The organism is Streptomyces massasporeus (genome assembly GCF_014648995.1).
GTDB classification, from domain to species: Bacteria; Actinomycetota; Actinomycetes; order Streptomycetales; family Streptomycetaceae; genus Streptomyces; species Streptomyces massasporeus.
On the sequence record NZ_BMSE01000002.1, the window covers coordinates 57,672 to 171,527 of the forward strand.

Sequence of the window (113,856 nt, forward strand, 5' to 3'; positions counted from 1 at the left end):
TCGCCGGGCCGTCCGTCCGCAGCGGCGCCAGCGCCCGCGCGAACCGCTCGGCCCAGGCCGCGGAGACGGCGTCGACGGTGGCGACGGTGCCGTGCCCGACCGGCCCGGCCGGTGAGCCGTCACCGCCGGCCCGGGCCACGCGCATCAGCCGCAGGGCCGTCGCCACGTCCCCGCTGAGCAGCGCGACCGCGCCGCAGTGCCGGAAGGTCGGTGCCACCGCGCAGGCCGCCTCGTACGTCTCCGTCACCGGCGAGGCCGGGGAGGCGGCGGCCGTCTCGGCCAGGCAGACGACGTGTATCCCGGCCCGGGGGCCTTCCAGGGCCAGCCGCGCCACGGCTTCGCGCAGGTCGGCGCCGCCGGGGTCGCCGTCGACGACCACGACGGTGTACGGGCCGGGGAAACCGGCGGCCGCGTCGGCACCGGAGTCGTCGTCCCGGGCCCAGGAGGGGCGGCGGGGGGCAGGGACGGAGTGGTCCGGGGACGGGGCGGTGCCGGTGGGCTGCGTGCTGCCGGTCACCGAGGTACTCGTCGGCACACCGACGCTCCCTGCCGGGCCGGAGCCCGGGGCCGCATCCGCCAGCTGGTCCTCCAGACGGCGGGTGAGTTCGTCGGTGCGGGCCGCCGCCTGTTCGCGGTCGTGGGCCAGGAGCAGCCGGCAGTCCTGCCCGTGCCCCGGACGGACGTGCGGCAGCCAGCCCAGCCAGGACCACTCGGCGGTGCGCTCCTCCAAGGAGCGGGAGCGGTCCGCGGCGATCAGGACGATCTCCAGCGAGTCGGGGGAGTGCAGCGCGGTGAGCTGGGCCAGGACCGCACGGGTCAGCCCGGCCAGCCGTGCCCGCGGCCCGGCCAGTCCCAGGGCGCCGACCTCGCGCAGCCCGACCGTCACGGGTACGGCGGGCAGCAGGCCCGAGCCGTCCGGCGCCGCCCGGTCGGCCGTACCGAGGCGCACGGCCAGCGCCTCCGGGTGACCGGGGCCGCGCTCCCACAGCCGCGGCCCGGGCCCGAGGGCCGTGAGCAGCAGCGTGGCCGGGTCCGGCCAGGTCTCCGGGGCGGCCGGTGCGACGACCGGGTGCTGCTCCGCCGCGACCCTGGCGGCCGGCTGGCCCTCGTACGCCTCGCGCGGTTCCGCCGCCTGCTCGCCACGCCCTCCGGTCAGCCGCCGGGCCCACGCCCCGATCCCACCGCGCCTGCGGGTTCCCGGGGGTACGTCGGTGCCGCGGAGGGGGGTGCCCTTGCGCCCACGGCCGGAGCGCTGGTCCGCGAGGGCCGGGTCGTCGGGAGCGGCCGGCCCGTCCGTCTCCCGGGGGTGAGGACCGGTTCCGTCCGCTACGCCGAACGCCGCGAGCCCGGAACGACCCGCGTGCGTGTCCCCGGCGCCGCTCACCGGCCGGGCCGGGGCGCCGGGAGGAGTGATGGGGGAGGGCCCCTGAGCGGCTTCGGGCTGCCGGGTGGGCGTCCCGTGCGTCTCGGAGGCAGTCCGTGCGGCCCCGGCCTGCGAACGCGCCGCGTCCTCGGTGCCCGGGTCGGGCACCTGACTCGCGCCGTTCCCGGCGCGCCGGGCGCCCTGGGGCGGCACCTCGCCCCGGCTGTCTCCCGTGCGGGCCGCACCCGCGGCGCCCTGGGCGGGCGCCTGACTCCAACTGCCCCCAGCACCTCCGTCGCCCCGGGGCGGCACCTCGCTCCACCCGTCCCCGGCATGGGCCGCGCCCCCGGTGCCCTGGGCGGACGCTCGACTCCACCTGTCCCCTGTGTGGGCCGTACGCCCTGTGCCCGGAAGGGGCGAGTGGCTCCGGCCGGCCCCCTGGGCCGGCGCCTCGCTCCGGCCGTCTCCGGCGCGGGCTCCGCCGCCGGCGCCTTGGACAGGCGCCTGACCCCGGCTGTCCCCTGTGTGGGCCGCACCCCCGGTCGGCACCTCGCTCCGAGAGCCCCCGGCATAGGTCTCACCGCCGCTGCCCGCAGGGCGTGCTCCGCCGCCGTCCCCTCGCCCCTCCGGCCGTTCGGACGCCGCGCCCGGGCCCTCGGTCTCGATCCGCGGTGCCCCGCCCTGCCCGGGCACCACGGCCGGATCAGCCGGGCCGCGCCCGGAGGCACCGGGCGTGCCCCAGGGCGCCGAGCCGTAGGCGTGGTGCGTGGGACCGGCGGGCCCGGTCGGTCCCGGGTCGGCCACGCGCGCGTGCGACGCGGCCGCGTCCCCGGCGGGCCCGGCCACGCGCACGTGCCCCTCCCCGTCCGGCGTCGTCTCGACCCGGCCCCCCGGCCCCCCGGCGGGAGCCAGCCGCAGGGCCGACTCACCGATCCGCAGCAGCGCACCCGGCGCGAAGGGGACCGCCCGGCCGTCCACCCGCGCGCCGTTCACCGTCGTGCCGTTCGTGGAGTCCAGGTCGGCGACCGCGACGCGGCCGTCCGCGCTCACCGTGACCGTGCAGTGCAGCCGGGAGACGTCCGGGTCGTCGAGCGGTACGTCGGCGTCGGCGGAGCGGCCGACGCGGATCTCGCCGCCGTGCAGAAGATGGACACCGCCGGCGTCGGGGCCGGCCACGACCTGGAGCTGGGCCGGGGCGTCGTCCAGCTCGGGATGCGGCTCGGGCTCGCCCGGCGCACCCACGGACAGCACGGCACCGTCGGTCAGCGGGGGCTCGCCGAGCGTGCAGCGCTGGGCGTCGAGCCGCTGCTCCCCGGCGTACAGCACGGGCGTGCCCGAACCGTCACCACCGGAGACCACCTGGGCGAGCGCGGACGCCACCGCGGCGAGCGCCGTACCGGCGGGTGCCGTGACCAGCACGTCGCTGCGCGGGGCGCGATCCCGCGCCGGCGCCGACGGGCCCAGCGGATCTACGACGGTCAGCCGGATCTGCATCGCCGTCAGCGGTCCCTTCTGCCCGGGCGCGGAGTCCCCCACCCCGCCCCAGCACGTCGGCCAGTACTGCCAGCATCCTCGCACCTGCCACTGACAGCGCGCCCCTCGCTCGGGAAAAGGTGATCTTGAATGGTCGGCTCTGCCCGCAAAAGTGCCTGAGAGATGACCCACAGGCGACCGCTTGAGATCAGTCACGCTCACTCCCGGCAACCACAAGACCGAGGTGAGCGTCTTTCCTTCGAACGGCTGTGAGGGCCGTTACGTAAGACCCACTGCGTGGGACCCACGACGCGAGACCCACAGAAGACGACACACCGGTCCCCGGCCCCCCGGCACTACAGTGGGTCGGACAGGCCAGCAGGCAAGGCAAGCACCAGGGAGCGCATGACGTGCGGCCGGTAGGCAGCAAGTACCTCCTCGAGGAGCCGCTCGGACGCGGCGCCACGGGCACCGTCTGGCGTGCCCGCCAGCGCGAGACCGCGGGCGCCGAGGCGGCCGTGCCGGGGCAGCCCGGCGAGACCGTCGCGATCAAGGTCCTCAAAGAGGAACTGGCCGGCGATCCGGACATCGTCATGCGGTTCCTGCGCGAGCGCTCCGTCCTGCTGCGGCTGACCCACCCGAACATCGTCCGGGTGCGTGACCTGGTCGTCGAGGGCGAGCTGCTGGCGCTGGTCATGGACCTCGTCGAGGGCCCCGACCTGCACCGCTACCTGCGCGAGAACGGCCCGTTCACCCCGGTCGCCGCCGCCCTGCTCACCGCCCAGATCGCCGACGCGCTCGCCGCCAGCCACGCCGACGGCGTCGTCCACCGCGACCTCAAGCCGGCCAACGTCCTGCTCCAGCAGTACGACGGGCAGATGCACCCGCTGCTGACCGACTTCGGCATCGCCCGCCTCGCCGACTCCCCGGGACTGACCCGCACCCAGGAGTTCGTCGGCACGCCCGCGTACGTCGCGCCCGAGTCCGCCGAGGGCCGCCCGCAGACCTCCGCCGTCGACATCTACGGCGCCGGCATCCTCCTGTACGAGCTGGTCACCGGCCGCCCGCCGTTCTCCGGCGGCTCCGCCCTGGAGGTGCTGCACCAGCACCTGAGCGCCGAGCCGCGCCGCCCCTCGACGGTCCCCGACCCGCTGTGGACGGTCATCGAGCGCTGCCTGCGCAAGAACCCCGACGAGCGGCCCAGCGCCGAGAATCTCGCCCGCGGCCTACGCGTCGTCGCCGAGGGCATCGGGGTGCACGCGAACTCCGCGCAGATCGCCGCCGCCGAGGGCGTCGGCATGCTCCTCGTGCCCGACCCGGCCCCCGCGCCGGTGCCGGACACCCCCGGAGCCGCCGACCCCACCCAGGTCCTCCCGCAGGGCGCGGGCTCGTACGACCCGAACGCCGCGACCAGCGTCATGCCGCACACCGGCGGCCCGGCCGGCGCCGCAGACCCCACCGCCGTGATGAACCACCGGGGCGCGGCCGACCCGACCGCCGTCATGCCGCCGGTCCCGCCGGGCTCGCCCGGCCACCCCGGCGGGCAGAACCAGCAGGGCGGCCCCGAGGACCCGCACCCCTGGCAGAACCAGCTGCGGGCGGCCCGGGACCGCAACGAGCAGACGCAGGTCCAGAACTACCTCGACCCGGGGCAGGACCCGCTGCGCCGCCGCCCCCAGCGCCAGGTGGCCCGGCCCCAGCAGCAGCCCCCGCGCCGCCAGGCGCCCCCGCCCGGGTCCGGCTACGGCCACCCGCAACAGCAGCAGCCCCAGCAGTACGCCCCGCAGCCCCAGCGTCCCCAGCCGCCGCAGCGCTACGCCCCGCCCGCGCCGCCGCCCCAGCAGCCGCAGCCGCCGCAGCGCGAGCCCCGGCAGCCGCGGCAGCGCAGCGCCAACCCGATGCGGATCCCCGGGCTCGGCTGCCTGAAGGGCTGCCTGTTCACGATCGTCATCCTGTTCGTCGCGGGCTGGCTGGTCTGGGAACTGAGCCCGCTGCAGGAGTGGATCGGCACCGGCAAGGGCTACTGGGACCAGCTCACCGACTGGTTCAGCACCGTGACCGGCTGGTTCGAGAAGCTCGGCGGGAGCAGTTCCGGCACGAACTGACCGGAACCGCCCCGCGAGGTTGGCGATTTGTCGACACCCGGCGGGTGATTTCCGCCTCGACGGTGAAGGTTGGCTCTCCGGACGCGTAGTTTTAGCGACAACACGCGTCGGTAGGAGCAGCCTTGGCACGGAAGATCGGCAGCCGGTACACCGCCCACCAGATCCTCGGGCGGGGCAGCGCCGGCACGGTGTGGCTGGGCGAGGGCCCCGAAGGCCCCGTCGCCATCAAGCTGCTGCGCGAGGACCTCGCGTCCGACCAGGAACTCGTCGGCCGCTTCGTCCAGGAGCGCACGGCCCTGCTCGGCCTGGAGCACCCGCACGTGGTGTCGGTGCGGGACCTGGTCGTCGACGGCAACGACCTGGCGCTCGTCATGGACCTCGTCCGCGGCACGGACCTGCGCACCCGGCTGGACCGGGACCGGCGCCTGGCCCCCGAGGCGGCCGTCGCGATCGCGGCAGACATCGCCGACGGACTGGCCGCCGCGCACGCCGCGGGCGTGGTGCACCGGGACGTCAAGCCGGAGAACGTGCTCCTGGACATGCAGGGCCCGCTCGGCCCCGGCGGCTCCCACCGCGCACTGCTGACCGACTTCGGCGTGGCCAAGCTCATCGACACCCCGCGCCGGACCAAGGCCACGAAGATCATCGGCACTCCGGACTACCTCGCCCCGGAGATCGTCGAGGGCCTGCCCCCGCGCGCGTCCGTCGACATCTACGCGCTCGCCACCGTCCTCTACGAGCTGCTGGCGGGCTTCACGCCCTTCGGCGGCGGCCACCCGGGCGCGGTCCTGCGCCGGCACGTCACGGAGACGGTCGTCCCGCTGCCCGGCATCCCGGACGAGCTGTGGCAGCTGCTGGTGCAGTGCCTGGCCAAGGCCCCGGCGTCGCGGCTGCGGGCCTCGGAGCTCGGGGCCCGGCTGCGGGAGCTGCTGCCGATGCTGGCGGGCATGCCCCCGCTGGAGGTCGACGAGCCGGACACCGAGTCCGAGGAGGAGTCCGAACGCGAGGAGCAGCCCGCCGGACCGGCGCCGACCGGGGAGCGCGTCCGGCGGCGGGGCGCGGTCCCCCTGGTGCCGGGCGCGAAGCCGGCCGACTCCAACCGGGACACCCACACCTCGATGCGCGTCCCCGCCCCCGACGAGCTGGCCGGCGGCGCCCACGGCACGGCCCGGGCCCCGCGCACCGCGGGCACCCCCCGCCCCGGCTCGGCCCGCAACCGCGCCGCGGCCCGGCGCCGCCGGGTGGCCCTGGGAGCGGGCGCGATCGCCCTCACGGCGGCGATCGGCGTCGGCGCCTGGCTGTCCACGTCGGACGACGACGGCGGCGCACCTCCCCAGGACACGAAGAACTCCGCCCCGCAGACCCCCTGAGCCGCCCGCTCCGGCCGCCCGGCGATGGCCGCCGGGCGGAGCCGTTACGCTGGAGGGCGTGGCAGTCGTCGACGTATCCGAAGAGCTCAAGTCCCTCTCCTCGACCATGGAGTCGATCGAGGCCGTTCTGGACCTCGAGAAGATGAGGGCAGACATCGCCGTGCTCGAGGAGCAGGCGGCCGCGCCGTCCCTCTGGGACAACCCCGATGAGGCGCAGAAGATCACCAGCAAGCTGTCCCACCTCCAGGCCGAGGTGCGCAAGGCCGAGGCCCTGCGCGGTCGCATCGACGACCTGGGCGTCCTTTTCGAGATGGCGGAGGAGGAGGACGACCCGGACACCCGTGCCGAGGCCGAGACCGAGCTCACCGCCGTGAAGAAGGCGCTGGACGAGATGGAGGTCCGCACCCTCCTCTCCGGTGAGTACGACTCCCGTGAGGCGCTGGTGAACATCCGTGCCGAGGCCGGTGGCGTCGACGCCGCCGACTTCGCCGAGAAGCTCCAGCGCATGTACCTGCGCTGGGCCGAGCAGCGCGGCTACAAGACCGAGATCTACGAGACCTCCTACGCGGAAGAGGCCGGCATCAAGTCGACCACTTTCGCCGTGCAGGTCCCCTACGCCTACGGCACCCTCTCCGTCGAGCAGGGCACGCACCGCCTCGTGCGCATCTCGCCCTTCGACAACCAGGGGCGCCGCCAGACCTCCTTCGCGGGGGTGGAGATCCTCCCCGTGGTCGAGCAGACCGACCACATCGAGATCGACGAGTCCGAGCTGCGGGTGGACGTGTACCGCTCGTCCGGCCCCGGCGGGCAGGGCGTCAACACCACCGACTCCGCGGTGCGGCTGACCCACCTCCCCACCGGCATCGTCGTCTCCTGCCAGAACGAGCGGTCGCAGATCCAGAACAAGGCGACCGCCATGAACGTTCTCCAGGCGAAGCTGCTGGAGCGCCAGCGCCAGGAGGAGCGGGCCAAGATGGACGCCCTCAAGGACGGCGGGAGCTCCTGGGGCAACCAGATGCGTTCGTACGTCCTGCACCCGTACCAGATGGTCAAGGACCTGCGCACCGAGTTCGAGGTCGGCAACCCCGAGGCCGTGTTCAACGGCGAGATCGACGGGTTCCTCGAGGCCGGAATTCGCTGGCGCAAGCAGCAGGAGAAGTAAGTTTGTCGACAAGGCAACTGCCGCCCCCGGGGCGGTAGTTGCTTTTTCTGTGCTCGGATGTCCGGGTTTTACATCACACTCACAGACTCAGACTCCCGGCATAGCCCCCGTAGTTGGACATGGCGGCCGCAAACGGCCTTGACGTGTTCTTGAAAAATGGGAAGGGTAAAGCGCGGCATGCGTGTCTCTGGGGCGCATGTGAACCGGGGGCCCTTTCACCGCAGCCGTCCCCGTCGAGCACAGCCCCGAGCGCTGCCTAATGACGATGAGCTACTGGGGGTAGCAACCACATGACGAAGAAGACGCGGATCCGTGTCGCGCGGATAGCCGCCGGTGCCGTGATCGCCGCCGGTGCCTCGCTGACCGCCGCCGGCGCCGCATCCGCCGCGGAAGCCGACGACTGCCTGCTCGGCATCCTGTGCGCCGACGAGTCGCCGTCCCCGACGCCGACCGACCCGCCGACCGAGCTCCCGACCGACCCGCCCACGGACCTCCCGACGGACCCGCCGTCGACCGAGGAGCCCACCGACGAGCCGACCGAGCCGACGGACGAGCCGACCGAGCCGACCGAGGACCCGACGACCGCCCCGACCGACCCGGGCAACGGGAACGGCACCGGCGGCGGCAACGGCAACGGCAACGGTGGCAACAACGGCGGCGGCAACAACACCGACCCCGACGGCGGCACCTCGCCGCAGGAGGAGGGCTCCTCCTCCCTCACCGAGATCGGCTCGGACTCCACCCCGGCCCCGCAGGCCCAGGCCCAGGGCAACGGCGAGGAGCTCGCCGAGACGGGTGCCGCGCAGACCACCTTCCTGGTGATCGGCGCCGCCACGATGATCGCCGGCGGTGTCGGCTTCCGTCTGCTGCCGCGCCTCGTGGGCGGCCGCGGCGGGGCTGCCGCCTGACGGTAGCCGCGTCCGCACGGACCGTGGCTGCACGGACCGTGGGCACAGCGCAACACCGAGGGCCCGGAGCGATTCGCTCCGGGCCCTCGGCCATGTCTGGGGGCGGCTGCCCACGCCGCTACGCGGTCTGGTGCGCCAGCAGGGCCACCGCCGCGATCAGCACCGTCAGCAGTGCGATCAGGGTCATCGGGTTCAGGCCCGCGAGGAAGTTCTCCTGCTGCATCCGCTCGCGGTTCGCGCGGCACACGGGGCAGCGGCCCTCGTTCACGGGGGACGCGCAGTTCGCGCACACCAGCCGGTCGTACGTCATGCGCTTGCCCTCCTTGCGCCGGTTCCACGTGTCCAACGTCCGTGGGGGTGGGAATGTTCCCCCCTCCACTTTGCCAGGTTCCGACGGCCGTCGCGCGGCTGCGCATTTTCTGTGGTTGTACGCACAGTCCCCCCGCGCCCCTCGGGGCTCGGTATAAAACGGCACATCCATGGCGCAACCACTGTCGGTGACTGCGATGCCCCACCCGGGTCGCGTATGGTCACGCTCATCTACCCCCGGCGACCCGTGGTGCATCCGTGATCCGATTCGACAATGTCTCCAAGGTCTACCCCAAGCAGACCCGCCCCGCCCTCAGGGATGTCTCCCTGGAGGTCGAGAAGGGCGAGTTCGTCTTCCTCGTGGGGTCCTCCGGCTCCGGAAAGTCCACCTTCCTGCGGCTGATCCTCCGCGAGGAGCGGTGCAGTCACGGTCAGGTGCACGTTCTGGGCAAGGACCTCGCCCGCCTCTCCAACTGGAAGGTCCCGCAGATGCGGCGCCAGCTGGGGACGGTCTTCCAGGACTTCCGCCTGCTGCCGAACAAGACGGTCGGCGAGAACGTCGCCTTCGCGCAGGAGGTCATCGGCAAGTCCCGCGGCGAGATCCGCAAGTCCGTGCCGCAGGTGCTCGACCTCGTCGGGCTCGGCGGCAAGGAGGACCGGATGCCCGGCGAGCTGTCCGGTGGTGAGCAGCAGCGCGTCGCCATCGCGCGTGCCTTCGTCAACCGGCCCAAGCTGCTCATCGCCGACGAGCCCACCGGCAACCTCGACCCGCAGACCTCCGTCGGCATCATGAAGCTGCTCGACCGCATCAACCGGACGGGCACGACCGTGGTGATGGCCACGCACGACCAGAACATCGTGGACCAGATGCGCAAGCGCGTCATCGAACTGGAGAAGGGCCGCCTCGTCCGCGACCAGGCCCGCGGTGTCTACGGCTACCAGCACTGATACCGCACCCGAGATCCACGGAAAGGCATAACCAGTCGCCATGCGCGCCCAGTTCGTCCTGTCGGAGATCGGTGTCGGTCTCCGCCGCAACCTGACGATGACCTTCGCCGTCGTCGTCTCCGTCGCCCTGTCGCTCGCCCTGTTCGGCGGGTCGCTCCTGATGAGCGACCAGGTCAACACCATGAAGGGCTACTGGTACGACAAGGTCAACGTCTCGATCTTCCTCTGCAACAAGAGCGACGCCGAGTCCGACCCCAACTGCGCCAAGGGCGCGGTGACCGACGACCAGAAGTCGCAGATCAAGGCCGACCTCGACAAGATGGACGTCGTCCAGGCGGTCACGTACGAGTCGCAGGACCAGGCGTACAAGCACTACAAGGAGCAGTTCGGCGATTCCCCGCTCGCCAGCTCCCTCACACCGGACCAGATGCAGGAGTCGTACCGCATCAAGCTGAAGGACCCGGAGAAGTACCAGGTCATCGCCACCGCCTTCAACGGCCGGGACGGCGTGCAGTCCGTGCAGGACCAGAAGGGCATCCTGGACAACCTCTTCAAGCTGCTGAACGGCATGAACTGGGCCGCCCGCGCGGTGATGGCGCTGATGCTGGTCGTCGCGCTGATGCTGATCGTCAACACCGTGCGCGTCTCGGCGTTCAGCCGCCGGCGTGAGACCGGCATCATGCGGCTGGTCGGCGCCTCCGGCTTCTACATCCAGGCGCCGTTCATCATGGAGGCCGCGGTCGCCGGACTCATCGGCGGCACCCTCGCGTGCGGCTTCCTGCTGATCGCCCGGTACTTCCTCATCGACCACGGACTGGCCCTGGCCGACCAACTGACACTGATCAACTTCATCGGCTGGGGCGCGGTGCTGAAGTATCTGCCGCTCATCCTCGCGACGAGCCTTCTGATGCCCGCGTTGGCCGCGTTCTTCGCGCTGCGCAAGTACTTGAAGGTGTGACGCATGCCAAGAGGGGTCGTGCGGTCAACCGGCCGTACGGCCCTTCCGCTTGTCCTAGACTCACCGGCATGTCAGGTCGTGACCCGTTCTGTCAGCCCCGTCGCATCCGTCGCGGGGCCGCCCTGACGTTGGTGTTCACGAGCGTGCTCGTCGCCGGTGCGGCCACGGGGGCGTTGCCGCAGGGCGAGGGGAAGTCCGCCCGGGACGAGGCCCGTTCGGCCGGACCGGCCGGGCGCCACGCGGACGTCGCAAGGGCGGCCGAGGAGGCCATGGCCGACGGCAAGTCCCCGATCCAGGCCGCCAAGCGCGCCGTCAGCCGCAGCGGTGACCGCTGGGGCGCCGTCTACTCCCGGGGCGAGTACGAGGAGTTCGAGGAGTCCCTCGACGGCCAGTACACCGGCGTCGGCCTGTGGGCCCGCAGCGAACGGGACGGCCGTATCGAGGTGACGAAGGTACGCGCCGGCTCGCCCGCAGCCACTGCCGGGATCCGCCCCGGAGACCTGCTGCGCAGCGTCGACGGCGAGAAGACCGACGGCCGTCCCGTCACGGAGGTCGTCTCCTTACTGCGCGGGGACGCCACGGACGCCCCCGCGGGCACCGCCGTCCGCCTCGGCCTGGAGCGCGGCACCCGCGCGTGGACCGAAACGCTGCGCCGGGCCCAGCTGTCCACCGACTCCGTCACCGTCCGGGAGCTCGCCGGCCGGGTCACCGTCATCAAGGTCGCCACCTTCACCAAGGGCTCCGGCCGCCAGGTCCGCGAAGCCGTCCGGCAGTCCCCGCCCGGCGCCGGGATCGTCCTGGACCTGCGCGGCAACTCCGGTGGCCTGGTCACCGAGGCCGTGACCGCCGCCTCCGCCTTCCTCGACGGCGGCCTGGTCGCCACCTACGACGTCGAGGGCGAGCAGCGCGCCCTGCACGCCGAGTCCGGCGGGGACACCACGAGACCCCTGGTCACGCTCGTCGACGGCGGGACGATGAGCGCGGCCGAGCTGCTCACCGGCGCCGTGCAGGACCGTGGACGGGCGCTCGTCGTGGGCTCCCGCACCTTCGGCAAGGGCTCGGTCCAGATGCCGAGCCGGCTGCCCGACGGCTCCGTCGCGGAGCTCACCGTCGGGCACTACCGCACCCCCTCGGGCCGTGGGGTCGACGGCCGGGGCCTCACGCCCGACCTGGAGACCGGCGAGGACGCCCTCCAGCGGGCCGGAACCGTCCTGCGGGGCCTCGCGAGCCCCTCGTAATCGACTTTCCGCAGGGGCCCTCCGTAGTGCGAAAATGGCGGCACTATGGCTAAGGAAAAAGGGCGCAAGCTGATCGCGCAGAACAAGAAGGCGCGGCACGACTACCTCATCATCGACACTTACGAGGCCGGCCTGGTCCTCACCGGGACCGAGGTGAAGTCCCTGCGCCAGGGACGGGCGTCGCTGGTGGACGGCTTCGTGCAGCTGGACGGGAACGAGGCGTGGCTGCACAACGTGCACGTGCCGGAGTACAGCCAGGGCACGTGGACCAACCACAGCGCCCGGCGCAAGCGGAAGCTGCTGCTGCACCGCGCCGAGATCGACAAGCTGGAGTCGAAGTCGGGCGAGACGGGCCACACCATCGTGCCCCTCGCGCTGTACTTCAAGGACGGCCGGGCCAAGGTCGAGATCGCGCTGGCGAAGGGCAAGAAGGAGTACGACAAGCGCCAGACGCTCCGCGAGAAGCAGGACCGCCGGGAGACCGACCGCGCGATCGCGGCGGTGAAGCGGAGGCAGCGCGGGGCGTAGGGAATACGCTGGCACCGACCCGCGTTGGTCACGTACGATGGTCACTGCACCCCACAGCGGGTGCGCTCCCCTCTCCGGAGGGATTGTCAACACAACATGGGGATGATCGGTTTCGACAGCGGCTGTCGAAGCAGGGGAAGCGTGTCGAGGAAGCGGCAATGATCTCGTAAACCATATGTCGCAAAAAATAATCGCCACTACCAAGCGCGATTCCCAGTCCTTCGCCCTCGCTGCCTAATAAGCAGTGAGTGAAGGACCCTTAATGGGTGTCAGCCCGGGAGCGTTCCCGACCCGGATCCTGGCATAATCTAGGGAACTAAACCATCGAGCCCGGTCACGGGGCTCGATGGGAAATCAAACAGTGACTGGGCCCGTCGGCGACTTGTTCGCGTGATCGCCGGGGCCGAGAAAATCACAGCGAACTGCACACGGAGAAGCCCTGATTCCGCACCGTTGGACGCGGGTTCGATTCCCGCCATCTCCACTCATCCCATGTGGGCAAAGGCCCCGTCGCTTATCTGCGGCGGGGCCTTTGTCATGCCGTCCGGCGTGACGTGCTCGCCCGTTCCGTCAGCCGGGGCGCAAGGAGCGTCGTCTCCGGTACGGGGGTGCCGTGCAGCTTCCGTATCAGGAGGTCCACCGCGTGGGCGCCCAGCTCGTCGGCCGGCAGGGACACCGACGTGACCGGGACACGGGGCGTCGTCGCCAGGTCGTCGGGGCAGACGGCCATGACGGAGAGGTCGGCGGGGATGCGCAGGCCGAGATGCTCGAAGGCGGCGCTCAAGGGGGCCAGGAGAGGTTCGTTGTGGACGACCACGGCGGTGAGGGCCGGGTGCTCGTGGAGCAGCCGCTCGGCGAGCCGCGGGGCCGTGGCGGGGTCGGGGCCGCCCGGGTGGACGGACGAGGCCAGGCCGTGACGGGTGGCGGCCGTGGTGAAGCCGTGCATGAGGTGGTGGGCGTAGGCCGTTCTGCGGAGGTAGACCTCCGGGGGCGAGCCCACCAGGGCGACCGTGCGGTGGCCCAGCTCCGCCAGATGGTTCACGCATGCCTCGCCCGCCGCCCGGAAGTCGAGGTCGACGCAGGTCAGGCCGTATGCGCGCGCCGGGACACCGATCAGGACCGACGGGCGGTCCAGGGAGCGGAGCCGGGGGAGGCGGGGGTCGTGGAGTTCCACGTCCGTCAGCAGCAGCCCGCCCACCGAAGCCGTGTCCACGGCGCGGCTCAGACCCGCCTCGGCCTCCTCCTGGGTGAGCAGCAGGACGTCGTGGTCGTGCGCCCGGGCCGTCGTCACCACCGACACCACCAGCCGCATCACCACCGGGACGTGCACACCGGCGCGGAGCGGAGCCGCCAGGGCCAGGACGTTCGGCTCGCCGCCGGCCAGGGCGCGGGCGGCGTGGGGGCGGTAGCCCAGGTCGCGGGCGGCCGCCTCGACGCGGCGCCGGGTCTCGTCGGAGATCGGGCGCTTGCCGCTCAGCGCGTAGGAGACGGTGCTGGGGGAGACCCCGGCCCGCCGTGCCACGTCCGTGATCTTGACCATCAGCCGAGATCCAGTGTGAGGAGGCCCGTGCCGGGCGCGGCCTGGACCTCGCGGTCGCCCGCGGCCAGGCTCCAGGCGGCCGCCGGGGCGGCGCACGTCGCCCGCAGGGTGTTCCCCTCGCGGGCGACCGTGAAGGTCACGTCCCCGACCGGCACCGTCACCTCGTCGCCGGGCCGCAGACCGTACGCCCGCAGCGTCACCCCGTCGGCGTGGTCGTAGTCCGGGCGGTCGTCCCGCGCGCCGACCGGGATCACCGCGCCGGGCCGGACCAGCAGCGGCGCGCTCAGGAAGCCGTGGTGCTCCCGCACCCAGCGCGGGCCCGTCACCGTCCCGCCGGTCACGAAGTGCGTCCAGGTGCCCTCCGGGACGTAGTACGTGACGTCGCCCTCGTCGCTGAACACCGGGGCGACCAGCAGGTCCGGGCCGAGCATGTACTGCCGTTCCAGGTGCGCGCACCCCGGGTCGTCCGGGAACTCCAGCACCATCGCGCGCATCACGGGCAGGCCCTCGGTGTGAGCCGTGCGGGCCGTCTCGTACAGGTAGGGCATGAGGCGGAGCTTCAGCCGGGTGAAGTGGCGGGCCACGTCCACCGACTCCTCGTCGAACAGCCAGGGCACCCGGTAGGAGCTGCTGCCGTGCAGGCGGCTGTGCGAGGAGAGCAGCCCGAAGGCCAGCCAGCGCTTGAACAGGGCGGGTGTGGGGGTGCCCTCGAAGCCGCCGATGTCATGGCTCCAGAAGCCGAATCCCGACAGGCCGAGGGACAGGCCGCCGCGCAGCGACTCCGCCATCGACTCGTACGTCGCCTCGCAGTCGCCGCCCCAGTGCACGGGGAACTGCTGGCTCCCCGCGGTCGCGGAGCGGGCGAAGAGCACGGCCTCCCGCTCACCGCGGTGCTTGCGCAGCACCTCGAAGACCGTGCGGTTGTACAGGTACGTGTAGTAGTTGTGCATCCCCTCCGGGTCCGAGCCGTCTGACCAGACCACGTCGAGGGGCACTCGTTCACCGAAGTCGGTCTTGAAGCAGTCGACGCCCTGCGCGAGCAGCGTCTCCAGTTTGGCGGCGTACCAGTCGCGGGCGGCCGGTGACGTGAAGTCGACCAGGGCCATCCCGGGCTGCCACATGTCCCACTGCCAGACCGAGCCGTCCGGGCGCTTCAGCAGGTGCCCGAGCGCCCGGCCCTCGGCGAACAGCGGGGAGCGCTGGGCGATGTACGGATTGATCCAGACGGAGACGTGCAGGTCACGGGCCTTCAGCCGGGCCAGCATGCCCTCCGGGTCGGGGAAGACACGGGAATCCCACCGGAAGTCGCACCAGTTGTGCTCGCGCATCCAGAAGCAGTCGAAGTGGAAGACGGACAGCGGCAGTTCACGCTCCCGCATGCCGTCGATGAAGGAGGTCACCGTCTCCTCGTCGTACGAGGTGGTGAACGACGTCGACAGCCACAGGCCGAACGACCAGGCGGGCGGCAGGGCCGGGCGGCCGGTCAGGGCCGTGTACCTGCGCAGGATGTCCTTCGGGGTCGGGCCGTGGATGACGTAGTACGTCAGCTCCTGGGTCTCCGCGCTGAACTGCACCCGGGAGACCACCTCCGAGGCGACCTCGAAGGACACCCGGCCCGGGTGGTCGACGAAGACGCCGTAGCCCGCGTCCGTGAGGTAGAACGGCACGTTCTTGTAGGCCTGTTCGCTGCACGTGCCGCCGTCGGACTGCCAGATGTCGACGACCTGCCCGTTCTTCACCAGCGGGCCGAAGCGCTCACCGAGGCCGTAGACGGACGTGCCGACGTTGAGGATCAGCTGTTCGCGCAGGTGGTGCCCGCCGGAGGCGTCCGTCATGATGCCCGCGTTCCTGTGGCCGCTGCTGGTGAGCGTGCGGCCGTGCGCGCGGAACTCGACGTGCCAGGGGCCGCCCCGGGCCAGCCGGAGCGAGAGGTCGCCGGAGGTCAGGGTCGCGTGCTCGTCGTCGTACGAGATCTCCGCGGAGGTGTCCGACGCCGTGAGCTCGAACTCGGGGCCGCGGGGCTCGCCACCGGTGAAGTGCGTCAGGGTCAGGCCGATGACGCCGGGCATGGGGGTGTGGGCCCGGACCGTGAGGACCGGGCCGGTCATCAGGTCGCCACGGGAGCGGACGGGCCGGGTCGGGGCGTGGATCTCCAGTGTGCCGTCCGACTCGGTGACGTCGAGGACCTGGGCCGGATGGGCCGCGGTGACGCCCTCGCGCAGGAGCCAGTAGCCGTCGGTGAACTTCATGTGGGGGTCCCTACTCTCCCGGCGCACGACACTCTCCCGGCGCACGAAGTCGAAGCGCTTCGACGATCGAACGTATGCGGGGGGCGTGAGGGCGTCAATGGGATGCGAGACACTTGGTGAAGCGATTCGAAGGGCTGCGCAGGGACAACGCCAGGGCCATGGCTGCCGCCATCACCGGGACCACGTAACCCGCCGTCGGGGAGAAGTGCTCGACCGTCCAGCCGCCGATCGCGCTGCCGGAGGCGATGCCGCCGAGCAGGCCGGTCACGGCGAGGGTCATGCCCTCGTTCAGCCTGCCCTCGGGAGTGCGCTCCTGGACCAGCGTCATGGTGGTCACCATCGTCGGGGCCGTCGCCATCCCGGCAACCAGCAGCGCGGCTGCCAGCAGCAGGAGCGAACCGGTGAGGGACGCGGCCAGCAGTGGCAGAGTCAACAGCGCCGCCATCGCCGCCACGCACCAGGGCAGCCGGGCCGCGGCCGGACCGTCGGGCTTCACGGCGCCGTACAGCAGGCCCGCCACGCAGGAGCCCGCCGCCTGGAGCGCGAGCACGATTCCGGCCGCCGACTGCCGCCCCTGCGCGTCGGCGAACGCGAGCGTGACGACCTCCGTCGCGCCGAAGACGCCGCCCATGGCCAGGCAGACCGCGAGCAGTGGGGGCATGCCGGGGGCGCGCAGGGGCGCCCTTCCGGGTAGGTGCGCGCGGACCGGGGGCTCCGTTGCGCGCTGGCTTGTGAACAGGACCATGCCGGTCAGCAGCAGCGCCGCGCCCGCGAGAGTGCCCGCCTCGGGGAAGAGCGTCCCGCAGAGGAAGGCCGCGAGCACCGGGCCCAGCATGAAGCACAGTTCGTCCGCCGCCTGCTCGAAGGAGTTGGCGGTGTGCAGTGCCTTCGCGTCGCCGGCCAGCAGATGTGCCCAGCGGGCCCGGGACATTCCGCCGGTGTTGGGGGTCGTGGCGGTGGCGGCGTAGGAGGCGAACAGGGTCCAGTCGGGGGCGTCGTGGCGCACGCACAGCAGCAGGGAGAGGGAGCCCAGGACGGCGATCACCGTGGCGGGCAGGGCCACTCGGGCCTGGCCGTGCCGGTCGACGAGCCGGGCGGTCCATGGCGCGACCAGGGCGGTCGCCGCGAGTCCCGTCGCCGTGACGGCACCGGCGAGGGCGTAGGAGCCCCGGGTTCCGGCGATCATCATGACCGCGCTGACGCTGAACATGCCCATCGGCAGGCGGGCGAGCAGGTTCCCGGCCGTGAAGGCACGGGCGCCGGGGAGGCGGAACAGGCGGCGGTACGGGGAGAGTTGCGGCATGCGTCCACCGTCACCCGGGGACGATCGGGCGGTCCAACACCTGTTCCGTGCGCAGTCACGCACCTGGGTTGTGAATCGCGCGGGTGCGGCCGAAAAGGGCATGGCGGAAAAGGTTCGCTCACTGTTCTTCATACAGAGATATGGAGATTCCTAATGCTCCTCATGACGCATGGAAAAGATGCTCATTCGGGAAAATCCTTCACTCGTTTGCCGCGCATCCGCCGAAGTGGGGCGACGGTTAGTCGGTACATGACCGAGGCGACCAGGAAAGACGGCTGGGCGGTAACGCTCGGCCCGTACACCTACATTCCCGCTCCAGCGCACTCGTCGGCGACCGTCAACGGGACGCTCACCAGAGGGGGTTGCCCGGTCACGTTGCAGGTGACGGAGTCGCTTCTGCGGGATTTCATCGACGCCATGAGCACGCTGGAAAAGGATCTCGCACGGCGGTGGATCAGTGCGACGGATTGGCCCGCTTTCGCGCTTGCGGAATAGTCGGGGCGCGCCATGTACGACAAGGTAGAGGGCACCGGCCGGCATCGGGCTCCGGCCCGGGATTTCATCACCCCACTGACCCCGCCGGACCCGACCTGGGACCCCGCCGAGGAACTGGCGTTCATCCTCGAGGAGGCCCTCGGGGAGCAGGCGGCGAGGATCCCCGCCCCCCGTGACGAGGATCGGGACCCGGACCCGGCACCCGCGCCCGCCCAGGGCACCCACATGCGGCGGCTCCAGGACATCACCGAGGAACTCCCACCGGTGCGGGATCTCCCCCGGCGGCACCGCAAGGTCCGGACCCGCAAGGCCCCGGGCGTGCTCCGCACCACCAGCTTCCTCGTCGCCGCCCTCGCGGCCGTCATCGGTCTGGCGGTGAGCCTCCTGAGCGGCATGGTCGCCTACGACCCCCTGCGCTCGGTCGCCGTGTCCCCCGCGGCGAGGGGCCTGCGCACCTGGTGGCCCCTGCTGGTGTACGGGCCCTGGCTGGTGGGTTCCCTGTCCGTCCTGCGGGCCGCGCTGCACCAGCGCCGTGCCGTGCACTCCTGGTGCGTGGTCCTGGTCTTCTCCTCCATCGCCGTCCTGCTGTGCGTCGTCCAGGCACCCCGGACGGTCCTCGGCACCGCGGCGGCCGCCCTGCCCGGCCTCGCCGCCCTGGCGTGCTTCCAGCAGGTCGTCCGCCAGATCACGCTGACCAGGCCGCCGATGCGGTCGGTACCTCGGCACCGGGTGGGGCAGGCTCCGTCCGCGGACGGCCGGAAGAGGGCGGAAGGCGTGAACGCCACGGAGGTCCGGACGGGCGAGGGAGAGACGCCCGGGAAGAAGCCCGGCTCTTGATCCTCTGATCCCGGGTGGTCCCGGCCGCTGTAGGTTCACCGCATGGCCGCCCACCTCGACCCCCGTCTGCTGCGTGGCTTCGTCACCGTGGCCGAGGAACTGCACTTCACACGGGCGGCGGTGCGGTTGCACGTGGCTCAGCAGGCGCTCAGTCGGGACGTGCGGCGGCTGGAACGGGAGCTGGGGACCGAGCTGTTCGTGCGGACCACCCGGCAGGTGACGCTCACCCCGGACGGGGAACGGCTGCTGCCGCACGCCCGCCGGGTGCTCCACGCGCAGGACGAGCTGCTCGCCGCCTTCCACCAGGCCCGGCCGCTGCTGGTCGACCTCAACTCCCCGGGCCTGGTCACACCCCGCCGGGTGCTGCACGAGGCACGGGAACTCGCCCCTCACCACGAGCTGATGGCCCGCTACGAGAGCGGCCTGACCGGCGCCGCCGGTGAACTGCTGGCCGGCCGGCTGGACGCGTCGTTCGGACGGTTCGCCGGGCTGGACCCGGCACTGCGGGCCGGGCTCGACCATCAGCCCGTGCGCTTCGAGCCGATGGCGGTCGTCCTGCCCGAGGACCACCGGCTGGCCGCGTGTGAGTCCGTGCCGCTCGCCGAGCTGGCCGGCGAGAGCGTCTACGCGGGCGCCGGCAACCCGCGTACGCCGGAGTGGACCGGCCTCGCGCGGCTGCTCTTCGAGGGCCGCGGCATCGAAATCGCGCCACCCGCCCCGCTGGCCGTAGGAGAGGAGGAGTTCCAGCGGATCATGGCCAGAACGCGCAACCCGATCCTGGCCGTCGTGGGGTTCCCGGCGCTTGCGTCGACGGTGGTGCGGCCCCTGGTCGACCCCGTTCCCCTGTCCCCCGTTTCGCTGGTGTGGCGCAGGGGCCTGACCCACCCCGCGCTCGACGCGCTGCGCCGGGCCGCAGCCCGCCTGGCTGCGGAAATGGGGTGGCTGCGCAGGCCCGCGGGCACCTGGACACCGGCCGGAGACGATGTCCTCATGGCGTCTCACGACTGACACGATTCGACACGGCGCCCACACAGAACCTGCGCGTGCGCTACATTCGACGCCTGAGCACGGTGTGGTACGAGGGGGCGTTCGGACGGGTGGGGGCCCGGTCCGACGGCGGGTGCTCAGGTCGTCAAGCGCACCTGAACCATCCCTGGGGGGAAGTGCGTGCGCGTGAAAGAGTGGCGAGAAGACGCCCAACCCGAGTGGCCCGAGGCCGCTACGGCTACCGGAGAGCTCCCGTCGGACGGCAGAGCCCGGGACAGAAGTGCGACGCAGGTCTTCCCGGGCCGTGATGTCCGGGTGACCGGCCACGGGCTGCCCGCCGGGACGGAGATACTGCGCGGCATTCCCCGCCAGAGTGACGGCGAGGCCGGCTCGCGCGCCCCGGAACCGGGGAGCCGGACCGCGGTCCGTGACCCCTGGCAGGAGCAGGAGGTGGCGGGCCCGTCCGGGCACGCCACCGACGCGGACGGGCAGACCCACGATCCGCACGAGGTCACGGTCCAGCTCGACGCCGTGCAGCTCGGGGAGGGCTTCCTGCGGCAGGTGAAGGAGGGCCCGGGCGACGAGGCCGCCGCCGACCGGCCCGTCTTCGTCGACGAGTCCGGCCGCCGCAGCCGCCGCTACCGCCGCATCGGCATGGCCGTCGCCCTGGCCTGCGGGGTCTACGCCGTCGTCATCGTCGCCACGCTGCTGTCGGGCAACTCCAACGCCCCCTGGCTGCCCGTGCCGACCAAGGACGACAACCCGCCGGCGGGGCAGGTCGACAGCCCGCCGCTGACCGCCGAGTCGGCTCCGACCGGAGAGGCCGGCGACACCGGCGTCACCGCGCCGGGCAGCGCACCGGCGACCGGCGGGGCCACGGCACCCGTGCCCGGCCCCAGCGCCGCCGCACCCGGTGCCACCGCCGGCCCCGACCGTCCCGGCACGTCCGCCAAGCCCTCGCCGACCGCGACCCGGACCACCCCGGCGCCGGGCGGCAAGGCCACCGACCCGGCCCCGACCAAACCGGCGGACCCGCCGAGCACGCCGGCCACCGACCCCACACCGACGGGCGAGCCCACGGCCACGCCCACGGAGACGACGGGCACCGGCGGCGACGGCGGCACGGTCGCGGAGGGCCCGGCCGAGCCGCAGCCCGTCGCCGAGACGCCCGCCGCGGCCTAGACCGCGTCGCCGTCCGGACCGCGTCGTCGCCTGAACCGCGACGCTGCCCGAACCGCGCCGCGAAGCGGCGCCCGCCGCTCCGGGCGCCGCACAAGGTCCTTCCGGCCGGGCACCGCACGATCGCCTGTTCGGTCAGGCGCAGCATCAACGTCTGTTCGGCCGGGCGCAGCATCACCGCCCTTCCGGTCGGGCGCAGCACCATCGCCCGTTCGGTCGGGTAACGCACCACCGCCCATCCGGCACCGCACCACCGCCCGTCCGGCCAGGCACCCCGCACCACCCGCCCATCCGGCAGGCACCCGCACCACCGCCCATCCGGCACCGCACCACCGTCTGTTCGACCGGGCACCGCACCGCCGCCCGTCCGGCCAGGCACCCGCACCACCCGCCCATCCGGCAGGCACCCGCACCACCGCCCGTCCGGCAACGGCCAAGCACTTCCCACCGGCCCCGGCCGGCCCGGGGAAGTCGGGCTCTTCGGGGCGGCTCGGCGGCGGGGCCGCCTCTCGATCGAGGCCGGCCGCTCCGACCGACCCGCCCGCCGGTGCGGCGGACGCGCAACCGCGACGTCCCCGCCGGCCGGGCCCGTCCCCACCACACCGTCCGCCCGCCCCGTCTCCGCACCACCCCAATCCCGCACCGTCCGCCCGCCCCGTCCCCGCCCCGTCCGCCCGTCCCCGTACCACCCCATCCCGCACCACCCGGAGTACCACCACCCATGGCATCCCGTACTCGCCGTTCCGGGCGCGCGTCCCGAGCCCCTGGCGGCTCCAGGCGCCGGCGCCTGCCCATGCGTCTGTTGCTGCCCCTGCTCGTGCTCGTCGCGCTGGGCGCGATGCTCATGCTGCGCGGATACGTGCACAGCGAGGTCCTCGCCGACCACCGCGTCGGACCGCCCGCCGCGAACGACCGCGTCCCGAAGGACATCCTCAAGGGCGGCCCGGTCATCGACACCCGCAGCGGGAAGGCGACCAGCCTGGACCTCCCCGACCACGAGCTGGTGCTGACCTTCGACGACGGTCCCGACCCGATGTGGACGCCCAAGGTCCTCGAGGTGCTGAAGAAGCACGACGCCCGCGCCGTCTTCTTCATCACCGGCACCATGGCCTCCCGCTACCCGGACCTCGTCCAGCGCATGGTCGACGAGGGCCACGAGATCGGGCTGCACACCTTCAACCACCCCGACCTGTCCCTGCAGAGCAAGAGCCGGGTCGACTGGGAGCTGTCACAGAACCAGCTCGCCCTCGCCGGCGCCGCCGGAATCCGCACCTCGCTGTTCCGCCCGCCCTACTCGTCGTTCGCCCAGAACATGGACAACAACACCTGGCCGGTCACCGAGTACATCGGCAGCAAGGGCTACATCACCATCGTCAACGACACCGACAGCGAGGACTGGCGCAGGCCCGGGGCCGAGCAGATCATCCGCAACGCCACGCCGAAGAGCGGCGACGGCGCCATCGTGCTGATGCACGACTCCGGTGGTGACCGCTCCCAGACCGTGGCCGCCCTCGACCGGTACGTCTCCGGGCTGCAGGCCAAGGGCTACCGCTTCCACACCCTCACCGGCGCACTCGACGCCCCCAGCGCGCACACCCGGGTCGCCGGGCTGGAGTCGCTGAAGGGTGAGGCGTGGGTGTTCCTGGTGCAGGCCTCCGAGAACGTGACCGGGGTGCTCGTCGCCGGTCTCGCCGTCGTCGGCGTGCTGGTCTTCGGGCGTCTCGGGCTGATGCTGATCCTCTCCGTGGCGCACGCCCGCCGGGTGCGACGCCGCGGCTTCAGCTGGGGCGACCCCATCACGGAACCGGTCTCCGTCCTCGTACCCGCCTACAACGAGGCCAAGTGCATCGAGCAGACGGTCCGTTCCCTCGTCGCCAGCGACCACCCCATCGAGGTGCTGGTCATCGACGACGGCTCCAGTGACGGCACCGCCCGCATCGTCGAGAACCTCGGCCTGCCCGGCGTACGCGTCGTCCGCCAGCTCAACGCGGGCAAGCCCGCCGCCCTCAACCGGGGCATCGCCAACGCCAAGTACGACCTGATCGTGATGATGGACGGCGACACCGTCTTCGAACCGACCACCGTCCGCGAACTCGTCCAGCCCTTCGGCGACCCGCGCGTCGGCGCCGTCGCGGGCAACGCCAAGGTCGGCAACCGCGACTCCCTCATCGGCGCGTGGCAGCACATCGAGTACGTGATGGGCTTCAACCTCGACCGCCGCATGTACGACGTGCTGCGCTGCATGCCCACCATCCCCGGCGCGGTCGGGGCGTTCCGGCGCAGCGCACTGGAACGCGTCGGCGGCATGAGCGACGACACGCTCGCCGAGGACACCGACATCACCATGGCCATGCACCGGGACGGCTGGCACGTGGTGTACGCCGAGAAGGCCGTCGCCTGGACCGAGGCCCCGGAGTCCGTCCAGCAGCTGTGGTCCCAGCGCTACCGCTGGTCGTACGGCACCATGCAGGCCATCTGGAAGCACCGCCGGTCCATCGTCGAGCGGGGACCCTCGGGCCGCTTCGGCCGGGTGGGCATGCCCCTGGTGTCGATGTTCATGGTCGTGGCGCCGCTGCTGGCCCCGCTGATCGACGTGTTCCTGCTGTACGGGCTGGTGTTCGGGCCCACGGAGAAGACCATCGGCGCCTGGCTGGGCGTCCTCGCGGTACAAGGGGTGTGCGCGGCCTACGCGTTCCACCTGGACAAGGAACGCATGACCCACCTGATCTCACTCCCGCTCCAGCAGATCCTCTACCGCCAGCTCATGTACGTCGTGCTGCTCCAGTCCTGGATCACCGCCCTCACCGGCGGCCGGCTGCGCTGGCAGAAGCTGCGGCGCACCGGCGCGGTGGGCCTGCCCGGGGGCGGCTCCCCCGCGGCCCAGCCGCAGATGGACGGGAGGCCGGTCGGATGACCACGCACGCGACTCCCGTCACCGAGGCCGCCCCGCAGGAGCCGGCCGCCGCCAAGAAGCCCGGCCGCGACCGGTACTTCGACCTGCTGCGCGCCCTCGCCCTGTTCCGTGTCGTGCTGTACCACCTGACGGGCTGGGCCTGGCTGCCGCTGGTGTTCCCGTCCATGGGCGTGATGTTCGCGCTCGCCGGGAACCTCATGGCCCGCTCGCTGAAGCGCCCGGCCGTGCAGGTGATCCGCGGCCGGATGCGCCGGCTGCTGCCGCCGCTGTGGCTGCTCGGCGTCGTGGGCGTCACCGGCATGGTCCTCCAGGGCTGGGGCCCGGACGAGGACGGGCACCCCGGCTGGTGGCTGCTCCACCTCACTTTCTGGATCGTCCCGCTCAGCGACCCGCCCTACGCGGAGGGCCTGCCCGGCATCCACGGCTTCATCGGCGAGAACTGGGCCGCGGACCTCGCGGGCCCGCTCTGGTACATCCGCGCCTACCTCTGGTACGTCCTGCTCTCCCCGGTGCTGCTGAAGGCCCTGCGCGCCCTGCCGGTCCTCACGATCCTCATGCCGATCGCCCTGGCCGTCGGCTTCGAGCAGGGCTGGATCACGCTGCCCGGCGAGCGGATCCCCTCGGCGCTCACGGACTTCTCCACCTTCGGTGCCTGCTGGATCCTCGGCATGGCCCACCAGGAGGGCATCCTGCGGCGGCTGCCGCGCTACATCGTGCCGTCCGTCGCACCCGTCATCGCCCTGGCCGGCCTCTGGTACGCCCTGCACCACGACTTCGGCACCGGCAACGACCTCGACAGCATGCCGCTCGCCCAGGCCCTGTGGTCCTTCGGCACGGTGTTCCTGCTGCTGCACCTCAGCCCGTCCTGGACGGAGTGGCCGCGCCGGCTGCGCGCCTTCGCGGGGACGATCACACTGCTCAACTCCCGGGCCGTGACCATCTACCTGTGGCACAACACCTGCATCCTGATCGCCGCCACCCTCTGGGACCAGCTGTGGGGCTTCCCCCTGCTGGAACAGAACGTGCCCGGGCTGCTGGAGAGTGTCTGGCCGGTGCTGGTCCTGGTCTGGATCCTCATCGGCTGCTGCATCCTGGCCTTCGGCTGGGCGGAGGACCTGGCGGCCAAGCAGAGGCCGCGGTTGTGGCCGACGAAGGAGCCCCGGGCGAAAGCGCGTGGGGGCCGGAGGCGCGCCTGACCGGCCCCCGGTTCGCCTGAGGGACCCCCGTTCCGCCTGACGGGACCCCGTTCCGCCTGACGGGACCCCGTTCCCCCGGGCTCTCCCGGTGTGGAAAACTGCCTGGGTTGCGCTTGTGAACGAAGTGACCCGGGGGAGCGGTGGGGATGAGTAAGCGGCAGATGCAGAAGATGCTGCGGCTGATGGCGAGCGGGGAACCGGTCGAGCTCACCAGCCCGATGGCGTCCGTGAAGAAGCTCGCCCGGCTGGCCTTCGTCGCCCAGCAGTTCGGCTACGAGTACGCCGACGTCCGCCAGAGCAGCGGCCGCAACGGCGCGCTCACCATGCTGATCCTGCCCGACCCGAGCCCGCAGGCCCGGGCCCGGGCCGGGCAGAACTGGGCGCAGTACCCCGACGCGGCCGACGGTGTCTCCCTGCCGCCGCTCGTGCCCGACGCCTTCGAACTGCTCAAGGCCCGCATCAACTTCGACCTCACCGGCAAGAACGCCGAGAAGCGCATGGGCTACGGGGCCCTGGGCGTCACCGTCGGCTGTGTGATCCTCGCCTTCCGGTTCGGTGGCCAGTCGGACGACTTCGTCGCGGCCGGTGTGGTGTGGCTGCTGCTCATGGCGGTCTTCGGTATCGGCTTGGTGGTGACGCGCAAGCGCAACGCCAAGTTCGCGGCCCGGCTGCGGGCGGCGGGCTTCACGCCGGTGCAGGACGAGAGCGGGCGGCTGCGGTACCTGCCGCCCGGGGCACAGCCGACCGGGCAGGGCAATCCGTTCGCGGGCGGGCCGTACGGCGGGGCCGTGCCGGGCGGACCGGGTCCGGCGACGGGAACGCCGCAGCCGGCCTACGGGCAGCAGCCGGCCTACGGGCAGCAGCCGCCCGGGCCGTACGCCCAGCCCGCGCCCGGGCCGTATCCAGGACAGCCCGCGCAGGCCCCGTACCCCGGTCAGCCCGCCCCGCCTCCCTACGGCGGTCAGCCCGCGCAGGCTCCGTACCCGGGGCAACCCGCGCAGGCTCCGTACCCGGGGCAGCCGGCCCAGGCTCCGTACCCGGGGCAGCCCGCGCCCGGCCCCTATGCCGCGCAGCCCCCGGGCCCGTACGGCCAGCCGTACCACCAGCATCAGCCGCCGCAGCCCCACCCCCAGCAGAATCCCCACTGGCAGCCCCCGCAGCACTGACGCGGAAACCTCCCGGAACCTCTCATCCCGCCCGAGCGCGGGGTGAGAGCAAAGTTCCCTCGCGGTCACCCGCTGCCACAGGCAGGAAACGCGCCCTCTCTACCTTCGGGGTCAGTCACCGGAAGTACGACCGAGTCCCGGAGCACAGTGGAGGCGTCATGACAGGCCCTGGCACGGCACCCGCACCCCCGAGCAAGGGCGGACGCTGGATCCAGCACTGGGATCCGGAGAACGAGACGTTCTGGAAGGAGACCGGAGAGAAGGTCGCCCGCCGGAACCTCTACTTCTCCGTCCTGTCCGAGCACATCGGATTCTCGATCTGGACCCTGTGGTCCGTGCTGGTGCTGTTCATGGGCCCGGAGTACGGGCTCACCCCGGCCGACAAGTTCATGCTGACCTCGATGGTCACGCTCGTCGGCGCCGTCGTCCGCGTCCCCTACACCTTCGCCGTGGCGATCTTCGGCGGACGGAACTGGACGATCATCTCCGCGGCCCTCCTGCTGATCCCGACCTGCGCCGCGTTCACCGTGATGGAGCCGGGCACCTCCTTCTCCACCTTCCTGCTCGTCGGCCTGCTCGCCGGTATCGGCGGCGGCAACTTCGCCTCCTCCATGACCAACATCAACGCCTTCTTCCCGCTGCGGAAGAAGGGCTGGGCCCTCGGCCTGAACGCGGGCGGCGGCAACATCGGCGTGCCGGTGATCCAGCTGGCCGCGCTCGCGATCATCGGCGCCGGCGGCGGGCCGCGCGTGCTGCTCGGGATCTACATCCCGCTGATCGTCGTGGCCGCCGTCATGGCCGCGCTGTTCATGGACAACCTGGAGAACGTCAAGAACGACACCGGTGCCGCCAAGGACGCCGCCCGGGACGCCCACACGTGGATCATGGCCTTCCTCTACATCGGCACGTTCGGGTCGTTCATCGGCTACAGCTTCGCCTTCGGGCAGGTCCTCCAGAACCAGTTCGGACGCACCCCGCTGGAGGCGGCGTACGTCACCTTCATCGGTCCGCTCCTCGGCTCGCTGATCCGGCCCCTGGGCGGCTGGATGGCCGACAAGTACGGCGGCGCGCGGATCAGCCTCTGGAACTACGTCGCCATGGCAGCGGCGACGGCGGTCCTGATCGGCGCCTCCATGGAGAAGTCGCTGGCACTGTTCACCGGGGCGTTCGTGGTGCTGTTCGTGCTCAGCGGGCTCGGCAACGGCTCCACCTTCAAGATGATCCCGGGCATCTTCCAGAACAAGGCCCTGGCCAAGGGGCTGCGGGGTGAGGAGGCCGCGGCGTACGGGCGGCGGCTGTCCGGGGCCTCCATGGGTCTGATCGGCGCGGTGGGCGCGCTCGGCGGTGTCGGCATCAACCTCGCCTTCCGCCAGTCCTTCCTCTCCTACGGCTCGGGCACCGGGGCGTTCGTCGCCTTCCTCGCCTTCTACGCGGTCTGCTTCGTGGTCACATGGGCCGTATACCTTCGTCGTACGGCTCCCCGGGTACCCGTCACCACGGCGACCTCGGAGGCGAAGTCGCAGCTCAGCTACGCCGAGGTGTGACGTAACACCAGCGACATCACGCCGATCCGAGCCTGTCACGAGCCGTTGACAGGCTCGATCGGCATGTAGGTACGCCGTACCCACGAAGTACGACGACTGGATGCGGGACGAGAGCCATGTACGAGGAAGAACAGCGACCGGACCACGGGCCCCTGGCGGGTTTCACCGTGGGTGTGACGGCCGCGCGCCGGGCCGATGAGCTCGGGGCGCTGCTGCAGCGACGCGGTGCCGCCGTCCTGCACGCCCCTGCCCTGCGGATCGTGCCGCTCGCCGACGACAGCGAGCTGCTGGCCGCGACGAAGGAGATCATCGAGCAGGTGCCGGACATCGTCGTGGCCACGACCGCGATCGGCTTCCGGGGCTGGGTCGAGGCCGCGGACGGCTGGGGGCTCGGGGAAGAGCTGCTGTCCCGGCTGGGCGGCGTACGGATCTTGGCGCGCGGGCCGAAGGTCAAGGGCGCGGTGCGGGCCGCCGGGCTGACGGAGGAGTGGTCGCCGTCGTCGGAGTCCATGGCGGAGGTGCTGGACCGGCTGCTGGAGGAGGGCGTCGACGGTCTGCGGATCGCGATCCAGCTGCACGGTGAGCCGCTGCCCGGGTTCGTGGAGGCGCTGCGGGCGAGCGGGGCCGAGGTGCTCGGGGTGCCCGTCTACCGGTGGATGCCGCCGGAGGACATCACGCCGGTCGACCGTCTGCTGGACGCGACGGTCGCCCGGTCCCTGGACGCGGTCACCTTCACCAGTGCTCCGGCCGCGGCCTCCCTCCTCTCCCGGGCGGAGGAACGCGGACTGCTCGACGAGGTCCTGGCGGCGCTGAGCCACGACGTCCTGCCGGCCTGCGTCGGCCCGGTCACCGCCCTGCCCCTGCAGTCCCGCGGCATTGACACGATCCAGCCCGAGCGCTTCCGGCTCGGGCCTCTCGTCCAGCTCCTCTGCCAGGAACTCCCCGCGCGAGCGCGCTCCTTCCCCGTCGCCGGGCACCGCGTGGAGATCCGGGGCCACGCCGTCCTGGTCGACGGCGACCTCAAGCCCGTCCCGCCCGCCGGCATGTCCCTCCTGCGCGCCCTCTCCCACCGCCCCGGCTGGGTCGTCGCCCGCGCGGACCTGCTGCGCGCCCTGCCCGGCTCCGGCCGCGACGAACACGCGGTGGAGACGGCCATGGCCCGCCTCCGCACGGCCCTCGGCACGCCGAAGCTGATCCAGACGGTGGTCAAACGCGGTTACCGCCTGGCCCTGGACCCGAGTGCGGAGACGAAGTACGCAGACGCGTGATCCCGTCCGGGGGTTGAGCCGAATTGCGACATCTTCTGCTCCGCCGTCGGCCGCGGGACCCGCTTCCGGGCGTCGGTGGGGAGGGCAGGGCGCGCTGCCGGGAGGTCCGGCCGGGGTGCGGTGCCGGTGGGCGGGGTGTCCGGTTGCGGTCCGGTCGCGGGGGATGGCCTCGCGGGGGTGATGTCCGACGAGAGTCGCGGGCGCCGGGCGGTGTCGACGCGGGTGGGGCACTGTACGGGTGTTGACGGCTGCGTGACCTCGAGGGTCGGCGCCGCGGGCCTGGCGGGTCGGCGCGGGCCTGGCGGTCGGCGTGGAGTTCGTGGCCTGGGAGCGGGGCGTGGCGTGCGGGTGCGGCTGCCAGAGAGGGCTTCGCTCGGTGTGGAGTTCGTGGCCGGGGGCGTGGCGTGCGGGGTGCGGTCGCCGGAGACGGCTTGGCCGGGTGATGTCCGAGGAGAGTCCGGCCGCCGGAGCGGTCGCCGTCCGAGTGGGATGCCCCGGGGAATCCCACCGGCGCGTGACCTCGTGGGACGTCTGCAGGGCGGAACCGGCCGTCGGACCCTGGCTCCGGCGGCCGACGAGGGACGCCCCTCGCGGCCCCCCGGACCCGGGCAGGACTCCCCTCGCGGCCCCGCGGCCCGGGCGGGACGGCCCGCGCGAGCCCCTGGCCTGGGCGGGACGCCCTGCGTGGACCTCCGTCCGGGCCCCCGCTCCGTTCCACGTGTGGCCGGAACCGCCGTCCCGTGCCGGTGTCCCGGCGCGGTCAGGTGTGCGCGAGGGGTTTTCGGCGTCGGGGCGGGCAGGCACTGTAAGAGGGAGCGGCTTACCGGCCCTCTCGTCGGTGTCCCACGCGACGCGTCTCACCGAAGCCCTCGCGACCGGGGTGAACCCCTAGGCGGTGACAGGCACATGGCACTGGGTACGGCCACGGCCCCCTACGAGCTGCGGTTCGACGCCGGGCGGATCTGCCTGGACCTGCTCTCCACCACGCACCCGGAGGAACGGCTCGACTCCGTGGACGTGCTGCGCGCCTGGATCACCGGCTCCGGGCTCGTCCCCTCGGACACCGCCCTGACCCACGCCGACACCGGCTGGCTGCTGGCCTTCCGTGAACTGCGCGCTCAGGTCGACCGGTTGGTGCGCTGCCGGCCGAGACCCGGAGTAGCGACGTACGACCTCGCCCTCGCCCGCGTCAACGACCTGGCCCGCACCGCGCCCCCGGCCCCGCGCGCGGTCCGCGGCGAAGACGGCCAGCTGCTGCGGCGGTTGGACGGCCCGCCCGGCTGCGCCGCCCTGCTCGCGGCCGTCGCCCGGGACGCCGTCGACCTGCTGACCGACCCCGTCGCCCGCGCGGCCCTGCGCCAGTGCGAGGGGGACAACTGCCCCATCGTGTACCTCGACACGTCCCGGGGACGCAGGAGGCGCTGGTGCTCCAGTGAGGTCTGCGGGAACCGCGAACGCGTCGCCCGGCACCGCCGTCGCGCGGCACTCGCCCGCGCGTAAACGGAATTGGGTGGTCCGTGCACTCAATTTCCCTGTCCTAAATGCGACTTCTGCGCCCCCGGCGTCGAAGTGATTTCGATTACATGTCGTTTACCTACGCCACCGTAGGGAAGGCCTGGCTTGAACTTGCCGATGTGGCGGATATGTAAAGAACGCGGGGTGGGAATGTGACTCCATGTCCCGCTCGTCACGTCATCCCGAAGAAATATGTCGGGTCTCTTTGAACGCCCAACCGCTCGCGTCCGTACGGCATGTGGAGCGACCGACTGGGGGAACCCCCGGACATCGGAGGTGGGCGTGCGCAAGGATTCCGTCGTGGCCAATGAACGAGCACCGAGGGCCCGACATCGCATGTCCCAGCCCTCGGAACCCGACGAGGAGCTGATGCGTGCGCTCTATCGCGAACACGCCGGACCCCTGCTTGCGTATGTCCTGCGCCTGGTCGCCGGAGACCGGCAGCGCGCCGAGGACGTCGTGCAGGAGACGCTCATCCGTGCCTGGAAGAACGCCGGTCAGCTCAATCGAGCGACCGGATCGGTACGCCCCTGGCTGGTGACGGTCGCCCGGCGCATCGTCATCGACGGCCACCGCAGCCGGCAGGCCCGGCCGCAGGAGGTCGACCCGTCGCCGCTGGAGGTCATCCCCGCGGAGGACGAGATCGACAAGGCGCTGTGGCTGATGACTCTCTCGGACGCACTCGACGACCTGACCCCTGCCCACCGGGAGGTGCTCGTCGAGACGTACTTCAAGGGGCGTACCGTCAATGAGGCGGCCGAGACTCTGGGCATACCCAGCGGAACCGTCCGCTCCAGGGTGTTCTACGCCCTGCGTTCGATGAAGCTGGCACTGGAGGAGCGGGGGGTGACGGCGTGATGAGTGTTTACGGGGGTAACCAGGGATTCGGTACGGGAGGCATGGGTATGTCTGGACCCATGCAGGAGTCCCCGGTGCCGAATGAGCACGAGACCGTCGGCGCCTACGCCCTCGGCATCCTCGACGACGCCGAGGCAACCGTTTTCGAAGCCCACCTCGCGACCTGCGAATGGTGCGCCCAGCAGCTCGACGAACTGGCCGGCATGGAGCCGATGCTCGCCGCCCTCGCCGATCTGCCCGGCTCCGGCAGCACCCCCGCGATCGGCGAGTCGCTGTCCGCGAAGCCCCGGCCGCGCCTGGTGGAGAAGCTGGTCGACGAGGTCGCCGACCGCCGCGCCCAGAAGCGTCGCCGCAGCTTCTACATGGTGGCCGCGGCCGGTGCGCTGATCATCGGCGGTCCCTTCGTCGCGGTCGCGACCAACGGCGGCGACGGCGGCAGCGGCACGGAGAACCGCCCGCTCGCGGCGAGCCCCGCCAAGGCGGCCTTCGAGGGCATCTCCGACAAGATCACCGCGACCGACCCGAACACCAAGGTCTCCGCCACCGTCGCCCTCCAGAAGAAGGACTGGGGCACGGGCATGGTCCTGGAGCTGAAGAACGTCAAGGGCCCGCTCAAGTGCGCCCTCGTCGCGGTCGGCAAGAACGGCGAGCGCGAGACCCTGTCCTCCTGGTCCGTCCCGGAGTGGGGCTACGGCCTCCCGGACGCCAAGTCCGACAAGGCCAAGGAGCCCCTGTACGTCCAGGGCGGCGCCGCCTTCGAGCCGAACGAGATCGACCACTTCGAGGTCGTCACCTTCGACGGCAAGCGACTGGTCGAGGTCGACGCGTAGGACTGTTCGGCCGTACGGCAGGCGCCATTGGGGCAACAGGTCCCGCGCCTGCCCGCCGGCCCGTAGCTTCCAGGGGCCCCCTTCGCGTACGGTTGACGGCTGCCCAGCACGTCAGAAGGGGGCCCGGTGGCCGCTCAGGCTCAGAGACAAGTCGCGGTCGGTTCGGTGCACGACTCGGTTCGTGACCGGGAGATCGACGTCGAACAGGAACACCTGGACCGGGTGTACCGGCGCCTCGAGGAGAAGATCCACGAGGCGGAGTTCCTCATGCGGGACGCGGCCCGGCGCGGGCAGGTCGGCACCCCCGGCGCACTCGCCGAGCGTGACGCCCAGGTCTTCCGCGCGGGCATCCACCTGAACCGGCTCAACAACGAGTTCGAGGACTTCCTCTTCGGCCGTATCGATCTGCTGACCGGCAAGGACGGCAAGAAGGGCCCCGACGGGGCGTACACCGCCGTCGAGCCGGCGGAGGGGGCCGTACGCCCCGACAACACCGCCGACATCGCCGAGACCCTGCACATCGGCCGTATCGGTGTCCTCGACCAGGACTACACGCCGCTGGTCATCGACTGGCGGGCCCCGGCCGCCGCCCCCTTCTACCGCTCCACCCCGGTCGACCCCGGCCGTGTCGTCCGGCGCCGCGTCATCCGCTCCAAGGGCCGCCAGGTGCTGGGCGTCGAGGACGACCTGATGCGCCCCGAGCTCACGGCGTACCTCGACGGCGACGAGCTGCCCGCCATCGGTGACGGTGCCCTGATGGCCGCGCTCGGCCAGGCCCGCAGCCACACCATGCGCGACATCGTCGCCTCCATCCAGGCCGAGCAGGACCTGGTCATCCGCGCCCCCGCCGCCTCCGTGACGTACGTCGAGGGCGGCCCGGGCACCGGCAAGACCGCCGTCGCCCTGCACCGCGCCGCCTACCTCCTCTACCAGGACCGGCGCCGCTACGCGGGCGGCATCCTGATCGTCTCGCCCACCCCGCTGCTCGTCGCCTACACCGAGGGCGTGCTGCCCTCCCTCGGCGAGGAGGGCCAGGTCGCCATCCGCGCCATCGGCTCCCTGGTCGAGGGCAGCGAGGCCACGCTCTACGACTCCCCGTCCGTGGCCCGCGCCAAGGGCTCCTCCCGCATGCTCAAGGTGCTGCGGAAGGCCGCGCGCGGCGCCCTGGAGCTGAACGACCCGCCGGCCCGGCTGCGCGTGGTCGCCTTCGGACGCCGCCTGGAGCTGGAGGCCCGGGAGCTGGACGGCATCCGCCGCTCCGCCCTCGGCGGCACCGCCCCCGTGAACCTGCTGCGCCCGCGTGCCCGCAAGCTCCTCCTGGACGCCCTGTGGGAGCGGTCCGGCGCGGCCGGCCGGCACTCCGACCCCGAACTCGCGGCCGAACTGCGCTCCTCCTTCGACGAGGACATCACCTCCGAGGACGCCTTCATCGCCTTCCTCGACGCCTGGTGGCCGGAGGTGACCCCGGCGGCCGTCCTGGACGCCATGGCCGACGAACGGCGCCTCGGCCGCTGGGCCCGGCGGATCCTCAACCCCGGCGAGGTCCGCAAGGTCGCCCGCTCGCTCAGGCGCGAGGGCCGCACGGTGCACGACATCGCCCTGCTCGACGAGCTCCAGGCCGTCCTCGGTGCCCCGGCCCGCCCCCGCCGCAAGCGCGAACTCGACCCGCTCGACCAGCTCACCGGCCTGGAGGAGCTGATGCCGGTGCGCGAGGAGTCGCAGCGCGAGCGCGCCGAACGCCTCGCGCAGGAACGCGTCGAGTACGCCCACGTCATCGTCGACGAGGCCCAGGACCTCACCCCGATGCAGTGGCGCATGGTCGGCCGCCGCGGCCGGCACGCCACCTGGACGGTCGTCGGCGACCCGGCCCAGTCCTCCTGGTCCGACCCGGACGAGGCCGCCGAGGCCCGCGACGAGGCGCTCGGCACCCGCCCCCGCCGCCGCTTCGAGCTCACGGTGAACTACCGCAACCCGGCCGAGATCGCCGAGCTGGCCTCGAAGGTCCTCGCCCTCGCCATGCCCGGTTCCGTGTCGCCGAAGGCGGTCCGCTCCACCGGCGTCGAACCCCGCTTCACCGTCGTGGAGGACACGCTGGGCACCACCGTCCGCGACGAGGCGGCCCGGCTGCTGGAGCGCGTCGACGGCACGGTCGGCGTGGTCGTCGCCATGCAGCGCCGCGAGGAGGCGCGCCGCTGGCTCGCCGGTCTCGGCGACCGGGTCGTGGCCCTCGGCAGCCTGGAGGCCAAGGGCCTGGAGTACGACGCGACGGTGGTGGTCTCCCCGGCGGAGATCGCCGACGAGTCCCCGGCCGGCCTGCGCGTCCTCTACGTCGCGCTGACCCGGGCCACCCAGCAGCTCACGGTCGTCTCGGCCGACCGGGACGAGCCCGACGCGGCGGGAGTTCCGGACCTGCTCAGGGACTGAGGCCCGATACCCACTTACCGGCGAAATGAACTACCGGTACGGGAATGGCCTTACGGGATCTGTTTGTTAGCCTGGATGTGGCACCGGCTCGATCCAAGCCCCCGGGCCCAACCTTCGTCGCTACGAGCGACCACTTGCCGCGAGGCGAGCATGGCGGGTCGGTGCCACCTACTTGAGAAGAGACCCACGTCCACGTGACGTGGGTCTCTTTTTGCTGCCCCATTCCGCGAACAAAACGTTCGCAATCCAGGGCGGCTACCTGCTACTCAGCGGTAGGTGCGACGATCGGACGGCACAAATCAGCGTCAGGTGAAAGCAGAGGAAGTCGGCCATGGCAACGGCGCCCAGCGTCTCCTACTCGATGACGGTCCGGCTGGAGGTGCCCGCGAGCGGAACCGCCGTCTCGCAGCTCACCACCGCCGTGGAGTCCTCCGGAGGCTCGGTGACCGGCCTCGACGTCACCGCATCCGGTCACGAGAAGCTCCGTATCGACGTCACCATCGCGGCGACGTCGACCGCGCACGCCGACGAGATCGTGGAGGAACTCCGCGGCATCGAGGGCGTAACGCTGGGCAAGGTCTCGGACCGGACCTTCCTCATGCACCTCGGCGGCAAGATCGAGATGGCGTCCAAGCACCCCATCCGCAACCGCGACGACCTGTCCATGGTCTACACGCCGGGCGTCGCCCGCGTGTGCATGGCGATCGCCGAGAACCCCGAGGACGCCCGCCGCCTCACCATCAAGCGCAACTCCGTTGCGGTCGTGACGGACGGTTCCGCCGTGCTGGGCCTGGGCAACATCGGCCCCAAGGCCGCGCTGCCCGTCATGGAGGGCAAGGCGGCCCTCTTCAAGCGGTTCGCCGGCATCGACGCCTGGCCGATCTGCCTGGACACCCAGGACACCGACGCGATCGTCGAGATCGTCAAGGCGATCGCCCCGGGCTTCGCGGGCATCAACCTCGAGGACATCTCCGCTCCGCGCTGCTTCGAGATCGAGGCCCGGCTGCGCGAGGCCCTCGACATCCCCGTCTTCCACGACGACCAGCACGGCACCGCGATCGTCGTCCTCGCCGCCCTGACGAACGCACTGCGCGTCACCGGCAAGGCGATCGAGGACATCCGCGTCGTCATGTCCGGCGCCGGCGCGGCCGGTACGGCCATCCTGAAGCTGCTGCTCGCCGCGGGCGTCAAGAACGCCGTCGTCGCCGACATCCACGGCGTCGTGCACGCCGGCCGCGAGGACCTGGTGGACGCCGCCCCGGACTCGGCGCTGCGCTGGATCGCCGACAACACCAACCCCGAGGGCCTCACGGGCACCCTCAAGGAGGCCGTGCGCGGCGCCGACGTCTTCATCGGCGTCTCCGCCCCGAACGTCCTCGACGGCGACGACGTGGCCGCCATGGCCGACGGCGCCATCGTGTTCGCGCTTGCGAACCCCGACCCGGAGGTCGACCCGGCAATCGCCCGCCAGACCGCGGCCGTTGTCGCCACCGGCCGTTCGGACTTCCCGAACCAGATCAACAACGTGCTGGTCTTCCCGGGTGTCTTCCGCGGTCTGCTGGACGCGCAGTCCCGCACCGTCAACACCGAGATGATGCTGGCCGCCGCGACGGCCCTCGCGGACGTGGTGACCGAGGACGAGCTGAACCCGAACTACATCATCCCGAGCGTCTTCAACGACAAGGTCGCGGGCGCGGTCGCCGGTGCCGTGCGGGAGGCCGCCAAGGCGGTCGGTGCGTCGGCGGGCAGCCCGTCCGGGGTCTGAGGCCGAGGCCGTCCGGGCCGCTGCGGGGGTCCGGACGGCGCAGTCTCCCCGGACTGTGAGTAACCCCACGGCAGCCTGGAACCCGGCGCGTCGCAAGAACCCTGTCAGCAGCGGAGCTATCGTGGCGCAAGGCTCAGGCCCTCTATTCGTGTGACTCCCCAAGGGTGTTCTCACGACTCCAGCGGGTGCCGGATTGGCTTTCCCGCCGCAGGTAGGGGCAGGATGCGTCCCTGGGCGCGAGGGTCTGACGACGGACCCGGGTCCGGGGACTCATCAGGGACCCTGGCAGCATCGGCTTCGATCTGACGCCTCAACGGCAAGATGAACACGGGAGTAACAACATGAACCGCAGTGAGCTGGTGGCCGCGCTGGCCGACCGCGCCGAGGTGACTCGCAAGGACGCCGACGCCGTGCTGGCCGCGTTCGCCGACGTCGTCGGCGACATCGTCTCCAAGGGCGACGAGAAGGTCACCATCCCCGGCTTCCTGACCTTCGAGCGCACGCACCGTGCCGCTCGCACCGCCCGCAACCCGCAGACCGGCGAGCCCATCCAGATCCCCGCCGGCTACAGCGTGAAGGTCTCGGCGGGCTCGAAGCTCAAGGAAGCGGCCAAGGGTAAGTAACCCTGCCGTTCGTACGCCGACGGTGTACGAACCCAGTGAGTGACATCAAAGGGGCGGCCACCCGAACCGGGTGGCCGCCCCTTTGGCGTCATTGCGAGCGCGACTAGCCGAGCGCCTTCCCCGGCAGCTCCACCTTCGCGCCCAGCTCCATGAGTTTCTCCATGAAGTTCTCGTAGCCGCGGTTGATGAGGCCGATGCCGTGGACGCGGGACGTGCCCTGGGCCGCCAGGGCCGCGATCAGGTACGAGAAGCCGCCGCGGAGGTCGGGGATGACCAGGTCCGCGCCCTGGAGTTTCGTCGGGCCCGAGACGACGGCCGAGTGCAGGAAGTTGCGCTGGCCGAAGCGGCAGTTCGAGCCGCCCAGGCACTCGCGGTAGAGCTGGATGTGCGCGCCCATCTGGTTCAGCGCGGACGTGAAGCCGAGGCGGGACTCGTAGACCGTCTCGTGGATGATGGACAGGCCCGTGGCCTGGGTCAGGGCCACGACCAGTGGCTGCTGCCAGTCCGTCTGGAAGCCGGGGTGCACGTCCGTCTCCAGCGCGATGGACTTCAGCTGGCCGCCGGGGTGCCAGAAGCGGATGCCCTCGTCGTCGATCTCGAAGGCACCGCCCACCTTCCGGTAGGTGTTCAGGAACGTCATCATCGAGCGCTGCTGCGCCCCGCGGACGTAGATGTTGCCCTCGGTCGCCAGCGCCGCCGACGCCCACGAAGCGGCCTCCAGGCGGTCCGGGAGGGCACGGTGGTTGTAGCCGCCGAGCTGGTCCACACCGGTGATGCGGATCGTCCGGTCGGTGTCCATCGCGATGATCGCGCCCATCTTCTGCAGCACGCAGATGAGGTCCTCGATCTCCGGCTCGACGGCCGCGTTGGACAGCTCCGTGACGCCCTCCGCGAGGACGGCCGTCAGCAGCACCTGCTCGGTGGCGCCGACGGACGGGTACGGCAGCGCGATCTTCGTACCGCGCAGCCGCCGGGGCGCCTCCAGGTACTGGCCGTCCGCCCGCTTCTCGATCTTCGCGCCGAACTGCCGAAGCACCTCGAAGTGGAAGTCGATGGGGCGGCCACCGATGTCGCAGCCGCCGAGGCCGGGGATGAACGCGTGGCCGAGGCGGTGCAGCAGCGGGCCGCAGAACAGGATCGGGATACGGCTCGAACCCGCGTGGGCATCGATGTCAGCGACGTTGGCGCTCTCCACGCGCGTCGGATCCATCACCAGCTCGCCGGGCTCGTCACCCGGACGGACCGTCACACCGTGCAGCTGCAGCAGACCCCGCACGACTCGCACGTCGCGGATGTCCGGAACATTGCGCAGCCGGCTCGGAGCGCTGCCCAGCAGCGCTGCGACCATGGCCTTCGGTACGAGGTTCTTCGCACCGCGGACACGGATCTCGCCCTCCAGCGGGGTTCCGCCGTGGACAAGCAGGACATCGTCGTTGACGGTCATGAATCTCGCGTTCCATGGAGTCGGGCAGGGGCCAGGAGGGAAAGGGTAATCGCCCACCACCCCCCTTCTGTAAGCCTGAGTGAGACCCAGCCACGTCATAGCTCTGTCACAACACGAACCGTTCCGTTCCGGGCACATGGGGTCACGACCGGTTTCGTGCGCATGGGGCGCATCAGTGCGCCCTGAGCTGCGTTCCCTCCCTGTCCCGCATTGCCTCCCCACGCGGAGGGAGAATGCGGGATCATGTCTGCCATGACCGAGGTGTCCTCGCTCACAGGGCGGTTGCTCGTGGCGACCCCCGCCCTGGCGGACCCGAACTTCGACCGCGCGGTGGTGCTGCTTCTCGACCACGACGAGGAGGGCTCCCTCGGTGTCGTCCTCAACCGCCCCACCCCGGTGGACGTGGCCGACATCCTGGAGGGCTGGGGGGATCTCGCCGTGGAACCGGGTGTCGTGTTCCAGGGCGGCCCGGTGTCGCTGGACTCCGCCCTCGGGGTCGCGGTCGTCCCCGGCGGCGCGACGGGTGAGGCCGCCCCGCTGGGCTGGCGCCGGGTGCACGGCGCGATCGGGCTGGTCGATCTGGAGGCCCCGCCGGAGCTGCTGGCCTCCGCCCTCGGCTCCCTGCGCATCTTCGCCGGGTACGCCGGCTGGGGCCCGGGCCAGCTGGAGGACGAGCTGGTGGACGGCGCGTGGTACGTCGTCGAGTCGGAGCCCGGCGACGTCTCGTCCCCGTCCCCCGAGCGGCTCTGGCGCGAGGTGCTGCGCCGCCAGCGCAGCGAGCTGGCGATGGTGGCGACGTACCCGGAGGACCCTTCGCTCAACTGATGCCTGTGAGCTTCAGTACCCTTGGCCCTATGAGCACTCTCGAGCCCGAGCGCGGGACTGGTACGGGGACCCTCGTTGAGCCGACGCCGCAGACCTCGCATGGTGACGGTGACCACGAGCGCTTCGCCCATTACGTCCAGAAGGACAAGATCATGGCGAGCGCCCTCGACGGCACCCCCGTCGTGGCGCTGTGCGGCAAGGTGTGGGTGCCGGGCCGCGACCCGAAGAAGTACCCCGTGTGTCCCATGTGCAAGGAGATCTACGAGTCCATGAGCTCCGGCGACGACGACAAGGGCAAGGGCGACAAGTAAGCCCGACCCGCGGGGCGTGAGGCCTCCAGGGTGCGTTTTGCGCGCCCTGGAGGCTTTTGTGCTGTCCGGGCGTTGCGCAGGGTGCGTCTGCCGGTCACAGAGTGGTTGAGACCTCTTGTGGGCGTGTTCATGCAGTCCCTAGCCTCCGAGTGTTGTGCACAGCGAAACCTTCATTGCGCATGTTGCAACACTCCCTCGGAGGAGCACTCCATGAAGCTGTCCGTCCGTTTTGCCGGGCTCACCGCGCTCGCCGCTCTCCTGGCCACCGCCTGCGCGCCCCAGACCTCCTCGAACTCCTCCTCCGACAAGGACGAGAAGACCGGCACGCTGCGCGTGTGGCTCTTCCAGGAGGTCGGCAACGCCCCCAAGCAGAAGGTCGTCGACTCCGTCGTCGCCGGCTTCGAGAAGGCCCACAAGGGCACCAAGGTCGACGTCGAGTACATCCCGATCGACACCCGCGCCCAGCGCGTCAAGGCCGCCTTCAACGACCCCGCCTCCGCGCCCGACGTGATGGAGTACGGCAACACCGACACGGCCGGCTATGTGAAGGACGGCGGACTCCTCGACGTCACGAAGGAGTTCGGCGACTGGGGCGAGGCGAAGGACACCGACCCGACGGCGAAGCAGTCGGTGACCGTGGACGGCAAGCTCTACGGCGCCCCCTTCTACGTCGGCGTCCGCGCCCTGTACTACCGCACGGACGTGTTCAAGGAGCTCGGCCTGTCCGTCCCGAGGACGATGGACGAACTCGCCTCCACCGCCCGCGCGATACGCGCCGCCAGGCCCGAGCTGTACGGGCTGGTGGTCGGCGGCGCCTACACCTACGGCGCGATGCCGTTCGTGTGGGCCAACGGCGGTGAACTCGCGAACGGCAAGAGCGGCTCGTACGCGTCCGGCATCGACAGCGCTGAGGCCCGCAAGGGCATCAAGGCGTACACGTCCCTCTTCGGCGACGACAACTGCCCGGCCGCCAAGTGCGCGGGCATGGGCGGCAACGACACGATCTCCGCGTTCGCGGCGGGCAAGGCGGGCATGGCGATCGGCGGCGACTTCAGCCACACCGCCGTCGAGGCCGGCAAGGTCAAGGGCAAGTACGCCGTCGTCCCGCTGCCGGGTGTGAAGTCCGGCTCGATCGCCCCGGCCTTCGCGGGCGGCAACAACATCGGTGTCCTGAAGAGCACGTCCCACCGCACGCTCGCCGTGCAGCTGATGGAGCAGCTCGCCTCGAAGAAGACGCAGAGCGAACTCTTCGACGCGATGGGCTTCCTGCCGACCTTCACCGACGTCCGCCAGCAGGTCGCGCGGCAGGAGCCGTTCGTGAAGCCCTTCGTGCGGACCCTGTCCGCCGGCACCAAGTTCGTCCCCGCGTCGCCCGCCTGGGCCCAGATCGACTCCTCCCTCGTCCTGCCGACGATGTTCCAGGAGGTCATCAGCGGCAAGAAGGACGTCACGAAGGCCTCCGACGACGCCGCGAAGAAGATGAACGACGCGTTCGGCTCCGCCGGGTGAAGCCGATGAACGACCGCGGCTGCGTGAAAACCCCCGTGGCCGCCGCGGCGTCGACCGTGCCGGCCCCCCGGCCCCCGCGTGAGGCCGCCGGCGCACGGGGCCGCCGCACCGCACGCGGGGCCGCCCGCCGCACCGGCGGCTGGACGCCCTGGCTGTATCTCGCGCCCGCGCTCGTCGTGCTGGGCGGGCTGCTCGTCTACCCGATCTACCAGCTCGGGCTGATCTCCTTCTTCCAGTACACGCAGGCTCAGGTCAGCGGCGGGGAACCGGCCACCTTCGAGGGGTTCGGGAACTACGCCGCACTGTTCGGGGACCCGCAGTTCTGGCAGGTGCTGCTCGCCACCGTGCTGTTCGCGGCGGCCTGTGTCGTCTCCACGCTCGCGGTCGGCTGCGCCCTGGCCGTCCTCCTCACCCGCGTCCGGGCCGTACCGCGGCTCGCGCTGATGCTGGCCGCCCTGGGCGCGTGGGCGACCCCGGCCGTGACCGGCTCCACGGTGTGGCTGTTCCTCTTCGACCCCGACTTCGGCCCGGTCAACCGCATGCTGGGCCTCGGCGACCACTCGTGGACCTACGGCCGTCTCAGCGCCTTCTTCCTCGTGCTGCTCGAAGTCGTGTGGTGCTCCTTCCCGTTCGTCATGGTGACCGTGTACGCGGGGATCCGCGCCGTACCCGGCGAAGTGCTGGAGGCCGCCTCCCTCGACGGCGCCTCGCAGTGGCGCATCTGGCGTTCCGTACTCGCCCCGATGCTCCGGCCGATCCTGGTCGTCGTCACCATCCAGTCGGTCATCTGGGACTTCAAGGTCTTCACGCAGATCTACGTCATGACGGGCGGCGGCGGCATCGCCGGCCAGAACCTCGTGCTGAACGTCTACGCCTACCAGCAGGCCTTCGCGTCCTCGCAGTACGGCCTGGGCTCCGCGATCGGCATCGTGACGCTGCTGATCCTGCTCGCCGTCACGCTGGTCTACCTGCGGCTGCTGCGCCGTCAGGGGGAGGAACTGTGAACCTTCCACGCGCCCGAGTGCGCCGCCCGGGCAGGCTGGCCGCCGAGGCCTCCGCCCTGCTGATCGCGGTCGTCGTGGCCTTCCCCCTGTACTGGATGGTGCTCAGCGCCTTCAAACCGGCCGGGGAGATCGAGTCCGGCGAACCCAGGCCGTGGACCCTCGCGCCCTCCCTGGATTCCTTCCGGCGCGTCTTCGGGCAGCAGGAATTCGGCCGCTACTTCCTCAACAGCCTCGTCGTCGCGGGCTGCGTCGTGATCGCCTCCGGGCTGATCGCGTTTCTCGCCGCGACCGCCGTCACACGATTCCGGTTCCGCCTGCGGACCACCCTTCTGATCATGTTTCTGGTGGCCCAGATGGTGCCCGTGGAAGCCCTCACGATCCCCTTGTTCTTCCTCATGCGGGACGCCGGCCGGCTGAACACGCTGGGCTCGCTGATCCTGCCCCACATCGCCTTCTCGCTGCCCTTCGCGATCTGGATGCTGCGGGGGTTCGTGAAAGCCGTTCCGGAGGCGCTGGAGGAGGCCGCGTACATCGACGGGGCGAGCCGCGCGCGATTCCTCTGGCAGATCCTTTTCCCCCTCGTCCTGCCGGGTCTCGTGGCCACCAGCGTGTTTTCGTTCATCTCCGCCTGGAACGACTTCCTGTTCGCCAAGTCGTTCATCATCAGCGACACCGCGCAGTCGACGCTGCCGATGGCCCTCCTCGTCTTCTACAAGCCCGACGACCCGGACTGGGGCGGAGTCATGGCCGCCTCCACGGTCATGACGATCCCGGTCCTGGTCTTCTTCGTACTCGTACAGCGGCGCCTGGTCTCCGGACTGGGCGGAGCGGTGAAGGACTGACGTGACCGAACTGATCCCGGCGCCCCGCGGCGCCACCGCCGGATCCGGCGAGGTGCGGCTGACGCACCACTCCCGGCTCTGCGCCGACACCGCGACGCAAGGCGTCGCCCACTGGCTGGGCGCCGCCCTGCGGCAGGCCACCGGGCTGCCGCTGCGTGAGGGGCGGGAGCTCGACGACGCCGAGGGCGGCATCGGGCTGCGACTCGACCCCGGCCTCGGCCCCGAGGAGTACCGCCTCGTCAGCGACGGCTCCGGCGTCCTCGTCGAGGGCGGCAGCGCGGCCGGTGTCTTCTGGGGCGCCCAGACCCTGCGGCAGCTCCTCGGCCCCGACGCGTACCGCAGGGCCCCGCTCGATCGCGACCGCGCCTGGAGCGTGCCGCATCTGACGATCGAGGACGCTCCCCGATTCCGCTGGCGCGGCCTGATGCTCGACGTCGCGCGGCACTTCATGCCCAAGGAAGGCGTGCTGCGCTACCTCGATCTGATGGCGGCGCACAAACTCAACGTCTTCCACTTCCATCTGACGGACGACCAGGGCTGGCGCATCGAGATCGAGCGGCATCCCCGGCTGACCGAGATCGGCTCCTGGCGCACCCGTACGAAAACCGGCCACCGCGCCTCGCCGTTGTGGGAGGACAAGCCGCACGGCGGCTACTACACCCGGGACGACATCCGCGAGATCGTCGCCTACGCCGCCGAGCGGCATATCACCGTCGTCCCCGAAATCGACGTGCCGGGCCACTCGCAGGCCGCCATCGCCGCGTACCCGGAACTCGGCAACACCGACGTCATCGACACCACATCCCTCTCCGTCTGGGACACCTGGGGAATCAACCCGAACGTACTCGCCCCCACTGACAACACCCTGCGCTTCTACGAGGGCGTCTTCGAGGAAGTGCTCGAGCTGTTCCCCTCGGAGTTCGTCCACGTCGGCGGCGACGAATGCCCCAAGGACCAGTGGCGGCGGTCGGAGACGGCCCAGGCGCGGATCAGGGAACTCGGGCTCGCGGACGAGGACGAGCTCCAGTCCTGGTTCATCAAGCACTTCGACGCGTGGCTGTCCGCGCGCGGGCGCCGGCTGATCGGCTGGGACGAGATCCTGGAGGGCGGGCTCGCCGAGGGCGCCGCCGTCTCCTCCTGGCGCGGCTACGCGGGAGGCGTCGCCGCCGCCCGGGCCGGCCACGACGTCGTCATGTGCCCCGAGCAGCAGGTGTACCTGGACCACCGTCAGGACCCGGGCCCCGAGGAGCCGGTACCGATCGGGTGGGTGCGCACCCTGGAGGACGTCTACCGGTTCGAGCCCGTTCCACCGGAGTTGACACCCGAGGAGGCCCGGCACGTGCTGGGCGCCCAGGCCAACCTGTGGACCGAGGTGATGGAGGACCACGCGCGCGTGGACTATCAGGCCTTCCCCCGCCTCGCGGCCTTCGCGGAGGTCGCCTGGAGCACCCTGCCCGCCCCGGCGGAACGGGACTTCGCCGGTTTCCGGAGCCGTATGGCCGCGCACTACGGGCGGCTCGACGCCCTGGGCGTCGCCTACCGGCCTCCCACCGGCCCCCTGCCCTGGCAGCGGCGACCCGGGGTGCTGGGCCGCCCGGTCGACGGCCCGCCGCCCCACCGGTAGCGGTACCCGTCACGACCGAACAGCTCGAACAGGCCACGGAAAAAGCGCACAAGGGTCACCGAAAGTGCCAATCGGCATGCACTGGTGAACCAGTGCGAAAACGGACCATCTCGCCGGTGAGGTGGGCGAATGCCTCCTAGCGGACCCGTGTCTTCGGCTCTCGCCAAGATGTGCCAGAGTTGCCACGTCCGCCCTGTCAGCACGTACCGTACGGCAGCACAGGTGGGACCAGGTGGGGCAGCGGGAAGGGGCAGCCGGTTTGACCACGCACGCACCGCAGGCGGCGCAGGCCGTCACGCTGCCCACGACGCTGGACGAGGCCGTCGCGGCGCTCACCGCCGTGCCCGCCGCCGTGCCCGTCGCGGGCGGCACCGACCTGATGGCCGCCGTCAACTCCGGGCAGCTCAGGCCCGCCGCCCTGGTGGGGCTCGGCCGGATCAGCGAGATCCGAGGCTGGCAGTACCTGGACGGTCACGCGCTGCTCGGCGCGGGCCTCACGCACGCGCGCATGGGCCGCCCCGACTTCGCGGCCCTGATCCCGGCGCTCGCCGCCGCCGCACGCGCGGCCGGCCCGCCGCACATCCGCAACGCGGGCACCCTGGGCGGCAACATCGCCTCGGCCGCCCCCACCGGGGACGCGCTGCCGGTGCTGGCCGCCCTGGAGGCGACACTGATCGTCGCGGGCCCGGGCGGAGCCCGCCGGGAGATCCCCGTGTCGCACCTGCTGGCCGGGATGGACATGCTCCGCGCCGGCGAGCTCATCGGCTTCGTGCGCGTGCCGCTGCTGCACGCCCCGCAGGTCTTCCTCAAGGCGACCGGCCGGACCGGCCCGGGGCGCGCCGTGGCGTCCGTGGCCCTGGTCCTGGACCCGGCGCGCCGGGGCGTGCGCTGCGCGGTGGGCGCCATAGCGCCGATGCCGCTGCGGCCCCTGGACGCCGAGCAGTGGGTCGCCGGCCTCATCGACTGGGACAACAACCGCGCGCTCGTCCCCGAGGCGCTGAGCGCCTTCGGCGAGTACGTCGCCGCGGCCTGCATCCCCGACGCGGCGCTGGCCGAGGACGGCTCGGTCGCACCGCTTCCGCCCGCCGTACTGCACCTGCGGCGCACCGTCGCCGCGCTGGCCCGACGAGCACTGGGGAGGGCGCTGTCGTGAGCGACGACCAGCACGGAGAGGGCACGCCCCGGGGCGGCAGCCGCTGGGACCCGCTGCCCCAGGGCGAGTACGACGACGGCGCCACCGCCTTCGTCGAACTCCCCGAGGGAGGCGTCGACGCCCTGCTGGCCGCCGACAGCCCCCTGGCCGCGCCGGGACACGGCTACGTACCGCCGCAGATAACGGTCAACCCCGCGACGACCGCCGGAACCGACCCGGCCGCCACGGGCGCGTGGCCGGCGCCGGGCGCGCCGGTCGACGGGGCGCAGTGGCACGACCCGAACGCCGGGCACCGGCAGCACGGCCACGACCACGGCGCGCACCACCAGCAGGGCCACGACGTGCCCGAGCAGTCCTACGGCGGCACCGACGCGCCCTACGACCACGGCACGCCCTACGGCCCCGAGGCGACGGCACCGCCGCACGGCGGCGACGACCGGTTCACGTACAACCCCGGGGCGACCGGGCAGTGGACCTTCGAGGAGACCGCGGCCGCCGAAGGCGCGCCCGGCCATGACGTGACCGGGCAGTGGTCCATCCCCGTCGCCGGGGGCGACCTTCCGGACGAGTCGGGCGAGTTCACCACGTCCTCACTGGTCGAGCAGTGGGGCGGCACCCCGCCGGCCACGCTGCCCGGCGGCGCGCCCGCCCCCTGGGCGACGCAGGCCACGGGCCGGCCGTGGGGGCAGGACCCGCAGGACACGGCGGGGCAGGAGGAGGCCCGGCGGGGCTTCCCCCACGAGCACGGTCACGAGCAGGGCGACGCCGCCTCCGGCACCGGTTACGCCCCGGAGTCCGGGTACGCGCCGGAGCAGCAGGCCGCCGGGCCGCTGCCGCAGGAGGCGGGCCCGGAGGCCGGGCCCGGGCACCACCCGCAGGACGTGCACTCGCCGGGCGTCCACGAGGACACCGGTCACGGTCACGCGCATCAGCCCGGGGAGTTCGGCCACGGGCCGGAGTCCCTCGGGAACGCCGGCCACGGGCCGCAGACGCCGGGCGACGGCCACGCGCCGCAGCCGTCGAGCGCCGCGTACGCGCCGGGGGCCGGGGAGGCCGGTCACGCGGTGGACCCGTCCCGTTTCGCCGACCACGGGGCCGAGCCGTCCGACTTCGCCGAGCACGGGCCGGAGCACCCGGACTTCGCCGAGCACGGGCCCGAGGGGGCCGGCCCCGCCGGTCACGCGCCCGGACAGCCGTACGGCGAGGCCCATGACGGGTTCCCCGGGGAGCCCGTGCCCGAGGCGCACCCGGAATCCGCCGCGCATCCGCGGGACGCCCAGGACGCCTCACAGGCCGCTCCCGGCCTCGGAGAGGCCGGTGTGCCCTCCGAGTCCCCCGAGGACACTCCAGGGCCCCCAGAGGCCGCCGACGGCCCCTCCGAGCCCGCTGCCGGGTCCCTCCCGGACGTCGCGGACGCGGACACCGGCACCGGCCCGGAGACCGTCGACGGTGAGCCCCCGGCCGAGGACCCGGCCCCGGACCAGGACCCGGCCACCGCGGCGACCACCCCGTCCGCGGCCGCCCCCCACGACGTCCCCCCCGCGGCCCCCCAGGAGGAACACCCCCTCGCCTCCTACGTCCTGCGCGTCAACGGCACCGACCGTCCCGTCGGCGACGCGTGGATCGGCGAGTCCCTGCTGTACGTGCTGCGCGAGCGGCTCGGACTCGCGGGCGCCAAGGACGGCTGCTCGCAGGGCGAGTGCGGCGCGTGCAACGTCCAGGTCGACGGGCGGCTCGTGGCGTCCTGCCTCGTCCCGGCCGTGACCGCCGCCGGCAGTGAGGTCCGTACCGTCGAGGGCCTGGCCGAGGACGGACAGCCGTCGGACGTGCAGCGGGCGCTCGCGCGCTGCGGCGCCGTCCAGTGCGGCTTCTGCGTCCCCGGCATGGCGATGACCGTGCACGACCTGCTGGAGGGCAACCCGGCGCCCACCGAGCTGGAGACCCGCCAGGCACTGTGCGGCAACCTGTGCCGCTGCTCCGGCTACCGGGGCGTGGTGGACGCCGTCAAGGACGTCGTCGCCGAACGCGAGGCCCACTCCGCGCCCGCCGACGGCGACTCCGACGAACCCCGCATCCCGCACCAGGCGGGCCCGGGCGCCGGTGGCGTGAACGCATCGGCCTTCGGAGCGCCCCCGGAACCGCGCACCCCGGAACCGCACTCCCCAGAAGCGCACGACCAGCCCTACGGCCAGGACGGAGGCCCCGCGTGAGCAACGAAGCAGCCACCGCCCAGGCCGCACAGGCCGCGGAGGCCGCCCCCGCCCCCGAACCGCTTCCGCACGGCATCGGCGCCTCGCTCCCGCCCGCCGACGCCCGCGCCAAGACGGAGGGCACCTTCCCGTACGCCGCCGACCTGTGGGCCGAGGGCCTGCTGTGGGCAGCCGTGCTGCGCTCACCGCACCCGCACGCGCGCATCCTGTCCATCGACACCACCCACGCGCGTGAGATGCCCGGCGTCCGCGCCGTCGTCACCCACGAGGACATCCCCGGCCGCCCGTTGCACGGCCGCGGCACGGCCGACCGCCCGGTCTTCGCCTCCGAGGTCGTGCGCCACCACGGCGAGCCCATCGCCGCCGTCGCCGCCGACCACCCCGACACCGCGCGCATGGCGGCCGCCGCCGTCATCGTCGAGTACGAGGTGCTGGACCCGGTCACCGACCCGGAGCAGGCCTTCGAGGCGGAGCCGCTGCACCCCGACGGCAACCTGATCCGGCACATCCCGCTGCGCCACGGCGACCCGGAGGCAGCCGGCGAGATCGTCGTCGAAGGCCTGTACCGCATCGGGCGCCAGGACCCCGCGCCCATCGGCGCCGAGGCCGGGCTTGCCGTGCCGCGACCGGACGGCGGGGTGGAGCTCTACCTCGCCTCCACCGACCCGCACGCCGACCGCGACGCGGCCGCCGCCGCGTTCGGCCTGGAACCCGAGCGCGTCAAGGTCGTCGTGACCGGCGTCCCCGGCGCCACCGCCGACCGCGAGGACCAGGGTTTCCAGCTCCCGCTCGGCCTGCTCGCGCTGCGCACCGGCTGCCCGGTGAAGCTCACCGCCACGCGCGAGGAGTCCTTCCTCGGCCACGTTCACCGGCACCCGACCCTGCTGCGCTACCGCCACCACGCCGACGGCGAGGGCAGACTCGTCAAGGTCGAGGCGCAGATCCTGCTCGACGCGGGCGCCTACGCCGACACCTCCTCCGAAGCCCTGGCCGCCGCCGTCGCCTTCGCCTGCGGCCCCTACGTCGTCCCGAACGCCTTCATCGAGGGCTGGGCCGTACGCACCAACAACCCCCCGTCCGGCCACGTACGCGGCGAAGGCGCCATGCAGGTCTGCGCCGCCTACGAGGCGCAGATGGACAAGATCGCCAAGAAGCTCGGCCTCGATCCGGCGGAAGTGCGACTGCGCAACGCGCTGGCGACCGGCGACGTGCTGCCGACCGGCCAGACCGTGACCTGCCCGGCCCCGGTCGCCGAACTTCTCCAGGCCGTCCGGGATTTCCCGCTGCCGCCGCTGCCCAAGGACACGTCCGAGGACGAGTGGCTGCTGCCCGGCGGACCCGAGGGCGCGGGCGAACCGGGCGCCGTGCGCCGGGGCGTGGGCTACGGCGTGGGCATGGTGCACATGCTCGGCGCGGAGGGCGCGGACGAGGTCTCCACGGCGACCGTGAAGGTCCACGACGGTGTCGCGACGGTCCTGTGCGCGGCCGTCGAGACCGGTCAGGGCTTCACCACCCTGGCCCGGCAGATCGTCCAGGAGACGCTCGGCATCGACGAGGTGCACGTGGCGCCGGTCGACACCGACCAGCCCCCGGCGGGCGCGGGCTGCCGCGGCCGCCACACCTGGGTCTCGGGAGGGGCGGTGGAGCGCGCGGCCAAGATGGTCCGCACGCAGCTCCTCCAGCCGCTCGCCCACAAGTTCGGCATGTCGACGGAGCTGCTCCAGATCACCGACGGCAAGATCACCTCGTACGACGGGGTGCTCTCCACGACCGTCACCGAGGCGCTGGACGGCAAGGAACTGTGGGCCACCGCCCAGTGCCGCCCGCACCCGACCGAGCCGCTGAACGAGACCGGCCAGGGCGACGCGTTCGTGGGCATGGCCTTCTGCGCGATCCGCGCGGTGGTGGACGTGGACATCGAGATCGGTTCCATACGGGTCGTGGAACTGGCCGTCGCCCAGGACGTGGGCCGCGTCCTGAACCCGACCCAGCTCGCCGCCCGGATCGAGGCGGGCGTGACGCAGGGCGTCGGCATCGCCCTCACGGAGAACCTGCGCACGCCGCGCGGCATCGTCCGCCACCCCGACCTGACCGGTTACGCCCTCCCGACCGCCCTCGACGCGCCCGACATCCGCATTGTCCGGCTGGTCGAGGAGCGCGACGTGGTCGCGCCCTTCGGGGCCAAGGCGGTCAGCGCGGTGCCGGTCGTGACGTCCCCGGCGGCCGTCGCGTCCGCCGTCCGGGCCGCGACGGGCCGCCCCGTGAACCGCCTCCCGATCCGCCCCCAGGCCGCGGTGGTGACGGAACGGGGCTGAGGCCGGTGCCTCCCGCGGGGCCCGCCCGGACCCCGCGCATCGGACTGCACTCCACCCTCGTGAAACTGACGCCGTGCCACAGAATGAAAGCGATTTCGGCGGAAAGGGAACGCGCCAGGGTGCTCTGAGCGTCTTGTGAGGTGACGTGGCGTGGTCGCCGGGCGCGCGTCGCCGGTCCGGGGCGTTGTCAGTGGTGGCGCGTACTGTTCTGGGCAGTGGGGAACGGCTGCCGGGCTTCGCCGGGTGGTCCGCCGTGCTCCGCCAGGGGACGGTGAGCAAGTACATGCGGGGGAGCCCATGAGTACGACCGATACCGGTTCCGCGGTGATCACCCTGACCGAGTCCGAGCTGGACCCGTGGGTGACGCACGCGTCCACGCGGCACTGGCTGACCGGCCCCGGACTGCCCTGCGACAGCGGCGTGCTGAGCTTCGCCGAGCTCAGCCGCGAGGGCCTGCGCACGGTCGCCGACTCGACCGGCGACCCGGACGACCGTCTCTCCGCGGAACTGCGCGAACAGCTCGTGATAGGCGGACTGCTGGGCCCCGGCGGCCTGGAGACGGAGTCGGTCCTGCTGGACGGCGCGACGGGCGAGATCTCGACGACGTACGTCCTGCACGACCGCCCCGACCTGATGGACCGCCGCCCCCTGGCCCCGTCCCTGCGGACGCTGGTCCGCTTCGCGGAGGCCACGGACGAACTGGCCGGCCTGCGCGGCCAGTTCGCCTCCTACGCCGGCCGTTACGGCCCCAAGGCGGTGGCGCAGGCGTCCCAGCACCTGCTGGCGGTGTTCCGCGACGGCGCGGACGGCGAACCGGCCCCGTTCTGGAAGATGGCGGCGCTGATCCGCCCCCTGTCCCTGGTGGCGGGCCGCGGCGGCGCGTCCGGCCTCTCCCTGGACCTCCCGCACCGCCTCCTGGACCAGGAGTTCGGCCCCGGCAGGATGGTTCGCTTCGAGGACGTCGACTTCCCCGGGACCCTCACACACGAACCGACCCGCCGCTTCCTGCGCGAGGTGGGCCTGCCGGAGGACGCCCACGTCTTCTGCCTGGACACGGACGTCCCCCTGGCGACGCTCGCCGAGTACCACGCCGACACCGACACCCCGGCCGTGCTCCCCGCCGGTGCCCACCGACTGATCCGCCTCGGCCACCTGGTCGAGGACAACAGCCTGGTCATCGACGGCGCGACGGGCGCGGTCCTGAACTGGAGCGAACCCGAGGCGACGCTGTACCCGCTCAACACCGACGTGTCGACGCTCGCCTTCACCCTCTGGCTCCTGCACCGCGAGCGCGCGATAGACGCCCAGTCGTCCCACGAACTGACGACCGACACCTACGACCAGCTGGCCATGACGATGCTGCAGGTCCTGTCGACGGTGGACCCGACGGGCGTGAGTGCCGGCAGAACGGTCCGCCACTACTGGACGGACGCGTTCCAGGACGAGGCCGGCGGGGTGCTCTGACGGGGCTGCCGTCAGGCGGACTTGGCGGCGCTGCGGCGGCGTACGGCGAAGACCAGACCGCCACCGAGCACCGCGGCGGCAGCCGCGGCACCGGCGAGGAGCGGGGTGCCGTCGGAGCCGGTGGTGGCGAGGTTGCCGCCGGTGGTGCTGCCGGTCGTGGTGCCGGTGGAGCCGCCGGTCGTCGTGTCGGTCGAGGCCGAGGCCGACGGGGAAGCCGTGGCGCCCGTGCCGCCCGCGGCCTGGCCCTCGGGGTCGTTGCCGTTCCCGCCGTTGCCGGAACCACCGTCGGCGCCGTCCGAGGGGCTCGGCTCGGGCTCGTAGTCGCTCGGCACGTCGATGCCGATCGCGGCCGTGTTGTTGGAGCGGTTCGTGTCGTACTTCGGCGCGATGTCGTAGACGGACGACGCCTTGATCTCACCCTCGGTGTCCTGCGTGGACTTCTTGATCTTCAGCGTGAAGGTGTACGCCAGCGACTGGCCGGCGTCGAGGGTCCCGTCCTGCGGCCAGCACACGTACTTGGGCTTGCCCGTGGTCCCCTGCGGTCCGCTCGGCCCGTCGATCCCGAACGGCGCGCAGCCCTTCGGCACGCCGATGGCCACGGTGCCCGGCGGGATCTGTACCAGCAGTCCGGGGAGGTCGTCGCTCTCCTGGTTCTGCACCCAGCCGGGGCCGTCGTTGCGCAGGGTCGCCGTGACCGACTGCTCCCCGCCGGCCAGCGCCTCCATCTCCTCCCCGACGGCGACGAGGTCGGCGGTGTTGTCCGCGGTCAGGGTGAGCCGCCGGTAACTGTCGTCGAACCCCTCGCCCGGGGCGTCCCCGGTCGCGCTCGTGCCGTACTCGACGGCCTCCATCAGGGCCTTGTCCAGCGCCTTGAACCGCACGGGCGTGATGACCGAGGCACCGGGCTCGACGACCGTGTCGAGCTCACAGACCGCCTGCCTGACCTGGTCCTTGACGGTCGAGTAGGTGCAGCCCTTCACCTGCTCGGGGAAGTCCAGCCCCCGCGTCAGACGCACCCGGAAGGTGACCCCGTCCACGGCGGCCGTGCCCTTGTTGGTGAGGGTGACGGACTTGTCGTACACCTCGCCCGGCTTGGGAGCCGCGGACGGCAGCGCCGACACGACCAACTCGGGCCCACCGTCATCGGCCTGCACGGCGGGCGCGGCGACAGCGGGACCGGCAACGGCGATCACGGCAGCGGCCAGGACGGCTGCCGAGGGGCGGAAGTGCACGGTGGTTCTCCTCGTCGGGGTTCCTCGTCGTCCCCGTAAGGCACGACGACCGGAGCATGGGCTACCGGTCATGTCCTGGACACCTGAGAGGTGCTCGGGGTTGTGCACGACTTTCCGAACACGCCGCGAGGGTCCGGTCGACGTGAGGTGACGGCGCCCCGGCCGCGCTCCCGTAGCAGATCGCCGAGAGGGCCAATAGGCTGGTCACAGGGGTCGACATGTTCGATCCGAGGAGCCTGCCATGAGGAAGAGAAGAACCGGCGCCTGGCGCGTGACAGGAGTTCTCACCGCGCTCGCCACAGCCGCCGCGATCGCCTCCGTGGCCCCGGCCCAGGCCCAGACCACGGCTCAACTGTCCGCGTACGTCAGTGACGGCTGGGGCGGCGGCACCATCACCAGCCAGCCGGCCGGGATCAACTGCCACCAGGAGGCGTGGGACCCCTACGCCTCCAACGACCCGCAGCCGAACCCGACCGGCACGTGCACCGCGAGTTTCGAGGTCGGAACGACGGTCACCTTCACCGCCACACCCGACACGGGGTCCTCCGTCAACGCCGGACCCGCACCGAATCCCGTGACGGTGCGGACCGGTTACAACTACACCTGGGTCATGTTCTGCCCGAACGACGGTCTCTGCTCGGCGGGCTGATGCTGGAGGCCGTGGCGGGATTCGAACCCACGTAACTCGCTTTGCAGGCGAGCCCCTGAACCACTCGGGCACACGGCCGTGTTCGTACTCGGTGTGATGACCGTAGGACGGGGTGGGGTGGGGCTCAAGGGGATCGCGTGGGCTGCAATGTGACTGCCATATGCCGTTCATGAAGGGGGTGGCCGGGAAGAGGGGTGTACGACCAAGGTCCTAGAGGGGTGCCGTCTTCGGACAGGGGTCAAAGTGCGGCGTGGACCTTACGCTGGCGGGCATGACCGTCCCGAAGCCGCGTGATGCCCATGTCGTGGAGGCCGCTGACCTGCCCTCCGTCGCAGAGCGGGACGCGGGCGTGCTGGGAGCGGCGTACCGGGCCTTGAGCGTCGGGATCGTCTCCGTCGTGCTGCTCATCGCCTTCGAGGCGACCGCCGTGGGGACGGCGATGCCCGTCGCCGCACGGGAACTGGACGGGGTCTCCCTGTACGCGTTCGCGTTCTCCGGGTACTTCACGACCAGTCTGTTCGGGATGGTGCTCTCCGGTCAGTGGTCGGACCGGCGCGGCCCCCTCGGCCCGTTGACGACGGGCATCGCCTCCTTCGGGGCCGGGCTGCTGCTGTCGGGGACCGCCGGGACGATGTGGGTGTTCATCCTGGGCCGGGCCGTGCAGGGGTTCGGCGGGGGGTTGGTGATCGTCGCGCTGTACGTCGTCGTCGGGCGGGCCTATCCGGAGCGGTTGCGGCCCGCCATCATGGCCGCGTTCGCCGCGAGCTGGGTGCTCCCGTCGATCGTCGGTCCGCTCGCCGCCGGCACGGTGACCGAACAGGTGGGGTGGCGGTGGGTGTTCGTGGGGATACCCGTGCTCGTCGTCTTCCCGCTCGCGCTCGCGCTGCCGCAGATACGGCGCCGGGCGTCCGGGCCCGCGCAGCACACCCCTGCCGAGTCCGCCGCGGCGCAGAGTGCAGACCTCCCCGTCCCCGCGGAACGGACCGCCGTCGCCGACCGGCCCGTCACGCCGGACCCTGCCCCACCGGCCAACCCGCCCGCCACCTTCGATCGTCGGCGTATCCGGCTCGCCCTGGGCATCTCCCTCGGTGCCGGGCTGCTCCAGTACGCCGCCCAGGACCTGCGCCCGCTCTCGCTGCTGCCCGGTGCCGTCGGCGTGGCCCTGCTGGTGCCGGCCGTGCTCGGGCTGCTCCCGCGCGGCACGTACCGGGCCGCGCGCGGGCTGCCGTCCGTCGTGCTGCTGCGCGGCGTCGCCGCCGGGTCCTTCATCGCCGCGGAGTCGTTCGTACCGCTGATGCTCGTCACGCAGCGCGGGCTCAGTCCGACGCTGGCCGGGTTCTCGCTCGCCGCGGGCGGGGGCACGTGGGCGCTGGGCTCCTGGGTGCAGTCGCGGTCACGGGTGGAGCCGTACCGGGAGCGGCTGACCACGGTCGGGATGCTGCTGGTGGCGGCGGCCGTCGCCGCCGCGCCGAGCGTGCTGATCGAGTCCGTGCCCGTCTGGACCCTGGCCGTCGCCTGGGCCTTCGGCTGCTTCGGGATGGGGCTCGTGATCTCCTCCACGAGCGTGCTCCTGCTCAAGCTCTCCGCCCCCGAGGAGGCCGGCACCAACTCCGCCGCCCTCCAGATCTCCGACGGCCTCTCCAACGTCGTCCTGCTCTCCGCCGGCGGCGCCGCCTTCGCCGCGCTGGGCGGCGGCGCGGTGTCCCACACGGCCACGCACACCTCCGGTTCCCACCCGGCCGCCTTCACCGCGGTGTTCCTGCCGATGGCGGCGGTGGCACTCGTCGGTGCCTGGGTGTCGACCCGACTGCGGGAGCACCGGCCGTAACCGGCAGAGCAGCCCGCCGTGGACCGGCAGAGCAGCCCGCCGTAGACCGGCAGAGCAGCCCGCCCTCGCGCCCCGGACGCTGTGACGTCGGTCCCACCCACCGGTGACCCGGCCCGGTCCGCGCGTGGGGCGGCTCGGGGCGCCGGTAGGGTGGCCCGGTTGTCATACGTAGCCGAGCCGTCAGGCTCCCTCGCACGAGCCGCCCGACCCCCAACGGAGACCGTGACTACCACCGCCGGCACCAGTTCTGCCTCGCACCACCTGTCCCCGGCGTTCCCCGGCCGCGCCCCCTGGGGTACCGCCAGCAAGCTGCGAGCCTGGCAGCAGGGCGCGATGGAGAAGTACATCCAGGAACAGCCGCGGGACTTCCTCGCGGTCGCCACCCCCGGCGCCGGCAAGACGACCTTCGCGCTGACGCTGGCCTCCTGGATGCTGCACCACCACGTCGTGCAGCAGGTGACCGTCGTCGCCCCGACCGAGCACCTGAAGAAGCAGTGGGCCGAGGCCGCGGCGCGGATAGGGATCAAGCTCGACCCGGAGTACAGCGCCGGGCCGCTCAGCCGGGAGTACCACGGGGTCGCCGTGACGTACGCCGGTGTCGGCGTCCGGCCCATGCTGCACCGCAACCGCGTGGAGCAGCGCAAGACGCTCGTCATCCTCGACGAGATCCACCACGCCGGTGACAGCAAGTCCTGGGGCGAGGCCTGCCTCGAGGCCTTCGAGCCCGCGACCCGGCGGCTCGCCCTGACCGGTACGCCCTTCCGGTCCGACACCAACCCCATCCCCTTCGTGACGTACGAGGAGGGGAACGACGGGATCCGGCGGTCCGCCGCCGATTACACCTACGGCTACGGCAACGCCCTCGCGGACAACGTCGTGCGGCCCGTCATCTTCCTCTCCTACAGCGGCAACATGCGCTGGCGTACCAAGGCCGGTGACGAGATCGCCGCGCGGCTCGGCGAGCCCATGACCAAGGACGCCATCAGCCAGGCCTGGCGGACCGCCCTCGACCCGCGCGGCGAGTGGATGCCCGCCGTGCTGCGCGCCGCCGACCAGCGGCTGACCGAGGTGCGCAAGGCCATCCCGGACGCGGGCGCGCTCGTCATCGCCGCGGACCAGGACTCCGCCCGCGCCTACGCCAAGCTGATCCGCGAGATCACCGGCAGCAAGGCCACCCTCGTGCTGTCCGACGACGCCGGCGCGTCCAAGAACATCGACGAGTTCAGCGGCAACAACGACCGCTGGATGGTCGCGGTGCGCATGGTGTCCGAGGGTGTCGACGTGCCGCGGCTGGCCGTCGGGGTGTACGCCACCACCATCTCGACCCCCCTCTTCTTCGCCCAGGCCGTCGGGCGTTTCGTGCGGTCCCGGCGGCGCGGCGAGACCGCCTCGGTGTTCCTGCCGACCGTGCCCGACCTGCTCTCCTTCGCCAACGAGATGGAGCGCGAGCGCGACCACGTCCTCGACAAGCCCAAGAAGCAGGGCGAGGAGGACCCGTACGCCGAGTCCGAGAAGGAGATGGACGAGGCGAACCGGGAGCAGGACGAGGACACCGGCGAGCAGGAGCAGTTCTCCTTCGAGGCGCTGGAGTCCGAGGCCGTCTTCGACCGGGTCATGTACAACGGCGCCGAGTTCGGCATGCAGGCCCACCCGGGCAGCGAGGAGGAGCAGGACTACCTCGGCATCCCGGGGCTGCTCGAACCCGACCAGGTGCAGCTGCTGCTCCAGAAGCGGCAGGCCCGGCAGATCGCGCACAGCCGCAAGAAGCCGGACGAGGAAGCCGACCTGCTCGAAATGCCCGCCGAGCGGCGGCCGGTGGTCTCCCACAAGGAGATGATGGAGCTGCGGCGGCAGCTCAACACGATGGTCGGCGCGTACGTCCACCAGAGCGGCAAGCCGCACGGGGTGATCCACACGGAGCTGCGGCGGGTGTGCGGAGGGCCTGCGGCGGCGGAGGCGACGGCGGGGCAGTTGCGGCAGCGGATCACCAAGGTGCAGGAGTGGGCTACGCGGATGAAGTGACGTCCGTGGTGAATCGTCTGCCAGGTGCAGGTCGTCGATCGCGCCCACGCGGCGGAGCCGCACATCGACACAGCCCCGCGCCCCTTTGGGGCGCGCAAACCCCACAAATACAAGCACTACACCCAGACCCGTGCCCGGATTCTGGACGGAGCCTTCCGCTCAGCGAACCTGCTTCGCTACTGTCCGGCTACGCACACGCCCCGTGGCAGCGCCGCCGCGGAGCGCAGCCGTGAAGCGACGCGGCCCGGACAGGCCGGGCCGCCGGCCGATCGGCGGCCTCTGAAGCGCGTTACCGACGGGACTCGGTGACGCATCCGCCGACCGGGGGGCCGCCGACCTCACCACTAAGGAGTGGGCGTCGTGACCGCGGAGACCTCCCAGACGCTCGACCGGGGACTGCGTGTCCTCAAGCTGCTCGCCGACACGGACCACGGGCTGACCGTGACCGAACTCTCCGTCCGGCTGGGCGTGAACCGGACCGTCGTGTACCGGTTGCTCGCCACGCTGGAGCAGCACGCCCTCATACGCCGTGACCTCGGCGGACGTGCCCGGGTCGGGCTCGGTGTGCTGCGGCTGGGACGGCAGGTCCACCCGCTCGTACGGGAGGCCGCGATGCCTGCGCTGCGGTCACTGGCCGAGGACATCGGCGCTACGGCGCACCTGACCCTGGTCGACGGGGCGGACGCGCTGGCCGTGGCCGTCGTGGAGCCGACCTGGACGGACTATCACGTCGCCTACCGGGCCGGGTTCCGGCATCCCTTGGACCGGGGCGCCGCCGGCAAGGCGATCCTCGCGGCCCGGCAGCACCCGATGACCGACCCCGGCTACATGCTGACGCACGGGGAGCTGGAGGCGGGCGCCTGGGGGGCGGCGGCGCCGCTGCTGGGCGTGACGGGCGTCGAGGGCAGCGTGGGTGTGGTGATGCTGGCGGAGGCGGTACCGGAACGAGTCGGCCCACGGGTCGTCGACGCGGCCCGGGAGGTCGCGGAGGCGCTGCGCTGAGGGTCGACGGGATCCAGGCCTGGGCCCCGGACGCCCTGGTCCCGGCCGTGTCCTCCTCCCGCGTTAGATTGATCCCGTGTTCTCTCGCCTCACGCGCCCCCAGGCCATCGCCGTCTGCGCCCTGCCCGTCGTGGCCCTGATCGCGACGGCGGTGCTGGCGCCGTTGCCGTTCTCGGTTGCGCAGCCCGGGCTGACGGCGAACGTGCTGGGCGAGAACAAGGGCACGCAGGTGATCACCATCTCGGGTGCGCCGGTCCGGGACACCCGGGGCCAGCTGCGGATGACCACCATCGAGGCGACCTCCCCGGACACCCGGGTCTCGCTGCCCGACGTCATCGACAGCTGGTTCCGCACCGACCAGGCGGTCATGCCGCGCGACTCCGTCTACCCGAGCGGGGACAACGTCAAGGAGATCGAGCGCCACAACGAGAAGCAGATGAAGGAGTCCCAGGACGCGGCGACGCAGGCCGCGCTGGGGTACCTCGACCTCGACGACAAGGACATCGAGGTCGGTCTGAAGCTCGCCGACGTGGGTGGGCCCAGTGCGGGGCTGCTCTTCTCCCTGGGGATCATCGACAAGCTCGACGGCGACGGCACCGGCGGGGACCTCACCGGCGGCCGGGTCATCGCCGGTACGGGCACGATCGACGCGGCCGGCCGCGTCGGCGCGGTGGGGGGCGTCGCCCTCAAGACCCAGGCCGCCAAGCGCGACGGGGCGACGGTGTTCCTGGTCCCCAAGGCGGAGTGCGCCGACGCCCGAGCCGAGCTGCCGAAGGGCCTACGGCTCATTCCGGTGACGACGCTGAAGAGCACGGTGAGTTCACTGGTGGCCCTGGAGACGGGGAAGGGCTCCGTCCCCAGCTGCTAGTGGGCGGGGACTGGCCCGGGCCGGGTGGCGAGCTTCAGCCCGACTTCTATGAGGGTCCAGCCCAGGCGCGCACGGAGGTCGGGCCGGGGTGCGGGACGGGGGCCGGTCTCGGCGCGGAGTTCGGCGGCGCGGGCGTGGTGCAGGGCGAGGTGGATGTCCGGGTGCATGGGTCATGGCCTTTCACGGCGTCGTCCGGCGGGGAAAGACGTGCGTGTGGACGCGTACCGATTCGGCGTCCGGTGTTCCCTCGGGTAGCGGGCGGTAGCTCTGGATGAGTTCGTGCATCTTGCCGATCAGCTCACGGGCGAGATCGGGAGTGAGGCGCAGAGTGAAGTCGCTCAGGTCCGTGCCGCCGTCCCATTCCTCGCCCCAGTCGCCGGTGTTGCCGAGCCAGGTCGAGACCTCTCGGGTGTGCACGTTGGCGATTTCGTACCGGAACAGGGCGACGGCTCCCCGCACGGCCGGATCCGGGTCCTTGATCAGGGTCTCGTCGATCTGGACACCCCGGTCCACCGCCTTCCACCAGCGCTCCCGCCCCTTGCCGCGCTCCGGGTCGTCGGCGACGAAACCGTGCGCTGCGAGTTGCCGTAGGTGGTAGCTGGTCGCCCCGCTGGACTCGCCCAGTTTCTCCGCCAGTTGGGATGCGGTGGCGGGTCCGCCGTGTCGCAGTGCGACCAGCAGCTGCATCCGCAGGGGATGAGCCAGGCCGCGCAGCGAGCGGGCGTCGAGCAAGCGGGGAGCTGGTTCGTCGGGCATGCATGCAAAGGTAGCGTTGCAAAGCCTCCTTTGCAACGCCTTCTTTGTAACTCACTCCTTGACGAACCCCTCCTCCACCAGCCAGTCCAGCGCCACCTGGTGCGGATCCTCTCCGTCGACGTCCACCTTCGCGTTCAGCGTCTGCGCCACGGAGTTGTTCAGCTTCGCCGTCACCGGGTTCAGGACCTCCGCGATCGCCGGCCACTCCTTCAGGGACTTCGCGTTGATCATCGGCGCGACGTTGTAGTTGGGGAAGAACTTCTTGTCGTCGTCCATCACCACCAGGTTCATGGACTTGATCCGCCCGTCGGTGGTGAACACCTCCCCGTACGTGCAGTTGCCCTTCGCGGTCTGCGTGTAGATGATCCCGGTGTCCATCTGCGTGATGTCCTGCGCCGGCACGTTCATGCCGTAGGCCTTCTGCATCCCCGGCAGCCCGTCCGCCCGGTTCGCGAACTCGACCTCCACGCACAGCTTCACCGCCCCCGGGTCGGACTTCGCCAGCTTCGCCACGTCCGACATCGTCTTCGTGCCGTACTTCTTCGCGTTCTCCTGGTTCATCGCCAGCGCGTACGTGTTGTCGAGCTTCGACGGCGGCAGCCAGACCAGCCCGTTGCCCGCGTCCTCCTTCTTCACCGCCTCCCACTGCTCCTGAGGATCGGTGATCGGCTTGCTGTGCCCGAGGTACGTGATCCAGGCCGTGCCCGTGTACTCGTACCCGGCGTCCGCGTCGCCCTTGCGGACCGCCTCGCGGCTGCCGATGGAGCCCTGGATGCCGGTGCGGTCGATCACGTCCGCCCCGGCCGCCTCGAACGCGATGCCCATGATCGAGCCGAGGATCAGCTGCTCGGTGAACGACTTCGACGTCACCGTCAGATGCGCGCCCTTCAGTGGCTCACCCCGGCCGATCGACCCCGGCTCCACGTCATCGGTCAGCGGGGAGCCGCTGGTCAGGCCGCAGCCGGCCGCCGCCACCAGAAGGCCCGCCACCGCCAGGCACGTACGCCGTCTCATGGCTGCAACCCCCGCGGCCGCAGCAGCAGTTCGGCGAGCGACGCCAGCCAGTCCACCAGCAGCGCCAGCACCACCGTGAGGATCGACCCCAGCACCAGCACCGGCATCCGCTGGTTGGTGATGCCGGTCGTGATCAGCACGCCGAGGCCGCCGCCCCCGCCGAAGACCGCCAGGGTCGCCGTACCCACGTTCAGGACGAGGGCCGTGCGCACGCCTGCCAGGATCAGCGGGACCGCGAGGGGGAGTTCGACCCGGGTCAGCACCCCCGTCGGGGACATGCCGATACCGCGGGCCGCCTCCAGCAGGGTCGGGTCGTTCGCCTTCAGGCCCGTGATCGTGTTGGAGAGCACCGGCAGGATGGCGTAGATGATGATGCCGATCAGGGCGGCCCTGCGGCCGATGCCCAGCCAGATCACCAGGAGGGCGAGCAGGCCGATCGCCGGGGTCGCCTGACCCATGTTGGCGAACGCCATCGCCACGGGGGTGGCCCGGCTCATCGCCCCGCGGGTCAGCACGATGCCCAGCGGGATCGCGATGATCAGCACGAAGAAGGTGGAGATCGCGGTCAGCTGGATGTGCTGCCACAGCGCCTTGGTGACCTGGCCGCCCGCCAGGGCGTTGCGGGTGAGCGCGTCCAGGTCGGCCTGCGCGAACCAGAGCCAGGTGGCGAGCAGCACGACGATCAGGGCGACCGGCAGGAACGTCAGCTTCTGCCAGGTGAGACGGGACGGCCGACGCGCTGGCGGGGGCGCCTCAGGCTCGTCGGGAGGTTCGGAGGTCTCCTCGACCTCCGTGGCCGTCACCGCTCCCCTCCCGGGCCGCCGCCCACGCCCGCCGGGCCCTGGGCCCCTTCCTGCTCCGCGTGTGTCTGTGAGGCCCGCAGCGACTCCAGTTCGTGCTGGTGCTCCATCGCGTCGAGCCGGTCGGCCTCCAGCATCTCGTGCACGGAGTTCATGAGGGTCTCCATGTCGACGACGCCCGTGTACTCCCCACGCCGCCCGGTCACCGCCACCCGCCCGGCGTTGTCGGTGAGCACCGCCTCCAGCGCGTCCCGCAGGGTCGCGTCCCGGGTGACCGTGTCGCTCACCAGGGTCCCGGCGCGGGCCAGCGAGCCCCTGGCCCGCATCAGATCGCCGCGCCGCAGCCACTTGTAGGGGCGGCGGCGCCGGTCGAGCAGCAGGATCTCGTTGCTGCCGCTGGTGCGCAGCAGGTTGAAGATCTCCTGGAGCGGGTCGTCGACCGTGACCGTCGGATAGTCGGTGATCTCCACGTCCCGCACGCGGGTCAGGTTCAGCCGCTTCAGCGCAGCGCCGGCGCCGACGAAGCCGGACACGAAGTCGTCGGCCGGGTTGGTGAGGATCGCCTCGGGGGTGTCGAACTGCGCGATGTGCGACCGCTCGCGCAGCACGGCGATCCGGTCGCCGATCTTGATCGCCTCGTCGAAGTCGTGGGTGACGAAGACGATCGTCTTGTGCAGCTCGTGCTGCAGGCGAATCAGCTCGTCCTGGAGGTGGTCCCGGGTGATCGGGTCCACCGCCCCGAACGGCTCGTCCATCAGCAGCACCGGCGGATCGGCGGCCAGGGCACGGGCCACGCCCACGCGCTGCTGCTGCCCGCCGGAGAGCTGGCGCGGGTAGCGGCCGCGGAACTCCGCGGCGTCGAGGCCGACCAGGTCGAGGAGCTCCTCGGTGCGCTCCCGGATCCGCGGCTTCGACCAGCCGATCATCTTCGGGACGATCCCGATGTTCTGCGCGACCGTCATGTGCGGGAAGAGCCCTGCGGACTGGATGGCGTAGCCGACCTTGCGGCGCAGCTTGACCGGGTCCATGTCGGTGACGTCCTCGCCGCCGATGCGGATGCGGCCGCCGGTCGGCTCGATCAGCCGGTTGATCATCTTGAGCGTGGTCGACTTGCCGCAGCCCGAGGGGCCGACGAAGACGACGACCTCGCCCGCCTTGATCTCCATGCTCACGTTGTCCACGGCCGGCTGCGCACTGCCGGGGTAGCGCTTGGTCAGGCTCTCCAGCTCGATGGAGGCGCCGTGGTCACCCGTCTCAGGCACGGATCCCCCTGGGAATGGTCAGCCGTCCGATCAGGACGTACGCGGCGTCGAAGAGCAGGGCCAGGACGATGATGCCGAGCGTGCCCGCGAGGACCTGGTTGAGCGCGTTGGCGCTGCCCAGCGAGGCGAGGCCGCGGAAGATGACGTTGCCGAGACCGGGTCCCGAGGCGTATGCCGCGATGGCCGCGATGCCCATCAGCATCTGGGTGGAGACCCGGATCCCGGTGAGGATCGGCGGCCAGGCCAGCGGCAGCTCGACCCGCAGCAGCCGGGCCGGCCGGGACATCCCGATGCCCGTGGCCGCGTCGACCAGCGTCGGGTCGACCCCGCGCAGCCCGACGATCGCGTTGCGCACCACCGGCAGCAGCCCGTACAGCGTCAGCGCGACCACCGTGGGTGGCACGCCCAGGCCCACGATGGGGATGAGCAGACCGATCAGGGCGAGCGCCGGCACGGTCAGGATCGTGGCGGTGGTGGTGGTCGCCAGGTTCCCGGCCCACTCGCTGCGGTAGCTGGCGACGGCGATCAGCACCCCGAGCACGGTCGCCACGACCATGCACTGAAAGACGGCGCTCGCGTGCTGGTAGGCGTCCGTGAGCAGTTGCTGGTGCCGGTTGACCAGGTACTCCCAGAAGTTCACACGCGCTCACCCCTACCCGTCAGGTCTCCTCCGCGGCCTGCTCCACGAGCGGGATGATCCGCAGCGGAACGGGGTTCTCCATGACGATCGCCGTCGAGGCCCGGACGATGCCATCAAAACCGACGACCCGGTCGATCACACGCTGGAGATCGGCGTTGGAGCGGGCCACGAGCCGGCACATCATGTCGCCGGTGCCGGTGGTGGTGTGCAGCTCCAGCACCTCCGGCACGGTCGCCAAGTGGGCCCGAACGTCGGGCCCTTGACCCTGCCGGATCTGCAGCGTGGCGAACGCCGTGACGGGATAGCCGAGAGCGGCCGGATCCACCTCGGGACCAAATCCGCGGATGACTCCGTTCGACTGAAGCCGGTCCAGCCGCGCCTGCGCGGTGCCCCGGGCCACCCCCAGCCGCCGGGACATCTCCAGCACCCCGATCCGCGGCTCCCGGGCGAGCAGCAGGATGATCCGGCCGTCCAGATGATCGATCGCCACAGCAGCCTCCCGGCATGGTCATCCTGTACAGAAAGGCCGCCGATACGGCCGTATTGCTGAACAGATTGCCCAGCCGAAACACAAACTATTGCGCACCTTGCCGAGCGGGGAGACCCTGCGGCTATGACGCAGACCACACACCACACTCCCGACACCGCCCGGCAGGCCGACCCCTTCCCGGTCAAGGGAATGGACGCGGTCGTCTTCGCCGTGGGCAACGCCAAGCAGGCGGCGCACTACTACTCCACCGCCTTCGGCATGAAGCTGGTCGCCTACTCCGGACCGGAGAACGGCAGCCGCGAGACCGCTGCGTACGTCCTGGAGAACGGCTCCGCCCGCTTCGTCCTCACCTCGGTCATCAAGCCCACCACCGACTGGGGCCACTTCCTCGCGAAGCACGTGGCCGAGCACGGCGACGGTGTCGTCGACCTCGCCATCGAGGTCCCGGACGCGCGCGCCGCCTACGCCTACGCCCTGGAGCACGGCGCCCGCTCGGTCGCCGAGCCGTACGAGCAGAAGGACGAGCACGGCACGGTCGTCCTGGCCGCCATCGCCACCTACGGCGAGACCCGCCACACCCTCGTCGAGCGCTCCGGCTACGACGGCCCGTACCTGCCCGGCTTCGTCGCGGCCAAGCCGATGGTCGAGCCGCCCGCGCAGCGCACCTTCCAGGCGATCGACCACTGCGTCGGCAACGTCGAGCTCGGCAAGATGAACGAGTGGGTCGGCTTCTACAACAAGGTCATGGGCTTCACGAACATGAAGGAGTTCGTGGGCGACGACATCGCCACCGAGTACAGCGCGCTGATGTCCAAGGTCGTCGCCGACGGCACGCTCAAGGTCAAGTTCCCGATCAACGAGCCGGCCATCGCCAAGAAGAAGTCCCAGATCGACGAGTACCTGGAGTTCTACGGCGGCGCGGGCGTGCAGCACATCGCCCTCAACACGGGCGACATCGTCCAGACGGTCCGCACGATGCGCGCGGCCGGCGTCGAGTTCCTGAACACGCCGGACTCCTACTACGACACGCTGGGGGAGTGGGTCGGCGAGACCCGCGTCCCGATCGACACCCTGCGCGAACTGAAGATCCTCGCCGACCGCGACGAGGACGGCTACCTGCTGCAGATCTTCACCAAGCCGGTCCAGGACCGTCCGACCGTCTTCTTCGAGATCATCGAGCGCCACGGCTCCATGGGCTTCGGCAAGGGCAACTTCAAGGCGCTGTTCGAGGCGATCGAGCGCGAGCAGGAGCGCCGCGGCAACCTGTAGCCGCCGGCGATCGCGGGCGTGCGGGTGTCACGGGGCACCTGCACGCCCCGCCAACGCTGCGCGAGCCCGCCGCCTCGCAGCCTGGGCCAGGCCGTGGCGATGGGCGGTGGCCAGGCCTGCCGCGCGGTGACGGAGACGTCCCCCGGGGTCGCCGCCCTCGTTCGGCGGGGGCCGTTGCCGTAGGGGGAGTTCGTGCCCTGCCGGGCCGTAGTCGTCCCGCCGGCCGCATCGGCGTGCGGCCACGTCCCCGCCGTGGGGCGCTCGGGCCGCCGCTCCGCGGGCCCGTGGCGTGGTGCGGGCCCGTGTCTCGCCGGTCGGCCGACGGGAGGCGCGACGGAGGCAACACCGCCCGTGCTTCGCTACCCCATCCCGGTGACGAGGGCGCCGCGGGGTCGCCGCCCTCGTTCGGCGGGGGCCGTTGCCGTAGGGGGAGTTCGTGCCCTGCCGGGCCGCAGTTGTCACGTCCGCCGCATCGCCGCGCGGCCACGGACGCGCCCGGCCCCCTGGCCGCCGCCCCGCAGGGGCCAGTCGGCATAGCGCGGGCCCGTGTCTCGCCGGGCCGGCGGCGCAGTCGCGGCGGTGCACCCCGGCCGTACCCGGCTACCCCGCCCCGCCGTCCATCTCCGGCACCCCCTCGTCCGGCGGTTCTCCCAGTGCCTCGGTCGCCGTTCGTGCCGCAGGTGCGTGCAGGGGGGAGAAGTGGGGGTTGATCCGCAGGGCCTGCGTGAGGTGTCGGCGGGCCGCGCCGTAGCGTTTCAGCTGTTGCTCGATCATGCCCCGGTGGTACATGGACGCCGCGTCGAGCACCCCGCCCCCGGGCTCGGGGGCCGTCGCCGTCCGTGCGAACCGCAGGGCCTCCCCGGGCTCCCCGGCCCGGTACAGGGCCCAGCCCAGCGCGTCGGCGACCTCCGTCCCCGGCTGGCGCTTCCACTCCGCCCGCAACCGCCGCACCGCCGCCTTCGGATCGCCGTGGTCGGCCTCGAACCGGCCCAGCACCAGCTCCTCGTCGGCCCCGCCCGCGGCAGCGCGCCATACCCGCTCCCGCAGCAGGCCGTACCGCACCCGTGCCGCCTCCGGCATGCCCAGCGACTCGTACAACTCGCCCAGCTCCAGGGCGTACTGCGGACACGGCTGCCCGGCGAGGGCCGCCCGGTAGGCGTTCAGGGCCTCCGCCGTCCGGCCGAGGGCCGCCAGGGTCCGGCCCTGCCCGGCCCGCGCGGCCCACTGGTCGGGGTCGAGGCGGACCGCCTCCCGGAAGTGCCGCAGCGCGACGTCCAGGTCCCCGCGTTCGAAGGCCAGCTGCCCGGCCCGCTCCAGATAGGCGGCCCGTTCCGCGGGGGCCCGAGCGCCCGCCGCCGCGTCCGCCAGCGAGGCCGCCGCGTCCTCCCCCCGGCCCCGGCCCCGGTGCACGGCCGCGGCCCGCGCCAGCACGGCGGGCCCGGAGCGCAGCCCGGTCAGCCGGTCCAGCGTCCGCTTGGCCGCCTTGTACTCACCGAGCCCGGTGTAGGCGTCGATGAGCAGCGGATACGTCGTCCACCGCCGCGGCTCCAGCTTCAGCGCCGCCTCACCCCACCGGCGCGCCGCGGGGAAGTCCCGGCGGGCGTTCGACAGCGCGGCAAGCCCCGCCAGGGCCCGGGTGTTGCGCCGCGGCCGCACCGACAGCGACGTCCGCAGTGCCTTCTCCGCCCTCGGGTAGTACGCCGGGTCCGCGAGGCGCCGCCCCCGCTCCACGTAGGCCGCCCCGAGCACCGCCCAGGACGTCGCGTCCTGCGGGCGCGTCCGCACGGTCTTCCGCCGCTCCTCGATCAGCTCCGTCAGGCCGGGCAGCGCGGCCGGCACCCCACTGACGACCGCCTCCATGGCCAGCGCCCCCGGCGACGGCGCAGCGGGCTCGGCGGACCGCTCCCGCGGCAGCAGCACCAGCACCCCGCCCAGCACCGCACACCCCGCGACTGAGGCGATCAGCACCGGCCGGACGCGCCGGCGCTTCGAACCGCTCTGCCGCCGCACCGGACCCTCCTGCTGGTTCTCCATGGCGCTCACTGTGCGTCAGTACGACGACCCCACCCGGGCAGGCGAAGGGTGCCGCCGACGGGGTTCACACCGATGGCCCCGGGTGCGAACCTGTGATCATGAGCCGTATCGAAGCGCCCAGCTCCGAGGACACCGCAGCGACCGGCGACCTCGTGGACCTGCTGCTCAGCGGCCTCCCGGCCGAAGCGGTCCTCACCGACCCCGACGTCACGGCCTCCTACGCCAACGACATGGCGAGCTTCTGCCCGGCCGGCATCCCCGCCGTGGTCGTGCTGCCCCGCACGACCGAACAGGTCCAGCACGTGATGCGCACCGCGACCGCCCTGCGCGTCCCCGTCGTCCCGCAGGGCGCCCGCACCGGACTGTCCGGCGCCGCCAACGCCTCCGAGGGCTGCATCGTGCTGTCCCTGACGAAGATGGACCGGATCCTGGAGATCAACCCGGTCGACCGCATCGCCGTCTGCGAACCCGGCGTGATCAACGCCGCCCTGTCCCGGGCCGTCGGCGAGCACGACCTGTACTACCCGCCGGACCCCTCCAGCTGGGAGATGTGCACCATCGGCGGCAACATCGGCACGGCCTCCGGCGGCCTGTGCTGCGTGAAGTACGGGGTCACCGCCGAGTACGTTCTCGGACTGGACGTGGTGCTCGCCGACGGGCGTCTCATGTCCACCGGCCGCCGCACCGCCAAGGGTGTCGCCGGCTACGACCTGACCCGGCTGTTCGTCGGCTCCGAAGGCTCGCTCGGCATCGTCGTACGGGCCGTCCTCGGGCTGCGCCCCAAGCCGCCCGAGCAGCTGGTGCTGGCCGCCGAGTTCGCCTCCGCCGCCGCGGCCTGCGACGCCGTGTGCCGGATCATGGAGGGCGGCCATGTGCCGTCACTCCTCGAACTCATGGACCGTACGACGGTCAAGGCCGTCAACGACATGGCGCAGATGGGCCTCCCCGAGAGCACCGAGGCGCTGCTCCTGGCCGCGTTCGACACCACCGCCCCCGCCGCCGACCTCGCCGCCGTCGGCGCCCTGTGCGAGGCCGCCGGGGCCACCCAGGTCGTCCCCGCCGACGACGTGGCGGAATCCGAACTGCTCCTTCAGGCGCGGCGGTTGTCGCTCACCGCGCTGGAGGCGGTCAAGGGCGTGACGATGATCGACGACGTGTGCGTGCCCCGCTCCCGGCTCGCCGAGATGCTCGAAGGGGTCGACCGGATCGCCGAGAAGTACCAGCTCACCATCGGTGTCGTCGCCCACGCGGGCGACGGCAACACCCACCCGACGGTGTGTTTCGACCCGGCGGACCCCGACGAGTCCCGGCGCGCCCGCGAGTCCTTCGACGAGATCATGGCCCTCGGCCTGGAACTCGGAGGCACCATCACCGGCGAGCACGGCGTCGGCGTCCTGAAGAAGGAGTGGCTGGCGCGCGAGATCGGTCCCGTGGGCATGGAGATGCAGCGGGCCGTCAAGCAGGCCTTCGACCCGCTGAACATCCTGAACCCGGGCAAGCTCTTCTGAGAACCGGGCCCTCACTGGGCGAGCAACTGGGCCAGTTCGTCGTCGAGGCCCAGCTGTTCGCCCTCCGTCCCCGGCGGCACCACCCGCAGCGTCCGCTCCAGCCAGGCCGACACCGCCGCCGCCGGGGCCTCCAGCAGGGCGTCCCCGTCGGGTGAAGTCAGCGCCATCAGCACCACGCTGCGCCCCTCGGTCTTCGTCGGCCACACCCGCACGTCCCCCTGCCCGCACGGCCGGAACACGCCCTCCACCAGCAGGTCCCGGGCGAACGTCCAGTACACGGGGTGCTCGGTGTCGACATGGAAGGTGACGTGGACGGCGTAGGGGTCGTCGGTGAGGTACCCGAGCCGGGCCGGCACCGGGATCCTGCGCTCCGGCGACAGGACGAGTTTCAGCTCCAGTTCCCGCTCCACCACGGTGTGCATGGCGGTGTTCCCTTCTCCAGACGGCTGCCCGCGAGGGCCGGTCGGAAGGAGAGAGCGGGCCGCGGCCGCGGCATTACGCGGCTTGCCGGAAGTTTTTTCGCAGGGGGATCCACCGGAGCTGCGCGGTGCGTAGCACATCGGTGCTCGAAAGGGGTGGGTCCGGTGGGAGCGGCGGTGGGGCTTGCGCTCGTCTGATAGATGTGGAGGCCCCCATTTGGCCCCCGAGCAGATACGGGACGACGGACATGAGCGCCCCAACCCCGGCCCCCGGTGACGACAGGCCCCGCGAAGGGTATTACCCGGACCCGTCCATTCCTGGATATGTCCGGTACTGGAACGGCGCCTCCTGGGTGCCGGGCACCAGCCGTCCGGCGCCCAAGGACGGCGAGTCGCTCGCGCCGCCGCCCGGAGCGGGGGCGGGGCAGTCCGGCGCCGCCGCCTCGGTCGAGGAGACCGGGCCGCACTTCTTCGACGAGGACCCCGTCGAGGAGCCGTCCGAACCGCCGTCCGCCGCCGACGCGCAGCACGGCAGCCGTCCCGAACCGGCCTCCGCCTGGGGCGCCGACCGCTCCCGCCAGTCCGGCTTCGGCGGCGACCAGGACCGCCGGGTCTCGTGGGGCGCGCCGCAGGGTGCACAGGGCGCGGCCCCGCAGGGTGCGCAGAGCGGTGACCCGAGGGTGGCGCGCGCCGACCAGCCGTCCGAGGGGGAGTCCGCCCGTACGGACGGCGCGGCGAACAGCGCACCGGCCGGCCAGGAGGCGAACGCCGCGGCGGGGGGCGGCACGTTCGTGTTCCGCCGTCCGACGGGGCAGGCCGGGGGAGGGGCCGTCGCCGACGCTCCCGACGACGGCACGATGACGTTCCGCGCGGTGTCCCCGCGCACGGGCCCGGGCGGCAACTCCGGCGGCAACGCCGGCGGTTCCGGCTTCGGGCCGGCGGGCTCGGGCGGCTCGGGCAGCGGCCCGGCGGCCTCCGGTTTCGGCGTGCAAGGCGCGCAGGGGGTGCAGGGCGTGCAGGGCGGGGCCGCGGGCTCCGGCTTCGGACCGGCAGGGTCCGGCGGCGACTCGGCGGCGTCCCCCTTCGGTGGGCAAGGCGGCGCGGCCGGTTCCGGCTTCGGGCCGGCGGGCTCGGGCGGCGGGGCGGCGGCGTCCGCCTTCGGCCCGGCCGCGTCAGGACCCGCCTTCGGCCCGCAGACCGGGCCGACCGGTTCCGGAAGCGGCTCCGCTGGTCCCGGCTTCGGCGCCGGGAAGGCGGCCGCCGCCCGGGCCTCCGGCGCGCAGGCGGGAGCCGGGAGCGCCGCCGCACAGGCCTCCGGCGCCGCCCCGAGCGCGCTGTCCGGCCCCCAGGCGGCTCCCACCGTCCCTCCGCAGTCCGCCGGACCCGGCAGCGCCCAGCCCGGTGCCGCCGCATCCTCCGGTACCCCCCTCAGTGCGGGCCCGGGCGGCGGTCAGTCCTCCTGGGCGCAGCAGGTGCACCGGCTCGCCGGAGCCGGTGGAGGTGACGAGCAGCCCGTCGCGCCCTGGAAGCCGCCGGTCGAGGACGTGTTCCAGGCGGCCGCCCGGCGCCAGGCCGAGGCCCGCCCCGCGGGACTGGGCAAGCGGCTGGCCGCCCGGCTGGTGGACACCGTCGTCCTCGCCGCCCTCACCGCCGCGGCCGCCGTACCGCTCGGCACCAAGGCGATCGACCACGTCAACGAGAAGATCGACGCGGCCAAGCTCTCCGGCGAGACCGTCACGGTCTGGCTGCTCGACGGCACGACCTCGATCTACCTCGGCATCATCCTGGCCGTCCTGCTGCTCGCCGGGATCCTGTGCGAGGTGCTGCCCACCGCCAAGTGGGGCCGCACCCTCGGCAAGAAGCTGATGGGCCTCGAAGTGCGGGACATCGAGGCCCACGACTCACCGGAGTTCGGCGCGGCCCTGCGCCGCTGGCTGGTCTACAGCGTGCCCGGCCTCCTCGTCGTCGGGATCGTCGGCGTCGCCTGGTGCCTCTTCGACCGGCCCTGGCGCCAGTGCTGGCACGACAAGGCGGCCCACACCTTCGTGGCGGGCTGAGCGGGCCGAGCGGGCCGAGCGGGCTGAGCGGGCCGAGCGGGCTGGGCTCCCTCGGACGGCCGTCCGCCGGATGCGGAGCACGGGGGTTCGCGGTCGACTCGGGCCATGAGCAGTGAACCGCCCCCCGGCTCCGGTCAGCAGCCCCCGGACGACGACCCGTTCCGGAAGCGCCCCCCGGACGAGCCGCCCGGTGAGGGCACGGGCTCGCCCCCCGGCGGCGAGCCCCCGCCGTACGCGGGCAGCGGCCCGGGCGGTCCGAACGGCCCCGGCGGTCCCGGCGGTCCCGGCGGCGGACCCTACGGCGGTGACCCGTACGGCGGCGGCGCCTACCCCGCCGACCCCCTCGCCGGCATGCCCCCGCTCGGCGACAGCGCCATGCGCACGCTCGCGCGCATCATCGACATGATCCTGGTCGGTGCCGTCGTCTGGCTGATCACCTGGGGCTTCGGCGTCAACGAGTACGACGTGGACAGCGATCGCATCGAGATCAGCAAGTCGTTCTGGCAGTCGGCGGTCGCCGCCGTCCTCTACATCGCCTACGACACCGTCCTGACCGCGCGGACCGGCCAGACCCTCGGCAAGAAACTGCTGTACATGCGGGTGGCCAACCTGGACAACGGGGCGACGCCCTCCGCGCAGAACGCGCTGGCGCGCGCCGCGGTGCTGTGGATCCCGTTCGCCTTCTGCTGCGCCTGTGTCTGGACCGCGGTCTGCGGCGGCTGGAGCTACTTCGACCGGCCCTACAAGCAGGGCCTGCACGACAAGGCGGCAAAAACGGTCGTGGTCAGCACGAAGTGAGGCACAGAGGAATCGGCTGGAGCGCGGCGGGCGGTCAGGAGGCCGCCCGTTCGCGTACCGGCTCCGGGGCCGGCGCCGGGACCGAGGCCCGGAGCGGCTCCTGGGGCGCGGGCTGTTCCACCGCGGCCGGGCGCTTCCCGGGCAGCGGCACCGTCATGGCGACCAGCAGTCCGAGGGCGAGCGCCGCGACGCAGATGACCGCGATCCCCGCACCCGAACTCGTCTGAGACAGCAGCAGCATGGCGAGGGTCGAGAAGATCACGGTGCACGAACCGTAGGCGAGCTGTGCGGCAGTCGGACGGGGCATGGCCATCATGTCCTCGAAGGTGGGGGTCCACGGTGGTGTCGGCCTGGCTTTACGCCGGCTTCCGGGCGTTCCGCCAACCGACATTCTCACCGGCAGGGTGCCCGACCGGAACCGGCGGTAAGCGTGACCTAATCAACAAGGGCGGTGCACAGGGGGCGCACGGAGTCATGACGTCCACCTGGTGGACATATGCACGCGCCCGCACGGCCGGTGGGGAGGGCCAGGGGACAACCGTTTGGTTGTCCGTAAAACGAACGTTGCCTCCGCATAGTGCACTTGACTTGTGCAAGTCAAGGTCTGTCTTTTCTTCTAAACCTCTAGTCAAATGACGTCACTTGACTACACGCGTTGATCACGCGCGCGCGGATTTCCATGACCGGGACCCTGCCTGCCGCGCGCCCGAACGCGGGGGAGGATCTCAAGTGACCAGTAGACCCTGGACGTTCAGAGCGGCCGCCATAAGCGTGGCGCTCGCGGCGGCCACCGCCACCGCCTCGACGTACGCGGTGGCCGACGACGCCTCGGCCCCCCGGTCCACCACCGTGGACCGGCATGACCCGGCGGATCGTCACCACGACGAGCACGACCTCGAAGGCCCGCTGAGCAAGACGCAGGACGCTCAGCGCCAGGAAGCCCTCAAGCAGGTCATATCAGGCAAGAGCAAGGTCAAGAACCGCGAGGGCTCGAAGGTCGTCCAGCTCAAGAGCAAGAAGGGCGACAACAAGTACGTCGAGCTCGGCCGCGAGAAGACCGACAAGATCTTCACGATCCTGGTCGAGTTCGGCGACAAGGTCGACAGCCGCTACGGCGGCACCCCCGGCCCGCTGCACAACACCATAGCCAAGCCGGACCGCAAGAAGGACAACTCCACGGCGTGGAGGGCCGACTACGACCAGGAGTACTTCCAGGACCTGTACTTCGGTCACGGCAAGGGCGTCGACTCGGTCAAGACCTACTACGAGAAGCAGTCCTCGGGCCGCTACTCGGTCGACGGCGAGGTCTCCGACTGGGTCAAGGTCCCCTACAACGAGGCCCGTTACGGCAACAACGCCTGCGGTGACACCAACTGCTCGAGCGTGTGGAACGTCGTCAGCGACGGTCTGAACGCCTGGGTCGACCGGCAGAAGGCGGCCGGCCGCACCGACGCGCAGATCAAGGCCGACGTCGCCCGGTTCGACGAGTGGGACCGCTACGACTTCGACGGCGACGGCGACTTCAACGAGCCCGACGGCTACATCGACCACTTCCAGATCGTGCACGCCGGCGAGGACGAGTCCGCGGGCGGCGGCGCCCAGGGCACCGACGCGATCTGGGCCCACCGCTGGTATGCCTTCGGTACCGACGCCGGCGCCAGCGGCCCCGAGCAGAACAAGCTCGGCGGCGCGCAGATCGGCTCCACCGGCATCTGGGTCGGCGACTACACCGTCCAGCCCGAGAACGGCGGACTCGGCGTCTACGCCCACGAGTACGGTCACGACCTCGGTCTGCCGGACCACTACGACACCTCGGGCGGCGAGAACTCCACCGGCTTCTGGACGCTGATGTCGTCCGGTTCCTGGCTCGGCACCGGCAAGAACGAGATCGGCGACCTGCCCGGCGACATGACCGCCTGGGACAAGATGCAGCTGGGCTGGCTGAACTTCGACAAGGCCAAGGCCGGCGTCAACTCCTGGCACAAGCTGGGTCTCGCCGAGTACAACACCAAGCACAAGCAGGCCCTGGTCGTCGACCTCCCCAAGAAGGCGGTCACCACCGAGGTCGTCACCCCCGCCGAGGGCAAGACCCAGTGGTGGAGCGGCAGCGGTGACAACCTCAAGAACACCCTGACGCGTGTCGTCGACCTGACCGGCAAGTCGAAGGCGCAGCTGACCCTCGACGGCTGGTACGACATCGAGGCCAACTACGACTTCCTCTACACCGAGGTCTCGACCGACGGCGGCGCCAACTGGACCGCTGTCGACGGCACGGTGGACGGCCAGCCGATCCAGCGCGACGCCAGCGACAAGCCGGTCCTGACCGGCACGGTCGACGGCTACAAGAAGCTCGCCTTCCCGCTCGACGCCTACGCCGGCAAGAAGATCGAGCTCCGCTTCCGCTACCAGACCGACGGCGGCGTGGCCCAGAAGGGCTTCGCGGCCGACGCGATCACGGTGACGGCCGACGGCGCGCCCGTCTTCTCGGACAACGCCGAGACCGCGGACGAGGCGTGGAAGGCCACCGGCTTCTCCCGCATCGGCGCGTCCTTCACCAAGGACTACGCGCAGTACTACATCGCCGAGAACCGGCAGTACGTGTCGTACGACAAGACGCTGAAGACCGGCCCGTACAACTTCGGCTTCACGGCACGCCCGGACTGGGTGGAGCACTACGCGTACCAGAACGGCCTGTTGATCTGGAAGTGGGACACCTCCCAGGTGGACAACAACACCAGCCAGCACAAGGGCACCGGTCTGGTCCTGCCGATCGACTCGCACCCGGACGCGCTGAAGTGGGCCGACGGCACCCTGATGCGCAACCGCGTCCAGGCCTACGACTCGCCGTTCAGCCTCTACCGCACCGACGGCATGACGCTGCACAAGGCGGACGTCGCGAAGTACATCCCGGGCTCGAAGGGCGTCTCGGTCTTCAACGACCGGAAGAACGACTACTACGACGAGTCGAACCCGACCGCGGGTGTCAAGATCACTGACACCAACACGAAGATCAAGATCCTCAAGGAAGCCAAGGACGGCTCGACGATCGAGCTGGAGGTCGGCGCCGCGGGGAGGTAATCCGCATCCTTGCAGGTCAGAGCATGATCGGCGGTGACCCACTGGCGGGTCACCGCCGATCCGTGTTTAGGTGCGTCCTGTGGCTCTCTTATTGACACCGACCGACATGGGGGGATGAGCGCATGGCCGCAGGAGGCTTCTGCAAGCTGCCGAACGGCACGGTGGTGGTGGCGCTGAACCTGCCCAGCCCCGCCGTCGACGGCCCCGGCGCCGTCCGCGTCCTCGTCCACTCCGTGAACCGCGCCCGGGCCCTGACCAGGCTCCGCAACCTCGGTCTGCGGTCGGTCTACCTGCGCGGCAACGCGGCCCCGCCGACCCCCGACGAGATCACCGCGGTCCTGCACCACCCCGACGGCCTGATATGGCGCACGGCCCCCGACAACGGTGTCGCGTCCAGCCCCGAGCTGGTCCAGGAGCTGTGGCGCCCGATCCGGGCCCTCCTCAGGCGCCCGACGGCGCAGACCTGACCCGCGGGGCCCGCCGCGCGGCTACTGCACGACCGGCTTGCCCGACAGCTCCACGCCCGCCGCACGCAGCTCCTCCAGGGCCCGCTCGGTGCTCTCCTGGGCCACCCCGGCCGTCAGGTCCAGCAGGACCTGCGTACGGAAGCCCTCCCGGGCGGCGTCCAGCGCCGTGGCGCGCACGCAGTGGTCCGTGGCGATGCCGACCACGTCGACCTCGGTGACGTCGCGGGAGCGCAGCCAGTCGGCCAGCGGCGTGCCGTTCTCGTCCGCGCCCTCGAAACCGCTGTACGCCGCCGAGTACGCCCCCTTGTCGAACACCGCGTCGATCGAGCCGGAGGCGACGGCGGGGGCGAAGTTCGGGTGGAAGCCGACGCCCTCGGTGCCGGCCACGCAGTGCGCGGGCCAGGAGCGCGCGTAGTCCGGGTTCGTGGAGAAGTGGCCGCCGGGGGCGATGTGGTGGTCGCGGGTCGCCACGACGTGCTGGTAGCCGGACCCGGCCGCCTGCCCGATCAGCTCGGTGACGGCGGCGGCCACATCGGCACCGCCGGACACCGCGAGGCTGCCCCCCTCACAGAAGTCGTTCTGCACATCGACGACGATCAAGGCGCGGCGCATGGTCGGTGTCCTTCGGCTATGAGGTCGGCAAGCCCGGCCGGTGAACCACCGAGCCTATTGACAAAGGGGAGCGGACGGGAGAGGGCACGGGTCGGCGCATCTCGGCACACCGCAATTAGCTACCCGAGGTCTCGTGCAGGTACTCCGTGGGAAGGACGGGCTCCCCGCGCGAGAGCTGCGTGGCCGACATCGGGAGACCCGCGCGCGCCCTCGTGTGCCGCTCGCGCGCCGCGTCCAGGGGCTCGCGCGCCACCACCTCGCCCCCCTTGACCAGCTCCACCAGCAGCTGCCGGTCCGCGAGCGCGGCCGGCACCGGTCCGGTGCCGAGCACCTCGGCCTCGGCGACCCCGTAGGAGTCCAGCCGCCGCGCGGCCCACTTGCGTCCGCCGACCGACGTCTTCCCGCCGGTGGACTTCTTCGCCACCGGCACCAGCGGTGCCTTCGGGTCGGCGGACTCGGCCCGCGCGACCAGCTTGTAGACCATTGAGGAGGTCGGGTGGCCGGAGCCGGTCACCAGCTGCGTGCCGACGCCGTACGCGTCCACCGGCGCCGCGGCCAGCGAGGCGATCGCGTATTCGTCGAGGTCGGAGGTCACGACGATCTTCGTGTCCCTCGCGCCCAGCTCGTCCAGCTGCTGGCGCACCCGGTGCGCCACCAGCAGCAGGTCGCCGGAGTCGATCCGCACCGCGCCCAGCTCGGTCCCGGCGACCTCGACGGCCGTGCGGACCGCCTCGGCGACGTCGTAGGTGTCCACCAGCAGGGTGGTGCCCCGGCCCAGCGTGTCCACCTGTGCCTGGAAGGCGTCCCGCTCGCTGTCGTGCAGCAGGGTGAAGGCGTGTGCGGAGGTGCCGACGGTCGGGATGCCGTAGCGGAAGCCCGCCGCGAGGTCGGAGGTGGTCGCGAAACCGCCGACGTACGCGGCCCGGGAGGCCGCCACCGCCGCCAGCTCGTGCGTGCGCCGGGCGCCCATCTCGATCAGCGGCCGGTCACCGGCGGCCGCCGACATGCGCGAGGCGGCCGCGGCGATCGCCGAGTCGTGGTTGAGGATCGACAGGATCACGGTCTCCAGCAGCACGCACTCGGCGAAGGTGCCCTCGACCCGCATGATCGGCGAGCCCGGGAAGTACACCTCGCCCTCGGGGTAGCCCCAGATGTCGCCGCGGAACCGGTAGCCCGCCAGCCAGTCCAGGGTCTCCTCGTCGACGATCTCCCGCTCGCGCAGGAAGGTCAGCACGGCCGTGTCGAAGCGGAAGTTCTCCACCGCGTCCAGCACCCGTCCGGTGCCGCCCACGACGCCGTAGCGGCGCCCGTTCGGCAGCCGCCGGGTGAAGACCTCGAACACGCTCCGCCGCTCGGCCGTGCCCGCCGCGAGGGCGGCCCGCAGCATCGTCAGCTCGTACTGGTCCGTGAAGAGCGCCGTCGAGGGAACGTCCACCGGCAGCCCAAGGTCCGCTACGTCCACTTCAGCTCTCCTCGCCATTTCTCGCCGGGTTGCCTGTCGGCCGGGGGTCCGGGGGGTGTCCCCCGGTGTCCGCAGCATGAGGAGGAGCGTACCCCCATTTCGTCAATCTGACGATTGCGGTCCCGGGTGACGCGATCGCCTTGCGGCCAGGCCCGTTTGTGCGACTACCCCCCTCGGGTGGCAGCATGGGCAGTGTGACGTCACCCGCGCCCCTGGAGATCGAACGCACCGAGTCGGCGGAGGAGGTCTTCGCCGTACCCGAGCCGGACGTCCCGTGGGTCACCATCGTCCACAACGACCCGGTCAACCTCATGAGCTACGTGACGTACGTCTTCCAGTCGTACTTCGGCTACTCCAAGGACAAGGCCACCAAGCTCATGCTCGACGTCCACCACAAGGGCCGGGCGGTCGTCTCCAGTGGCAGCCGCGAGGAGATGGAACGCGACGTGCAGGCCATGCACGGCTACGGCCTGTGGGCCACCCTCCAGCAGGACCGCAAGTAGCCAGCTCCCCGCCCAGCAGCGAAAAGGCGTTCATGCCCGGAACCTTCGAACCGCTCCCCGGCGGCGGCGCGGCCGTCGCCCTCGACGACGTCGAGATCTCCATCATCCGGTCGCTGGCCGTCCAGCTCCTGGAGCTCATCGGCCCCGGCCCCGCCGAGGACACCCCCGACGACCCGCTCGCCGAGCTGTTCGCGGAGGGCCCGAGCGAGCCGCCCACCGACCCGGTGCTGCGGCGGCTCTTCCCGGACGCCTACAGCGACCCCGAGCAGCCCGCCTCGCCCCGGGACGCCGAGGAGCAGCGGGCGCACTCCGCGGAGTTCCGGCGGTACACCGAGAACGACCTGCGGGCCGGCAAGCGGGACAGCGCCCTCGCGGTGATCCGCTCCCTCGACGCGCTCTCCTCGGCCGCGGCCGGCGAGGGCGGCGCGGTGCTGAAGCTGTCGCCGTCGGAGTCACAGCAGTGGCTGGGCGCGCTGAACGACCTGCGGCTCGCGATCGGCTCGCGGCTGGAGATCACCGAGGACGAGGACACCGACCTCCTCTACCGCCTCCCGGACGACGACCCCCGCAAGCCGATGGTGATGGCCTACCTCTGGCTGGGTGGACTCCAGGAGACGCTGGTCGGAACCCTTATGGCCTGATCGGTGCAGGTTTCGTGACGGGCGGGTGACCGATCGGTGTTCGCTCAGAGGACACTCAAATCCGGATAACGATCGCGTCACCGCACCCGTCTTCTATGGCCCCCTCGAAAGCGTTTTGTCCGCTTCTTCCTGTGCCGTGTGCCACATCCCATGCCTGTGATCAGTGTTGCGGCCGTGATAAATCTTCACGACCGCCCGGCAGAACACCACCCGAATGTTCGGCCGGGTGCGCCACCGAGCCGGCAACCGCCGGCCAGGCACGAGCGGGCTTGCGGGCCCGCTCAGCTCCATCATTCCGGGGGGATCGAAACCCGATCCGAGGCCGACGAGGGCCCGGGTCGGCATGGAGAAAGGCGCACCACACATGACCTCTGCGCAGGTCGAATCGGAAAACGTCTCCGAAGAGGGGTACGAGCGCGGACTCGGCAGCCGCCAGGTCCAGATGATCGCGATCGGCGGCGCCATCGGCGTCGGCCTGTTCATGGGCGCCGGTGCGAACATCGCCAAGGCCGGCCCCAGCATCATCCTCATGTACGCCCTCGCCGGCGTCGTGATCTTCTTCATCATGCGGGCCCTGGGCGAGCTGCTCCTCTACCGGCCCGTCTCCGGCTCCTTCGCCGAGTACGCCCGCGAGTTCCTCGGCCCGTTCTTCGGGTTCGTCACGGGCTGGACGTATTGGCTCATGTGGGTGGTGACCGGCATGGCCGAGCTCACCGCCGCCGCGATCTACATCCACTTCTGGTTCCCGGAGATCCCGCAATGGGTCAGCGCCCTGGTCTTCCTGGTGGTGCTCTTCGGCGTCAACCTGATCTCCGTCAAGATCTTCGGCGAGGTCGAGTTCTGGTTCTCGATGATCAAGGTCACGGCCATCATCGGCATGATCGTCATCGGCCTCGGCGTGCTCACCCTCGGCTTCTCCGACGCCGGTGACACCGCCGCCGTCTCCAACCTCTGGTCGCACGACGGCTTCTTCCCGAACGGCATCGGCTCCAGCCTGATGACGCTCCAGGGCGTCATGTTCGCCTACCTCGCCGTCGAGCTCGTCGGCGTCACCGCGGGCGAGTCCGAGAACCCCGAGAAGACCCTGCCCAAGGCCATCAACACCCTGCCCTGGCGCATCATCGTCTTCTACGTCGGCGCCCTGCTGGTGATCCTCTCCGTCGTGAAGTGGACCGAGTTCTCCGCGGGCGAGAGCCCCTTCGTCCACGCCTTCGGCAAGATCGGCATCCCGCTCGCCGCGGGCATCGTCAACTTCGTGGTGCTCACCGCGGCCCTGTCGTCCTGCAACTCGGGCATGTACTCCACCGGCCGCATGCTGCGCGACCTGGCCGCCAACAGCGAGGCCCCGCAGGCGTTCGGCAAGCTCAACGCCCGCAAGACGCCCGCCGTCGGCATCACGGTCTCCGTCGCGCTCATGGGCATCGGCGTCGTCCTGAACTACGTCGTCCCGGAGAAGGCGTTCCTTTACGTCACCTCCGTCGCCACCGCGGCCGGCATCTGGACCTGGATGATGATCCTCGTCAGCCACATCCGCTACCGCGCCGCGGTCGACGCGGGCCGGCTGCGCGCCTCGTCCTTCCCCGCTCCCGGCGGCGCGCTCTTCAGCTGGGTCGCGCTCCTCTTCCTCATCGGCGTGACCTGCATGATCGCGTACGACAAGGACGCGCGGGTCTGCCTGTACGTCGCGGCCGGCTGGGCTGTCGCCCTCGGCGTCGGCTGGCGGGTCCTCAAGAGCCGCAACCCGCAGATCACCGAGCGCCGCGGCGACGCGGAGTTCGAGAAGGTCGGCTAGGCGCTTCGCTGGAAGGTCCTGTGAGGCGGATGCCGGGGAAGGCCGGCGGCTGCCCGCGGCATCGTCGTGGCAGGTGGCGCAGTTCCCCGCGCCCCTGACGGCGCTGCCGAGCAGCCTCTCCCAGGACGCCCAGCGGCGGGGAGTACTCGTGGCACTCCCCGCCGCTGCCGCTCAGGGCGTCCGGCATATGGGCCGTTCCGTACCAACCCTCGGTACGGAACGGCCCTTCTGCTTATCCTGGCGAGCATGCTGACCATCACCCAGGCCCTCGTCGACCAGATCGTCGCCCACGCGCGCAAGGACCACCCCGACGAGGCGTGCGGAGTCGTCGCCGGCCCGGCGGGCTCGGACCGCCCCGAGCGCTTCATCCCCATGCTCAACGCGGCCATGTCGCCCACGTTCTACGAGTTCGACTCCGGCGACCTGCTCAAGCTCTACCGCGAGATGGACGACCGCGACGAGGAGCCGGTGGTCATCTACCACTCCCACACCGCGACCGAGGCCTACCCCTCGCGCACCGACATCTCCTACGCCAACGAGCCCGGCGCGCACTACGTCCTGGTCTCCACCGCCGACACCGACGGCGCCGGCGAGTTTCAGTTCCGCTCCTTCCGTATCGTCGAGGGCGAGGTCACGGAGGAAGAGGTCCAGGTGGTCGAGGCCTACTGAGGTCCAGGTAGCCGAGGTCCACTGAGGGCGTCTGAGCAGGGCGGTCTCACTCCCCGGCCCGAAAACGTCCGCCATGTGGGATCACATTCCAGGACCCGGACCGGGAATCGATACGATGAGCCCATGGTTTTCCATGACGTGAGCGAAAAGACGCCGGGCGATCTGCTCGTGGCGCGGCTGCACGTCGACCTGTGCAGGCTCGCCAGCGCCATCTGTTGACGCCGGTCCCTGCCGCCGTACGGCCGTGAGCCGCGGCGCTGCACACACGCACCACCTGCTGTTCCTGCGCTGCCGCGCGCCCTGACCGACCACTCCCGACAGGAGCCCTGAAGCCATGGCCATCGAGGTCCGCATCCCGACCATCCTCCGCACCTACACCGACGGTCAGAAGGCAGTGGAGGGCAAGGGAGACACCCTCGCCGAGCTCTTCACCGACCTCGAGACCCGGCACGCCGGCATCCAGGCCCGCATCGTGGACGGCGACAGCCTGCGCCGCTTCGTCAACGTCTACCTGAACGACGAGGACGTCCGCTTCCTCGACGGCATCAACACCAAGCTGTCGGACGGCGACAACGTCACGATCCTGCCGGCCGTGGCCGGCGGCATGGTCTGATCACCCATGCGCTACGACTCCCCCCTGGCCGCGGTCGGCAACACCCCCCTGGTGCGCCTGCCGCGGCTGTCGCCGTCCGCCGACGTCCGCATCTGGGCGAAGCTGGAGGACCGCAACCCGACGGGATCGGTCAAGGACCGTCCGGCCCTGCACATGATCGAGCAGGCGGAGAAGGACGGCCGTCTGACCCCGGGCTGCACCATCCTCGAGCCGACGTCGGGCAACACCGGCATCTCCCTGGCGATGGCGGCGAAGCTCAAGGGCTACCGCATCGTCTGCGTGATGCCCGAGAACACCTCGCAGGAACGCCGGGACCTGCTGGGCATGTGGGGTGCGGAGATCATCTCCTCCCCGGCGGCGGGCGGCTCCAACACCGCCGTGCGCGTCGCCAAGGAGCTCTCGGCCGAGCACCCCGACTGGGTGATGCTCTACCAGTACGGCAACCCGGACAACGCGGGTGCCCACTACGCCACCACCGGCCCCGAGATCCTCGCCGACCTGCCGTCGGTCACGCATTTCGTGGCCGGCCTCGGCACCACCGGCACCCTCATGGGCGTGGGCCGCTTCCTGCGCGAGCACAAGCCGGACGTCCAGATCGTCGCGGCCGAACCGCGCTACGACGACCTGGTCTACGGCCTGCGCAACCTCGACGAGGGCTTCGTCCCCGAGCTGTACGACGCCTCCGTCCTCACCACCCGCTTCTCGGTCGGCTCGGCGGACGCGGTCACCCGCACCCGCGAGCTGCTCCAGCAGGAGGGCATCTTCGCCGGTGTCTCCACGGGCGCCGCGCTGCACGCCGCGATCGGCGTCGGCAAGAAGGCCGTCAAGGCGGGGGAGAGCGCCGACATCGTCTTCGTCGTCGCCGACGGCGGCTGGAAGTACCTCTCCACGGGCGTCTACACGGCGGCCACCACGGAGGAGGCCATCGACACGCTCCAGGGCCAGCTCTGGGCGTAGCCGACGCCGAACACCGACACGACGAAGGGCCGGAGTCACGTCGACTCCGGCCCTTCGTGCGCAGTTACGACGTCGTCCCTCGTGCGCAGTCACGTCTTCCTCGTGCGCAGTCACGACGTCGGTCCTTTGCCCTGCTCAGCTCGTGGGGACGGCTCCGGCTCTTCGTGCGTGCTCGGCCCGCCGGGACGCATCCGGCTCTTCGTGCGTGCTCAGCTCGCCGGGACGCATCCGGCTCTTCGTGCGTGCTCAGCTCGCCGGACGACTCCGGCCCTTCGCGCCCGCGCCCGCTCCGCCGTCGGGACGTTTCCCGGCCTCGGCGCCTGCTCAGCCCGCCAAGTACCGCACCTGGTCCCACAGCGCCGGATCCACCACGCCGACCCGCCGCCGGAAGCCCCACACCGGGACCTCCCGCAGCTCGTCCGTCTCCAGGAAACTCGCGCGGCCCTGGGCGTCGCCGACCGAGCCCGGGGGCAGCGGGATCACCCCGGACCGCTCGTCGCGGAACCGTGTGGTGATCTTCGCGACCGTCGCCCGCTCCCCGCGCACCGCCAGCACCAGACAGGGCCGGTCCTTCGTACGGGCCTCGTCCTCGTAGGGCACGTCCGCCCACCAGATCTCCGCCGGCTGCGGCCGGCCCTCCAGCGTCGCGGCCGGTGCCGCGGGCCGGACCCGCCGGGCCGACGGCCGGCGTCCCCGGCCCCAGCCGTCGACGAGCGTGGCGACGAGCGCGAGCAGTACCACCGCGGCGAGCGCCAGCCACCAGGACGTGTCCATACTGAGACGTTACCGGCGCGGCCCTCGCCACGCGCCCCCCTCACGAGGATCACCCCCGGCCCTGCCAGCCGAACCGGTGACACCACAGGTGAGTTCGCCCACAACAGGCCTTGGCGGAGGAGCTACCGGAGGTTTTGCGCCTTACGCTCGACGGACCGCACGACCCCCGACGCCCCTCTCAGACATTCCCGCCAGCGGAGGTTTCTGCTTCATGAAGCTCACCGTCGTCGGCTGCTCGGGGTCGTTCCCTTCCGCGGAATCGGCCTGCTCGAGCTACCTCGTCGAGGCCGACGGCTTCCGGCTGCTTCTCGACATGGGCAACGGTGCCCTGGGCGAGCTGCAGCGCCACTGCGGTCTCTACGACCTCGACGCGATCTTCCTCAGCCATCTGCACGCCGACCACTGCATCGACATGTGCGCGTACTTCGTCGCGCGCTACTACCGCCACGACGGCGGCCGCTGCGATCCACTCCCCGTCTTCGGCCCCGAAGGCACGGAACACCGGCTGACCACCGCCTACGCGGACACCCCCTCCGCCTCCTCCATGAGCGAGGTCTTCGACTTCCACACGGTCAAGCCGTCCACGTTCGAGATCGGCCCGTTCACGGTGCACACCGAACGGGTGGCCCACCCCGTGGAGGCCTACGGCATCCGCATCGAGCACGGCGGCAAGGCCCTGACGTACTCCGGCGACACCGGAGTGAGCCCCGCGCTGGACGAACTCGCCCGGGACACCGACCTGTTCCTGTGCGAGGCCGCGTTCACGCACGGCAAGGAGAACATCCCCGACCTGCACCTCAACGGCCGCGAGGCGGGTGAGACGGCGGCCCGGGCCGGTGCCCGCCGCCTGGTCCTCACCCACGTCCCGCCGTGGACGGACCCGCAGGTCAACGTCGCCGACGCCCGCGAGGTGTACGACGGTCCGGTGGACCTCGCCGCACCCCGGCAGACGTACGAGATCTGAGCGCCCGGCACACACGAAGGCCCCGGAACCGCGCGGTTCCGGGGCCTTCGGCGTCAGCGGACTACTTCGCCTCCGCCTTCTGCAACTCGGCGAGTTCCTCGTCGGACTCCCGGCCCGGCGTCGGCAGGTTGAACTTGGTGATCGCGAAGCGGAACACCACGTAGTAGACCGCCGCGAAGCACAGACCGACCAGGGCCAGACCCCACGGGTTGGTCGCGATCCCCAGGTTCAGGAAGAAGTCCACCGCGCCGGCCGAGAAGCCGAAGCCGTCCTTCATCCCCAACGCCCAGGTCAGCGCCATCGAGACACCGGTCAGCACCGCGTGGATCGCGTACAGCACCGGGGCGATGAACATGAAGGTGAACTCGATGGGCTCGGTGACGCCCGTGACGAACGAGGTCAGCGCGAGGGAGAACATCATGCCGCCGACGACCTTGCGGCGCTCGGGACGGGCGCAGTGCACGATCGCGAGGCAGGCGGCCGGGAGGGCGAACATCATGATCGGGAAGAAGCCGGTCATGAACTGCCCGGCGCTCGGGTCACCGGCCAGGAACCGGGCGATGTCGCCGCTCTTGCCCTCGTAGGTGCCGGCCTGGAACCAGGGGAAGGAGTTCAGCAGGTGGTGCATGCCGATCGGGATCAGCGCACGGTTGGCGACACCGAAGATGCCCGCGCCGACCGCCCCGGAGCCGACCAGCCACTCGCCGAAGTTGTGCAGCGCCGTGCCGAGGACCGGCCAGATGTAACCGAAGACGATGCCGATGACCAGGCCCGCGAAGGCCGACAGGATCGGAACCAGGCGGCGGCCGCCGAAGAAGCCCGCCCAGTCCGGCAGCTTGGTCCGGTAGAACTTCTGGTAGAGCAGGGCCACGACTATGCCCATGACCACGCCGCCGAGGACCTTGGCGTCCACGGGGGCGTCGACCATGACGACCTTGCCGTCGACTGCCGTGGCGACCTTCGGCAGGTTCTTGTCGGTGAACGTGGCCAGCACGTTCTTGAAGACCAGGTAACCGACCACGGCCGCCAGCGCCGTGGAGCCGTCCGACTTCTTGGCGAAGCCGATCGCGATGCCCACCGCGAACAGCAGCGCCATGTTGTCGAGGATCGCGTTGCCGCCGGCCGCCATGAAGCCCGCGATCTTGGTGATGAACGCGGGGAACGACTCGCGACCGAGCATGTCGGTGTTGCCGAGGCGCACCAGCAGGGCGGCGGCGGGCAGCACGGCGACGGGCAGCATCAGGCTGCGGCCGATGCGCTGCATGACGGCCATCACGGCCGACCCCTTCTTAGGGCTCGCGGGCGCGGCTGTGGCTGTGGACATGAACTTCCTCCAGGGGGCACGGCGCCGCCCAGGGAGAATGCAGCGGGGGACGGCGGCGTCTCAAAGAAAGGGGAACGCGGACAACACCGCGCGACCTCCACCAGTGAGTGGTGTAGACCAGTTGTAGCACGGTAGGCCGAACGAGTGGAACCCGCCAATTTGGCCCCACCGAGACGATCACGCCTTGGCGCTGTCCTCGACGTCCTCGGCCGGCTCACGCCCCGGAGTCCCCAGATCGAACCTCGTGATCGCGAACCGGAAGATCACGTAGTAGACGAGCGCGAACCCCAGACCGATCGGGATCATCAGCCACGGCCTCGTCGCCAGATTCCAGTTGATGACGTAGTCGATCAGCCCCGCCGAGAAGCTGAACCCGTCGTGCACCCCCAGGCCCCACGTCACCGCCATCGACACCCCCGTCAGCACCGCGTGCACCACGTACAGCACCGGCGCGACGAACAGGAACGAGTACTCGATCGGCTCGGTGATGCCGGTGACGAACGACGTCAGCGCCACCGACAGCATCAGACCGCCGACCTCCTTGCGCCTCTCCGGCCGCGCACAGTGCGTGATCGCCAGTGCCGCCGCCGGCAGCGCGAACATCATGATCGGGAAGAACCCCGAGGTGAACTGGCCGGCATCCGGATCCCCCGCCAGGAACATGTTGATGTCACCGTGCACCACCGTCCCGTCCGGCTTCGTGTACGAGCCGAACTGGAACCAGATGGGCACGTTCAGGAACTGGTGCAGCCCCACCACCAGCAACGCCCGGTTCGCCACCCCGAACACACCCGCGCCCCACGCGTCCAGACCGTCCATCCAGTCGCTGAAGCTCTCCAACGCGCCACCCACCGGCGGCCACACCCACAGACACAGCGCGGCGAACAGGATCGCCACGAAGGCCATGATGATCGGCACCAGCCGCCGCCCGTTGAAGAACCCCAGCCAGTCCACCAGCCGCGTGCGATGGAACCGGGCCCAGAAGAACGCCGTCAGCAGCCCCATCACGATGCCGCCGAACACCCCCGGGTTCTGGAACGTGAACGCCGTGACCGTCATGTCCCCGTCGGTCACCTGGCACCCCACGTCCGGCACCGCCACCGACCCCTCCGGACAGCCCTCCGGAAACTGCCGCAACACCGAGAAGTACACGAGGAACCCGGCCACCGCCGCCAGCGCCGTCGACCCGTCCGCCTTCCTCGCCATTCCGATCGCAACGCCCACGCAGAACAGCAGCGGCAGCCCCAGCGAACCGTCCAGCAGCGCGCCGCCCGCCCCCACCATCACCTTCGAGACGTTCGTCCAGCCCAGCCCGTCGTCCCCGAACACGTCCGGCTGCCCCAGCCGGTTGAGGATCCCCGCCGCCGGCAGCACCGCGATCGGCAGCTGAAGACTCCGGCCCATCTTCTGCAACCCCTGGAACAGCCGGTTCCAGCGAGCCCGCGCGGGGCTGACGGCCGGCGCGGCGCCGGCGGGGCTGGCGGCACTCATCCCGGTCCCCTTTGTCGGGAGGCATACTCGTGGTGTAGACCAGTCGTTCGACGGTCGCGCTGGTGTGACGCCATCCTTTGTCACACGCCACAGGACCGCTCGCCAACATGGGCCAACTGTGGGTTACTGCGACAAAGCGGTTCGGATCAGGGAGAACGAACATGGCCACCAAGGCTGAGAAGATCGTTGCCGGGCTCGGCGGCATCGACAACATCGAAGAGGTCGAAGGCTGCATCACCCGCCTGCGCACCGAGGTCGTGGACCCCGCCAAGGTCGACGAGACCGCCCTGAAGGCCGCCGGCGCCCACGGCGTCGTCAAGATGGGCAGCGCGATCCAGGTCGTCATCGGCACCGACGCCGACCCCATCGCGGCGGAGATCGAAGACATGATGTGAAGGGCGGGGATCGTCCCGGGCTTCACCCCCTGACGGACCCCTGAGGTCAGCTGTGCCCAGGGGCCCCTCCCCACCGGGAAGGGGCCCCTGCGCACGTACGGATAGGCTCAGCCGCATGTCTCGAATCGACGGCCGCACCCCCCAGCAGCTCCGCCCCATCACCATCGAGCGCGGCTGGAGCAAGCACGCCGAAGGCTCCGTCCTCGTCTCCTTCGGCGACACCAAGGTCTTCTGCACCGCCTCCGTCACCGAAGGCGTCCCGCGCTGGCGCAAGGGCAGCGGCGAAGGCTGGGTCACCGCCGAATACTCCATGCTGCCCCGCGCCACCAACACCCGCGGCGACCGCGAGTCCGTCAAGGGCCGCATCGGCGGCCGCACCCACGAGATCAGCCGCCTCATCGGCCGCTCCCTGCGCGCCGTCATCGACTACAAGGCCCTCGGCGAGAACACCATCGTCCTCGACTGCGACGTCCTCCAGGCCGACGGCGGCACCCGCACCGCGGCCATCACCGGCGCCTACGTCGCACTCGCCGACGCCATCGCCTGGGCCCAGGGCAGGAAGCTCATCAAGGCCGGCCGCAAGCCCCTCACCGGCACCGTCTCCGCCGTCTCCGTCGGCATCGTCGGCGGCGTCCCCCTCCTCGACCTCTGCTACGAGGAAGACGTCAAGGCCGACACCGACATGAACGTCGTCTGCACCGGCGACGGCCGCTTCGTCGAGGTCCAGGGCACCGCCGAAGCCGAACCCTTCGCCCGCGACGAGCTCAACGCCCTCCTCGACCTCGCCGTCGCCGGCTGCGACGAACTCGCCGCCCACCAGCGCGCCGCACTCGACGCCGTCCTCGGGAAGCAGCCCGAGAAGTAACCCGAAAAGTAAAAGGCACACCAAGAGAGGCGCTCGGCACGGGCAACCGCGCCGAGCGCACTCGCGTCTGAAGGAGTACGGGCGCACGGCTCATCCCTGTGCGCCCGGCCAGCCGCGCGGGCCCGACCGGCCCGACCGAACGAGAGGGACCGCTCCATGGCCGCGAGCCGCCGACGCCGCACCGCAGCCGTCGCCGCCACCCTGGCGGCCGTCGCGCTGACCGCCGGACTCACCACCGGCTGCGCCGCCGTCGACAAGGCGCTGGACTGCGTCCAGACCGCCGACGCCATCGCCGACAGCGTCACGGAACTCCAGCAGGCGGTCGACAGCGCGGCCAACGACCCGACACAGCTCGACGAGTCCCTCGACTCCATCGACCAGAACCTCGGCGAGATCGGCGACAAGACCGACAACGCGGATGTCAGCAAGGCCGTCGACGACCTGAACAAGGCCGTCGACAACGTCCGCACCTCGATCAAGAACGGCGACGAGACGCCCGACATCAGTCCGGTGACGGACGCGGCGGGCGAACTGACGAAGGTCTGCACGCCGTGACGCCGCGCTAGCCGAGCCGGGCCTCTTCGTCTGCCGGGTTCCGCTCGGTGGCGGGCAGCGGGTTCGCGGTGGCCGCTCGCGCAGTTCCCCGCGCCCCTGACGGGGACCCATACCCTTGGGGCCATGAGTCGCCTGATCCTCGCCACCCGCAACGCCGGAAAGATCACCGAACTTCGCGCGATCCTCGCCGAAGCCGGGCTGCCCCACGAACTCGTCGGCGCCGACGCCTACCCGGACATCCCCGATGTCAAGGAAACGGGCGTGACGTTCGCCGAGAACGCACTCCTCAAGGCCCACGCCCTGGCCCGGGCGACGGGCCTCCCGGCCGTCGCCGACGACTCCGGCCTCTGCGTCGACGTCCTGGGCGGCGCGCCCGGCATCTTCTCCGCCCGCTGGTCCGGCCGCCACGGCGACGACAAGGCCAACCTGGACCTCCTCCTCGCCCAGCTCTCCGACATCGCCGACGAACACCGCGGCGCCCACTTCGCCTGCGCGGCGGCCCTCGCCCTGCCCGACGGCACGGAGCGGGTGGTGGAGGGACAGCTGCGGGGGACTCTGCGCCACGAGCCCACGGGTTCCGGCGGCTTCGGCTACGACCCGATCCTCCAGCCGGAGGGGGAGTCCCGCACCTGCGCGGAACTGACCCCCCAGGAGAAGAACGCGATCAGCCACCGGGGGAAGGCGTTTCGGGCACTGGTGCCGGTGGTGAGGGAGCTGCTGGGCTGAGGGTCTGTGAGCCATGTACGCCGAGGGGCGCGGCACCGGGAAGGTGCTGCGCCCCTTTGGGTGGTGGGCCCGGTGGGACTCGAACCCACGACACACCGGACCTAAACCGGCGCCCTCTTGGCCAGCTGGGGTACGGACCCATCGCGGTTACTTTACTGGGCCGCAAGCCGTCGCGGTGTCGCGAGGTCGAGAGTGCGTCTTCGTCTGACTGTGGCAGGAGGGACAGAGGTATCGCAGGTTCTCGATCCGGTTGTCCAGCCGATTGCCGTTGATGTGGTCGAGTTCCAGAACGAGTCTTCTGCCTTGCCAGTTCTCCCCAGTGCCACACTGGTTACATACGTGCGGCACGCCGAGGTCGTCGAGTGCTCGTCTGAGAAGCACCGTACGGGTGCGTGAGGAGCCAGGAGCAAGCCTCACCAGGACCTGGGCCGCGGATTTGCGACGTGGGGACGGCGTGCCGCGGAAATGAGCTTGCCCTGTGAAATGCGCGGTCGATAGGCCATAGGACTCGATGCTGTGTCGGACCTTCGCTCGTCCGGAACCGCCGACAGGGGAGAGGTCGAGCATGCGCATAACGCCCGCCAAGCTGTGCGATGCAGCGACGGCTCGGGTGAGTTCTTCGCGTGGTAAGAGACCCTCTGAGTGATTGCGGCGTCTTCCGGTGAAGTGCGAGGTGTCGATCCGGAAGGCGTCCAGCTTCTTCCTGATGTACCCGTACGGACTGTCTCTTGGAGAAAGCCCCAAGTACTCCACCACCTCCCTCATGCTGGCCGAGTGGGCGGCGGCTTCTCTGAGGACCTCCTCGGGGTAGCTGCGCCGTTCGCGTTCCGGTAGCGGTTCCTCGCGGAAATGGGACATGTCGATGCCGTAGTGCTGCAGCCGCTGGCTGAGATAACGGCGAGGGCCGCTCCCCAAAGGGGCTTCCACCCGGCGCATCAGGTCGACCAAGCTGGTGGCCTCGGCAGTGGTGCGTGTCAGCAAGTCTCGTGTGTACCTCGGCGTGCTCACGAGGAGACCCTCCGCCTGCGGCCCCGGTATGTGTCTGTCACGGCATGGCAGTTGGGACAGAGGAGCTGGAGGTTCCCCGGACGGTTGTCCCACCAGTCGCCGTTCACATGGTCGACCTCGAGCCGGAGGGGCTTGCCGTTCCACCAGGGTCCAGTGCCACACGTCACGCATTCTTGCGGGACCCCGATGCGCAGCAGATGCCGAAGCAGCCGACTTCCCGGGGTTCTTCCGGCGTGCGGTGTCCCGAGGCTGAGGAGATCACCGCGAGAGCGTCTCGGCCCTTGGGCTGATGTCTCGAAGTGGGATGTGTCGATGCCCAGCGTGGCGATGCGGCGGCTGATATGCGCGTGATTGCCACCGACAGGGTTGACGCCGAGGAAGCGAAGCACTTCCTTGACGCTGGTCGACGCCGCCACCGCCTCGCGGAGTCTTTCCGCGGTGTGCCGTGCCCACCGCGCGGGGAAGTGTGAGACATCCACGCCCGCTTCGGCCATCTTCTGACGCAGATACCGTCTGCTGCCGGGCGACGGTGTGCCTCCGCACCACCGTACGGCGTCGTCCCAGTTCGCTGTTGCCCGGGCCGCTTCTTCCAGCAGCTCGCGGGTGTACCTGGCCCCCACGAAACACCCCTCCGTCCCCGACCACCCGTTCGTGGTCTCGCACGGAGTAACGAACCGTTTATCGGACAGTCACGCCCGAAATGCGGAGCGGCTCGTACCGGGCACCTCCGGTACAAGCCGCTCTCGAAACGATCAGCGGGTCTCAGACCCCCAGATCCTTGATGATCTTGGCCACGTGGCCCGTCGCCTTGACGTTGTACAGGGCGCGTTCGACCCTGCCCTCCTCGTCCACGACGATCGTGGAGCGGATGACGCCGACCACCGTCTTGCCGTAGAGCTTCTTCTCGCCGAAGGCGCCGTAGGACTCCAGGACCTGCTTGTCCGGGTCGGCGAGCAGCGTGACCTTCAGGGACTCCTTGTCGCGGAACTTGGCCAGCTTCTCCGGCTTGTCGGGGGAGATGCCGATGACGTCGTAGCCCGCGCCCGCCAGCAGCTCCAGGTTGTCCGTGAAGTCGCAGGCCTGCTTCGTGCAGCCGGGCGTGAGGGCGGCCGGGTAGAAGTACACGATGACCTTGCGGCCCTTGTGGTCCGCCAGGGACACCTCGGTGCCGTCGGCGTCGGGCAGGGTGAAGGCGGGGGCCACGTCCCCCGGCTGGAGTCGCTCGCTCATCAGGCCAGGGTAACCGGGGGTCGGGGCAGTGCGATGAGCCGTGGAGCTGACAGACTGTCCGGCACAGGCTTCACACCGACTTCGAAAGGCGACACGGTGGCGGACACGGCGGACACCAGGACCCCGGCGCAGATCGAGGCGGACATCAGGCGCCGCCGCGCGACCCTGGCCGAGACGCTCGACGAGCTCGGGGTGCGGGTGCACCCGAAGACGATCGTCGGCGATGCCAAGGCCAAGGTCGCTTCCAACATCGACCACACCCTCGGACGGGCCTACGTGGGGGTCAACCGGGCCGTCACGGACGTGCGGGCCCAGTTCGTGGACGAGGACGGCGCACCCCGGTTGGAGCGGGTCGTGCCCGTCGCGCTCGTCGTCGTGGGCTTGGTCGGGCTGCTCGCGGTCAGCACGCGGCGCCGCAAGGGCTGACCCGACTGCGTGCGTTTGCGGGGAAGACAGGTAGGTTTCAGGGCGTGAGCGCCAAGAGGAACGAGCACAGTACCCATCCGGACAAGCTGCCCATCCGGATGCTGCACGACCGCGTACTCGTGCGGCAGGACACCAGCGAGGGCGAGCGGCGTTCCGGCGGCGGCATCCTGATCCCCGCCACGGCCGCGGTCGGCCGGCGCCTGGCGTGGGCCGAGGTCGTCGCGGTGGGGCAGAACGTGCGGACCGTGGAGACGGGCGACCGGGTGCTGTACGACCCGGAGGACCGTGCCGAGGTCGAGGTGCGGGGGGTCGCGTACGTGCTCATGCGCGAGCGTGATCTGCACGCCGTCGCCGCGGACCGGTTCGAGGGCGCCGAGGACTCGACCGGCCTGTACCTGTAGGACCGGCGGCAGGAGTGTGAAAGGGGCTGGTGACTCTGGTCACCGGCCCCTTCGCCGTGCCGTGCGGCTTTGCTACGTTGGAGACACCCCCGACGAGACGCGCCGTACCGGGATCAAGGCAAAGACGACGCACCGACACCGTCAGCCCGTTTCCCGGAGGTGCCCGTCATGGCCTGGGTTCTGCTCGTCGTCGCCGGTCTGCTCGAGGTCGGGTGGTCCATCGGCATGAAGTACACCGACGGCTTCACCCGCCCCCTGCCCAGTGTGCTCACGGGCGTCGGCATCGTCGCCAGCATGCTGCTGCTGTCGCAGGCCGCCAAGACCCTGCCCATCGGTACCGCCTACGGCGTGTGGGTGGGGATCGGCGCGGCCGGGGCGGCGGTGTTCGGCATGGCGGTGCTCGGTGAGCCGGCGACCGCCGCCCGGATCTTCTTCGTGTGCCTGCTGCTGGTCGCCGTGGTGGGGCTGAAGGCGACCAGCGGCCACTGAGCCGTCATGGCGCTGAAGGTGGCCAGCGGCCACTGGCCGGTCAGGCACGGCCTGCGCGCTACTCGCGGCGGGCGCCCTGCGGGACCACGCCCCAGCCGGGGCCGGTCGGGCCGCCCGTCTGGCCGCCGCCGCTCGCGTCGCCGCCGCCACCGCCACCGCCCTCCGTGGTGCCGCCGTCGGTCGTGCCGCCGTCCGTCGCACCGCCGTCGGTCGTGCCGCCGTCCGCGGTGCCGCCGCCGGTGGGGGACTCGCCGCCGGTGGTGCCGTCGGTGGTGCCGCCGTCGGTCTGGCCCTCGGTCTGCCCCTCGGGGGCGCTGGGGCTCTGGCCGGGCGTCTCGGTGCCGGTGTCCTCGCCGCCGGTGGTCGTGCCGCCGTCGGTGGTGCCGCCGGTGGTCGGGTCGGTCGGGGCCTCGCTGCTGGGGGCCTGCGAGACGTCGGCGCCGGGCTGGAGCCTGAGGTCGAACTCCTTGGCCGGCTGGTTCTTGAGGGCGTCCTCGGTGAACTGCGTCCAGATCTCGGCGGGCGCGCCGCCGCCGTTGATCCGGTCCAGGCCCATGGCGCCGTACAGCGACTTGTGGGCGGCGGTGACCGGGTCCTGGCCCATGACGGAGACGACGGTGGCGAGGTCGGGGGTGTAGCCCGCGAACCAGGCCGCCGTGTCCTCCTCGGCGGTGCCGGTCTTGCCCGCGACGGGGCGTCCCGCGGCCTGCGCGGCGGAGGCCGTGCCGTTCTGGACGACGCTCTGCAGCATCGAGGTGGTGGTGTCGGCGGCCTCGCGGCTCACGGCCTGCCGGGTGCGCCGCTCGGGCAGGTCGATCGGGGTGCCCCCCTTGGTGACCTTCTCGACGATCGTGTACGTGCCGTGCCGGCCGTGGTTGGCGAGGGTGGCGTAGGCCTCGGCCATGTCGAGGACGCTGGCGGTGGCGGTGCCGAGCGCGATGGCGGGGCCGTCGGCGAGGTCGGGGGTGGTCTCGGGGACGCCGAGGTCGATCGCGGTCTGCTTGACCTTCGCGGGGCCGACGTCGGCGGCCATCTGCGCGTACACCGAGTTCACGGAGCTGTCGGTGGCCTCGGTGACGGTGATGTCGCCGTAGGAGCGCTGGTCCTCGTTCTCGGGGGCGTAGGGGTCGCCGGTCCAGCCCTGCACGGAACGCTTGTTGGTGCCGTCGTAGATGGTGTTCGGGGTGATGACGCGGCCGTCCTGGGTCTCCGAGTGGTTCTCGACGGCCGAGGTGAACACGAACGGCTTGAAGGTGGAGCCGACCTGGAAGTCCCTGCGGGTGGCGTTCGGGGTGTACTGCTTGACGTAGTCGACGCCGTTGTACATCGCCACGACCTTGCCGGTCTTGGGATCGACGGAGGCGCCGCCGGCGCGGACGTAGGTGTCGACCTTGTTGTTCTTCTTGTCGAGTTTGGACATCAGCTTGTCGTTGACGGCCTTCACGAACGCGTCCTGCTTGCCCTTCTGCAGGGTGGTCGTGATGCGGTAGCCGCCGGCGTCGAGCTTGCTCTCGTCGATGATCTTGTTCTCGGTGAGGTAGTCCTTGACGATCCGGACGATGTAGCCGCGCTGCCCGGACATGCCGGTGGAGAGGGTGGACTCCTTCGGCATGGGGAACTTCATGCCGGTGCGCTTCGACTCGCTGAGCCAGCCCTTCTTGACCATGCCGTCCAGGACGTAGTTCCAGCGGGACTCGGCGGCCTTGCGGTTCTCGGGGTGGGCGACGACGTCGTACTGGCTGGGCGCGTTGACCAGCGCGGCGAGGTAGGCGGCGCGGCCCGGGTCGAGGTCCTTGGCGTCCTTGCCGTAATAGGCCTGGGCGGCGGCCTGGATGCCGTAGGCGTTGCGGCCGAAGTAGCTGGTGTTGAGGTAGCCCTCGAGGATGTGGTCCTTGCTGACCTCGCGGTCCAGCTTGATCGCGATGAAGAACTCCTTGGCCTTGCGCGTGACGGTCTGGTCCTGGCGCAGGTAGTAGTTCTTCACGTACTGCTGGGTGATCGTGGAGCCGGACTGCTTGCCCTTGCCGAGGGCGGTGTTCCAGGCGGCGCGGACCATGGCCTTGGGGTCGACGGCGGACTCGGTGTAGAAGTCGCGGTCCTCGGCGGCCAGGATGGCGTGCTGGGCGTCCTTGGAGATCTGCGGGAGGGTGACGTTCTCCCGGTTGACCTCGCCGTCGCGGGCGATCACGGAGCCGTCCGCGTAGAGGTAGACGTTGGCCTGCTTGGTGGCGAGCGCGTTGGCCGGGGGGATCTTCACCAGCGAGTAGCCCAGGAAGAAGCCGCCGGCCAGCAGCAGGACGACGATGACGAAGGCGCCGAGCGTCATGCGCCAGGTCGGGATGATCCGGCGCCAGCCGGTCCGCTTCGGTTTCCCGGCCGCCGTGGTCCCGGGCGTGCCCGGGTCGCCGTCGGCGTGCGCCTGCGGCTCTCTCGATGCCCAGCCCGGATTCGGCTGCTGCGGCTGAGGCTCGTCACTCATGTCGTGCACGGACTCCTGTTTCGCGTCGTACGTCGTTCCCGTACGTCTCTGCTCGCTCTTGCGCCCCTGTGATGAAGACTGTCCCATCCGTTGATCAGTTCCCTGATCGAGGGCCGGGTCGTGCGCCGTGTGGTGAGGCGGGCCGCATGCGAGTGGGTGCGCGGGCGGGCACGGGGTCAAACGCGCTGTTGCGTACGCCTGCCCGAATCGTGATCTCGCCTGCGCGACATTCGCCCGAAGGGGGACACGGCCGTGGATCGCGACGGCTCGTACGCTCCGCCCGGCCGGTACCGCCGCCACGCTGCTCGCCCTGGCCACGGGCGCCTCGGCCCACGCGGACGCAACGGATCGTACCGTCTGGGCCGGTGCGCACCCGCCCCGCGGCGCCCTCGCCGCTCCCCGAAATTGCGTGGCACGCCCGTTCTCCGGGCCATTAGGCTCCTGCGCTTCGGTGCCTGGCGGCGAGGAGGGCGGTGGATGTGGGCTCGGGACGGTTGTACGCGGCCGTCGCGGCGGGTGGTTTCCGGCGGTACGCGACGTATCGGGCGGCCACGGTGGCCGGGGTGTTCACCAACACGGTCTTCGGCGTCATCCTCGTCTACACCTATCTGGCGCTGTGGGACGAGAAGCCTCATCTCGGCGGGTACGACCAGGCGCAGGCGGTGACCTATGTGTGGCTGGGGCAGTGCCTCTACGCCACGCTGGCGATCCAGGGCGGCGGCGCCGAGAAGGACCTGATGGAGCGCATCCGCACCGGTGAGATCGCCGTCGATCTGTACCGGCCGGCCGATCTTCAACTGTGGTGGCTGGCGGGCGACGTGGGGCGGGCGTTGTTCCAGATGCTGGGGCGGGGGGTGATCCCGTTCGTGTTCGGCGCGGTCTTCTTCCCGATGGCGCTGCCGACGGACGTCACCCGGTGGGCGGCGTTCGTGGTGACGCTGCTGCTGGCGACGCTCGTGAGCTTCGCGATCCGCTACCTGGCGGCCTTGAGCGTGTTCTGGCTGATGGACGGCATGGGCGTGAACCAGCTCCTGATGGTCACGGGCATCTTCTTCTCGGGCATGGTGCTGCCGCTGAACGCCTTCCCGGGGGTCTTCGGGGAGATCGTGCGGGTGCTGCCGTGGGCGGCGCAGATCCAGATGCCGGCGGACGTGCTGATGGGGGAGACGGATCCGCTGCGGGCGTTCGTCTTCCAGGCGGCGTGGGCCGTGGCCCTGCTGGCTGCGGGGCGGCTGATGCAGTCGGCCGCGACGCGGCGGGTGGTGGTGCAGGGTGGTTGAACGCAACCGTGTGCTGGAGGGGTTGCGGGCCTACCGGCTGATCGCCGGGATGTGGGTGCGCTCCAGCATGACCTACCGCGCCTCGTTCGTCGTCACGGTGTTCGGGAACCTGACGGTGACCGGCCTGGACTTCGTGGGGATCCTGCTGATGTTCTCGCAGGTGGACTCGCTGGGCGGCTGGTCGCTGCCCGAGGTCGCCTTCCTGTACGGGCTGTCCGTGACGTCCTTCGGGATCGCCGATCTGGCACTGGGCTCGATGGACGTCCTGGGCGCCCGGATGCGCGACGGCTCGTTCGACTCGCTGCTGGTGCGTCCCGCGCCGGTGCTCGCCCAGGTCGGCGCCGACCACTTCGCGCTGCGCCGCCTGGGCCGGATCACCCAGGGCGCGGTGGTGCTGGGCTGGGCGCTGGTGTCGGTGGACGTCGACTGGAGCGCGGCGAAGGTGCTGCTGGTGCCGGTGATGGTGGTCAGCGGCGCGGCGATCTTCTCGGCGGTGTTCGTGGCGGGCGCGGCCTTCCAGATCTACGCGCAGGACGCGGCCGAAGTCCAGAACGCCTTCACCTACGGCGGGACGACGCTGTTGCAGTATCCGCCGTCGGTGTTCGGCAAGGACCTGGTGCGGGGCGTGACCTTCATGCTGCCGCTGGCCTTCGTCAACTGGGTGCCCGCCGCCCACGTGCTGGGGCGGCCGTACCCGATCGGGCTGCCCGGGTGGGCGGCCTTCGTGTCGCCGCTGGTCGCGGTGGCCTGCTGCGTCCTGGCCGGGCTGGCGTGGCGGACGGGACTTCGTTCGTACCGGAGTACAGGGAGTTGAGTTGACCGGGTCGGAGAGCGGGTCCAGCCAGGAAGGCGGATCGGAAGGCGGGTTCATCGAACTCGACGGTGTGGAGAAGGTCTTCGAGGTGCGCAAGAAGACCGGCTTCATGAAGCGGGAGCGGCGGCGGGTGCGGGCCGTCGACACGATCTCCTTCCGGGTGGAGCGCGGCGAGATGGTCGGCTACATCGGCCCCAACGGCGCCGGGAAGTCCACCACGATCAAGATGCTGACCGGCATCCTCACCCCCAGCGCGGGCCGGCTGCGGGTGGCGGGCATCGACCCGTCCCGGGAGCGGACACGGCTCGCGCACCGCATCGGCGTGGTGTTCGGGCAGCGCACGACGCTGTGGTGGGACCTGCCGCTGCTGGACTCCTACCGGCTGATGCACCGCATGTACCGGATCCCGGACGCCCGTTACCGGGAGAACCTCGACCGTCTGGTGGAACTCCTCGACCTGGGCGACCTGCTGGACGTGCCGGTACGGCAACTCTCCCTCGGGCAGCGGATGCGCGGCGACATCGTGGCGGCGCTGCTGCACGACCCTGAGGTCCTGTACCTGGACGAGCCGACCATCGGTCTCGACGTGATCTCCAAGTCCAAGGTGCGGGAGTTCCTGCGGGAGTTGAACACCGAGCGCGGCACCACGGTGCTGCTGACCACGCACGACCTCCAGGACATCGAGCAGTTGTGCAAGCGGGTGATGGTCATCGACCACGGGCGCCTGATGTACGACGGCCCGCTCGCCGGGCTGCACGAGGTCGGGGAGAGCGAGCGGACCCTGGTCGTGGACCTGGAGCGGGAACTGCCGCCGATCGACGCTCCGGCGCCCGCGCGGGTGGTCCGCGTGGAGGGCCCGCGCCAGTGGCTGGCGTTCCCGGCGGGGGAGTCGGCGGCGCCGCTCGTGGCGCGGATCGCGGCCGAGTACCCGCTGGTGGACCTGTCGGTGCGGGAGCCGGACATCGAGGCGGTCATCGCCACCATGTACGGGGAACAGGCCGAGCGGGCGATCTCGTAGCCCCCGGCGGGGTGAACTCGTAGGCTGCTGTGTATGACCGACGACGCCGTCCCGGACCTCCGAGCCTCCGACGCCGACCGTGAACAGGTCGCCGGCATCCTGCGGGACGCCCTCGCCGAGGGGCGCCTCGACATGGAGGAGTTCGAGGAGCGGCTCGACGCGACGTACAAGGCCCGGACGTACGGGGAGCTGGCGCCGCTCACCCGGGACCTGCCGGCCGCGGGCGTGACGGTCCCAGCGGTGTCCCTGATCAAGGACCCGGCGGCCGGCCCGGACTGGTCCGGGCGGATCACCGGCGGCGAGGGGTCCTCCACCTGGGCCGTCGCCGTGATGTCCGGCTTCCAGCGCAAGGGGCACTGGACGATGCCCCGGCGGTTCACCTGCTTCGCCTTCTGGGGCGGCGGGGAGATCGACCTGCGCGAGGCGAACTTCGCGGACCGCGAGGTCGAGATCAACGCCATCGCGATCATGGGCGGGGTGGATGTGACCGTGCCGCCCGGGGTCGAGGTCGTCGTCCGCGGCATCGGCATCATGGGCGGCTTCGACCACCGCGAGGAGGGCGTGCCGGGGGAGCCGGGCGCGCCGCGGGTGATCGTGACCGGGTTCGCGCTGTGGGGCGGCGTCGGGGTCCAGCGGAAGCTGACCCGGGCGGAGAAGCTGCGCATCCGCGAGGAGCGGCGCCAGGAGAAGCTGGAGCGCAGGGCGGGGCGGCGGGAGCTGGACGGGGAGCGCTGAGCCCTGCGGGCACGGGCGGCACCGGGCCCCTGCGGGGCGGCACCGAGCCCCCGGCGGGCACGGGCGGCACCGAGCCCCTTGCGGGGGCGTGCAGCGCCGATCTCCTGTGGAACACGAGCGGCACGGCCCCTTGCGGGGACGGGCGGCCCTGGGCCGCTTGCGGGGGCGTGCAGCGCCGAGTCTCCTGCGGATACAGGTGGCACCGGGCCCCTTGCGGGGGCGCGCGGCACCGACCCCCGGCAGCCGTGTGCCCGCCGCCTGTGGTCGGGCAGCGGGCACGGGACGAGACGGTGCGGGGCGGGATTACAGCTCCGCCGGCGCCGACCCCTTCAGCGTCTCCAGGTCGAAGGACTCGGCCATCCGCGCGTACCCCTTGTCGCTGGGGTGCAGATGGTCGCCCGAGTCGTAGTCGGACCGCAGCCGCCGCGGGTCGTACGGGTCGCGCAGCGCCTGGTCGAAGTCGGCCACGGCGTCGTACACCCGCCCGGCGCGGATCTGCGCGTTGATCGTCTGGCGGACCGCCTCACGCGCCTCCGTGTACCCCCGGTGCCCGTAGAACGGCATCAGCGTCGCTCCGACCACCTTCACGCCGCGCGCGTGGGCCTGGCCCACCATCGTGCGCAGCCCGGCGATGATCGCGTTCGGGTCGGCGAGCCGCGGGTTGCGCAGGATGTCGTTGACGCCGAGGTCGATGACGACGACCTTGACGTTCGTTCGCTCCAGCACGTCCCGCCCGAAGCGGTTCAGCCCGCTGGGGTTGTCCGCGGGACGGCCGAGCCCGTCGGCGAGGACCTGGTTGCCGCTGATGCCCTGGTTGACGACGCTGTAGCGGGGCAGGTCCCGGCCGGCCGCGATCTCGGCGCGCAGCCGGTCGGAGAGCACGTCGGTCCAGCGGCTGTTGGTGTCCGGCGTGGAGGTGATGCCGTCCGTCAGCGAGTCGCCGAGGACGACGACCGTGCCGTCGGACTCGTTGCTCAGCAGGTCCAGCGCGGTGAGGTACCGCCAGGACCCGGTCCGCTCGGTGTACGGCGTGCCCGTGGTGTCCTGCGCCTGGTCGCCCTGGGCGACGTAGGAGATCTGGCGGGCGTGGCGGTGGTAGGTGACCGGGCCGGAGCTGCTCGGCGTGTAGGTGGTGACCAGGACGTCGGAGTCGTGCGGGACGACGACCCGTACGGCGTCGCTCATCACCTGCCGGCCGGGTGGGATGACGACCGTGGGGCCGCCGCTGAAGGTCAGCTGCCGCATGGTGTCCGCGAGTGCCGCCGCCGTGCCGCTGCCCGCGGAGACGGCGATCGTCGCCCGCGTGATGCTCAGCGGCGACTGGCCGTAGAGATTGGACAGCGTCACGCGGGCACTCGTACCGCCGACACTGGTGTGGACGACGTTGCGGACCGAACGGTCCGCCATGCCCGTGGCCTCGGTGCCGGGTTCGGCGGCGGAGGGGGACGCGGACCAGGTGCCGACCCAGGTGCCGGTGGAGGCGGGTGCGGCGGAGTTGTGAGGGGCGCGACCGTCGCCGAGGGCGTTCCGGTTGCGCATGCCGTCGTCGGACCCCACTCCGACGTATATGGCGGTGGAAAGGGCCACGATCGCTGCGACGACCAGGGCCAGGAGGGCGTAACCACGTCCTCGGGTCATGCTGTGTTGTTCTCCTCGGGCGATGGGAGCCCAAGGCTCCGATCTGATGTGCCCATGATGCGTCATGGGCCGGGGGAAGTTCACAGGACCCCGTGGCAATACCCCCTCCCGACAGACGCCGGGAACTCCTGTTCCGTTCCAGGAGTCGGTCAGGAAGGGACAATGTGTGCGGGATCACCGAGCGGGTGGAGCGGATGGAACGGACGAAAGCAGCAGAAAAGGGTGCCGGTGCCGGTGGGCAGCATGCCCGCCCCGGCGGCGCCGTGAACCGCGCGATGACGACGTTCAGCCCGGCGGACGAGGAGAAACAGCGCGGCGTACGCCGGATGAAGCTCACCGCCACCGGACTTCTGGTGTTCGTGGCGCTGGTCTACGTCCTGTCCACCTGGGCGCACAACTCCGGTGCCGGGTCGTGGGCGGCCTACGTCGCCGCCGCCTCCGAGGCGGGCATGGTCGGCGCGCTCGCGGACTGGTTCGCCGTCACCGCCCTCTTCCGGCACCCCCTCGGCATCCCCATCCCGCACACCGCGATCATCCCGACCAAGAAGGACCAGCTGGGCGTCTCCCTGGGCGAGTTCGTCGGGGAGAACTTCCTCTCCGAGGACGTCGTACGGCAGCGGCTGCGCGCCGTCGGCATCGGCAGCCGCCTCGGCGCCTGGCTCGCGGTCCCCGAACACGCCGACCGGGTCACCGCCGAGCTGTCCACCGCCCTGCGCGGCGCCCTGACGGTCCTGCGCGACTCCGACGTCCAGGCGGTGGTCGGCGAGGCCATCACCCGCCGCGCGGGCGCCCAGGAGATCGGGCCCGGCATCGGCAAGATGCTGGAGAAGGTCGTCGCCGACGGCGGCCACAAACGGGTCGTCGACCTCGTCGTCACCCGCGCCCACGACTGGCTCGTGCTGCACGGCGACTCCGTGATGGACGCCGTGCAGGGCGGCGCCCCCGGCTGGACCCCGAAGTTCGTCGACAAGAAGGTCGGCGAGCGCGTCTACAAGGAACTGCTGCGTTTCGTCACCGAGATGCGCGACATGCCCGGCCATCCCGCGCGCGGCGCCCTCGACCGGTTCCTCACCGACTTCGCCTCCGACCTCCAGTCCGACACCGACACCCGCGCCCGCGTCGAGCGGCTCAAGGGCGAAGTGCTGGGCCGTGACGAGGTCCAGGACCTCATCGCCAGCGCCTGGACGGCCGTACGATCCATGATCGTCGCGGCGGCGGAGGACGAGCGCAGCGAGCTGCGGCTGCGCGTGCGGGCGTCCCTGCTGTCGCTGGGCTCGCGGATGGCGGCCGAGCGCAAGGTGCAGGACAAGGTCGACAAGTGGGTGGAGGACGCGGCCGTCTACGTCGTCACCACCTACCGCAAGGAGATCACCTCCCTGATCACCGACACGGTGGCGAGCTGGGACGCCGAGCACACCACGCGGAAGATCGAGGCCAACATCGGCCGCGACCTGCAGTTCATCCGCATCAACGGCACGGTCGTCGGCTCCCTGGCCGGCCTGCTGATCTACACGGTGTCGCACGCGCTCGGGGCGTGAGAGGGGCAGCTCAGGCCTGAGCGGGTGGCTCAGGGCGTATGACAGGTATCTCAGGGCGCGAGCGAGGTATCTCAGGGCGTAAGAGAAACCGCTCAGGGCACTCGATCCGGGTTCGCTCGACGTGGAGGGAGCCCATGAGAACCGCGCAGGCCGGGACCGGCCGAACCATCACCACCGACATCCCCGCCCGCCTCGACCGCCTCCCGTGGTCGCGCTGGCACTGGACGATCGTCATCGGCCTCGGCACCGTGTGGATCCTCGACGGTCTCGAAGTCACCGTCGTGGGAAACATCGCCAGCCGCCTGTCGGAGCCCGACAGCGGCCTGCCCATCACGTCCGGTGAGGTCACCGGCATGGCGGCCGCCCTGTACGTGGCGGGCGCCTGCCTGGGCGCCCTCTTCTGGGGCCGGCTCACCGACAAGTGGGGGCGCAAAAAACTCTTCATGATCACGCTGGCGGTGTACCTCGCGGCCACCGCCCTCACCGCGATCTCCTTCGACACCTGGTGGTTCTTCCTCTTCCGTTTCCTCACCGGCTTCGGCATCGGCGGCGAGTACGCGGCCATCAACTCCGCGATCGACGAGCTGATCCCCAAGGAGTACCGCGGCCGCACCGACCTGATGATCAACGGCAGCTTCTGGCTGGGCGCGGTCTTCGGCTCGTTGCTGTCGATCGTCGCCCTGGACACGGACATCTTCGCGGCGAACGTCGGCTGGCGCCTCACCTTCGCGCTCGGCGCGGTCCTCGCCCTGGTGATCCTCCTCGTCCGCCGGCACGTCCCCGAAAGCCCACGCTGGCTGCTGATCCACGGCCGTGACGACGAAGCGGAACGCATCGTCTCCTCCATCGAACGCAAGATCGAGGAGGAGCGGGACGATCCGCTGCCGCGCCCCGAGGGCGAGATCACCATCCACCAGCGCCGCAGCGTCTCCTTCGTGGAGATCGGCCGCACGGTCTTCTCCGACTACCGCAAGCGCGCCATCCTCGGCTTCTCCCTCTTCATCGGCCAGGCGTTCCTCTACAACGCGATCACCTTCGGCTTCGGCGCGATCCTGACCACGTTCTTCGACGTCCCGAGCGGCAACACCGGCTACTACTTCGCCGTCATCGCCATCGGCAACTTCTTCGGCCCGCTGCTCCTCGGCAAGCTCTTCGACACGGTCGGCCGCCGCATCATGATCTCCGGCACGTACATCCTCTCCGGCCTGCTCCTCTTCGGCACGGCCTGGCTCTTCGACCAGGGCTCGCTGAGCGCGGCCACCATGACGGCCTGCTGGTGCGCGGTCCTCTTCTTCGCCTCGGCAGGCGCCTCCAGCGCCTACCTGACCGTCTCCGAGGTCTTCCCGATGGAGACGAGGGCCATGTCCATCGCGTTCTTCTACGCCATCGGCACGGCGGCCGGCGGCATCAGCGGCCCGCTGCTGTTCGCCAAGCTCACGGAAACCGGCGTCGTCGGCGACACGGTCCTCGCCTTCTCGATCGGCGCGACGCTGATGTGCCTGGCGGGCCTGGTCGCGGCACTCCTGGCGGTGAAGGCGGAGCGCCGCTCCCTGGAGGACATCGCCAAGCCGCTGACGGCGGCGGGCGGCAAGGGCAGCGGCTGAGGGCTGGGGGAGACCAGGGTGCGGTCACCCCCGTCCAGTCGAGGCACGTGCGAGCGCGGGGCGGATTCCGCGCTCGCACGCCGCTGTCGCCGTCCGCCGACGCGTGAGTGGGCGCGGGTCGGCCGCTACTCGACCCCCTCCCGCCGCGACACCCGGTCACGCCTCCGCAGCAACAGCAGTCCACCGGCCAGCGCGCCGATCCCGGCCGCCGCGGCCCAGCCCGCCGCGTCCCCGGTACCGGTCGCCGCGAGGTCGCCCCCGAGGGCCGGAGACGCCGAGGCCTGCGGCCGTACACCGCCGGCACCCCGCGAGCCCGGCGACCCATCGGACGGACTCGGACTCGGGCTCGGCGAAGGCCCCCCGGCAGGCTCCTCCACCCGGCCCTGGCTCCGGCCCCGCTCCCGCGTGAACGCCAGCGTCCCGAACCCCAGCTGGTCGAACCCCCCACTGTTGGGCCCGTAGTCCCCGCCCCCACCCTCGGGCGAGGCCTTGGCGGCCGCCCGCGTGAGGTACGACGCCGGCAACCCCCGCCGCTTCGTGTAGTGGTGGGCGATCATCGCCCAGATGGGCCGGGTCATCCCCGGGTCCACCCCCGCCGCATCGGACGCGGTCTCACTCCCCGACCACCCCCCGATCGCCCCCTTCCTGCGGGTGTTGGCCGTGTACGGCACGTCCCCGCCCAGGCTCCACTTGGCCACGTACTGCGCCCCCTTGAGGAACCGGCTGTCGTCGTAGCCGTACAGATCGATCCCCTGGTTCCACGCCATCTCGCACACCGTGCCCATCAGCCCGACCCCGAGCAGCGCGTGCCCCTGGTCCCGTCCGGCCTCGACCCACTCGCCGAGCCCGTCCTCGTGGACGACGGGTATCGCGTGCTTGACCGATCCCATCCCGTCCCCGTGCTTGAAGTACTCCACGGCCCGCTCGACCACGGCCCGTTCGTCGCAGAAGATCCCGGTCGCGAGCACGCACGCGAGGGCCGTCAGATCCCAGTTGGGCCAGTAGTTGGTGACGACGGCGTTGTTGTGGTGGCTCAGGAAGCTGTCGCTGAGCGGATGGAAGACGTTCAGCAGCAGCTCCCACGCCCGCTTCAGGTCGAAGTCCCCGTGGTCCCGCACGAGTTCCGCGGCGTTCGCGAACTGGTAGCCGTACAACCCCGCCGCCAGGAACCGGTCGGCGCTGCCCTCCAGCCGGGTCAGCTTCCCCGACCAGGCGTTGAGGATCGTCACGGCGGTGTCGGCGTGCGCCTTCTCGCCGCTGACGTGGTAGCGCAGGGCGTTCTGGTAGGCGGCGTGGATGTCGTTGTAGAGGATCCGGTAGTTCTCGGGCGAGCCCGACCCCCGGTACACGACGGCCTGCGGATTGGCCCGCCACCCGCTCTGCGCATGCCGGTTGGCGATGAGCTTGGCGAACCCGGCGCAGTACGGTCTGGCGCCCGCCTTCACCTTGGCCGCCATACGGTCCAGATCGGTACGGGTGTGCAGCAGCCCGGGGTGAACGAGAGGGGCACCGGCGGCGTCGGCCGGGGCGGCGAGAGCGGTCGGGGTGGCGAGTGCGGTCGCACCGGTACCGATGCCGGTGCCCGTCGCCTTCAGCATGCTCCGGCGGCTGATCTGTCGTGTCACGTCGTCGTACCACCTGCGTCGTAAGTCGCGTACCTGCGGGGGACGGTGAGGAGACGGCCTGGTGGTGAAGGGGATAACAGAAACTGCGCTATAGTTGATCTGCGTCCAGTCGCCGGAACTCCGGTCGGTGGACAGTGCGTTGGTGGTCCAAGGAAAGACGCCCCACTTCCTGTGGGGAGATGCAGGTGCAAGGCCTGCCCGGCGCTCCGACAAGAACCCGGCCCTGGGATTCAGGGCCGGGTTCTTTGCTGTGTCCGCGCGCTGTGTCCGCCGAGGTGAGCCGGCCGACCGGTCAGCTGTGCCGGCGCACCTCGGCCGGCAGATCAGCCGCGCCGGTCCGCGACCGCCCACGACGCCAGCCCCACGGCGCCCGCCACTCCGAACACGGCAGGCCAGGCACCCACCTTCTTCGCCAGCGGATGCGACCCGGCGAAGGCGGCGACATACGCGGCCGACAACACCCCCGCGGCCACCCCACCGGCCTGCTGCCGCCACTGCCGCGCGGCCGCCACCCCGGCCACGGCGAGCACGACCCCGCCGAGCGGCCGCTGCCTGGTCCAGCGGGCCACGCCGTACCCGCCCACGAGCCCGCTCGCGGCGACCACCGCGCTGGGAACCTTCGCCATGTCTGCCTCCTGCGTCCTACGCCCTGTTCGGGATCTTGAGGCTAGCCCCCACGCTGCCGGACCCACCCGCCAGGGGCCCCGGCGGACGTCGCCCACCCCGGAAACCCGAACCTGAGCCCAGGCTTGTCAAGTTTCCTCCTCCGAGCTATATAAGAAGACGCAGACCGTAGGGCATCGCACCGACTGCGTCCGAAGAGAGGAGTGACCAGTGATGCTCATGCGCACGGACCCCTTCCGTGAGCTCGACCGACTGACCCAGCAGGTGTTCGGTCCCGCCACCACCCGCCCGTCGGCGATGGCGATGGACGCCTACCGTTCCGGGGACGACTTCTTCGTCCACTTCGACCTCCCCGGCATCGACCCGGAGACGATCGAGCTGGACGTGGAGCGCAACGTCCTGAACGTCCGAGCCGAGCGCAGGTCCCCCGCCCCCGAGGGCGCGGAACCCCTCGTCGCCGAGCGCCCCACCGGCACCTTCACACGCCAGCTGTTCCTCGGCGACACGCTGGACACGGAGCGCATCGACGCCTCCTACGAGTCCGGCGTCCTCACGCTGCGCATCCCGGTTGCCGAGCAGGCCAAGCCCCGCCGCATCCAGATCACGGGCGGCGACTCGCCCAGGCAGATCAGCGGCTGACGCCGACCGCGGGCCCGTACGGGCACAGCCCGTCCCGCCCGTACGGCGACCGTCAGCACCCACGTCGCGCCGCCGGACGATCCGCCGGCGGCGCGACACCGGCTCGCACCCACCCAACCCATCACCCGGAGGAAAACCCCGCACATGAGCACGACGACGGTGCCCCGTGTGACGACCGGACGCGCCCCCCACGCCGCCGACGACAACGGCTGGCCCCAGCTGATCGAAGCGGTCCGCGAGTCGGGCCTGTACCCCACCCGGTCGAAGGCGGAACAGGTCACCCGTACCGTCCTGGCCGCCCTCGGCACCCACGTCACCGGCGACGAACGGGTCGACCTCGCCCGCGCCCTGCCCGGGGAGGCCGCCCGGCTGATCGCCGCCCAGATCCCGGTCACGCACCGGCTGACGGCAGCCGAGTTCGTCGACTCGGTCGCGTCCCGCACCCCAGGAGCCACATCCGCCACAGCCCGCTGGGACGTCAGCTCGGTCCTCGGCGCGCTGCCACCCCTGCTCGGCGACGACCTGGTCAGCCGTGTCCTGGCCCAACTCCCCCCGGGTTACGCTCTCCTGTTCGGCCGAGCGGACCTGAGTGCCTGCTCTCGATCCCGGTCTTGAGCACCCCGGGGAAACGCTCCCGGGAGCTTCGCGAACCGCACTCAGGGACGGCTCGCCCCGTCGACGTACGCCTTGGTGACGTCGGTGATGAATCCGAGGGTGTCGGCGGGGTCGAGGGCCTGGGCCTGGAGGTGGTCGTACATCACGCTGTAGTGCCGTACGTCGGAGTGTTTCTCCAGGTAGAGGTCGCTGGTGAACCGCTCCAGGTACACCACCGCGTCGACGGTGTCGGTGAACTTCAGGATGGAGAACTGTCCTGACAGGCCGGGGTTGGCCCCCACGGTGTAGGGGAGGAGCTGCACGGTGACGTGCGGCTCGGCGCTGAGCGCGATCAGGTGTTCCAGTTGTTCGCGCATGACGTCGGGACTGCCGACGACACGGCGCAGTACCGATTCGTCCAGGACGACCCACAGGCGCAGCGGGGAGGCCGGGTCGTAGATCCGGTGCTGGCGGCGCAGCCGTACCTTGAGGCGCGCGGCGGTCTGTTCGACCGTGAGCCGGGGGATCGTTTCCTCGATGACCGCATGGGCGTAGGCGGGGGTCTGCAGCAGCCCGGGGATCACCATGGGCTCGTAGACGTGGAGGGAGGCGGCGTCCGTCTCCAGGGCGATGTAGACGCTCTGGGGGACGTCGCCGTAGGCGTGCCACCAGCCCCGCTCTCCGGATTCCCTGGCCATCTGCATCAGAGCGTCGATGACCTGCTGGTCCGTCACGTCGTAGATCGCGCACAGGTCGCGCACGTCGCGGGGGCTGATGGCGCGGTTGCCGTTCTCCAGGTGACTGATCTTCGGCTGGGAGACCATGAGCTGCTTGGCCACTTCTGTGCTCGTCAGCCCCCTGGCCTCGCGGAGCCGACGGAGCTCGGCTCCGAGGCGGCGCCTTCTGACGGTGGGGTTGCTGTTCGCGGCCACGAGCGGTGTCCCTCCGGCTCCAAGTCATCGTCCAGGGCCGCAGATTGCCATGGGGCATGACCCGTGATCGTCTGCCGTGTCGGCGTGTCGTGAGGCAGCCGGAACGGAATCTGCCGTTGTAATGTGCCCCACGGCAGGAACCGTCAGGCGTTCTGCCGGGTGGGACCGAAGACAGGCACTGACCAGCACCGCAGGCTCCTGAACCGCGTACGACGGCCACCACTTGACGGCCAGGGGTGGCCGGCGCGCAGCCGTCCAAGTCGGCGACACGAGGGGCTCCTTGACTCACGCGACGTCCGGAACCCTCACCACGCCCGACGGCACCCACATCGCCCACAGGGACCATCACCCCGCAGGCACGCCCACGACCACGATCCTCCTCCTGCACGGCCTGGCGGGCCACCAGGGCGAGTGGGACACCCTCGCCGCGCGGCTGTCGGCCGACGGCCACCGCGTGGTGACGTACGACGCCCGAGGCCACGGCGCCAGCACCCGCACTCCGCCGACGACGACCCGCGCGGCCCACGTCCAGGACGCCCTCACCCTGATCGAGGTACTGGGCCTGGCCCCCGTGACCCTCCTCGGCCAGTCCCTGGGCGGCCACACGGTCATGCTGCTGGCCGCGTCCCACCTCCAGCCGGTGACATCCCTGATCCTGATCGAGGCGGGTCCGGCCGGCCCGAGCCCGGACCTCCCCGCACAGGTCGCGACCTGGCTGGACAGCTGGCCGACCCCGTTCACGTCCCTGGAGGAAGCGGAAGCCTTCCTGGGCCACGAGGCCAGGACGAGGACCCTGATCCAGCGAGAAGACGGCTGGCACCCGACCTGGGACCGCGCCACGATCATCGCCTCGGTCGCCGAACTGGCCACCACGGCCTACGGGGAGGAGTGGTCCCGCATCACCTGCCCCACGCTCCTCATCCAGGGCGAACACGGCACGATGCGCCCCGAGGAGCCGGCCACGATGCTCGCCCACCGCCCGGACACGGTGACGGTGCGCATCCCCGGCGCGGCCCACGGCGTCCACCTGGAGCAGCCGACCCGCCTCCACGAGGCGATCGCCGCCTTCCTGTCCGACTGAAGGGCGCGCCCACCGCCGCGGGCGATCCCCCGCCAGCGGAGGAACCGGCCGCGACACCCCGCCAGCCCACCTGCAACGACCCCGTCGATGCCCGCTTTTGTGCCGCCTTGAGCTCCGGGTCACAACTGAACCCACACGAAACAAGGTCTTGTCGCTGGCTTAAAACGATGGTTATTTTAACCGCCATTCGAAGTCCGGCCTGATCATCCGGGCGACCTCAAGGCGTGTGCATGTCTCAAGGAAGGGCAGTGCCATGACGCTTGACAGTGCGCGGTTTTCTCGTCGGGGTTTTCTGGGGCTCGGAGTCGCGGCGGGGGTCATCACGCTGACGGCGTGCGGCTCCGGCGCCGGTGCGACTGACGCTCCGCTGGTGATGACGGTGTGGGGCGGCGACCCCGACCGCAAGACGTATCAGGCCCGCATCGACCTGCTGGTCAAGAAGCACCCGGACCTGAAGGTCAAGCTGCAGCTGATCCCGGGCGACGCGTACCCGCAGAAGGTGCAGACGATGATCGCCGGCGGCACCGGGCCGGACATCATGCAGGTCGCCGAGAGCGTCAACACGTACTCCAGCAAGGGCCAGCTGCTGCCCCTGGACGACCTCGCCAAGAAGGCGAACCTCGACACCGGGCAGCGCTTCGGTCCGGTCGGCTCGCTCTACACGTACCAGGACAAGCTGTATGCGATCCCGGACCGCTCCGGCGCGGTCACCGTGTTCTACAACAAGGACATGTTCGACAAGAAGGGCATCAAGGCCCCCACCGCGGACTGGACCTGGGACGACGCCCTCGACGCGTTCAAGGAGCTGACGGTCCCCGGCAAGGTGTGGGGATACAGCGGTGCCGAGTGGTTCCCGCAGTGGTGGAGCCTCGCCTACCAGAACGGCGGCACCATCATCGACGCCCAGGGCCGGCCCGCGGTCGACAGCGACGAGGTCGTCGAGGCGCTCCAGTGGGCGGGCGACCTGGTGTTCAAGCACAAGGTGGTGCCGAGCAAGGCGGACTACGCCGACATGGGCCCCGACATCGGCGGCGACCAGGCATTCCCCAACCAGAAGGTCGCCACCCACGCCAACGGCTTCTGGGTCATGTCCGGCCTGACGAAGGTGAAGTTCGGCTGGGACATCGCGCCCATGTGGCGCGGCAAGAAGCAGGCCGTGTCGGCGTTCGGCAGCGGCCTGGCGATCTCCCGCACCTCCAAGCAGCGCGACAACGCCTTCAAGGCGATCGACTTCCTCACCTCCGCCGAGGCGCAGAAGGTGATCATCGCCTCCGGCCAGGACGTGCCGGCCGACCTGGAGGTGCAGAAGAGCCAGGCCTTCCTCAAGCCGTCGTGGATGAAGACGGACGTCGACATGGGCGTGTTCGCCGAGTCGAGCGCGTTCGTCTTCCGGGCGCCGTTCATCCCCGAGTGGAACCAGATGATCGACACGATCTCCAACGGCCTCGCCGACTTCTGGCTCGGCAAGGAGCGCAGCGCCAAGAAGGCGCTGACGGCCGTGCAGAAGGACCTCGAGTCCCTCATCAAGTCCGGGGTATGACCGGCTGTGGCAACCTCGACCGCCTCGAAGGCCGCCCCGGAGGCCGCCCCCACGGCCGCGGAGAAGCCCCCCTCACTCAGGAAGCCCAAGCTCTCCAAGCGCCGGCGCCGTGAGGCGCTCTCCTTCTACCTGTTCATCTCGCCGTGGGTGATCGGCTTCCTGGTCTTCCTGCTCGGGCCGATGATCGCGTCGGTCTACTACTCCCTGACCGACTGGGACTCCTTCAACCCGCCGAAGTGGGTCGGCTTCCAGAACTACGTCACGGCCCTCACCGACGACCCGGTCTTCTGGAAGGCCCTGTGGAACACCTTCTACTACGCGGCGATCTCGGTCCCGCTGGGCCTGGTGCTCGGGCTCTGGCTGGCGAACCTGCTCAACAAGCAGGTCAGGGCCCGCAAGTTGTTCCGCACCCTGATCTACCTGCCGACGCTGATCCCGCTGGTCGCCACAGCGATGATCTTCCGGATGGTGCTCGCGCCGAACGGCCCGATCAACGACTTCCTCGGCCTGTTCGGCGTCTCCGGCCCCAACTGGCTGCTCGACGGCCCCTGGGTCAAGCCCGCCCTGATCCTGATGTCGGCGTGGGGCGCGGGCGCCGCGACCGTGCTGCTGCTCGCCGCGATGAAGGGCATCCCGCGTGAGCTGTACGAGGCGGCCGAGGTCGACGGCGCGAGCGCGACGCGGCAGTTCTGGAGCATCACGCTGCCGCACCTGACGCCCATCATCTTCTTCAACCTGATCATGGGCCTGATCAACGCGTTCCAGATCTTCTCGCAGGTCTACATCCTCATCCCCAAGGGCAAGAACCCCGCCGGCTACGACGCGGCCCAGACCATGGTGCCGCTCCTGTTCGACCAGGCGTTCAGCTACTACCGCATGGGCTACGCCTCGGCGATCTCCTGGCTGCTGTTCCTGGTGATCCTGGTGTTCACGGTGATCGCCTTCCGCACCACCCGGCGCTGGGTGTTCTACGAGACCGAGGTGAAGTGATGGCGACCCTGGCGACCCCTGTCCGCAAGCGCGGGCACGAGGACCGGCCCGCGAAGGAACAGGCCCCCGCCGTACGGGCGTTCCGCGCGACCCCGTTCACCTACGGCACCCTGCTGATCGTCGCGGCGATCCTGACCACCCCGCTGGTCTTCGTCGGTTCGATCGCCCTGGCCGGCGACGCCACCGTGAACAACGGCGCGTTCACGATCATCCCGCGCGAGTTCCACTGGGACAATTTCTCCCGGGTGTTCGGCACCGAACTGCCGGTGGGCACCTTCCTGCTCAACTCGGTGCTCATCTCGCTGTTCTCGGTGGTGGGGCAGGTCCTCTCCAGCGGCCTGGTCGGCTACGCCTTCGCCCGGCTGCGGGCGCCGGGCAAGAACACGATGTTCCTCATCGTCATCGCCACGATGATGATCCCGACGCAGATCACGATGATCCCCCAGTTCATCCTGTTCCGGGACCTGGGCTGGGTGAACACCTTCCTGCCGCTGATCGTGCCGAACTTCTTCTCCAACGCCTTCAACGTCTTCCTGGTACGGCAGTTCGTCTCCCGGCTGCCCAGCGAGCTCGACGAGGCCGCCATGATGGACGGCCTGGGCTTCTTCGGCATCTACCGGCGGATCATGTTCCCGATGCTCAGGCCCGTCCTGATCGCCATCGGCATCTTCACGCTCACCCACACCTGGGGCGACTTCATGGGCCCCCTGATCTACCTCAACGACGAGTCGAAGATGCCGCTCGCCCTGGGCGTGCAGTACATCACCGCCACCTCGCAGGCGGGCCAGGCGCCGCCCTGGAACCTGGTGATGGTCGGCTCGATCCTGCTCGCCCTGCCGATGATCCTCGTCTACTACCTCGGCCAGAAGTACCTGTACG

The 113,856-nt window shown here is 71.2% G+C and carries 100 protein-coding genes, 2 tRNA genes, 1 other RNA gene and 1 riboswitch (2 of these 104 running past the window's edge); of the genes, 72 read left to right on the forward strand and 31 right to left on the reverse strand.

Going from position 1 to position 113,856, the window contains the following annotated elements:
- On the reverse strand, nt 1-2,857 hold the 5' portion of the coding sequence (locus tag IE153_RS05160) for an FHA domain-containing protein (protein ID WP_189588595.1). 1,238 nt of this gene lie to the left of the window's left edge; the window shows 2,857 of its 4,095 coding nt (coding positions 1-2,857); the start codon lies at nt 2,855-2,857; its stop codon lies off the left edge, out of view.
- A gap of 389 nt (nt 2,858-3,246) precedes the next feature.
- On the opposite strand from IE153_RS05160, the gene IE153_RS05165 reads away from it, so the two are divergent.
- From IE153_RS05165 to IE153_RS05180, 4 genes are all read left to right on the forward strand, one after another.
- Nucleotides 3,247-4,941 carry a serine/threonine-protein kinase gene (locus IE153_RS05165; RefSeq protein ID WP_189588596.1) on the forward strand — a complete coding sequence of 565 codons (1,695 nt, stop codon included), beginning with the start codon at nt 3,247-3,249 and terminating at the stop codon, nt 4,939-4,941.
- 122 nt (nt 4,942-5,063) lie between these two features.
- On the forward strand, nt 5,064-6,311 hold the full coding sequence (locus IE153_RS05170; RefSeq protein ID WP_189588597.1) for a serine/threonine-protein kinase: 1,248 nt from the start codon (nt 5,064-5,066) through the stop codon (nt 6,309-6,311).
- Between the two features lie 58 nt (nt 6,312-6,369).
- Nucleotides 6,370-7,473, forward strand: coding sequence for a peptide chain release factor 2 (gene prfB / locus IE153_RS05175; protein WP_189588598.1), 1,104 nt, complete (start codon nt 6,370-6,372; stop codon nt 7,471-7,473).
- A gap of 290 nt (nt 7,474-7,763) precedes the next feature.
- Entirely contained in the window at nt 7,764-8,381 is a 618-nt protein-coding gene (locus tag IE153_RS05180) for an LPXTG cell wall anchor domain-containing protein (protein WP_189588599.1), read from the forward strand.
- 118 nt (nt 8,382-8,499) lie between these two features.
- On the opposite strand, the gene IE153_RS05185 is transcribed toward IE153_RS05180, so the two are convergent.
- The gene (locus IE153_RS05185) at nt 8,500-8,691 is read right to left on the reverse strand and encodes a hypothetical protein (protein WP_097216953.1); all 192 of its coding nucleotides are present in this window, start codon (nt 8,689-8,691) and stop codon (nt 8,500-8,502) included.
- A 257-nt stretch (nt 8,692-8,948) separates the two neighbouring features.
- On the opposite strand from IE153_RS05185, the gene ftsE reads away from it, so the two are divergent.
- From ftsE to ssrA, 5 genes are all read left to right on the forward strand, one after another.
- Complete coding sequence (gene ftsE / locus IE153_RS05190; RefSeq protein WP_003990615.1) at nt 8,949-9,638, forward strand: cell division ATP-binding protein FtsE; 690 nt, start codon at nt 8,949-8,951, stop codon at nt 9,636-9,638.
- A 40-nt stretch (nt 9,639-9,678) separates the two neighbouring features.
- Nucleotides 9,679-10,596: a permease-like cell division protein FtsX gene (gene ftsX / locus IE153_RS05195; RefSeq protein ID WP_142163538.1), complete on the forward strand. Its 918-nt coding sequence runs from the start codon at nt 9,679-9,681 to the stop codon at nt 10,594-10,596.
- A gap of 68 nt (nt 10,597-10,664) precedes the next feature.
- A complete protein-coding gene (locus IE153_RS05200) occupies nt 10,665-11,834 on the forward strand; it encodes a S41 family peptidase (protein ID WP_189588600.1) in 1,170 nt (389 codons plus the stop codon).
- A 45-nt stretch (nt 11,835-11,879) separates the two neighbouring features.
- Nucleotides 11,880-12,362, forward strand: a complete 483-nt coding sequence (gene smpB / locus IE153_RS05205; RefSeq protein WP_142163541.1) for an SsrA-binding protein SmpB — start codon at nt 11,880-11,882, stop codon at nt 12,360-12,362.
- 98 nt (nt 12,363-12,460) lie between these two features.
- Nucleotides 12,461-12,849, forward strand: a transfer-messenger RNA (tmRNA) gene (ssrA, locus tag IE153_RS05210).
- Nucleotides 12,850-12,897: 48 nt separating this feature from the next.
- On the opposite strand, the gene IE153_RS05215 is transcribed toward ssrA, so the two are convergent.
- The 3 genes from IE153_RS05215 to IE153_RS05225 form a co-directional block, all read right to left on the reverse strand.
- A complete protein-coding gene (locus IE153_RS05215) occupies nt 12,898-13,902 on the reverse strand; it encodes a LacI family DNA-binding transcriptional regulator (protein ID WP_189588601.1) in 1,005 nt (334 codons plus the stop codon).
- Complete coding sequence (gene yicI / locus IE153_RS05220) at nt 13,902-16,151, reverse strand: alpha-xylosidase (RefSeq protein ID WP_189588602.1); 2,250 nt, start codon at nt 16,149-16,151, stop codon at nt 13,902-13,904. Before yicI ends, IE153_RS05215 begins: the two co-directional genes overlap by 1 nt.
- Before the next feature lie 94 nt (nt 16,152-16,245).
- A complete protein-coding gene (locus IE153_RS05225; RefSeq protein WP_189588603.1) occupies nt 16,246-17,454 on the reverse strand; it encodes an MFS transporter in 1,209 nt (402 codons plus the stop codon).
- 249 nt (nt 17,455-17,703) lie between these two features.
- Between IE153_RS05225 and IE153_RS05230 the strand changes: the two genes are divergently transcribed.
- The 15 genes from IE153_RS05230 (at nt 17,704) to IE153_RS05300 (ending at nt 37,055) form a co-directional block, all read left to right on the forward strand.
- Nucleotides 17,704-17,949, forward strand: coding sequence for a hypothetical protein (locus tag IE153_RS05230; protein ID WP_031111160.1), 246 nt, complete (start codon nt 17,704-17,706; stop codon nt 17,947-17,949).
- Nucleotides 17,950-17,961: 12 nt separating this feature from the next.
- Nucleotides 17,962-18,786 (forward strand): hypothetical protein, encoded by an 825-nt coding sequence (locus IE153_RS05235; RefSeq protein WP_229828825.1) that lies wholly within the window; start codon nt 17,962-17,964, stop codon nt 18,784-18,786.
- Nucleotides 18,787-18,828: 42 nt separating this feature from the next.
- The gene (locus IE153_RS05240; protein ID WP_189588604.1) at nt 18,829-19,794 is read left to right on the forward strand and encodes a LysR family transcriptional regulator; all 966 of its coding nucleotides are present in this window, start codon (nt 18,829-18,831) and stop codon (nt 19,792-19,794) included.
- Nucleotides 19,795-20,088: 294 nt separating this feature from the next.
- Nucleotides 20,089-20,955, forward strand: coding sequence for a hypothetical protein (locus IE153_RS05245; protein ID WP_229828827.1), 867 nt, complete (start codon nt 20,089-20,091; stop codon nt 20,953-20,955).
- A gap of 718 nt (nt 20,956-21,673) precedes the next feature.
- Complete coding sequence (locus IE153_RS05250) at nt 21,674-23,866, forward strand: bifunctional polysaccharide deacetylase/glycosyltransferase family 2 protein (protein WP_189588605.1); 2,193 nt, start codon at nt 21,674-21,676, stop codon at nt 23,864-23,866.
- Nucleotides 23,863-25,062: an acyltransferase family protein gene (locus IE153_RS05255; protein ID WP_189588606.1), complete on the forward strand. Its 1,200-nt coding sequence runs from the start codon at nt 23,863-23,865 to the stop codon at nt 25,060-25,062. The genes IE153_RS05250 and IE153_RS05255 overlap by 4 nt, the downstream gene beginning before the upstream one ends.
- 146 nt (nt 25,063-25,208) lie before the next feature.
- Nucleotides 25,209-26,228 carry a hypothetical protein gene (locus IE153_RS05260; RefSeq protein ID WP_189588607.1) on the forward strand — a complete coding sequence of 340 codons (1,020 nt, stop codon included), beginning with the start codon at nt 25,209-25,211 and terminating at the stop codon, nt 26,226-26,228.
- Between the two features lie 158 nt (nt 26,229-26,386).
- On the forward strand, nt 26,387-27,772 hold the full coding sequence (locus tag IE153_RS05265; protein ID WP_189588608.1) for a nitrate/nitrite transporter: 1,386 nt from the start codon (nt 26,387-26,389) through the stop codon (nt 27,770-27,772).
- Nucleotides 27,773-27,888: 116 nt separating this feature from the next.
- Nucleotides 27,889-29,040: a uroporphyrinogen-III synthase gene (locus IE153_RS05270; RefSeq protein ID WP_189588609.1), complete on the forward strand. Its 1,152-nt coding sequence runs from the start codon at nt 27,889-27,891 to the stop codon at nt 29,038-29,040.
- Between the two features lie 906 nt (nt 29,041-29,946).
- Nucleotides 29,947-30,540 (forward strand): CGNR zinc finger domain-containing protein, encoded by a 594-nt coding sequence (locus IE153_RS05275; RefSeq protein ID WP_189588610.1) that lies wholly within the window; start codon nt 29,947-29,949, stop codon nt 30,538-30,540.
- A 351-nt stretch (nt 30,541-30,891) separates the two neighbouring features.
- On the forward strand, nt 30,892-31,413 hold the full coding sequence (locus tag IE153_RS05280; RefSeq protein ID WP_010039908.1) for a sigma-70 family RNA polymerase sigma factor: 522 nt from the start codon (nt 30,892-30,894) through the stop codon (nt 31,411-31,413).
- Nucleotides 31,413-32,243, forward strand: a complete 831-nt coding sequence (locus IE153_RS05285) for an anti-sigma factor family protein (protein ID WP_308432136.1) — start codon at nt 31,413-31,415, stop codon at nt 32,241-32,243. The genes IE153_RS05280 and IE153_RS05285 overlap by 1 nt, the downstream gene beginning before the upstream one ends.
- A 126-nt stretch (nt 32,244-32,369) precedes the next feature.
- Nucleotides 32,370-34,667: a HelD family protein gene (locus IE153_RS05290; RefSeq protein ID WP_189588611.1), complete on the forward strand. Its 2,298-nt coding sequence runs from the start codon at nt 32,370-32,372 to the stop codon at nt 34,665-34,667.
- Nucleotides 34,668-34,998: 331 nt separating this feature from the next.
- Nucleotides 34,999-36,432: an NAD-dependent malic enzyme gene (locus IE153_RS05295; RefSeq protein ID WP_189588612.1), complete on the forward strand. Its 1,434-nt coding sequence runs from the start codon at nt 34,999-35,001 to the stop codon at nt 36,430-36,432.
- A gap of 341 nt (nt 36,433-36,773) precedes the next feature.
- Entirely contained in the window at nt 36,774-37,055 is a 282-nt protein-coding gene (locus IE153_RS05300) for an HU family DNA-binding protein (RefSeq protein ID WP_003990598.1), read from the forward strand.
- Between the two features lie 103 nt (nt 37,056-37,158).
- On the opposite strand, the gene murA is transcribed toward IE153_RS05300, so the two are convergent.
- A complete protein-coding gene (gene murA / locus IE153_RS05305) occupies nt 37,159-38,499 on the reverse strand; it encodes a UDP-N-acetylglucosamine 1-carboxyvinyltransferase (protein ID WP_189588613.1) in 1,341 nt (446 codons plus the stop codon).
- A 252-nt stretch (nt 38,500-38,751) separates the two neighbouring features.
- On the opposite strand from murA, the gene IE153_RS05310 reads away from it, so the two are divergent.
- The 10 genes from IE153_RS05310 to IE153_RS05355 all read left to right on the forward strand — a co-directional run bounded on the left by IE153_RS05310 (nt 38,752) and on the right by IE153_RS05355 (nt 51,756).
- Nucleotides 38,752-39,324 carry a YqgE/AlgH family protein gene (locus IE153_RS05310; RefSeq protein WP_185014436.1) on the forward strand — a complete coding sequence of 191 codons (573 nt, stop codon included), beginning with the start codon at nt 38,752-38,754 and terminating at the stop codon, nt 39,322-39,324.
- A 29-nt stretch (nt 39,325-39,353) separates the two neighbouring features.
- A complete protein-coding gene (locus tag IE153_RS05315; RefSeq protein WP_003990595.1) occupies nt 39,354-39,635 on the forward strand; it encodes a DUF3039 domain-containing protein in 282 nt (93 codons plus the stop codon).
- Between the two features lie 210 nt (nt 39,636-39,845).
- Entirely contained in the window at nt 39,846-41,144 is a 1,299-nt protein-coding gene (locus tag IE153_RS05320) for an extracellular solute-binding protein (RefSeq protein ID WP_189588614.1), read from the forward strand.
- Nucleotides 41,145-41,149: 5 nt separating this feature from the next.
- Nucleotides 41,150-42,148 carry a carbohydrate ABC transporter permease gene (locus tag IE153_RS05325; protein WP_229828829.1) on the forward strand — a complete coding sequence of 333 codons (999 nt, stop codon included), beginning with the start codon at nt 41,150-41,152 and terminating at the stop codon, nt 42,146-42,148.
- Nucleotides 42,145-42,990, forward strand: coding sequence for a carbohydrate ABC transporter permease (locus IE153_RS05330; RefSeq protein ID WP_189588615.1), 846 nt, complete (start codon nt 42,145-42,147; stop codon nt 42,988-42,990). The genes IE153_RS05325 and IE153_RS05330 overlap by 4 nt, the downstream gene beginning before the upstream one ends.
- Before the next feature lies 1 nt (nt 42,991).
- Nucleotides 42,992-44,614 (forward strand): beta-N-acetylhexosaminidase, encoded by a 1,623-nt coding sequence (locus IE153_RS05335; RefSeq protein WP_189588616.1) that lies wholly within the window; start codon nt 42,992-42,994, stop codon nt 44,612-44,614.
- Nucleotides 44,615-44,873: 259 nt separating this feature from the next.
- Nucleotides 44,874-45,767: an FAD binding domain-containing protein gene (locus IE153_RS05340; RefSeq protein ID WP_189588617.1), complete on the forward strand. Its 894-nt coding sequence runs from the start codon at nt 44,874-44,876 to the stop codon at nt 45,765-45,767.
- Nucleotides 45,764-47,977: a (2Fe-2S)-binding protein gene (locus tag IE153_RS05345; RefSeq protein WP_189588618.1), complete on the forward strand. Its 2,214-nt coding sequence runs from the start codon at nt 45,764-45,766 to the stop codon at nt 47,975-47,977. The genes IE153_RS05340 and IE153_RS05345 overlap by 4 nt, the downstream gene beginning before the upstream one ends.
- Nucleotides 47,974-50,292, forward strand: a complete 2,319-nt coding sequence (locus tag IE153_RS05350) for a xanthine dehydrogenase family protein molybdopterin-binding subunit (RefSeq protein WP_189588619.1) — start codon at nt 47,974-47,976, stop codon at nt 50,290-50,292. The genes IE153_RS05345 and IE153_RS05350 overlap by 4 nt, the downstream gene beginning before the upstream one ends.
- A 297-nt stretch (nt 50,293-50,589) precedes the next feature.
- On the forward strand, nt 50,590-51,756 hold the full coding sequence (locus IE153_RS05355; RefSeq protein ID WP_189588620.1) for an SUKH-4 family immunity protein: 1,167 nt from the start codon (nt 50,590-50,592) through the stop codon (nt 51,754-51,756).
- An 11-nt stretch (nt 51,757-51,767) separates the two neighbouring features.
- On the opposite strand, the gene IE153_RS05360 is transcribed toward IE153_RS05355, so the two are convergent.
- A complete protein-coding gene (locus tag IE153_RS05360; protein WP_229828831.1) occupies nt 51,768-52,988 on the reverse strand; it encodes an LPXTG cell wall anchor domain-containing protein in 1,221 nt (406 codons plus the stop codon).
- 241 nt (nt 52,989-53,229) lie between these two features.
- On the opposite strand from IE153_RS05360, the gene IE153_RS05365 reads away from it, so the two are divergent.
- A complete protein-coding gene (locus IE153_RS05365) occupies nt 53,230-53,637 on the forward strand; it encodes a hypothetical protein (protein ID WP_189588622.1) in 408 nt (135 codons plus the stop codon).
- A gap of 3 nt (nt 53,638-53,640) precedes the next feature.
- Here IE153_RS05365 and IE153_RS05370 read toward each other — a convergent pair.
- Nucleotides 53,641-53,715 (reverse strand) — tRNA-Cys (locus IE153_RS05370).
- A gap of 193 nt (nt 53,716-53,908) precedes the next feature.
- Between IE153_RS05370 and IE153_RS05375 the strand changes: the two genes are divergently transcribed.
- From IE153_RS05375 to IE153_RS05390, 4 genes are all read left to right on the forward strand, one after another.
- Nucleotides 53,909-55,465 (forward strand): MFS transporter, encoded by a 1,557-nt coding sequence (locus IE153_RS05375; RefSeq protein ID WP_189588623.1) that lies wholly within the window; start codon nt 53,909-53,911, stop codon nt 55,463-55,465.
- 222 nt (nt 55,466-55,687) lie between these two features.
- Nucleotides 55,688-57,487, forward strand: a complete 1,800-nt coding sequence (locus IE153_RS05380; RefSeq protein WP_189588624.1) for a DEAD/DEAH box helicase — start codon at nt 55,688-55,690, stop codon at nt 57,485-57,487.
- A 360-nt stretch (nt 57,488-57,847) separates the two neighbouring features.
- A complete protein-coding gene (locus tag IE153_RS05385) occupies nt 57,848-58,489 on the forward strand; it encodes an IclR family transcriptional regulator (RefSeq protein ID WP_189588625.1) in 642 nt (213 codons plus the stop codon).
- 76 nt (nt 58,490-58,565) lie between these two features.
- Nucleotides 58,566-59,357, forward strand: coding sequence for a S16 family serine protease (locus IE153_RS05390; protein ID WP_189588626.1), 792 nt, complete (start codon nt 58,566-58,568; stop codon nt 59,355-59,357).
- Here IE153_RS05390 and IE153_RS05395 read toward each other — a convergent pair.
- The 7 genes from IE153_RS05395 to IE153_RS05425 are packed head-to-tail and all read right to left on the reverse strand — an operon-like array spanning nt 59,354 to nt 64,319.
- The gene (locus IE153_RS05395) at nt 59,354-59,524 is read right to left on the reverse strand and encodes a hypothetical protein (protein WP_189588627.1); all 171 of its coding nucleotides are present in this window, start codon (nt 59,522-59,524) and stop codon (nt 59,354-59,356) included. The two genes, IE153_RS05390 and IE153_RS05395, sit on opposite strands and share 4 nt — an antisense overlap.
- A gap of 13 nt (nt 59,525-59,537) precedes the next feature.
- Nucleotides 59,538-60,113: an ArsR/SmtB family transcription factor gene (locus IE153_RS05400; RefSeq protein ID WP_189588628.1), complete on the reverse strand. Its 576-nt coding sequence runs from the start codon at nt 60,111-60,113 to the stop codon at nt 59,538-59,540.
- Between the two features lie 51 nt (nt 60,114-60,164).
- Nucleotides 60,165-61,127, reverse strand: coding sequence for a glycine betaine ABC transporter substrate-binding protein (locus tag IE153_RS05405; RefSeq protein ID WP_189588629.1), 963 nt, complete (start codon nt 61,125-61,127; stop codon nt 60,165-60,167).
- Nucleotides 61,124-61,930, reverse strand: a complete 807-nt coding sequence (locus IE153_RS05410; RefSeq protein ID WP_189588630.1) for an ABC transporter permease — start codon at nt 61,928-61,930, stop codon at nt 61,124-61,126. The genes IE153_RS05405 and IE153_RS05410 overlap by 4 nt, the downstream gene beginning before the upstream one ends.
- Complete coding sequence (locus IE153_RS05415) at nt 61,927-63,189, reverse strand: betaine/proline/choline family ABC transporter ATP-binding protein (RefSeq protein WP_189588631.1); 1,263 nt, start codon at nt 63,187-63,189, stop codon at nt 61,927-61,929. Before IE153_RS05415 ends, IE153_RS05410 begins: the two co-directional genes overlap by 4 nt.
- Nucleotides 63,182-63,829 (reverse strand): ABC transporter permease, encoded by a 648-nt coding sequence (locus IE153_RS05420; RefSeq protein ID WP_031106720.1) that lies wholly within the window; start codon nt 63,827-63,829, stop codon nt 63,182-63,184. Before IE153_RS05420 ends, IE153_RS05415 begins: the two co-directional genes overlap by 8 nt.
- A gap of 19 nt (nt 63,830-63,848) precedes the next feature.
- Nucleotides 63,849-64,319 carry an Lrp/AsnC family transcriptional regulator gene (locus IE153_RS05425; RefSeq protein ID WP_030837783.1) on the reverse strand — a complete coding sequence of 157 codons (471 nt, stop codon included), beginning with the start codon at nt 64,317-64,319 and terminating at the stop codon, nt 63,849-63,851.
- A gap of 123 nt (nt 64,320-64,442) precedes the next feature.
- On the opposite strand from IE153_RS05425, the gene hppD reads away from it, so the two are divergent.
- Nucleotides 64,443-65,588 (forward strand): 4-hydroxyphenylpyruvate dioxygenase, encoded by a 1,146-nt coding sequence (gene hppD, locus IE153_RS05430; RefSeq protein ID WP_031106718.1) that lies wholly within the window; start codon nt 64,443-64,445, stop codon nt 65,586-65,588.
- A gap of 600 nt (nt 65,589-66,188) precedes the next feature.
- Here the strand turns inward: hppD and IE153_RS42310 are convergent.
- The gene (locus tag IE153_RS42310) at nt 66,189-67,622 is read right to left on the reverse strand and encodes a tetratricopeptide repeat protein (RefSeq protein ID WP_189588632.1); all 1,434 of its coding nucleotides are present in this window, start codon (nt 67,620-67,622) and stop codon (nt 66,189-66,191) included.
- A 92-nt stretch (nt 67,623-67,714) separates the two neighbouring features.
- On the opposite strand from IE153_RS42310, the gene IE153_RS05440 reads away from it, so the two are divergent.
- A complete protein-coding gene (locus tag IE153_RS05440; RefSeq protein WP_189588633.1) occupies nt 67,715-69,130 on the forward strand; it encodes an FAD-binding oxidoreductase in 1,416 nt (471 codons plus the stop codon).
- 11 nt (nt 69,131-69,141) lie between these two features.
- Here the strand turns inward: IE153_RS05440 and IE153_RS05445 are convergent, their stop codons facing one another.
- The gene (locus IE153_RS05445; protein ID WP_189588634.1) at nt 69,142-69,552 is read right to left on the reverse strand and encodes an SsgA family sporulation/cell division regulator; all 411 of its coding nucleotides are present in this window, start codon (nt 69,550-69,552) and stop codon (nt 69,142-69,144) included.
- Between the two features lie 245 nt (nt 69,553-69,797).
- Here IE153_RS05445 and IE153_RS05450 point away from each other — a divergent pair, with 245 nt between their 5' ends.
- Complete coding sequence (locus IE153_RS05450; RefSeq protein WP_189588635.1) at nt 69,798-71,606, forward strand: RDD family protein; 1,809 nt, start codon at nt 69,798-69,800, stop codon at nt 71,604-71,606.
- Between the two features lie 105 nt (nt 71,607-71,711).
- Entirely contained in the window at nt 71,712-72,404 is a 693-nt protein-coding gene (locus IE153_RS05455; protein ID WP_189588636.1) for an RDD family protein, read from the forward strand.
- Between the two features lie 34 nt (nt 72,405-72,438).
- Here the strand turns inward: IE153_RS05455 and IE153_RS05460 are convergent, their stop codons facing one another.
- Nucleotides 72,439-72,717 carry a hypothetical protein gene (locus tag IE153_RS05460; RefSeq protein ID WP_189589233.1) on the reverse strand — a complete coding sequence of 93 codons (279 nt, stop codon included), beginning with the start codon at nt 72,715-72,717 and terminating at the stop codon, nt 72,439-72,441.
- Between the two features lie 416 nt (nt 72,718-73,133).
- Here IE153_RS05460 and IE153_RS05465 point away from each other — a divergent pair, with 416 nt between their 5' ends.
- Nucleotides 73,134-75,482 carry an immune inhibitor A domain-containing protein gene (locus tag IE153_RS05465; protein ID WP_189588637.1) on the forward strand — a complete coding sequence of 783 codons (2,349 nt, stop codon included), beginning with the start codon at nt 73,134-73,136 and terminating at the stop codon, nt 75,480-75,482.
- 122 nt (nt 75,483-75,604) lie between these two features.
- Nucleotides 75,605-75,949, forward strand: a complete 345-nt coding sequence (locus tag IE153_RS05470) for a hypothetical protein (RefSeq protein WP_189588638.1) — start codon at nt 75,605-75,607, stop codon at nt 75,947-75,949.
- Nucleotides 75,950-75,970: 21 nt separating this feature from the next.
- On the opposite strand, the gene IE153_RS05475 is transcribed toward IE153_RS05470, so the two are convergent.
- Both IE153_RS05475 and IE153_RS05480 read right to left on the reverse strand, forming a co-directional pair.
- Nucleotides 75,971-76,561 (reverse strand): nicotinamidase, encoded by a 591-nt coding sequence (locus IE153_RS05475; protein ID WP_189588639.1) that lies wholly within the window; start codon nt 76,559-76,561, stop codon nt 75,971-75,973.
- Nucleotides 76,562-76,676: 115 nt separating this feature from the next.
- Nucleotides 76,677-78,023, reverse strand: a complete 1,347-nt coding sequence (locus IE153_RS05480) for a nicotinate phosphoribosyltransferase (protein WP_189588640.1) — start codon at nt 78,021-78,023, stop codon at nt 76,677-76,679.
- Between the two features lie 185 nt (nt 78,024-78,208).
- On the opposite strand from IE153_RS05480, the gene clpS reads away from it, so the two are divergent.
- The 7 genes from clpS to IE153_RS05510 all read left to right on the forward strand — a co-directional run bounded on the left by clpS (nt 78,209) and on the right by IE153_RS05510 (nt 83,198).
- Nucleotides 78,209-78,526 carry an ATP-dependent Clp protease adapter ClpS gene (gene clpS / locus IE153_RS05485; protein ID WP_031102986.1) on the forward strand — a complete coding sequence of 106 codons (318 nt, stop codon included), beginning with the start codon at nt 78,209-78,211 and terminating at the stop codon, nt 78,524-78,526.
- Between the two features lie 32 nt (nt 78,527-78,558).
- Nucleotides 78,559-79,167 (forward strand): DUF2017 domain-containing protein, encoded by a 609-nt coding sequence (locus tag IE153_RS05490; RefSeq protein ID WP_189588641.1) that lies wholly within the window; start codon nt 78,559-78,561, stop codon nt 79,165-79,167.
- A gap of 364 nt (nt 79,168-79,531) precedes the next feature.
- On the forward strand, nt 79,532-80,959 hold the full coding sequence (locus IE153_RS05495) for an amino acid permease (protein WP_189588642.1): 1,428 nt from the start codon (nt 79,532-79,534) through the stop codon (nt 80,957-80,959).
- Between the two features lie 246 nt (nt 80,960-81,205).
- A complete protein-coding gene (locus IE153_RS05500) occupies nt 81,206-81,628 on the forward strand; it encodes a M67 family metallopeptidase (RefSeq protein WP_031140077.1) in 423 nt (140 codons plus the stop codon).
- 123 nt (nt 81,629-81,751) lie between these two features.
- Nucleotides 81,752-81,847, forward strand: coding sequence for a putative leader peptide (locus IE153_RS42700; protein WP_311688247.1), 96 nt, complete (start codon nt 81,752-81,754; stop codon nt 81,845-81,847).
- Between the two features lie 115 nt (nt 81,848-81,962).
- On the forward strand, nt 81,963-82,241 hold the full coding sequence (locus tag IE153_RS05505) for a MoaD/ThiS family protein (protein ID WP_030837819.1): 279 nt from the start codon (nt 81,963-81,965) through the stop codon (nt 82,239-82,241).
- A 6-nt stretch (nt 82,242-82,247) separates the two neighbouring features.
- Nucleotides 82,248-83,198: a PLP-dependent cysteine synthase family protein gene (locus tag IE153_RS05510; RefSeq protein ID WP_031102991.1), complete on the forward strand. Its 951-nt coding sequence runs from the start codon at nt 82,248-82,250 to the stop codon at nt 83,196-83,198.
- A gap of 324 nt (nt 83,199-83,522) precedes the next feature.
- On the opposite strand, the gene IE153_RS05515 is transcribed toward IE153_RS05510, so the two are convergent.
- Nucleotides 83,523-83,972: a type II toxin-antitoxin system PemK/MazF family toxin gene (locus IE153_RS05515; RefSeq protein ID WP_189588643.1), complete on the reverse strand. Its 450-nt coding sequence runs from the start codon at nt 83,970-83,972 to the stop codon at nt 83,523-83,525.
- Nucleotides 83,973-84,183: 211 nt separating this feature from the next.
- Here IE153_RS05515 and IE153_RS05520 point away from each other — a divergent pair, with 211 nt between their 5' ends.
- A complete protein-coding gene (locus tag IE153_RS05520) occupies nt 84,184-84,936 on the forward strand; it encodes an MBL fold metallo-hydrolase (RefSeq protein WP_189588644.1) in 753 nt (250 codons plus the stop codon).
- A 61-nt stretch (nt 84,937-84,997) separates the two neighbouring features.
- Here IE153_RS05520 and IE153_RS05525 read toward each other — a convergent pair whose 3' ends face one another.
- Nucleotides 84,998-86,260: a PTS transporter subunit EIIC gene (locus tag IE153_RS05525; RefSeq protein ID WP_189588645.1), complete on the reverse strand. Its 1,263-nt coding sequence runs from the start codon at nt 86,258-86,260 to the stop codon at nt 84,998-85,000.
- A 177-nt stretch (nt 86,261-86,437) separates the two neighbouring features.
- Nucleotides 86,438-87,751, reverse strand: a complete 1,314-nt coding sequence (locus IE153_RS05530) for a PTS transporter subunit EIIC (RefSeq protein ID WP_189589234.1) — start codon at nt 87,749-87,751, stop codon at nt 86,438-86,440.
- 161 nt (nt 87,752-87,912) lie between these two features.
- Here IE153_RS05530 and IE153_RS05535 point away from each other — a divergent pair, with 161 nt between their 5' ends.
- The 4 genes from IE153_RS05535 to rdgB all read left to right on the forward strand — a co-directional run bounded on the left by IE153_RS05535 (nt 87,913) and on the right by rdgB (nt 90,292).
- Nucleotides 87,913-88,146, forward strand: a complete 234-nt coding sequence (locus IE153_RS05535; RefSeq protein ID WP_010039992.1) for a PTS sugar transporter subunit IIB — start codon at nt 87,913-87,915, stop codon at nt 88,144-88,146.
- Between the two features lie 115 nt (nt 88,147-88,261).
- A complete protein-coding gene (gene rph / locus IE153_RS05540) occupies nt 88,262-89,011 on the forward strand; it encodes a ribonuclease PH (protein WP_189588646.1) in 750 nt (249 codons plus the stop codon).
- Between the two features lie 156 nt (nt 89,012-89,167).
- Nucleotides 89,168-89,566 (forward strand): hypothetical protein, encoded by a 399-nt coding sequence (locus IE153_RS05545; protein ID WP_189588647.1) that lies wholly within the window; start codon nt 89,168-89,170, stop codon nt 89,564-89,566.
- Nucleotides 89,567-89,689: 123 nt separating this feature from the next.
- On the forward strand, nt 89,690-90,292 hold the full coding sequence (gene rdgB, locus IE153_RS05550; RefSeq protein WP_189588648.1) for an RdgB/HAM1 family non-canonical purine NTP pyrophosphatase: 603 nt from the start codon (nt 89,690-89,692) through the stop codon (nt 90,290-90,292).
- A 61-nt stretch (nt 90,293-90,353) separates the two neighbouring features.
- Here the strand turns inward: rdgB and IE153_RS05555 are convergent.
- From IE153_RS05555 to bcp, 3 genes are all read right to left on the reverse strand, one after another.
- Nucleotides 90,354-90,432, reverse strand: a tRNA-Leu gene (locus tag IE153_RS05555).
- Nucleotides 90,433-90,439: 7 nt separating this feature from the next.
- On the reverse strand, nt 90,440-91,228 hold the full coding sequence (locus IE153_RS05560; protein WP_189589235.1) for an HNH endonuclease signature motif containing protein: 789 nt from the start codon (nt 91,226-91,228) through the stop codon (nt 90,440-90,442).
- Nucleotides 91,229-92,062: 834 nt separating this feature from the next.
- Nucleotides 92,063-92,530, reverse strand: coding sequence for a thioredoxin-dependent thiol peroxidase (gene bcp, locus IE153_RS05570; protein WP_189588650.1), 468 nt, complete (start codon nt 92,528-92,530; stop codon nt 92,063-92,065).
- A gap of 96 nt (nt 92,531-92,626) precedes the next feature.
- On the opposite strand from bcp, the gene IE153_RS05575 reads away from it, so the two are divergent.
- The 3 genes from IE153_RS05575 (at nt 92,627) to IE153_RS05585 (ending at nt 93,846) form a co-directional block, all read left to right on the forward strand.
- On the forward strand, nt 92,627-92,956 hold the full coding sequence (locus IE153_RS05575; protein WP_184910640.1) for a DUF3618 domain-containing protein: 330 nt from the start codon (nt 92,627-92,629) through the stop codon (nt 92,954-92,956).
- A 44-nt stretch (nt 92,957-93,000) separates the two neighbouring features.
- Nucleotides 93,001-93,357, forward strand: a complete 357-nt coding sequence (locus IE153_RS05580; RefSeq protein ID WP_097216896.1) for a GroES family chaperonin — start codon at nt 93,001-93,003, stop codon at nt 93,355-93,357.
- A gap of 66 nt (nt 93,358-93,423) precedes the next feature.
- Nucleotides 93,424-93,491, forward strand: a riboswitch (guanidine-III (ykkC-III) riboswitch).
- 34 nt (nt 93,492-93,525) lie between these two features.
- A complete protein-coding gene (locus IE153_RS05585) occupies nt 93,526-93,846 on the forward strand; it encodes a DMT family transporter (protein ID WP_189588651.1) in 321 nt (106 codons plus the stop codon).
- Nucleotides 93,847-93,904: 58 nt separating this feature from the next.
- Here the strand turns inward: IE153_RS05585 and IE153_RS05590 are convergent, their stop codons facing one another.
- Nucleotides 93,905-96,325 (reverse strand): transglycosylase domain-containing protein, encoded by a 2,421-nt coding sequence (locus IE153_RS05590; protein WP_189588652.1) that lies wholly within the window; start codon nt 96,323-96,325, stop codon nt 93,905-93,907.
- A gap of 479 nt (nt 96,326-96,804) precedes the next feature.
- Here IE153_RS05590 and IE153_RS05595 point away from each other — a divergent pair, with 479 nt between their 5' ends.
- Genes IE153_RS05595 through IE153_RS05610 form a run of 4 tightly spaced genes read left to right on the forward strand, consistent with a single transcriptional unit; the run spans nt 96,805 to nt 100,172 of the window.
- Nucleotides 96,805-97,605, forward strand: a complete 801-nt coding sequence (locus tag IE153_RS05595; protein WP_189589236.1) for an ABC transporter permease — start codon at nt 96,805-96,807, stop codon at nt 97,603-97,605.
- A 49-nt stretch (nt 97,606-97,654) separates the two neighbouring features.
- Complete coding sequence (locus IE153_RS05600) at nt 97,655-98,419, forward strand: ABC transporter permease (RefSeq protein ID WP_435811847.1); 765 nt, start codon at nt 97,655-97,657, stop codon at nt 98,417-98,419.
- A 1-nt stretch (nt 98,420) separates the two neighbouring features.
- On the forward strand, nt 98,421-99,437 hold the full coding sequence (locus tag IE153_RS05605; RefSeq protein ID WP_189588654.1) for an ABC transporter ATP-binding protein: 1,017 nt from the start codon (nt 98,421-98,423) through the stop codon (nt 99,435-99,437).
- A gap of 33 nt (nt 99,438-99,470) precedes the next feature.
- Nucleotides 99,471-100,172 carry a DUF1707 SHOCT-like domain-containing protein gene (locus tag IE153_RS05610; protein WP_189588655.1) on the forward strand — a complete coding sequence of 234 codons (702 nt, stop codon included), beginning with the start codon at nt 99,471-99,473 and terminating at the stop codon, nt 100,170-100,172.
- 303 nt (nt 100,173-100,475) lie between these two features.
- Here the strand turns inward: IE153_RS05610 and IE153_RS05615 are convergent, their stop codons facing one another.
- Nucleotides 100,476-101,810, reverse strand: a complete 1,335-nt coding sequence (locus tag IE153_RS05615) for an SGNH/GDSL hydrolase family protein (protein ID WP_189588656.1) — start codon at nt 101,808-101,810, stop codon at nt 100,476-100,478.
- 194 nt (nt 101,811-102,004) lie between these two features.
- Here IE153_RS05615 and IE153_RS05620 point away from each other — a divergent pair, with 194 nt between their 5' ends.
- Both IE153_RS05620 and IE153_RS05625 read left to right on the forward strand, forming a co-directional pair.
- On the forward strand, nt 102,005-103,348 hold the full coding sequence (locus tag IE153_RS05620) for a DUF445 domain-containing protein (RefSeq protein WP_435811838.1): 1,344 nt from the start codon (nt 102,005-102,007) through the stop codon (nt 103,346-103,348).
- Between the two features lie 134 nt (nt 103,349-103,482).
- On the forward strand, nt 103,483-104,952 hold the full coding sequence (locus IE153_RS05625; protein WP_189588658.1) for an MFS transporter: 1,470 nt from the start codon (nt 103,483-103,485) through the stop codon (nt 104,950-104,952).
- 125 nt (nt 104,953-105,077) lie between these two features.
- On the opposite strand, the gene IE153_RS05630 is transcribed toward IE153_RS05625, so the two are convergent.
- Entirely contained in the window at nt 105,078-106,550 is a 1,473-nt protein-coding gene (locus tag IE153_RS05630; protein WP_189589237.1) for an alginate lyase family protein, read from the reverse strand.
- A gap of 350 nt (nt 106,551-106,900) precedes the next feature.
- A complete protein-coding gene (locus IE153_RS05635; RefSeq protein WP_189588659.1) occupies nt 106,901-107,203 on the reverse strand; it encodes a hypothetical protein in 303 nt (100 codons plus the stop codon).
- Nucleotides 107,204-107,414: 211 nt separating this feature from the next.
- On the opposite strand from IE153_RS05635, the gene IE153_RS05640 reads away from it, so the two are divergent.
- Entirely contained in the window at nt 107,415-107,840 is a 426-nt protein-coding gene (locus tag IE153_RS05640) for an Hsp20/alpha crystallin family protein (protein ID WP_189588660.1), read from the forward strand.
- Between the two features lie 144 nt (nt 107,841-107,984).
- Nucleotides 107,985-108,455, forward strand: a complete 471-nt coding sequence (locus IE153_RS05645; RefSeq protein ID WP_189588661.1) for a DUF2267 domain-containing protein — start codon at nt 107,985-107,987, stop codon at nt 108,453-108,455.
- Between the two features lie 41 nt (nt 108,456-108,496).
- On the opposite strand, the gene IE153_RS05650 is transcribed toward IE153_RS05645, so the two are convergent.
- Nucleotides 108,497-109,366, reverse strand: a complete 870-nt coding sequence (locus IE153_RS05650) for a helix-turn-helix domain-containing protein (protein WP_189588662.1) — start codon at nt 109,364-109,366, stop codon at nt 108,497-108,499.
- A 280-nt stretch (nt 109,367-109,646) separates the two neighbouring features.
- On the opposite strand from IE153_RS05650, the gene IE153_RS05655 reads away from it, so the two are divergent.
- The 4 genes from IE153_RS05655 to IE153_RS05670 all read left to right on the forward strand — a co-directional run.
- Nucleotides 109,647-110,447 carry an alpha/beta fold hydrolase gene (locus IE153_RS05655; protein ID WP_189588663.1) on the forward strand — a complete coding sequence of 267 codons (801 nt, stop codon included), beginning with the start codon at nt 109,647-109,649 and terminating at the stop codon, nt 110,445-110,447.
- Nucleotides 110,448-110,700: 253 nt separating this feature from the next.
- Nucleotides 110,701-111,987: an ABC transporter substrate-binding protein gene (locus IE153_RS05660; protein ID WP_189588664.1), complete on the forward strand. Its 1,287-nt coding sequence runs from the start codon at nt 110,701-110,703 to the stop codon at nt 111,985-111,987.
- 6 nt (nt 111,988-111,993) lie between these two features.
- Nucleotides 111,994-112,977: a carbohydrate ABC transporter permease gene (locus tag IE153_RS05665; RefSeq protein ID WP_189588665.1), complete on the forward strand. Its 984-nt coding sequence runs from the start codon at nt 111,994-111,996 to the stop codon at nt 112,975-112,977.
- On the forward strand, nt 112,977-113,856 hold the 5' portion of the coding sequence (locus IE153_RS05670) for a carbohydrate ABC transporter permease (protein WP_189588666.1). The gene runs 38 nt beyond the window's last position; 880 of the gene's 918 nt are visible here — the first part of the coding sequence; it begins with the start codon at nt 112,977-112,979; its stop codon lies off the right edge, out of view. The genes IE153_RS05665 and IE153_RS05670 overlap by 1 nt, the downstream gene beginning before the upstream one ends.

Excerpts from the sequence above, each read along its gene's own strand:
- IE153_RS05490 (WP_189588641.1), top strand. The coding sequence starts at position 78,559 with ATGCCCGGAACCTTCGAACCGCTCCCCGGCGGCGGCGCGGCCGTCGCC.
- IE153_RS05510 (WP_031102991.1), top strand. The coding sequence starts at position 82,248 with ATGCGCTACGACTCCCCCCTGGCCGCGGTCGGCAACACCCCCCTGGTG.
- IE153_RS05630 (WP_189589237.1), bottom strand. The coding sequence starts at position 106,550 with ATGCTGAAGGCGACGGGCACCGGCATCGGTACCGGTGCGACCGCACTC.
- ftsX (WP_142163538.1), top strand. The coding sequence starts at position 9,679 with ATGCGCGCCCAGTTCGTCCTGTCGGAGATCGGTGTCGGTCTCCGCCGC.
- IE153_RS05500 (WP_031140077.1), top strand. The coding sequence starts at position 81,206 with ATGCTGACCATCACCCAGGCCCTCGTCGACCAGATCGTCGCCCACGCG.
- IE153_RS05260 (WP_189588607.1), top strand. The coding sequence starts at position 25,209 with ATGAGTAAGCGGCAGATGCAGAAGATGCTGCGGCTGATGGCGAGCGGG.
- IE153_RS05180 (WP_189588599.1), top strand. The coding sequence starts at position 7,764 with ATGACGAAGAAGACGCGGATCCGTGTCGCGCGGATAGCCGCCGGTGCC.
- IE153_RS05600 (WP_435811847.1), top strand. The coding sequence starts at position 97,655 with ATGTGGGTGCGCTCCAGCATGACCTACCGCGCCTCGTTCGTCGTCACG.
- IE153_RS05640 (WP_189588660.1), top strand. The coding sequence starts at position 107,415 with ATGCTCATGCGCACGGACCCCTTCCGTGAGCTCGACCGACTGACCCAG.
- IE153_RS05355 (WP_189588620.1), top strand. The coding sequence starts at position 50,590 with ATGAGTACGACCGATACCGGTTCCGCGGTGATCACCCTGACCGAGTCC.
- IE153_RS05560 (WP_189589235.1), bottom strand. The coding sequence starts at position 91,228 with ATGCGCCGGGTGGAAGCCCCTTTGGGGAGCGGCCCTCGCCGTTATCTC.
- IE153_RS05545 (WP_189588647.1), top strand. The coding sequence starts at position 89,168 with ATGGCCGCGAGCCGCCGACGCCGCACCGCAGCCGTCGCCGCCACCCTG.
- IE153_RS05225 (WP_189588603.1), bottom strand. The coding sequence starts at position 17,454 with ATGCCGCAACTCTCCCCGTACCGCCGCCTGTTCCGCCTCCCCGGCGCC.
- IE153_RS05525 (WP_189588645.1), bottom strand. The coding sequence starts at position 86,260 with ATGTCCACAGCCACAGCCGCGCCCGCGAGCCCTAAGAAGGGGTCGGCC.
- IE153_RS05645 (WP_189588661.1), top strand. The coding sequence starts at position 107,985 with ATGAGCACGACGACGGTGCCCCGTGTGACGACCGGACGCGCCCCCCAC.
- IE153_RS05535 (WP_010039992.1), top strand. The coding sequence starts at position 87,913 with ATGGCCACCAAGGCTGAGAAGATCGTTGCCGGGCTCGGCGGCATCGAC.
- murA (WP_189588613.1), bottom strand. The coding sequence starts at position 38,499 with ATGACCGTCAACGACGATGTCCTGCTTGTCCACGGCGGAACCCCGCTG.
- IE153_RS05250 (WP_189588605.1), top strand. The coding sequence starts at position 21,674 with ATGGCATCCCGTACTCGCCGTTCCGGGCGCGCGTCCCGAGCCCCTGGC.
- IE153_RS05310 (WP_185014436.1), top strand. The coding sequence starts at position 38,752 with ATGACCGAGGTGTCCTCGCTCACAGGGCGGTTGCTCGTGGCGACCCCC.
- clpS (WP_031102986.1), top strand. The coding sequence starts at position 78,209 with ATGGGCAGTGTGACGTCACCCGCGCCCCTGGAGATCGAACGCACCGAG.
- IE153_RS05280 (WP_010039908.1), top strand. The coding sequence starts at position 30,892 with ATGTCCCAGCCCTCGGAACCCGACGAGGAGCTGATGCGTGCGCTCTAT.
- IE153_RS05470 (WP_189588638.1), top strand. The coding sequence starts at position 75,605 with ATGGCCGCAGGAGGCTTCTGCAAGCTGCCGAACGGCACGGTGGTGGTG.
- IE153_RS05610 (WP_189588655.1), top strand. The coding sequence starts at position 99,471 with ATGACCGACGACGCCGTCCCGGACCTCCGAGCCTCCGACGCCGACCGT.
- IE153_RS05405 (WP_189588629.1), bottom strand. The coding sequence starts at position 61,127 with ATGAGACGGCGTACGTGCCTGGCGGTGGCGGGCCTTCTGGTGGCGGCG.
- hppD (WP_031106718.1), top strand. The coding sequence starts at position 64,443 with ATGACGCAGACCACACACCACACTCCCGACACCGCCCGGCAGGCCGAC.
- IE153_RS05400 (WP_189588628.1), bottom strand. The coding sequence starts at position 60,113 with ATGCCCGACGAACCAGCTCCCCGCTTGCTCGACGCCCGCTCGCTGCGC.
- IE153_RS05475 (WP_189588639.1), bottom strand. The coding sequence starts at position 76,561 with ATGCGCCGCGCCTTGATCGTCGTCGATGTGCAGAACGACTTCTGTGAG.
- rph (WP_189588646.1), top strand. The coding sequence starts at position 88,262 with ATGTCTCGAATCGACGGCCGCACCCCCCAGCAGCTCCGCCCCATCACC.
- IE153_RS05235 (WP_229828825.1), top strand. The coding sequence starts at position 17,962 with ATGTACGACAAGGTAGAGGGCACCGGCCGGCATCGGGCTCCGGCCCGG.
- IE153_RS42700 (WP_311688247.1), top strand. The coding sequence starts at position 81,752 with ATGGTTTTCCATGACGTGAGCGAAAAGACGCCGGGCGATCTGCTCGTG.
- IE153_RS05635 (WP_189588659.1), bottom strand. The coding sequence starts at position 107,203 with ATGGCGAAGGTTCCCAGCGCGGTGGTCGCCGCGAGCGGGCTCGTGGGC.
- IE153_RS42310 (WP_189588632.1), bottom strand. The coding sequence starts at position 67,622 with ATGGAGAACCAGCAGGAGGGTCCGGTGCGGCGGCAGAGCGGTTCGAAG.
- IE153_RS05395 (WP_189588627.1), bottom strand. The coding sequence starts at position 59,524 with ATGCACCCGGACATCCACCTCGCCCTGCACCACGCCCGCGCCGCCGAA.
- IE153_RS05285 (WP_308432136.1), top strand. The coding sequence starts at position 31,413 with ATGAGTGTTTACGGGGGTAACCAGGGATTCGGTACGGGAGGCATGGGT.
- yicI (WP_189588602.1), bottom strand. The coding sequence starts at position 16,151 with ATGAAGTTCACCGACGGCTACTGGCTCCTGCGCGAGGGCGTCACCGCG.
- IE153_RS05460 (WP_189589233.1), bottom strand. The coding sequence starts at position 72,717 with ATGGCCATGCCCCGTCCGACTGCCGCACAGCTCGCCTACGGTTCGTGC.
- IE153_RS05495 (WP_189588642.1), top strand. The coding sequence starts at position 79,532 with ATGACCTCTGCGCAGGTCGAATCGGAAAACGTCTCCGAAGAGGGGTAC.
- IE153_RS05215 (WP_189588601.1), bottom strand. The coding sequence starts at position 13,902 with ATGGTCAAGATCACGGACGTGGCACGGCGGGCCGGGGTCTCCCCCAGC.
- IE153_RS05275 (WP_189588610.1), top strand. The coding sequence starts at position 29,947 with ATGGCACTGGGTACGGCCACGGCCCCCTACGAGCTGCGGTTCGACGCC.
- IE153_RS05620 (WP_435811838.1), top strand. The coding sequence starts at position 102,005 with ATGGAACGGACGAAAGCAGCAGAAAAGGGTGCCGGTGCCGGTGGGCAG.
- IE153_RS05200 (WP_189588600.1), top strand. The coding sequence starts at position 10,665 with ATGTCAGGTCGTGACCCGTTCTGTCAGCCCCGTCGCATCCGTCGCGGG.
- bcp (WP_189588650.1), bottom strand. The coding sequence starts at position 92,530 with ATGAGCGAGCGACTCCAGCCGGGGGACGTGGCCCCCGCCTTCACCCTG.
- IE153_RS05295 (WP_189588612.1), top strand. The coding sequence starts at position 34,999 with ATGGCAACGGCGCCCAGCGTCTCCTACTCGATGACGGTCCGGCTGGAG.
- IE153_RS05185 (WP_097216953.1), bottom strand. The coding sequence starts at position 8,691 with ATGACGTACGACCGGCTGGTGTGCGCGAACTGCGCGTCCCCCGTGAAC.
- IE153_RS05365 (WP_189588622.1), top strand. The coding sequence starts at position 53,230 with ATGAGGAAGAGAAGAACCGGCGCCTGGCGCGTGACAGGAGTTCTCACC.
- IE153_RS05265 (WP_189588608.1), top strand. The coding sequence starts at position 26,387 with ATGACAGGCCCTGGCACGGCACCCGCACCCCCGAGCAAGGGCGGACGC.
- IE153_RS05255 (WP_189588606.1), top strand. The coding sequence starts at position 23,863 with ATGACCACGCACGCGACTCCCGTCACCGAGGCCGCCCCGCAGGAGCCG.
- IE153_RS05660 (WP_189588664.1), top strand. The coding sequence starts at position 110,701 with ATGACGCTTGACAGTGCGCGGTTTTCTCGTCGGGGTTTTCTGGGGCTC.
- IE153_RS05450 (WP_189588635.1), top strand. The coding sequence starts at position 69,798 with ATGAGCGCCCCAACCCCGGCCCCCGGTGACGACAGGCCCCGCGAAGGG.
- IE153_RS05625 (WP_189588658.1), top strand. The coding sequence starts at position 103,483 with ATGAGAACCGCGCAGGCCGGGACCGGCCGAACCATCACCACCGACATC.
- IE153_RS05240 (WP_189588604.1), top strand. The coding sequence starts at position 18,829 with ATGGCCGCCCACCTCGACCCCCGTCTGCTGCGTGGCTTCGTCACCGTG.
- IE153_RS05300 (WP_003990598.1), top strand. The coding sequence starts at position 36,774 with ATGAACCGCAGTGAGCTGGTGGCCGCGCTGGCCGACCGCGCCGAGGTG.
- IE153_RS05375 (WP_189588623.1), top strand. The coding sequence starts at position 53,909 with ATGACCGTCCCGAAGCCGCGTGATGCCCATGTCGTGGAGGCCGCTGAC.
- IE153_RS05590 (WP_189588652.1), bottom strand. The coding sequence starts at position 96,325 with ATGAGTGACGAGCCTCAGCCGCAGCAGCCGAATCCGGGCTGGGCATCG.
- smpB (WP_142163541.1), top strand. The coding sequence starts at position 11,880 with ATGGCTAAGGAAAAAGGGCGCAAGCTGATCGCGCAGAACAAGAAGGCG.
- IE153_RS05530 (WP_189589234.1), bottom strand. The coding sequence starts at position 87,751 with ATGAGTGCCGCCAGCCCCGCCGGCGCCGCGCCGGCCGTCAGCCCCGCG.
- IE153_RS05230 (WP_031111160.1), top strand. The coding sequence starts at position 17,704 with ATGACCGAGGCGACCAGGAAAGACGGCTGGGCGGTAACGCTCGGCCCG.
- IE153_RS05325 (WP_229828829.1), top strand. The coding sequence starts at position 41,150 with ATGAACGACCGCGGCTGCGTGAAAACCCCCGTGGCCGCCGCGGCGTCG.
- rdgB (WP_189588648.1), top strand. The coding sequence starts at position 89,690 with ATGAGTCGCCTGATCCTCGCCACCCGCAACGCCGGAAAGATCACCGAA.
- IE153_RS05585 (WP_189588651.1), top strand. The coding sequence starts at position 93,526 with ATGGCCTGGGTTCTGCTCGTCGTCGCCGGTCTGCTCGAGGTCGGGTGG.
- IE153_RS05455 (WP_189588636.1), top strand. The coding sequence starts at position 71,712 with ATGAGCAGTGAACCGCCCCCCGGCTCCGGTCAGCAGCCCCCGGACGAC.
- IE153_RS05515 (WP_189588643.1), bottom strand. The coding sequence starts at position 83,972 with ATGGACACGTCCTGGTGGCTGGCGCTCGCCGCGGTGGTACTGCTCGCG.
- IE153_RS05520 (WP_189588644.1), top strand. The coding sequence starts at position 84,184 with ATGAAGCTCACCGTCGTCGGCTGCTCGGGGTCGTTCCCTTCCGCGGAA.
- IE153_RS05270 (WP_189588609.1), top strand. The coding sequence starts at position 27,889 with ATGTACGAGGAAGAACAGCGACCGGACCACGGGCCCCTGGCGGGTTTC.
- IE153_RS05505 (WP_030837819.1), top strand. The coding sequence starts at position 81,963 with ATGGCCATCGAGGTCCGCATCCCGACCATCCTCCGCACCTACACCGAC.
- IE153_RS05315 (WP_003990595.1), top strand. The coding sequence starts at position 39,354 with ATGAGCACTCTCGAGCCCGAGCGCGGGACTGGTACGGGGACCCTCGTT.
- IE153_RS05445 (WP_189588634.1), bottom strand. The coding sequence starts at position 69,552 with ATGCACACCGTGGTGGAGCGGGAACTGGAGCTGAAACTCGTCCTGTCG.
- IE153_RS05615 (WP_189588656.1), bottom strand. The coding sequence starts at position 101,810 with ATGACCCGAGGACGTGGTTACGCCCTCCTGGCCCTGGTCGTCGCAGCG.
- IE153_RS05320 (WP_189588614.1), top strand. The coding sequence starts at position 39,846 with ATGAAGCTGTCCGTCCGTTTTGCCGGGCTCACCGCGCTCGCCGCTCTC.